Source organism: Promicromonospora sp. NPDC019610, from assembly GCF_044389365.1.
Taxonomy (GTDB): Bacteria; Actinomycetota; Actinomycetes; order Actinomycetales; family Cellulomonadaceae; genus Promicromonospora.
Window position 1 is genome coordinate 1,477,936 of record NZ_JBIRXX010000001.1, and the last position, 107,274, is coordinate 1,585,209.

General features: G+C 71.1%; 95 protein-coding genes, 1 tRNA gene and 1 pseudogene (1 of these 97 only partly in view). 50 read left to right on the plus strand and 47 right to left on the minus strand.

Features of this window, described 5'->3' with window-relative positions:
- Positions 1–514: the 3' portion of a histidinol-phosphatase gene (hisN, locus tag ACH45N_RS06585; RefSeq protein ID WP_397392303.1), read on the plus strand. 287 nt of this gene lie to the left of the window's left edge; 514 of the gene's 801 nt are visible here — the last part of the coding sequence; its start codon lies beyond the left edge, outside the window; it ends in the stop codon at positions 512–514.
- A 58-nt stretch (positions 515–572) separates the two neighbouring features.
- On the opposite strand, the gene ACH45N_RS06590 is transcribed toward hisN, so the two are convergent.
- Positions 573–1,127 carry a DUF6912 family protein gene (locus ACH45N_RS06590; protein ID WP_397392305.1) on the minus strand — a complete coding sequence of 185 codons (555 nt, stop codon included), beginning with the start codon at positions 1,125–1,127 and terminating at the stop codon, positions 573–575.
- 128 nt (positions 1,128–1,255) lie between these two features.
- Between ACH45N_RS06590 and ACH45N_RS06595 the strand changes: the two genes are divergently transcribed.
- Both ACH45N_RS06595 and ACH45N_RS06600 read left to right on the plus strand, forming a co-directional pair.
- Positions 1,256–1,885: a DUF6928 family protein gene (locus ACH45N_RS06595; protein WP_397392307.1), complete on the plus strand. Its 630-nt coding sequence runs from the start codon at positions 1,256–1,258 to the stop codon at positions 1,883–1,885.
- Between the two features lie 65 nt (positions 1,886–1,950).
- Positions 1,951–2,379 carry a VOC family protein gene (locus ACH45N_RS06600; RefSeq protein ID WP_397392309.1) on the plus strand — a complete coding sequence of 143 codons (429 nt, stop codon included), beginning with the start codon at positions 1,951–1,953 and terminating at the stop codon, positions 2,377–2,379.
- A 9-nt stretch (positions 2,380–2,388) separates the two neighbouring features.
- Here the strand turns inward: ACH45N_RS06600 and ACH45N_RS06605 are convergent, their stop codons facing one another.
- The 4 genes from ACH45N_RS06605 to ACH45N_RS06620 all read right to left on the minus strand — a co-directional run bounded on the left by ACH45N_RS06605 (position 2,389) and on the right by ACH45N_RS06620 (position 5,855).
- On the minus strand, positions 2,389–2,910 hold the full coding sequence (locus tag ACH45N_RS06605) for an endonuclease V (protein WP_397392311.1): 522 nt from the start codon (positions 2,908–2,910) through the stop codon (positions 2,389–2,391).
- Positions 2,911–2,912: 2 nt separating this feature from the next.
- Positions 2,913–3,986 (minus strand): ribosome small subunit-dependent GTPase A, encoded by a 1,074-nt coding sequence (rsgA, locus tag ACH45N_RS06610; RefSeq protein ID WP_397392313.1) that lies wholly within the window; start codon positions 3,984–3,986, stop codon positions 2,913–2,915.
- A complete protein-coding gene (gene aroA / locus ACH45N_RS06615; protein ID WP_397392315.1) occupies positions 3,986–5,293 on the minus strand; it encodes a 3-phosphoshikimate 1-carboxyvinyltransferase in 1,308 nt (435 codons plus the stop codon). The genes rsgA and aroA overlap by 1 nt, the downstream gene beginning before the upstream one ends.
- Positions 5,294–5,381: 88 nt before the next feature.
- On the minus strand, positions 5,382–5,855 hold the full coding sequence (locus ACH45N_RS06620) for a DoxX family membrane protein (protein WP_397392317.1): 474 nt from the start codon (positions 5,853–5,855) through the stop codon (positions 5,382–5,384).
- Positions 5,856–6,232: 377 nt separating this feature from the next.
- Here ACH45N_RS06620 and ACH45N_RS06625 point away from each other — a divergent pair, with 377 nt between their 5' ends.
- Both ACH45N_RS06625 and rsrA read left to right on the plus strand, forming a co-directional pair.
- On the plus strand, positions 6,233–6,979 hold the full coding sequence (locus ACH45N_RS06625; protein ID WP_397392319.1) for a sigma-70 family RNA polymerase sigma factor: 747 nt from the start codon (positions 6,233–6,235) through the stop codon (positions 6,977–6,979).
- Positions 6,976–7,257, plus strand: coding sequence for a mycothiol system anti-sigma-R factor (rsrA, locus tag ACH45N_RS06630; protein ID WP_377230388.1), 282 nt, complete (start codon positions 6,976–6,978; stop codon positions 7,255–7,257). The genes ACH45N_RS06625 and rsrA overlap by 4 nt, the downstream gene beginning before the upstream one ends.
- A gap of 69 nt (positions 7,258–7,326) precedes the next feature.
- On the opposite strand, the gene ACH45N_RS06635 is transcribed toward rsrA, so the two are convergent.
- Positions 7,327–7,401, minus strand: a complete 75-nt coding sequence (locus ACH45N_RS06635) for a 50S ribosomal protein bL37 (protein ID WP_156968370.1) — start codon at positions 7,399–7,401, stop codon at positions 7,327–7,329.
- 157 nt (positions 7,402–7,558) lie between these two features.
- Between ACH45N_RS06635 and ACH45N_RS06640 the strand changes: the two genes are divergently transcribed.
- Genes ACH45N_RS06640 through ACH45N_RS06650 form a run of 3 tightly spaced genes read left to right on the plus strand, consistent with a single transcriptional unit; the run spans position 7,559 to position 9,953 of the window.
- Positions 7,559–8,425: a DUF4097 family beta strand repeat-containing protein gene (locus ACH45N_RS06640; RefSeq protein ID WP_397392321.1), complete on the plus strand. Its 867-nt coding sequence runs from the start codon at positions 7,559–7,561 to the stop codon at positions 8,423–8,425.
- Entirely contained in the window at positions 8,425–9,114 is a 690-nt protein-coding gene (locus tag ACH45N_RS06645; RefSeq protein ID WP_397392323.1) for a PadR family transcriptional regulator, read from the plus strand. The genes ACH45N_RS06640 and ACH45N_RS06645 overlap by 1 nt, the downstream gene beginning before the upstream one ends.
- Positions 9,115–9,155: 41 nt before the next feature.
- Positions 9,156–9,953 (plus strand): hypothetical protein, encoded by a 798-nt coding sequence (locus tag ACH45N_RS06650; RefSeq protein WP_397392325.1) that lies wholly within the window; start codon positions 9,156–9,158, stop codon positions 9,951–9,953.
- 65 nt (positions 9,954–10,018) lie between these two features.
- Here ACH45N_RS06650 and ACH45N_RS06655 read toward each other — a convergent pair whose 3' ends face one another.
- Both ACH45N_RS06655 and ACH45N_RS06660 read right to left on the minus strand, forming a co-directional pair.
- Positions 10,019–10,612, minus strand: coding sequence for a GDSL-type esterase/lipase family protein (locus ACH45N_RS06655; protein ID WP_084800748.1), 594 nt, complete (start codon positions 10,610–10,612; stop codon positions 10,019–10,021).
- 142 nt (positions 10,613–10,754) lie between these two features.
- Positions 10,755–11,699 carry an aldose 1-epimerase family protein gene (locus tag ACH45N_RS06660; RefSeq protein WP_397392327.1) on the minus strand — a complete coding sequence of 315 codons (945 nt, stop codon included), beginning with the start codon at positions 11,697–11,699 and terminating at the stop codon, positions 10,755–10,757.
- A gap of 165 nt (positions 11,700–11,864) precedes the next feature.
- Here ACH45N_RS06660 and ACH45N_RS06665 point away from each other — a divergent pair, with 165 nt between their 5' ends.
- Positions 11,865–12,860, plus strand: a complete 996-nt coding sequence (locus tag ACH45N_RS06665; protein ID WP_397392329.1) for an aldo/keto reductase — start codon at positions 11,865–11,867, stop codon at positions 12,858–12,860.
- A 19-nt stretch (positions 12,861–12,879) separates the two neighbouring features.
- Here ACH45N_RS06665 and ACH45N_RS06670 read toward each other — a convergent pair whose 3' ends face one another.
- The 4 genes from ACH45N_RS06670 to ACH45N_RS06685 all read right to left on the minus strand — a co-directional run bounded on the left by ACH45N_RS06670 (position 12,880) and on the right by ACH45N_RS06685 (position 19,925).
- The gene (locus ACH45N_RS06670) at positions 12,880–13,593 is read right to left on the minus strand and encodes a VOC family protein (protein ID WP_397392331.1); all 714 of its coding nucleotides are present in this window, start codon (positions 13,591–13,593) and stop codon (positions 12,880–12,882) included.
- A gap of 103 nt (positions 13,594–13,696) precedes the next feature.
- Entirely contained in the window at positions 13,697–17,521 is a 3,825-nt protein-coding gene (locus ACH45N_RS06675; RefSeq protein WP_397392333.1) for a multifunctional oxoglutarate decarboxylase/oxoglutarate dehydrogenase thiamine pyrophosphate-binding subunit/dihydrolipoyllysine-residue succinyltransferase subunit, read from the minus strand.
- Positions 17,522–17,899: 378 nt separating this feature from the next.
- Complete coding sequence (locus ACH45N_RS06680) at positions 17,900–19,135, minus strand: sensor histidine kinase (protein WP_397392335.1); 1,236 nt, start codon at positions 19,133–19,135, stop codon at positions 17,900–17,902.
- 16 nt (positions 19,136–19,151) lie between these two features.
- Positions 19,152–19,925: a response regulator transcription factor gene (locus ACH45N_RS06685; protein WP_397392337.1), complete on the minus strand. Its 774-nt coding sequence runs from the start codon at positions 19,923–19,925 to the stop codon at positions 19,152–19,154.
- Between the two features lie 173 nt (positions 19,926–20,098).
- Between ACH45N_RS06685 and ACH45N_RS06690 the strand changes: the two genes are divergently transcribed.
- The 3 genes from ACH45N_RS06690 to ACH45N_RS06700 all read left to right on the plus strand — a co-directional run bounded on the left by ACH45N_RS06690 (position 20,099) and on the right by ACH45N_RS06700 (position 23,615).
- A complete protein-coding gene (locus ACH45N_RS06690) occupies positions 20,099–21,580 on the plus strand; it encodes a hemolysin family protein (RefSeq protein WP_397392339.1) in 1,482 nt (493 codons plus the stop codon).
- Positions 21,577–22,623, plus strand: a complete 1,047-nt coding sequence (locus tag ACH45N_RS06695; RefSeq protein WP_397392341.1) for a hemolysin family protein — start codon at positions 21,577–21,579, stop codon at positions 22,621–22,623. Before ACH45N_RS06690 ends, ACH45N_RS06695 begins: the two co-directional genes overlap by 4 nt.
- A gap of 128 nt (positions 22,624–22,751) precedes the next feature.
- Entirely contained in the window at positions 22,752–23,615 is an 864-nt protein-coding gene (locus ACH45N_RS06700) for a M15 family metallopeptidase (protein ID WP_397392343.1), read from the plus strand.
- Between the two features lie 22 nt (positions 23,616–23,637).
- Here ACH45N_RS06700 and ACH45N_RS06705 read toward each other — a convergent pair whose 3' ends face one another.
- The 4 genes from ACH45N_RS06705 to ACH45N_RS06720 all read right to left on the minus strand — a co-directional run bounded on the left by ACH45N_RS06705 (position 23,638) and on the right by ACH45N_RS06720 (position 26,945).
- The gene (locus ACH45N_RS06705) at positions 23,638–24,303 is read right to left on the minus strand and encodes a CYTH domain-containing protein (RefSeq protein ID WP_397392345.1); all 666 of its coding nucleotides are present in this window, start codon (positions 24,301–24,303) and stop codon (positions 23,638–23,640) included.
- A gap of 54 nt (positions 24,304–24,357) precedes the next feature.
- Positions 24,358–24,918, minus strand: a complete 561-nt coding sequence (locus ACH45N_RS06710) for an STM3941 family protein (protein ID WP_397392347.1) — start codon at positions 24,916–24,918, stop codon at positions 24,358–24,360.
- A gap of 41 nt (positions 24,919–24,959) precedes the next feature.
- On the minus strand, positions 24,960–25,811 hold the full coding sequence (locus tag ACH45N_RS06715) for a TSUP family transporter (RefSeq protein WP_397392349.1): 852 nt from the start codon (positions 25,809–25,811) through the stop codon (positions 24,960–24,962).
- A 129-nt stretch (positions 25,812–25,940) separates the two neighbouring features.
- On the minus strand, positions 25,941–26,945 hold the full coding sequence (locus tag ACH45N_RS06720) for a TerC/Alx family metal homeostasis membrane protein (protein ID WP_397393807.1): 1,005 nt from the start codon (positions 26,943–26,945) through the stop codon (positions 25,941–25,943).
- A 497-nt stretch (positions 26,946–27,442) separates the two neighbouring features.
- On the opposite strand from ACH45N_RS06720, the gene ACH45N_RS06725 reads away from it, so the two are divergent.
- A complete protein-coding gene (locus ACH45N_RS06725; protein WP_397392351.1) occupies positions 27,443–29,167 on the plus strand; it encodes an ABC-F family ATP-binding cassette domain-containing protein in 1,725 nt (574 codons plus the stop codon).
- Positions 29,168–29,230: 63 nt separating this feature from the next.
- On the opposite strand, the gene ACH45N_RS06730 is transcribed toward ACH45N_RS06725, so the two are convergent.
- Positions 29,231–29,303: transfer RNA gene (locus tag ACH45N_RS06730), tRNA-Arg, on the minus strand.
- A 264-nt stretch (positions 29,304–29,567) separates the two neighbouring features.
- Here ACH45N_RS06730 and argS point away from each other — a divergent pair.
- Both argS and lysA read left to right on the plus strand, forming a co-directional pair.
- A complete protein-coding gene (argS, locus tag ACH45N_RS06735; RefSeq protein WP_397392353.1) occupies positions 29,568–31,229 on the plus strand; it encodes an arginine--tRNA ligase in 1,662 nt (553 codons plus the stop codon).
- Positions 31,226–32,587: a diaminopimelate decarboxylase gene (gene lysA, locus ACH45N_RS06740; protein ID WP_397392355.1), complete on the plus strand. Its 1,362-nt coding sequence runs from the start codon at positions 31,226–31,228 to the stop codon at positions 32,585–32,587. The genes argS and lysA overlap by 4 nt, the downstream gene beginning before the upstream one ends.
- A gap of 39 nt (positions 32,588–32,626) precedes the next feature.
- Here lysA and ACH45N_RS06745 read toward each other — a convergent pair whose 3' ends face one another.
- The 4 genes from ACH45N_RS06745 to aceA all read right to left on the minus strand — a co-directional run bounded on the left by ACH45N_RS06745 (position 32,627) and on the right by aceA (position 38,655).
- Positions 32,627–33,292, minus strand: a complete 666-nt coding sequence (locus ACH45N_RS06745) for a hypothetical protein (RefSeq protein ID WP_397392357.1) — start codon at positions 33,290–33,292, stop codon at positions 32,627–32,629.
- Between the two features lie 61 nt (positions 33,293–33,353).
- Positions 33,354–35,105 (minus strand): D-alanyl-D-alanine carboxypeptidase family protein, encoded by a 1,752-nt coding sequence (locus tag ACH45N_RS06750; RefSeq protein ID WP_397392359.1) that lies wholly within the window; start codon positions 35,103–35,105, stop codon positions 33,354–33,356.
- Positions 35,106–35,410: 305 nt separating this feature from the next.
- The gene (aceB, locus tag ACH45N_RS06755; protein ID WP_397392361.1) at positions 35,411–37,297 is read right to left on the minus strand and encodes a malate synthase A; all 1,887 of its coding nucleotides are present in this window, start codon (positions 37,295–37,297) and stop codon (positions 35,411–35,413) included.
- Positions 37,297–38,655 (minus strand): isocitrate lyase, encoded by a 1,359-nt coding sequence (aceA, locus tag ACH45N_RS06760; RefSeq protein ID WP_397392363.1) that lies wholly within the window; start codon positions 38,653–38,655, stop codon positions 37,297–37,299. The genes aceB and aceA overlap by 1 nt, the downstream gene beginning before the upstream one ends.
- Before the next feature lie 273 nt (positions 38,656–38,928).
- On the opposite strand from aceA, the gene ACH45N_RS06765 reads away from it, so the two are divergent.
- Entirely contained in the window at positions 38,929–40,434 is a 1,506-nt protein-coding gene (locus ACH45N_RS06765; RefSeq protein ID WP_397392365.1) for a helix-turn-helix domain-containing protein, read from the plus strand.
- Between the two features lie 24 nt (positions 40,435–40,458).
- Here ACH45N_RS06765 and ACH45N_RS06770 read toward each other — a convergent pair whose 3' ends face one another.
- Together ACH45N_RS06770 and ACH45N_RS06775 are read right to left on the minus strand one after the other, a co-directional pair.
- A complete protein-coding gene (locus tag ACH45N_RS06770; RefSeq protein WP_397392367.1) occupies positions 40,459–41,742 on the minus strand; it encodes a hypothetical protein in 1,284 nt (427 codons plus the stop codon).
- A 174-nt stretch (positions 41,743–41,916) separates the two neighbouring features.
- Complete coding sequence (locus ACH45N_RS06775) at positions 41,917–43,179, minus strand: PHB depolymerase family esterase (RefSeq protein WP_397392369.1); 1,263 nt, start codon at positions 43,177–43,179, stop codon at positions 41,917–41,919.
- 245 nt (positions 43,180–43,424) lie between these two features.
- Here ACH45N_RS06775 and ACH45N_RS06780 point away from each other — a divergent pair, with 245 nt between their 5' ends.
- From ACH45N_RS06780 to ACH45N_RS06815, 8 genes are read left to right on the plus strand one after another with little or no spacing between them, the layout of a single operon-like run.
- The gene (locus ACH45N_RS06780; protein ID WP_397392371.1) at positions 43,425–44,627 is read left to right on the plus strand and encodes a substrate-binding domain-containing protein; all 1,203 of its coding nucleotides are present in this window, start codon (positions 43,425–43,427) and stop codon (positions 44,625–44,627) included.
- Positions 44,627–45,400, plus strand: a complete 774-nt coding sequence (locus tag ACH45N_RS06785) for an ABC transporter ATP-binding protein (RefSeq protein ID WP_397392373.1) — start codon at positions 44,627–44,629, stop codon at positions 45,398–45,400. Before ACH45N_RS06780 ends, ACH45N_RS06785 begins: the two co-directional genes overlap by 1 nt.
- Entirely contained in the window at positions 45,397–46,170 is a 774-nt protein-coding gene (locus tag ACH45N_RS06790) for an ABC transporter ATP-binding protein (protein WP_397392375.1), read from the plus strand. Before ACH45N_RS06785 ends, ACH45N_RS06790 begins: the two co-directional genes overlap by 4 nt.
- Complete coding sequence (locus tag ACH45N_RS06795; RefSeq protein WP_397392377.1) at positions 46,167–47,042, plus strand: branched-chain amino acid ABC transporter permease; 876 nt, start codon at positions 46,167–46,169, stop codon at positions 47,040–47,042. The genes ACH45N_RS06790 and ACH45N_RS06795 overlap by 4 nt, the downstream gene beginning before the upstream one ends.
- Positions 47,039–48,148 carry a branched-chain amino acid ABC transporter permease gene (locus ACH45N_RS06800; RefSeq protein WP_397392379.1) on the plus strand — a complete coding sequence of 370 codons (1,110 nt, stop codon included), beginning with the start codon at positions 47,039–47,041 and terminating at the stop codon, positions 48,146–48,148. Before ACH45N_RS06795 ends, ACH45N_RS06800 begins: the two co-directional genes overlap by 4 nt.
- A complete protein-coding gene (locus tag ACH45N_RS06805; protein ID WP_397392381.1) occupies positions 48,145–49,722 on the plus strand; it encodes a class I adenylate-forming enzyme family protein in 1,578 nt (525 codons plus the stop codon). The genes ACH45N_RS06800 and ACH45N_RS06805 overlap by 4 nt, the downstream gene beginning before the upstream one ends.
- Before the next feature lie 17 nt (positions 49,723–49,739).
- Positions 49,740–50,369 (plus strand): TetR/AcrR family transcriptional regulator, encoded by a 630-nt coding sequence (locus tag ACH45N_RS06810; protein ID WP_397393809.1) that lies wholly within the window; start codon positions 49,740–49,742, stop codon positions 50,367–50,369.
- Positions 50,366–51,343, plus strand: a complete 978-nt coding sequence (locus ACH45N_RS06815) for an alpha/beta fold hydrolase (protein ID WP_397392383.1) — start codon at positions 50,366–50,368, stop codon at positions 51,341–51,343. The genes ACH45N_RS06810 and ACH45N_RS06815 overlap by 4 nt, the downstream gene beginning before the upstream one ends.
- Before the next feature lie 279 nt (positions 51,344–51,622).
- Here the strand turns inward: ACH45N_RS06815 and ACH45N_RS06820 are convergent, their stop codons facing one another.
- Complete coding sequence (locus tag ACH45N_RS06820) at positions 51,623–52,552, minus strand: LysR family transcriptional regulator (RefSeq protein ID WP_397392385.1); 930 nt, start codon at positions 52,550–52,552, stop codon at positions 51,623–51,625.
- Between the two features lie 167 nt (positions 52,553–52,719).
- On the opposite strand from ACH45N_RS06820, the gene ACH45N_RS06825 reads away from it, so the two are divergent.
- The 5 genes from ACH45N_RS06825 to ACH45N_RS06845 all read left to right on the plus strand — a co-directional run bounded on the left by ACH45N_RS06825 (position 52,720) and on the right by ACH45N_RS06845 (position 57,833).
- Positions 52,720–54,084 (plus strand): MFS transporter, encoded by a 1,365-nt coding sequence (locus tag ACH45N_RS06825; protein WP_397392387.1) that lies wholly within the window; start codon positions 52,720–52,722, stop codon positions 54,082–54,084.
- Between the two features lie 64 nt (positions 54,085–54,148).
- Positions 54,149–54,943 carry a 3-hydroxybutyrate dehydrogenase gene (locus ACH45N_RS06830; RefSeq protein ID WP_397392389.1) on the plus strand — a complete coding sequence of 265 codons (795 nt, stop codon included), beginning with the start codon at positions 54,149–54,151 and terminating at the stop codon, positions 54,941–54,943.
- 82 nt (positions 54,944–55,025) lie between these two features.
- Positions 55,026–55,832: a CoA transferase subunit A gene (locus ACH45N_RS06835; RefSeq protein WP_397392391.1), complete on the plus strand. Its 807-nt coding sequence runs from the start codon at positions 55,026–55,028 to the stop codon at positions 55,830–55,832.
- A gap of 3 nt (positions 55,833–55,835) precedes the next feature.
- Entirely contained in the window at positions 55,836–56,486 is a 651-nt protein-coding gene (locus ACH45N_RS06840) for a CoA transferase subunit B (protein ID WP_397392393.1), read from the plus strand.
- Between the two features lie 87 nt (positions 56,487–56,573).
- Positions 56,574–57,833: an acetyl-CoA C-acyltransferase gene (locus tag ACH45N_RS06845; protein ID WP_397392395.1), complete on the plus strand. Its 1,260-nt coding sequence runs from the start codon at positions 56,574–56,576 to the stop codon at positions 57,831–57,833.
- A 119-nt stretch (positions 57,834–57,952) separates the two neighbouring features.
- On the opposite strand, the gene nhaA is transcribed toward ACH45N_RS06845, so the two are convergent.
- Entirely contained in the window at positions 57,953–59,245 is a 1,293-nt protein-coding gene (nhaA, locus tag ACH45N_RS06850) for a Na+/H+ antiporter NhaA (protein WP_397392397.1), read from the minus strand.
- Positions 59,246–59,358: 113 nt separating this feature from the next.
- A complete protein-coding gene (locus ACH45N_RS06855; protein WP_397392399.1) occupies positions 59,359–59,922 on the minus strand; it encodes a DUF1697 domain-containing protein in 564 nt (187 codons plus the stop codon).
- 504 nt (positions 59,923–60,426) lie between these two features.
- On the opposite strand from ACH45N_RS06855, the gene ACH45N_RS06860 reads away from it, so the two are divergent.
- Together ACH45N_RS06860 and ACH45N_RS06865 are read left to right on the plus strand one after the other, a co-directional pair.
- Positions 60,427–61,686 (plus strand): PhoH family protein, encoded by a 1,260-nt coding sequence (locus tag ACH45N_RS06860; RefSeq protein ID WP_397393811.1) that lies wholly within the window; start codon positions 60,427–60,429, stop codon positions 61,684–61,686.
- 257 nt (positions 61,687–61,943) lie between these two features.
- Positions 61,944–62,711, plus strand: a complete 768-nt coding sequence (locus ACH45N_RS06865) for a GPP34 family phosphoprotein (RefSeq protein ID WP_397392401.1) — start codon at positions 61,944–61,946, stop codon at positions 62,709–62,711.
- 75 nt (positions 62,712–62,786) lie between these two features.
- Here ACH45N_RS06865 and ACH45N_RS06870 read toward each other — a convergent pair whose 3' ends face one another.
- From ACH45N_RS06870 to ACH45N_RS06885, 4 genes are all read right to left on the minus strand, one after another.
- Positions 62,787–64,232 (minus strand): class II fumarate hydratase, encoded by a 1,446-nt coding sequence (locus ACH45N_RS06870; RefSeq protein ID WP_397392403.1) that lies wholly within the window; start codon positions 64,230–64,232, stop codon positions 62,787–62,789.
- 94 nt (positions 64,233–64,326) lie between these two features.
- A complete protein-coding gene (locus ACH45N_RS06875) occupies positions 64,327–64,989 on the minus strand; it encodes a carbonic anhydrase (protein WP_397392405.1) in 663 nt (220 codons plus the stop codon).
- On the minus strand, positions 64,986–65,912 hold the full coding sequence (locus ACH45N_RS06880) for a carbohydrate kinase (RefSeq protein ID WP_397392407.1): 927 nt from the start codon (positions 65,910–65,912) through the stop codon (positions 64,986–64,988). The genes ACH45N_RS06875 and ACH45N_RS06880 overlap by 4 nt, the downstream gene beginning before the upstream one ends.
- Positions 65,909–66,166, minus strand: coding sequence for an exodeoxyribonuclease VII small subunit (locus ACH45N_RS06885; RefSeq protein WP_397393813.1), 258 nt, complete (start codon positions 66,164–66,166; stop codon positions 65,909–65,911). Before ACH45N_RS06885 ends, ACH45N_RS06880 begins: the two co-directional genes overlap by 4 nt.
- Positions 66,167–66,307: 141 nt before the next feature.
- Here ACH45N_RS06885 and ACH45N_RS06890 point away from each other — a divergent pair, with 141 nt between their 5' ends.
- Together ACH45N_RS06890 and ACH45N_RS06895 are read left to right on the plus strand one after the other, a co-directional pair.
- Complete coding sequence (locus ACH45N_RS06890) at positions 66,308–67,927, plus strand: ABC-F family ATP-binding cassette domain-containing protein (RefSeq protein WP_397392409.1); 1,620 nt, start codon at positions 66,308–66,310, stop codon at positions 67,925–67,927.
- A gap of 93 nt (positions 67,928–68,020) precedes the next feature.
- On the plus strand, positions 68,021–68,764 hold the full coding sequence (locus ACH45N_RS06895) for an SDR family oxidoreductase (protein ID WP_397392411.1): 744 nt from the start codon (positions 68,021–68,023) through the stop codon (positions 68,762–68,764).
- Here the strand turns inward: ACH45N_RS06895 and sigJ are convergent.
- Positions 68,730–69,686: an RNA polymerase sigma factor SigJ gene (gene sigJ / locus ACH45N_RS06900; protein WP_397392413.1), complete on the minus strand. Its 957-nt coding sequence runs from the start codon at positions 69,684–69,686 to the stop codon at positions 68,730–68,732. The two genes, ACH45N_RS06895 and sigJ, sit on opposite strands and share 35 nt — an antisense overlap.
- A 94-nt stretch (positions 69,687–69,780) precedes the next feature.
- Here sigJ and ACH45N_RS06905 point away from each other — a divergent pair, with 94 nt between their 5' ends.
- Together ACH45N_RS06905 and ACH45N_RS06910 are read left to right on the plus strand one after the other, a co-directional pair.
- Positions 69,781–70,530, plus strand: coding sequence for a class I SAM-dependent methyltransferase (locus ACH45N_RS06905; RefSeq protein WP_397392415.1), 750 nt, complete (start codon positions 69,781–69,783; stop codon positions 70,528–70,530).
- A gap of 49 nt (positions 70,531–70,579) precedes the next feature.
- Positions 70,580–71,233, plus strand: a complete 654-nt coding sequence (locus ACH45N_RS06910) for a TetR/AcrR family transcriptional regulator (RefSeq protein WP_397392417.1) — start codon at positions 70,580–70,582, stop codon at positions 71,231–71,233.
- On the opposite strand, the gene ACH45N_RS06915 is transcribed toward ACH45N_RS06910, so the two are convergent.
- The 3 genes from ACH45N_RS06915 to xseA all read right to left on the minus strand — a co-directional run bounded on the left by ACH45N_RS06915 (position 71,194) and on the right by xseA (position 74,490).
- On the minus strand, positions 71,194–71,601 hold the full coding sequence (locus tag ACH45N_RS06915) for a RidA family protein (RefSeq protein ID WP_397392419.1): 408 nt from the start codon (positions 71,599–71,601) through the stop codon (positions 71,194–71,196). The genes ACH45N_RS06910 and ACH45N_RS06915 overlap by 40 nt on opposite strands.
- Before the next feature lie 145 nt (positions 71,602–71,746).
- Complete coding sequence (locus ACH45N_RS06920) at positions 71,747–73,195, minus strand: epoxide hydrolase family protein (RefSeq protein WP_397392421.1); 1,449 nt, start codon at positions 73,193–73,195, stop codon at positions 71,747–71,749.
- 32 nt (positions 73,196–73,227) lie between these two features.
- Entirely contained in the window at positions 73,228–74,490 is a 1,263-nt protein-coding gene (gene xseA / locus ACH45N_RS06925; protein WP_397392423.1) for an exodeoxyribonuclease VII large subunit, read from the minus strand.
- A gap of 63 nt (positions 74,491–74,553) precedes the next feature.
- Here xseA and ACH45N_RS06930 point away from each other — a divergent pair, with 63 nt between their 5' ends.
- Positions 74,554–75,591 carry a 4-hydroxy-3-methylbut-2-enyl diphosphate reductase gene (locus ACH45N_RS06930; protein WP_397392425.1) on the plus strand — a complete coding sequence of 346 codons (1,038 nt, stop codon included), beginning with the start codon at positions 74,554–74,556 and terminating at the stop codon, positions 75,589–75,591.
- 236 nt (positions 75,592–75,827) lie between these two features.
- Here ACH45N_RS06930 and rmuC read toward each other — a convergent pair whose 3' ends face one another.
- Positions 75,828–77,330 carry a DNA recombination protein RmuC gene (gene rmuC / locus ACH45N_RS06935; protein WP_397392427.1) on the minus strand — a complete coding sequence of 501 codons (1,503 nt, stop codon included), beginning with the start codon at positions 77,328–77,330 and terminating at the stop codon, positions 75,828–75,830.
- A 196-nt stretch (positions 77,331–77,526) separates the two neighbouring features.
- On the opposite strand from rmuC, the gene ACH45N_RS06940 reads away from it, so the two are divergent.
- The 6 genes from ACH45N_RS06940 to ACH45N_RS06965 all read left to right on the plus strand — a co-directional run bounded on the left by ACH45N_RS06940 (position 77,527) and on the right by ACH45N_RS06965 (position 83,766).
- Positions 77,527–78,357 carry an ABC transporter ATP-binding protein gene (locus tag ACH45N_RS06940; protein ID WP_397392429.1) on the plus strand — a complete coding sequence of 277 codons (831 nt, stop codon included), beginning with the start codon at positions 77,527–77,529 and terminating at the stop codon, positions 78,355–78,357.
- Entirely contained in the window at positions 78,339–79,952 is a 1,614-nt protein-coding gene (locus ACH45N_RS06945) for a hypothetical protein (protein WP_397392431.1), read from the plus strand. Before ACH45N_RS06940 ends, ACH45N_RS06945 begins: the two co-directional genes overlap by 19 nt.
- A 73-nt stretch (positions 79,953–80,025) precedes the next feature.
- Positions 80,026–80,802: a DinB family protein gene (locus tag ACH45N_RS06950; protein ID WP_397392433.1), complete on the plus strand. Its 777-nt coding sequence runs from the start codon at positions 80,026–80,028 to the stop codon at positions 80,800–80,802.
- Between the two features lie 11 nt (positions 80,803–80,813).
- The gene (gene ychF, locus ACH45N_RS06955) at positions 80,814–81,899 is read left to right on the plus strand and encodes a redox-regulated ATPase YchF (protein ID WP_397392435.1); all 1,086 of its coding nucleotides are present in this window, start codon (positions 80,814–80,816) and stop codon (positions 81,897–81,899) included.
- A 161-nt stretch (positions 81,900–82,060) separates the two neighbouring features.
- A complete protein-coding gene (locus tag ACH45N_RS06960) occupies positions 82,061–82,645 on the plus strand; it encodes an HAD domain-containing protein (protein ID WP_397392437.1) in 585 nt (194 codons plus the stop codon).
- Complete coding sequence (locus tag ACH45N_RS06965; protein ID WP_397392439.1) at positions 82,642–83,766, plus strand: hypothetical protein; 1,125 nt, start codon at positions 82,642–82,644, stop codon at positions 83,764–83,766. The genes ACH45N_RS06960 and ACH45N_RS06965 overlap by 4 nt, the downstream gene beginning before the upstream one ends.
- Position 83,767: 1 nt before the next feature.
- On the opposite strand, the gene ACH45N_RS06970 is transcribed toward ACH45N_RS06965, so the two are convergent.
- The 7 genes from ACH45N_RS06970 to ACH45N_RS07000 all read right to left on the minus strand — a co-directional run bounded on the left by ACH45N_RS06970 (position 83,768) and on the right by ACH45N_RS07000 (position 90,145).
- Positions 83,768–84,070 (minus strand): hypothetical protein, encoded by a 303-nt coding sequence (locus tag ACH45N_RS06970; protein WP_397392441.1) that lies wholly within the window; start codon positions 84,068–84,070, stop codon positions 83,768–83,770.
- Positions 84,071–84,156: 86 nt separating this feature from the next.
- On the minus strand, positions 84,157–85,407 hold the full coding sequence (gene fxlM, locus ACH45N_RS06975; protein WP_397392443.1) for a methyltransferase, FxLD system: 1,251 nt from the start codon (positions 85,405–85,407) through the stop codon (positions 84,157–84,159).
- Positions 85,408–85,559: 152 nt separating this feature from the next.
- Complete coding sequence (locus tag ACH45N_RS06980; RefSeq protein WP_397392445.1) at positions 85,560–86,177, minus strand: GNAT family N-acetyltransferase; 618 nt, start codon at positions 86,175–86,177, stop codon at positions 85,560–85,562.
- Positions 86,178–86,182: 5 nt separating this feature from the next.
- On the minus strand, positions 86,183–86,785 hold the full coding sequence (locus ACH45N_RS06985; protein WP_397392447.1) for a lasso peptide biosynthesis B2 protein: 603 nt from the start codon (positions 86,783–86,785) through the stop codon (positions 86,183–86,185).
- The gene (locus ACH45N_RS06990) at positions 86,782–88,605 is read right to left on the minus strand and encodes an albusnodin/ikarugamycin family macrolactam cyclase (protein WP_397392449.1); all 1,824 of its coding nucleotides are present in this window, start codon (positions 88,603–88,605) and stop codon (positions 86,782–86,784) included. The genes ACH45N_RS06985 and ACH45N_RS06990 overlap by 4 nt, the downstream gene beginning before the upstream one ends.
- A 102-nt stretch (positions 88,606–88,707) precedes the next feature.
- The gene (locus tag ACH45N_RS06995) at positions 88,708–88,851 is read right to left on the minus strand and encodes an albusnodin family lasso peptide (protein ID WP_397392451.1); all 144 of its coding nucleotides are present in this window, start codon (positions 88,849–88,851) and stop codon (positions 88,708–88,710) included.
- A 106-nt stretch (positions 88,852–88,957) separates the two neighbouring features.
- A complete protein-coding gene (locus ACH45N_RS07000; RefSeq protein ID WP_397392453.1) occupies positions 88,958–90,145 on the minus strand; it encodes an HAD family hydrolase in 1,188 nt (395 codons plus the stop codon).
- A gap of 208 nt (positions 90,146–90,353) precedes the next feature.
- On the opposite strand from ACH45N_RS07000, the gene ACH45N_RS07005 reads away from it, so the two are divergent.
- Positions 90,354–90,977, plus strand: a complete 624-nt coding sequence (locus tag ACH45N_RS07005; protein ID WP_397392455.1) for an NUDIX hydrolase — start codon at positions 90,354–90,356, stop codon at positions 90,975–90,977.
- On the opposite strand, the gene ACH45N_RS07010 is transcribed toward ACH45N_RS07005, so the two are convergent.
- The 3 genes and pseudogenes from ACH45N_RS07010 to ACH45N_RS07020 form a co-directional block, all read right to left on the minus strand.
- Positions 90,937–91,326 (minus strand): hypothetical protein, encoded by a 390-nt coding sequence (locus ACH45N_RS07010; RefSeq protein WP_397392457.1) that lies wholly within the window; start codon positions 91,324–91,326, stop codon positions 90,937–90,939. The two genes, ACH45N_RS07005 and ACH45N_RS07010, sit on opposite strands and share 41 nt — an antisense overlap.
- A 133-nt stretch (positions 91,327–91,459) precedes the next feature.
- Entirely contained in the window at positions 91,460–92,797 is a 1,338-nt protein-coding gene (locus ACH45N_RS07015; protein WP_397392459.1) for a helix-turn-helix domain-containing protein, read from the minus strand.
- A gap of 492 nt (positions 92,798–93,289) precedes the next feature.
- A pseudogene (locus tag ACH45N_RS07020) lies at positions 93,290–94,526 on the minus strand (IS110 family transposase).
- Between the two features lie 329 nt (positions 94,527–94,855).
- Here ACH45N_RS07020 and mobF point away from each other — a divergent pair.
- On the plus strand, positions 94,856–98,329 hold the full coding sequence (gene mobF, locus ACH45N_RS07025) for a MobF family relaxase (RefSeq protein WP_397392461.1): 3,474 nt from the start codon (positions 94,856–94,858) through the stop codon (positions 98,327–98,329).
- A 26-nt stretch (positions 98,330–98,355) separates the two neighbouring features.
- Here mobF and ACH45N_RS07030 read toward each other — a convergent pair whose 3' ends face one another.
- Complete coding sequence (locus ACH45N_RS07030; protein WP_397392463.1) at positions 98,356–98,970, minus strand: hypothetical protein; 615 nt, start codon at positions 98,968–98,970, stop codon at positions 98,356–98,358.
- Between the two features lie 338 nt (positions 98,971–99,308).
- Between ACH45N_RS07030 and ACH45N_RS07035 the strand changes: the two genes are divergently transcribed.
- The 6 genes from ACH45N_RS07035 to ACH45N_RS07060 all read left to right on the plus strand — a co-directional run bounded on the left by ACH45N_RS07035 (position 99,309) and on the right by ACH45N_RS07060 (position 105,866).
- On the plus strand, positions 99,309–99,977 hold the full coding sequence (locus ACH45N_RS07035; RefSeq protein ID WP_397392465.1) for a hypothetical protein: 669 nt from the start codon (positions 99,309–99,311) through the stop codon (positions 99,975–99,977).
- Positions 99,974–101,962, plus strand: a complete 1,989-nt coding sequence (locus tag ACH45N_RS07040; protein ID WP_397392467.1) for an ATP-binding protein — start codon at positions 99,974–99,976, stop codon at positions 101,960–101,962. The genes ACH45N_RS07035 and ACH45N_RS07040 overlap by 4 nt, the downstream gene beginning before the upstream one ends.
- Before the next feature lie 115 nt (positions 101,963–102,077).
- Entirely contained in the window at positions 102,078–104,111 is a 2,034-nt protein-coding gene (locus ACH45N_RS07045) for a hypothetical protein (RefSeq protein ID WP_397392469.1), read from the plus strand.
- 453 nt (positions 104,112–104,564) lie between these two features.
- Entirely contained in the window at positions 104,565–104,819 is a 255-nt protein-coding gene (locus tag ACH45N_RS07050) for a hypothetical protein (protein WP_397392471.1), read from the plus strand.
- A 394-nt stretch (positions 104,820–105,213) separates the two neighbouring features.
- Complete coding sequence (locus ACH45N_RS07055; protein ID WP_397392473.1) at positions 105,214–105,609, plus strand: hypothetical protein; 396 nt, start codon at positions 105,214–105,216, stop codon at positions 105,607–105,609.
- Positions 105,606–105,866 (plus strand): hypothetical protein, encoded by a 261-nt coding sequence (locus ACH45N_RS07060; RefSeq protein ID WP_397392475.1) that lies wholly within the window; start codon positions 105,606–105,608, stop codon positions 105,864–105,866. The genes ACH45N_RS07055 and ACH45N_RS07060 overlap by 4 nt, the downstream gene beginning before the upstream one ends.
- 244 nt (positions 105,867–106,110) lie before the next feature.
- Here the strand turns inward: ACH45N_RS07060 and ACH45N_RS07065 are convergent, their stop codons facing one another.
- Positions 106,111–106,377 (minus strand): hypothetical protein, encoded by a 267-nt coding sequence (locus tag ACH45N_RS07065; protein ID WP_397392477.1) that lies wholly within the window; start codon positions 106,375–106,377, stop codon positions 106,111–106,113.
- Positions 106,378–107,274 lie beyond the last annotated feature (897 nt).

Here is a 107,274-nt window from a genome sequence, read left to right on the forward strand (position 1 = left end):
CAAGAACTTCGTGCGCGGCGTCCCCGTGTGGGCCACGCTCATCGCGCTCGCCGACGGCGACGAGGTCGTCGTGGGCCTGGTCAGCGCACCCGCCCTCGGCCGCCGCTGGTGGGCGGCCAAGGGCTCGGGCGCGTGGACCGGCAAGTCGCTGGCGTCCGCGTCGCGGATGTCGGTCTCGGGCATCTCCCGCGTCGCCGACGCGTCGTTCAGCTACGCGTCCCTCGGCGGCTGGGAGGAGCGCGGCAAGCTGGACGGGTTCCTCGACCTCACCCGGGCGTGCGCGCGCACCCGCGGGTACGGCGACTTCTGGTCGTACATGCTGGTGGCGGACGGCGCCGTCGACATCGCGGCGGAGCCCGAGCTCGAGGTGTACGACATGGCCGCGCTCGTGCCGATCGTCACCGAGGCCGGCGGCACCTTCACCTCGCTCGACGGCAAGCCCGGCCCGTGGGGCGGGAACGCGGTGGCGACGAACGGCAAGCTGCACAAGGAAGCGCTCGACTTCCTGGGCTGACGGCGGCGTGAGCCGCGCGGGATGACTGCGGCGTCAGCCGCGCGGGATGACTGCGGCGTCAGCCGCGCGGGACGTCCTTGATCTCGCTCCAGTCGTACCAGAGCAGGTCGCGGTCCGTGACGCGCTGCAACGCCTCGTCCAGCGCGGAGTCGGACTCCTCGCCCACCTCGGCCGTCGTCTCGGCGTCGCTCTCCTCGTCGGCGGCGGCGAGCACGTCCGCGATGTCGGCGCCGGCCTCGGGCTCGTCGACGTGCACGCAGACGATCGCCACCTGCTCGACCGTGCTGGTCACCTGGACCTCGGAGGCGACGGGCTCGTCGTCGTCCGCGCCGCCGGCCACGACGGGGCCGACGGCGGCGTCCGGGACCTCGACCGTGATGATCACGCGCTGGTGCGGGGCGTCGGTGCGGCCGGCAATCAGCGCCAGCGAGTCGTCGGCCGCGTTGAGCGCGGCGACGTACTCCAGGCCCTCGGCGTCCTCGTCCGGCAGGGCGGCCTCGAGCTCCTTGGTCACGGCGTGGGCCCGGCGGGGCGCGACGGTCCAGCGGGCGGCGGTGGTGGAGTGGGAGACGGCGTCGAGCTCGTCGAGCGTGGCGGGCACGTAGATGCGCATGTGCTCAGTCTGCCGTGTGTCGAGCCCACGCGAGTGGAGTGGCGGTGTCACCCAGTCCCCGTACTCTCGTGTCCGGCGTCGGGGCGGGACGCCGTGGGTAGTGGTAGCAGCCGAGGGCGGGAGACGAGATGGGTGCCAAGACCGCGATGCTGGTGTACGCGGACGGAGACGTGGCGACGGGTCTGACGGGCGCGGCGGAGTTCGCCGACGAGGCGAGCGCGGCCGAGCTGCTCGGCCTGCTGTGGCCGCCGGCCCGGATCCGGCCGGACGGCGAGGAGCCCTGGGACCTCGGGGACGCGGTGTTCCCGCCGGAGGGGCGCGCGTGCGCCCTGTCGACGCCCGAGGTGGACGTCCTGTGCGACCAGGCCCTCATGCTCGACCGGCCCTCGCAGCTGCCCGCCCACCTGGTCGACGCCAGCATGGGCCGCACCCTGTACCTGCACGCGATGCACAGCGTCGTGGACTGGTTCGCGTTCGCGGTGTGGCGGGACGGCGCGCTCGTGCGCTCGCTCAGCCTCTCGCCGGACGACGGCGTGCTGGAGGACACGGGTGAGCGCCTCGCCTTCGAGCAGCCGTTCTGGGCGGGCGAGCACCCGGCCGGGAGCGACTACGCGCTGCCGTTCCACCCGCTGGAGCTGGGGGAGCACGCCCTGCGCGAGTTCTTCGGCTTCAACATCGAGGGGGCCGGCGACGGCGGCCCGTCCGCCGGCCGTCTGGACCCGTGGGCCGTGGAGCTGTTCGGCTTCCAGGTGGTGTAACCGGGCCCGGCGCTCGACAGATCTCCAAATCACTCGTACATTTGTTCGAGAACGAGGAGGTCGTCATGCCCGAACCCACCACTGCCCGTCCCACCGGGGTGGTCCCCATGCTGTCCTACCAGGACGGCGTGTCCGCCATGGACTGGCTCATCGAGGCCTTCGGCTTCACCGAGGCGGAACGCTGGCTGGACGACGACGGACATCTCTCCCACGGCGAGCTCGACGCCGGGGGCGGTCGCGTGATGCTCTCGGAGCTCGCGTCCTACGAGGGCCCGGCCGAGCACCGCAGGCACTGCCGAGCCGCGGACGCCTGGCTGTCGACCCCCTGGGTGATCGACGGCGTGCTGGTCCACGTGGACGACGTCGAGGCGCACCTCGCCCACGCCCAGGCGGCCGGCGCGGGCGTGCTCTCGAAGATCGAGGAGGCGCCGTACGGCCGGTCGTACCGGGCGGAGGACCTGGAGGGGCACCGCTGGATGTTCCTCCAGGCCTGAGCGGGTGCGCTAGCCCTGGTCCCCGCCCCGGGCCAGCCGGTCCACCCGGCGCAGCGCGGCGGGGAACCGCGCGTCGCCGGCCATCTGGCGAACCAGGGCGGCCGCGGCGTCGAGCGGCATCCCCGACGCCGTGACGTACAGGGGCTTGGCGGACCGCCCGCGCAGCACCTCGGCGGCGTGCGACGCGGCGTGGAACCGGGTCTTGGCGACGCCGAGCACCACGGGGGCCAGCCCGGCGTCGGCCACGTGGGCGCCCAGCCCCGGGCTGCCCGCCGGGTCGAGGTCCACGTAGCCGTCCACGATCAGCAGGTCCAGGGGTGCCACGCCGGCCAGCACCTGGCGGAGCGGCGGCAGCTCGCGCTCGAAGAACCGCCCCGGCCGGTACTCCGCGACCTGGTCGACGAGCACGGTGCGCTCCTCGACCAGCGTCGCGAACGCCGGGTCCTCGGCGACGACCAGCGCCGCGCGCGCCCCGCCGTCGTCCAGGTACTGCACGTCCACCGCGCCGAAGCGCGGGGTGGCTTCGGTCATGGTCAGGCGTCCGAGCCCGTCCGCGAGGAGAGCAGGCGGCGGAACGAGGCGAGCCGGGCCTCGCGCGCCGGGCGCTCGGCCTCGGGGGAGGCCTCGATCCAGTCGTCGAGGGCGCAGTCGGGGGCGTCCGCGAGGTGCGTGCAGCCGCGGGGGCACTCCTGCGCCACCTCGTCGAGGTCCTCGAAGGCGTGCAGCAGGTGCGCCACCTCGACGTGCGCCAGGCCGAACGAGCGCACACCCGGGGTGTCGATCACCCAGCCGTCGAAGTCGTCGCCGGGCTCGGCGTCCGCGCCCCCGACCGGCAGCCGCAGCGCGACCGCCGACGTCGAGGTGTGCCGGCCCCGCCCCGTCACGTCGTTGACCACGCCGGTGGCCCGCCGCGCCGCGGGCACGAGCGCGTTGATCAGCGTGGACTTGCCGACGCCCGAGTGCCCCACCAGCACCGATGCCAGGCCGCGCAGCCGGTCCCGCACCTCCTCGACGGACTCGGGCGTGAGCACCACGGTGCCGTCGTCCGACGGTGCCCGCCGCGTCACCACGACCTCGACGCCGAGCGGCTCGTACAGCTCGCGGAGGTGGTCGGGGGAGGCGAGGTCGGCCTTCGTCAGGCACAGGAGCACCGACATCCCGGCGTCGTACGCGGCGACGACGCAGCGGTCGATCATGCCGGTGCGGGGCTCCGGCTGAGCCAGCGCCGTGACGATGACGAGCTGGTCCGCGTTGGCCACGACGATCCGCTCGTAGGGGTCGGTGTCGTCCGCGGTGCGGCGCAGCGTGGAGGTGCGCTCCTGGATCCGCACGATCCGGGCGAGCGACCCCTCCCCGCCGGTGGTGTCGCCCACGACGTCGACCCGGTCGCCGACGACGACGCGCGTGCGGGTGAGCTCGCGGGCCTTCATCGCGGTGACCGTCACCTCGTCGTCGACCAGCAGCGTGTACCGCCCGCGGTCCACGCCGGTGACCAGCCCGGTCACGGCGTCCGAGTGCTCGGGGCGCTGCTTGGTCCGGGGTCGGGACCCGCGCTTGGACGGGCGGGACCTGAAGTCCGACTCGTCGCGGATGTCGCGGCGGCCCATCAGCCCAGCATGCCCAGCCACATGCCCGTGAAGTCGGGCAGGGTCTTGGCCGTGGTGCCGATGTTCTCGACCAGCACCCCGGGTACGCGCAGGCCGAGCAGCGCGGCCGAGGTGGCCATGCGGTGGTCGGCGTACGTGCGCACGACGTCGCCGCGCAGCGGCCGGGGCGTGATGACCAGGCCGTCGCGGGTCTCCTCCGCCTGCCCGCCGAGTCGCGTGATCTCGCGGGCCAGCGCGGCCAGGCGGTCGGTCTCGTGGCCCCGCAGGTGCGCGATGCCGCGCAGCCGGGAGGGGGAGTCGGCGAGCGCCGCCAGTGCGGCGAACGTCGGCGCGAGCTCGCCGCCGGCGTGCAGGTCGACGTCGATCCCGTGGATCTCGCCCGTGCCGGTGACGGACAGGACGCCGTCGGCCAGGGTGAAGGTGCCGCCCATGCGCTCCAGCAGCTCGGGCACCATGGCGCCCGGCTGGGTGGTGAGCGTGGGCCAGCCGGGGACGCGCACCGTGCCGCCCGCCACGAGGGCGGACGCGAGGAACGGTGCCGCGTTGGACAGGTCGGGCTCGACGCGCACGTCACGGCCGGCGATGGGGCCGGGCCGCACGCTCCAGATGCCGTCCCGCGAGTCGTCGACCTCGACGCCGACGTCGCGCAGCGTCGCGACCGTCATCTCGATGTGGGGCAGGCTCGGCAGCGTGGCGCCGATGTGTCGCAGCGTCAGGCCCCGCTCGAACCGCGCGGCGGCGAGCAGCAGGCCGGACACGAACTGTGAGGACCCCGAGGCGTCGACGTCGACGGAGCCGCCCGGCACGCTGCCGCGGCCCTCGACGGTGAAGGGGAGGAAGCTCGGCAGCTCGCCGGGGTGCTCCGGGTCGTGCACCGTGACGCCGAGCGCACGCAGCGCGGCGAGCACCGGCAGCATCGGCCGCACGCGGGCCTCGGGGTCGCCGTCGAACCGGACCGGGCCGTCGGCGAGGGCCGCGAACGGCGGCAGGAACCGCATCACCGTGCCGGCGAGCCCGGTGTCGACCGCCGTGCCGCCGGTGACCGGCCCCGGCGTGACGTGCAGGGTGCTCGGCTGGTCGCCCTCCTCGATCCCCGCGCCGAGGGCGCGCAGGGCGCCGATCATCAGGTCCGCGTCCCGGCTGCGCAGGGCGCCGCGCAGGGTGCCGGGGGAGTCCGCGAGGGCGGCGAGCACCAGGAGCCGGTTGGTGAGCGACTTGCTGCCGGGTACCTCGACCGTCGCGTCCAGCGGTGCGCCGGCGAGCGGCGCCTCCCATGTCGGTGCGGGCGCGGTGGTCGAAGAAGTCATGTGCCGAGATTATCGCGGAGCGGAGCCGCGCGGCGGCTCGTTCCAGACCCGCGGGTCACCGGGGTGACCTGCGGGTCCGGAACGGCGGTCACGCCTCGGCGGCAGCGGCCTTCGCGTCCGCCCGCGCGGCCCGTGCCTGCTGGACGCGCCACGACAGGCCGGGCCGGCCCTCGAGGTCTGCGCCGGCGATGAGGGCCGCGCCGACCGAGGCGAGGTTGTGCAGGAACCGGTCGGTGCGCGCGGGCCGCTCCGCCTTGGGCGCGGTGAAGGGCTGGTTCACGAGGGCGAGCGGCAGCGTCAGCAGCGCGAGGGCGAGGGCGGAGGCGCGCGGCGCCTTGCCCAGCGCGAGCAGCGTGCCCGCCGTGGCGGTCGCGATCCCGTGCGCGCGCACGAGGGTCGCGACCTGCTTCTCGCTGAGCGGCTCGGCACCGAGTGCCTTGGTCGCCAGGGCCGATCCCGTACGGGCGGCGGCCACGTGCTCGCTCGGCTTCCGGGCAGCCTGCACGCCGTCGTAGATGAACGAGGAGGCCAGCAGCGGTCGCGCGATGTGTCGAAGCAGCATGGTTCCACCTTGGCAGATGCGGGCGGCAGACGCAGCAGGATGGCCCGCGAGCCGCCGGGAATTCGCGGCCGCGGACGACGGTTGAAGCGGACGTGGAGCAATGCCTCGAGAAGGATGCGGTGAACGACACGGTGATCGGCACGGTGACCAACGCAACAACCAGCCCGGAGACCAGCGGCCTGCCCGGTGCGACGGCAGGTTCGTCGGCGGTCGCGCCGAGTGCTCCCCTGATGTTCGGAGCAGTCCCGACGCACCTTCTGGACGCGGGCACGGACTCGGCGAAGGCCACGGCGGACGTCCTGTCCGGCAGCGCGGCGAGCGCTTTCGGCGCTCTTCCGGCCAACACCGGCTGGCCGACGCGGCTAGGCTCAAGGGCGATGACTGACACTTCCCGTGAGCAGAACCAGGGCACAGGCGCCGATGCCGGCAGCGCCGACGTCGAGGCGCGCCCCGGCGAGACCGCGAGCGAGGCGGTCGTCGGGACCACGGATGTCGACACCGACACCGACGCCGAGGGCACCGAGCGGTCCCCTCAGGAGGAGGACGCGACGGCCCGCGCCGCGCGGTTCGAGCGGGACGCCCTGCAGTACCTCGACCAGCTCTACTCCGCGGCGCTGCGCATGACGCGCAACCCCGCGGACGCGGAGGACCTGGTGCAGGAGACGTTCGCGAAGGCGTTCGCGGCGTTCCACCAGTACCGGCCGGGCACCAACCTGAAGGCCTGGCTGTACCGGATCCTCACGAACACGTTCATCAACAGCTACCGCAAGAAGCAGCGCGAGCCGCAGCAGTCCCAGGCGGAGGACGTCGAGGACTGGCAGATCGCGCGCGCGGCGTCGCACACGTCGCGCGGCCTGCGCTCGGCCGAGGCCGAGGCGCTGGACCGGCTGCCGGACAGTGATGTGAAGCGGGCGCTCGCCGAGCTCCCGGAGGACCGTCGGATGGTCGTGTACTACGCCGACGTCGAGGGCTTCCCCTACAAGGAGATCGCGGAGATCATGGGGACGCCGATCGGGACCGTCATGTCCCGTCTGCACCGCGGACGCCGGCAGCTGCGTGAGCTCCTCGCCGACTACGCCGCTCAGCGAGGACTCGTCAGCCAGGCGCCCGGAGGTGCGCAGTGAACAACATCGAACCCGTCCCGCACGACACGGCGGGGGAGTCCGAGTGCGAGCACGCACTGACGCACCTGTACGAGTATCTGGACTCCGAGATGACGCCGGACGATGAGCAGCGCATGCGCGCCCACGTCGCCCACTGCTCGCCGTGCCTGGCGGAGCTGAGCGTCGAGGACCTGGTGAAGCAGCTGGTGAAGCGGTCGTGCAGCGAGCGCGCGCCGGACACGCTGCGCATCAGGATCCATGAGCAGCTGACGGTGATGACGGTCGTCGAGACCGCCTAGCGCCGGGCATGACGAAGGGCCGGACCCCCGCGGGGGTGCCGGCCCTTTCGTTTGCTCAGGCTGTTCGCCTCAGGCGTTGGGACGCTTGCCGTGGTTGGCGGCCGAGCCCTTGCGGCTACGGCGCTTGCGACCGCGCTTGCTCATGGGTGTCTCCTGACAGGTGACGGACTGAATGGCTCAATGGTCCCACAGATCCGGGGGTTGTCAGGCCGCAGGGGGTTGTCAGGTCGAGTAACGCGATATATCGTGTCTCGCATCAACGCGATATATCGCGTTCCGGACCTGACCATCGGAGGCACTCATGAGCACGGACAGCTGGACCGTCACCGGCCCGCAGACCATCGAGCTGCGCGACGTGACCACCGTGGACGCCCACGTCGTCGACGGCCGCCTGGACGTCGTCGCCCACGACGAGCCCGTCGTCCGCGTCGAGGTGCACTCCGTCGAGGGCCGGTCCCTGGAGGTCCGCCTCGAGGACGGCCGCCTGGTCATCGAGCACGAGAGCGGCCTGGGCGGCTGGGGCTCCTTCATGAAGCGGTTCGCCGACTTCGGCGGCAAGGCGCGCGCCGACATCCACGTCGCGGTGCCCGCCGACACCGCGGTGCGCCTGGGCACTATCCGCGGCGAGTGCCTTCTGGCGGGCACGACGGCGGGGGCGTCCGCGTCCACCGTCTCGGGCTCCCTGCTGGTCTCGCGCACGGCGGGCGACCTCAAGCTCAACACCGTCTCCGGCGAGGTGACGGTCCGCGACCACGTGGGCGACATCACGAGCAATACCGTGTCCGCCGACGTCGTGGTGAGCGGGTCCGCCGAGAACGTCGTGTCGTCGTCGGTCTCCGGGGACGTGACGATCGACCTGGCGACGCAGCCGCGGTCGGTCAAGGTCAACTCGGTCTCCGGGAACCTGCTGCTGCGCGTGCCGGACGAGGGCGCGGTGGCCGTCTCGGCGCAGAGCGTCAGCGGCCGCGTGACGGTGGGCGGCGCCCAGTTCTCTGGCGGCGGCGGTGCCACGTTCTCCGGCGTCGGCCGCACCGAGGCCGGGCCGGCCGGCCCGGGGACCACCCGCCTGCGGGCGACCAGCGTCTCCGGCGAGGTCACCGTCGTCGGTGGTCCGCAGGACGCCCCCGTCGACGCCACCCCCGCGGACCACTCGCCCGTGGAGCTGTGATGCCACCGGTCTTCGCCCACGGCGAGCTGCGCCTCTATCTCCTGGTGCTGCTCATGGACGGGCCCCGGCACGGGTACGAGCTCATCACCGAGCTCACCCGGCGCTTCGGGGGCACGTACCGCCCCAGCGCGGGGACCATCTACCCGCGGCTGGCCCGGCTCGAGGAGGAAGGGCTGGTGCGCCGTTCCGCGCCCGGGCCCTCCGGCACCCCAGGGCTCTCCGGCGCCGGACGCAAGGGCACGTACGAGCTCACGCCCGCCGGCCAGGCCGAGCTCGACGCCCGCCTCGACGACGTCAGGCGCCTGGAGCGCAGCGTCGCCGAGACGGTACGCAGCCTCGCGGACGACGTGCGGGCCGACATCCGCGACACGATGCGCGGCCTGCGGGCCGAGCTCGCCGCCGCGGCACAGGAGGTACGCACCCGCCCGCGACCGGGCCCGGGCAGCACGCCGGACCCCCGCCGCACGCAGTCCAACTCGCTGCGGCACGACGCCGAGGCGGTGCTCCAGCGATTCCGCAACGACGTGCTGGCCGACCTGCGGGAGGCCGACGTCACCGGTACGGTGTCGGCGCTGACCGTGGAGACGCTGCGCACCGTCCTCGACTCGGCGCGGTCCGCGATCCGTGGGACCCTGCCGAACAGTGCGAGCGGCTCACCACCCGGCGCACACCGCACGAGCCCGCAGTGACCAGATCAGTGACCCCCCATCCCCATGAACGGAGCACAGCGATGACCACCGAGTCCTGGAGCGTGGCCGCACCGCAGACCATCGAGGTCGGCGGCGCCACGACCCTGACCGTCCGACTGACGAACGGCCGCGCTGAGATCGTGGCCGACCCGAACCGCACGTCCGGTGCCGTCGTGGAGGTCCTCGAGGTCTCGACGCGGCCGCTGCAGGTCCTCGCCGAGCACGGCAACCTTCGGGTCGCGTACGACTTCCCGGGTCTTGAGGGCTTCGTGGACCGGTTCCGCGGCCTCAAGGACCAGGACAGCGCCGTCGTGCGGATCACCGTGCCGGCCACGTCCGTGGTCGACGTCGCGACCGTGGGCGCCGAGGTGGTGGTGACCGGCGCGCAGGCCGGTGTGAACGTCAAGACCGCGGGCGGCGCCATCACGGTCACCGGGACCACCGGTTCCGTGACCACCAAGTCGGGCACCGGAGCCGTCAGCATCGCCGAGCACTCGGGTGACGCGTCGGCCACGACCGTGTCCGGCGCCGTGTCGCTCGCGGGCGCCCTGGGCCGGGTCTCCGTGCAGACCGTGTCCGGTGCGGTCGACGTCACCGCCGTCGGCACGACGCCGCTGGTCAACGCCAAGACGGTTTCCGGTGCGGCGGCCGTCCAGCTCGACGCCGGCGCACCGGTCAACCTCCGCGCGCGCAGCGTCACGGGCAAGGTCGTGATCGACGGGGCGCAGGCGACGTCGAGCGCGCAGCGCACCGTCGTCGTCGATCACGCGGAGCCGGGTGCCGCGGCCTACATCTCGACCAACACGGTCTCGGGAACGGCCACGATCACCCGCGGCTGAACACCCCCGAACGTGTCAGACGCTCAGGTCGCCATGGTGACCTGAGCGTCTGACACGTTTACTCGCTACGCGACCTCGTCCTGGGGCAGACCCAGCCAGCTGTGCCAGCCCGTGTGCAGCACCAGCCACGCCATGAGGCCGTACCCGGCCTGGCCGGGGTAGGTGCCGCCGCCCTGCGCGAGGTCGGCCAGCCACTGCTCGTGCTGCGCCAGCGGCGTGTACGTGTCGACGTACGGGACCCGGCGCCGGCTGGCGACGTCGGCGAACGCGTCGGAGAGCTCCGCGATCCGGTCGCCCTCTGCGGGCGCGCCGGGCGGCGGCCCGACGACGAACGCCGCCGTGCGGTTCGCGTCCGCGACGTCGAGGATGTTCGCCAGGTTCAGGCGCGAGCGCGCGACCGTGAGCCCCGCGGCGACGTCATGCCGCCCCAGGGCCACGACCAGGCGGTTCTCGACCTCGGAGTCCGGGCCGAACCGCGCGGCGGTCTCGGCCTCCCAGCGGGCGCCGAGCTGCGTGCTGTTCTCGCCGGGGACGGCGAGCGTGAAGAGCATGGCGGGCCGGGCGAAGTGGGTACGCGCGACGACACGGCCGGTCCAGCCGAGCGCACGGGCGTCTCCGACACCCGTGGCCAGCTCGTCACCGACGACGCAGATGCGCACCTCGCGATCCTGCAACGGACTCTCCTTGCCTGTTCCCGGCAGCCTGGCGGACGGCCGGTTCCCCATTGTGGTGCACGGAGCGCGGCCGATCGGTGACAACGCGCCGACGGCCGCGCGCCGCGTCGCGACAACGCGGAGATCGTCAGAGCAGGGTCATCCCCCAGCGGACGCCGTGGTGCGCGCCCGGGGCGAGGTGCACGAGCCGCTCGCCGGTGCGGAAGGCGTCCGCGACGCAGCTCATCGGCTCGGCGGCGAGGCCCATCCGCCGGCGGTCCGGCTCGATGTGGTCGCCCGTGCAGACCTGCCAGACGTCCTGCGACTCGTCCATCCAGACCGCCGCGGTCTTCCCGTCGGGACCGGTCAGGTGGGCCCAGGACAGGCCGGCCTCGTCCCGGATGACGTCGACGTAGGCGTCGTCCAGGTCGACGCCGGCGGCGCTGCGCGCCTCCCGCAGGTCGAACATGCCCGACGCCGGCTCGGTGCCGGTCGGCAACAGGCGCTCGTCGGTCGTCACGCGGGTCGCGGCGTCGAGCCGCAGCGTGCACTCGTCCAGGTCGGCGCCACCCGTGGACAGCCACGGGTGGAACCCGCAGCCGTACGGCGCGGTGTCGGCGCCCACGTTGGTGACGTCGAGGGTGATCTCGAGGCCGGCGTCGGACAGGGAGTAGCGCATCTGCGCCACGAGCTGGAACGGGTAGCCCGGTCGTGCCACGAGCTCGAGCTCGAGCGTGACGGCGGAGCCGGTGTGCTCCACCACGGACCAGCGGTCGAACGCCGCCAGCCCGTGCAGCGCGGTGTTGCGCGCCGGCTCGGTCACCGGGAGCTGGTGGCGCACGCCGCCGTACTCGTAGGCGCCGTCCCGCAGGCGGTTGGGCCACGGGATGAGGACCGCGCAGTTGAACACGGGGTTGATCTCGTCGGCGCCGAACGGCACCACGACATCACGGCCGTCCACCGAGTACTCTCGCAGCGCCGCACCCACCTGGGTGACGGTGGCGCGATGGCCCGCGTGGCTGATGCGGAACTGGTCCCCGGAAGGATGGGGCCTTGCGGCAGCAACCGGAGGAATTTCTGTCGTCACACTCACACCGTAACCGTAGGGCAATTTTCGCCTGCGCCACGTAGCGTGAGACAGCAGACTAGAGAGCAGGCTAGACGGTCGGGTCCCACACAGCACGCGGGGCCCCTGACGAACTGGGCCCGACGACGGGCCCGCGCGGGCAGCTCTGCCCGCCCAGCAGTAGGAGGAACCATGGAACAGCAGGTACTCGGACGGACTGGTCGGCTCGTATCGGCCGTGGGCCTGGGCACCTGGCAGCTCGGCGCTGACTGGGGAGAGGTCAGCGAGAGCGACGCCCACGCCGTTCTCGAGGCCTCGCTCGAGGCCGGGGTGACCTTCTTCGACACGGCGGACACCTACGGCGACGGCCGCAGCGAGCAGGTGATCGGCGCGTTCCTCAAGGAGCACCCCGAGGCCGGGATCACCGTGGCCACGAAGATGGGCCGGCGCATGGACCAGGTGCCGGAGAACTACGTGCTGGAGCACTTCCGCGAGTGGACCGACCGCTCCCGGCAGAACCTCGGTGTCGACCGCCTGGACCTGGTGCAGCTGCACTGCCCGCCCACGGCCGTCTACTCGACGGATGCCGTGTACGACGCGCTCGACGAGCTCGTGTCCGACGGCGTGATCGCGGCGTACGGCGTGAGCGTCGAGAAGACCACGGAGGCCCTGGAGGCCATCGCGCGGCCGAACGTCGCCACCGTACAGATCATCCTCAACGCGTTCCGGCTCAAGCCGCTCGACGAGGTGCTGCCCGCCGCGTCCGCCGCGGGCGTCGGCATCGTCGCGCGCGTGCCGCTCGCCTCCGGGCTGCTCTCCGGCAAGTACACCAAGGACACGGTGTTCGCGGAGAACGACCACCGCAGCTTCAACCGGGACGGCGCCGCCTTCGACGTCGGCGAGACGTTCTCGGGCGTGCCCTACGAGGTGGGCCTGGAGGCGGCGGCCCGGTTCACCGAGCTGTCCCGGGAGATCCTGGGCGACAGCCTCACGCCGGCCCAGGCCGCCATCGCCTGGGTGTGGCAGCAGCCGGGCGTCTCGTCCGTCATCCCGGGCGCGCGCAACGTGGAGCAGGCCCGGGCCAACGCGGCCGCGGGCGACGCCGCGACGCTGGGCCCGCTGTTCATGTCGGGCGTGCGGGAGATCTACGACGAGCTGATCAAGGAGCACGTCCACGACCGGTGGTGACGCTCTCGCCCGGGCCGGGTCAGTCCTGGTCCGGGCGGAACACGCAGAACTCGTTGCCCTCCGGGTCGGCCAGCACGTCCCAGAAGACGTGCGGGTCAGGTGAGTCGTCGCGGCCGGTGAGCAGAGTCGCCCCGGCCGCGAGGAAGCGCTCCGTCTCGCCCCAGACGTCCCAGTGGATCCGGTTCTTGACCGTCTTGGGCTCGGGCACCGGGATGAAGAGCATGAGCCAGGGCAGTCCGGCAGCCGGTTCCAGCCGGTACCACGACGGCCGGTCGGCGTACCGCTGCGGCTCCAGCCCGAGCCGCTCGCCCCACCAGGCGCTCGCCGCCGCGGCGTCCGCGCAGTCCACGACCAGCGCGTAGAGACGGTAGGGGCCGACGTCCGAGGCCCGGTCCGGGAACGCGCAGAGCTCCCCGCCTTCGGGATCGCGCAGCACGGTCCAGCCGTCCCCCTCGGCGTCCGCGTACTCCTCCGCCGGCGTGGCGCCCAGCCGCGCCAGCTCCTCGACCGTGGCGTGCAGGTCCAGGTGCACCCGCTGCTTCACGGTGCGGGGCTCGGGCACCTGGTTGATCCAGACCCGGTGCTCCGGCACGTCGCCGGTCAGCACGAAGTCCGCCGCCGAGGAGTCACCGGCCGGGGCGGACCGTAGGCCGAGCGCGGCCGACCAGAAGGCGGCGAGCACGGGCCCGTCGGTGGCGTCGATCACCAGGTCCTTGAAGGCTGCGTCCGGCATCACGCCAGCGTACGGGCCGTGGGCGGCGTCGGCCCGGGAAATACGGGAGCGGCGGGCGCCCCCGGTGGGGACGCCCGCCTCTCCCGCTGCGGTCAGCCGCGCGTCAGCCGCGGGCGAAGGCCTGCTCCAGCAGGGTCTTCTGCTGGGCCTGGTGCAGCTTCGCCGTACCGGCGGCCGTCGAGGCCGACGCCGGGCGCGAGACCACCTTGACGTACGGCACGTCCAGCGGGAGCGCCAGGTGGATGAAGCCCCACGCGCCCTGGTTCTGCGGCTCGTCCTGGACCCAGACCACCTCGGCGTCGCCGTACTTGGCGAGCTCCGCGCGGATCTGCGCCTCCGGGAACGGGTAGAGCTGCTCCAGGCGGACGATGGCCACGCCCTCGTCGCCGCGCTTGGTGCGCTCGGCGAGCAGGTCGTAGTACACGCGGCCGGTGCACAGGAGCACGCGGTCGACCTTGGCGGTGTCCGCCGTCGCGTCCGGGATGACCTCCCGGAACGTGCCCGAGGTGAAGTCCTCCACCGCGGACGCCGCCGCCTTGAGGCGCAGCAGCTGCTTGGGCGTGAACACCACCAGCGGACGGCGCGGGCGGGCGTAGGCCTGGCGGCGCAGCAGGTGGAAGTACGACGCCGGCGTGGACGGCTGCGCGATGGTGATGTTGTCCTCGGCGCCGAGCTGCAGGAACCGCTCGATGCGGGCCGACGAGTGGTCGGGCCCCTGGCCCTCGTACCCGTGCGGCAGCAGCATGACCACCGACGACGACTGGCCCCACTTCTGCTCGGCGGACGAGATGAACTCGTCGATCACCGTCTGGGCGCCGTTGACGAAGTCGCCGAACTGCGCCTCCCAGAGCACCAGGGCGTCCGGGCGCTCGACCGAATAGCCGTACTCGAAACCGAGAGCCGCGTACTCCGACAGCGAGGAGTCGTAGACCCAGAACTTGGCCTGGTCGCCCGACAGGTACAGCAGCGGGGTCCACTCGGCACCGGTCTCGCGGTCGTGGAGCACCGCGTGCCGCTGCACGAACGTGCCGCGCCGCGAGTCCTGGCCGGCGAGGCGCACCGGGGTGCCCTCCGCGAGCAGCGTGCCGAAGGCCGCGAGCTCGCCGAAGCCCCAGTCGATGCCGCCTTCCTTCGCCATGAGCTGGCGCTTCTCCAGCAGCTGGGCCAGCTTCGGGTGGACCGTGAAGCCCTCCGGCGGCGTGGTGTGCACGTCGCCGACCCGCTGCAGCGCGTCGTGCGAGACCGCCGTCTGCCAGCCGACCATCGTGCCGGCGTCCTCGCGCTGCGACTCCGGGCGCTCCAGGCCCGCGAGGTGCTCCGTCTCCGGGGCGGGCGTGAAGCCGGACTTGGTCTCGGTGAAGACCCGCTCGAGCTGCGACTGGTAGTCCTGCAGCGCGTGCTCGGCCTCCTCGACGGTGATGTCACCGCGCGCGACCAGGTTCTCGGTGTACAGCTTGCGCACCGAGCGCTTGGTCTCGATGAGGTTGTACATGAGCGGCTGCGTCATCGACGGGTCGTCGCCCTCGTTGTGCCCGCGGCGGCGGTAGCAGATGAGGTCGATGATGACGTCCTGGCCGAACTGCTCGCGGAAGGCGAAGGCGAGCTCCGCCGTGCGGACGACGGCCTCGGGGTCGTCACCGTTCACGTGCATGACGGGGACCTGGTAGCCCTTGGCGACGTCGGTCGCGTAGGTGGTCGACCGCGACGCCGTCGGGCCGGTGGTGAAGCCCACCTGGTTGTTCACGACCACGTGGATGGTGCCGCCGGTGCGGTACCCGCGCAGCTGCGACAGGTTCAGCACCTCGGGGACCACGCCCTGACCGGCGAAGGCCGCGTCGCCGTGCACGAGGATCGGCAGGACGGAGAAGCCGTCGCCGCCGAGGTCGATGCGGTCCTGCTTGGCGCGGACGATGCCCTCGAGCACCGGGTCCACGGCCTCCAGGTGCGACGGGTTGGCCGCGAGGTAGACGCGCGTGGTGGCGCCCGACTCGGAGGTGAACGTGCCCTCGGTGCCGAGGTGGTACTTCACGTCACCGGAGCCCTGGACGCTCTTGGGGTCGAGCTGGCCCTCGAACTCCTTGAAGATCTGGCCGTAGCTCTTGCCCGCGATGTTCGCCAGCACGTTGAGGCGGCCACGGTGAGCCATGCCGATGCCGACCTCGTCGAGGCCGCCCTCGGCGGCGCGCGAGAGGATCGCGTCGAGCAGCGGGATCAGGGACTCGCCGCCCTCCAGCGAGAAGCGCTTCTGCCCCACGAACTTGGTCTGCAGGAACGTTTCGAAGGCCTCGGCGGAGTTCAGGCGGCGCAGGATGCGCAGCTGGTCCTCGCGCGGCGTCTTGGCGTAGCCGGCCTCCAGGCGCTCCTGGAGCCACTTGCGCTGCACCGGGTCGGCGATGTGCATGTACTCGATGCCGATGGTGCGGCAGTACGAGTCGCGCAGCAGGCCGAGGATGTCGCGCAGGGTCGCCTTCGGCTTGGGGCCGAAGCCCGCCGTCGGGAACGTGCGGTCCAGGTCCCACAGCGTCAGGCCGTGGGTCTGGATGTCCAGGTCCGGGTGCTTGCGCTGGCGGTAGGCCAGCGGGTCGGTGTCGGCCATGAGGTGGCCGCGCGAGCGGTACGCCTGCACGACCTCGGCGATCTTGGCCGGCTTGGCGGCCTCGACGTCGGCGTCGACCGTGTTGTCGCGCACCCAGCGGACGGGCTCGTACGGGACGCGCAGCGCCGCGAACACGCGGTCGTAGAAGCCGTCCAGGCCGAGCAGCTTGTTCGAGATGATCTTCAGGAACTCGCCGGACTGGGCGCCCTGGATGATGCGGTGGTCGTAGGTCGACGTGACCGTCATGACCTTCGAGATGCCCATCCGGGCGAGCTGCTCCTCGGACGCGCCGGCGAACTCCGCCGGGTAGTCCATGGCGCCGACGCCGATGATGGTGCCCTGACCCTGCATGAGCCGCGGCACCGAGTGCACGGTGCCGATGCCGCCCGGGTTGGTCAGCGAGATCGTGGTGCCCTGGAAGTCGGGCACACCGAGCTTGTTGTTGCGGGCCTTGCGGACCAGCTCCTCGTAGGCCGCCCAGAACTCGGCGAAGTCGAGCTCCTCGGCCTTCTTGATGCTGGGCACCAGGAGCTGGCGCGAGCCGTCCGGCTTGGCCAGGTCGATCGCGAGGCCGAAGCCCACGTGCGCCGGCTGGTTCACGCCCGGCTTGCCGTCGACCTGCTCGTAGTGCGCGTTCATGACGGGCATGTCGGCCAGCGCCTCGACCAGCGCGAAGCCGATGAGGTGCGTGAACGAGATCTTGCCGCCGCGTCCGCGCTTGAGGTGGTTGTTGATGACGATGCGGTTGTCGACCATCAGCTTGGCGGGCACGGCGCGCACCGAGGTGGCGGTGGGGACCTCCAGCGAGGCCTCCATGTTCGTGACCACGCGCGCGGCGGGGCCGCGCAGCTTCTGGATGTCGTCGACGGCGTCCGGGTGCGCCACGGGGCGCTCGAACGTGTCCGCGTAGTGCGTGGTGGGCGGCGTGGCGATCGGGCTGGCCGGATTGACCTTCGGGTCGGCCGGCAGGGCCTTCTCACGCACCGGCTGCTCGGCCTCGGCGGCGGCGGTTCCGCCGGTCACCGGTCCGGCGTTCTGCGCGGGCGCCTCGGGCGCGGGCGTCGCGGCGGGAGCCGCAGCCGGGGCGGACGCCGCGGGGGCGGCCGTAGGCGCCGCGGTCGGTGCCGGCGAGGCCGGGGCGGGCGCCGTGGCGCCGTCCTTGGTGGAGCCGTTCTCGCCCGGCGTGTAGTCGGCGAAGAAGTCCCACCACGCGGGGTCCACCGCGTTCTTGTCCTTCAGGTACTGCTGGTAGAGCTCGTCCACAAGCCATTCGTTGGCTCCGAATGACGAGCTCGCCACGCTGATCGACTCTGAACCAGCCTTAGGGGACACGCGCGGATCGCCCACCTTCACCACAGTTGCGTTCGTCGCGCGCCGCACAGGGGTCACAGCGCGCACAGCCCGAATGGTTTTCGGACCCTCCAAGGGTAGGCCCTTCGCGCTCCGCGGGGGGCGTGATCCCGCGGGTGTTGCGGGCGGGTCCGGTGCCAAAGAAGTAGGTTCGTCATGTTTCTCGCACCCAGAGCAAAACCAGGGCAACATTCGGCCTCGAAGTCGCCAACGTGGTGTTACGGGGTTTCGCCCGGCACGGACAATCTTTGGCGTCTGTGACAGAAATCACGGGACTCCGTCTCACGTTCCGGCCCCGCGCAGCCCTAGGCTGCTGGGTTTCTCACCGGACGCCGGACACCGGACGCCGCCCCCCGGCCCTCAGACCGTGTGGGTCGTCGTGACGCCCGGTGCCGGGTGAGCCCGCGCGGGGAGGGTGACGCGCATCGTGGCGCCCCGGTCGGAGTCCACCACCTCGACGTGCCCGCCGTGCAGCTCGACCGCCCAGCGGACGATCGCGAGGCCGATCCCGGTGCCGCCGCTCGACCCGACGGTGCCCGACGCGACCGTGCCGCCGACGCCGGTCATCGTGTCGACCATGGACTCGTCGACGGTGCCGGCCCGGTTCTTGTCGCCCCGGTTCCGGCCGCCGCGCCGGCTGACGCTCCGGCCGCCGTCGCCGCGCCCCGCGTCCCCGCGCTGCGCGCCGGTCGACCCGGTGCCGCGGACGAACCGCTGGAAGATCCGCTCGCGGTCGGCGGCGGCGATGCCGGGCCCCTCGTCGCTCACCTCCAGCACGATGTCCGACCCCTCCGTGCCGTCGACCGGGTACGCGTCCAGGCGGACGACGCCGCCCTGCGGCGAGTGCCGGATGGCGTTCTGCAGCAGGTTGATGACCACCTGGTGCAGCCGCTCCGCGTCGCCCTCGATGGTCAGGTCCTCCGGGGTGACGTCCACGACGTAGTGCAGGTCCTTGGCGGCGTCGACCATCTGGAGGTCCTCGGCGCAGTGCTCCAGGAAGTCGCCCACGGCGATCTCGCCGACGTTCAGGGCCGAGGCCCCCGCCTCGATCCGGGAGAGGTCCAGCAGGTAGGTGACGAGCCGCGTCAGCCGCTCGGTCTGGGCGTGGGCCTGCTCCAGCGCGGCCGGGGTGGGCTGCACCACGCCGTCGACCATGTTCTCGAGCTGCGCCTGGAGCGCGGCGACGGGCGTGCGCAGCTCGTGCGACACGTTCGCGATGAGGTCGCGGCGGGTCTGCTCCACCGAGGCGAGGTCCTCCGCCATCCGGTTGAAGGCGTGCGCGAGCTGACCCACCTCGTCGCTGCTCGTCGCGCGCACCCGGCGGGTGTAGTCGCCGTCGGCCATGGCCTGGACCGCCTCGGTGATCTCCCGCAGCGGCGACGTCATGCCGCGGGCCAGGATCTGGGTGACCAGCAGCGACAGGATGATCGCGAGGGGGAAGGTGCGGCTCGGCCCCAGGGACGCCTGGAGGCCGAGCCAGGTGATGAGCACCGCGGCCGTCACGGTGGCCGCGACGAGCACGCCGAGCTTGATCTTGAGCGAGCGCAGGGGGTCGAGCGGACGCACGTCGGGGACGCGGGGCACGTGCGGTCTCATCGGAACGACACCTGCGTCACTGGTTGGCGGGCGGCTCGAACGCGTACCCGACGCCGTGGACGGTCCGGATCAGGTCCGGGCCGAGCTTGCGCCGCAGCGCCTTGATGTGGGAGTCGACGGTGCGGGTGCCGCTGGCGTCGGCCCAGTCCCAGACCTCGGCGAGCAGCCGTTCGCGCGTGAGCACGGTCTTCGGGGAGCCGGCGAGCATGACGAGGAGCTCGAACTCCGTGGGGGTCAGGTGCACTTCCTCGCCACCGCGGTAGACGCGGCGCTGGGCGCGGTCCACCGTCACGTCGCCCATCGTCATGGGCGGGTCCGCGGGCGTGGTCGCGGCGGCCTGCGCCGCGCGGTCGACCCGCCGCAGCAGCGCCTTGATCCGGGCGACCAGCTCGCGCATGGAGAACGGCTTGGTCATGTAGTCGTCGGCGCCCACACCCAGGCCGACCAGCATGTCGGTCTCGTCGTCGCGCGCGGTGAGCATGAGGATCGGGGTGGGGTGCTCCGCCTGGATACGGCGTGTGACCTCGAGCCCGTCGATGCCCGGGAGCATCACGTCGAGCACCACGAGGTCGGGGCGCAGCCGGGAGGCGGCGTCGACGCCGGACAGGCCGTCGCGCGCGACCTCGACGCGCCAGCCCTCGGCGGACAACCGCTGGGCGATCGCGGTGGCGATCGTGGGCTCGTCCTCCACCACGAGAACGGTCGCGCTCTGCTGACCGGTCGAGGTGGCGGCCGACGCCGCGCCGGGCTGCTGCGGGGCCCCAGACGGCTGGGGAGTACCAGATGACATAGGTCAATCATGCCCGTACCTGCCTGATAAGACACTGAAGCCAGCCTGAGAGTCGGACCCCGAGGCGCTCCGCGCCCTGTTCCCGCTACGATCTATCGCACGATGATCGAGCGATATCCAGACCGAGAACCCTGGACGAATCAGGCCCCCCGCAGTGCCCTCCGGAGGGCGAGATGACCGGCGACTGGATCATGGTCGCCGTCGGCGTCCTCCTCACGGCCGGTACTGCCGTCTTCGTGGCCGGGGAGTTCTCCCTCGTCACCATCGACCCCGCCGTGATCGGCGACTCCGACGACTCGGAGGGAGACAGACCCGGCGGGTCCCGGTCTGCCTCCTCGTCCGATCCGGGCCACGGCGCCCGGGGCGGTTCCGGCGCCCAGCCCGCCTTCGGGCACGGCATGCGGGACCGCAGCGTGCGTACCGCGCTGCGCCACCTCTCGACCGAGCTGAGCTCGGCCCAGGTCGGCATCACGCTGACCACCATCCTGCTCGGCTACACGGCCCAGCCGGCGCTGAACTCCCTGATCTCCGCCGCGTTCGGCGGCACGTCCGTGCCGACCGCGGTCTCCGCCGGCCTCTCCGGCGTGCTGGCCCTCATCCTGGTGAACGCGTTCTCCATGGTCTGCGGCGAGCTGATCCCCAAGAACTTCGCGCTGTCGGCGCCGCTGGCCACCGCGCGGCTCGTGGTGCCGATCCAGCGGGTGTTCACCATCACGTTCAAGCCGCTGATCGCGGTGCTGAACGGTTCCGCCAACGCGCTGCTGCGCCGCCTCGGCGTCGAGCCCCGCGAGGAGCTGTCCGGGGCCCGTTCGGCGTCCGAGCTCGCCTCGCTGGTGCGGCGTTCCGCCGAGGAGGGCACGCTCCAGGAGTCGGTGGCGACCCTGCTGACCAACTCGATCGAGCTGGACACCCTGAGCGCGCGCGACGTCATGACCGACCGCTTGCGCATGTCGGTCGTGGAGCGGGACGCGACGGCGGAGGACGTCGTCGCGCTCGCCCGGCGCACCGGGCACTCGCGGTTCCCCGTGATCGGGGAGGACCGCGACGACATCGTCGGTCTGGTGCACCTGCGCCGCGCCGTCGGCGTGCCGCACGACCGGCGGGCCGAGGTGCCCGCGGCCGCCCTCATGGTGGACGCGCCCCGCGTCCCCGAGACGGTGCGCCTGGGACCCCTGCTCGTGGAGCTGCGCGGCTTCGGGCTGCAGATGGCCGTGGTCGTGGACGAGTACGGCGGCACGTCCGGCGTCGTGACGCTGGAGGACGTCGTCGAGGAGCTGGTGGGCGACGTCGCCGACGAGCACGACCCCCGGCGCGCCGGCGCCTCGCGCGCCGCCGACGGGTCGTGGATCGTGCCGGGCGTGCTCCGGCCGGACGAGCTCGACGAGTACACCGGCATCGAGGTCCCGGAGGGCGCCGCGTACGAGACGCTCGGCGGCCTCGTCATGGCCGAGCTGGGCCGCGTCCCCGTGGTGGGCGACGAGGTCGTGGTGGGACAGCCCGGCCCGCAGGGCCTGCACGCCCGGGTCGCCCTGCGTGTCGAGGCCATGGACGGCCGGCGCGTCGAGCGCCTGCGGGTCCGCCCGCTGCCCGACGACGCCGCGCCCGACGGCGCCGGCCTCGACCGCACCGGCTCCGGGAAGGGGGCGAACCGATGAGCACCACCACCGCACTCGTCGTCGGCCTCGTGCTGCTCGCGGGGAACGCGTTCTTCGTGGGCGCCGAGTTCGCCGTCATCTCCGCGCGCCGCAGCGCCATCGAGCCGCTCGCCGCGGCCGGCGACCGGCGCGCCGTCACCGTCCTGTGGGCCATGGAGCACGTGTCGCTCATGCTGGCCTGCGCGCAGCTCGGCGTGACCGTCTGCTCCACGGGGCTGGGCATCGTGGCGGAGCCCGCCATCGCGCACCTCCTGGAGGGGCCGCTGCACGCCGTGGGCGTGAGCGAGGACCTCACGCACCCGATCGCGCTGGTCATCGCCTTGTCGCTCGTCGTCTACCTGCACGTCGTGCTCGGCGAGATGGTGCCCAAGAACCTGGCGGTCGCCGGGCCGGACCGGGCCGTGATGTGGTTCGGTCCGCCGCTGGTGCTCCTGGGCCGGGCGCTCCGCCCCGTCATCGTCGGCCTGAACTGGATCGCGAACCACGCGGTGCGGCTCGCCGGCGTGGAGCCCAAGGACGAGGTCGCCTCGGCGTTCACCGCCGAGGAGGTGCAGTCCATCGTGGAGCACTCCCAGGCGGAGGGTGTGCTGCGCGACGAGCAGGGCCTGCTGACGGGCGCCATCGAGTTCTCCAACCGCACCGCGCGCGACGTCATGGTGCCGGTCGACGGCCTGGTGGCCGTGGACGAGACCAGCACGCCGGACGACGTCGAGCGGCTCGTCTCGAAGCACGGCTTCAGCCGGTTCCCCGTCGTGACGCGGCGGGAGGACGGCGACGAGCTCGTCGGCTACCTGCACCTCAAGGACGTCCTGTACGCCACCGGGCCGGCCCGGTTCGAGCCGGTCGCCGTCTGGCGCGTGCGCGCCCTGGCCGCCGTCGCGCCCGACGACGAGGTCGAGGACGCGCTGCGCGTGATGCAGCGCTCGGGCTCGCACCTGGCGCGGGTCGAGGGTCCGGACGGCGAGGTGCTCGGCGTGGTGTTCCTCGAGGACATCCTCGAGGAGCTGGTGGGCGAGGTGCGCGACGCGATGCAACGTCGCTGACGGCGGCGCGGCGCGGCCGTCCACAGGCCGTCCACAGGTCGGGCTTGGCAGCCGGGCCGACCCAGGTTAATGTCACGTGCACATCACGGAACGCGAGGGGGCCGCGGACCCATGACGACGGAGGACGAGTGGAGTCCACGGCTGTGACGAGTGCGCCCGTGCTCATGACGCGCCGCGAGCGGCGCGAGGCGGAGCTGCACACGCAGGCGATGCGCAAGGTGACGTCGTTCGACCGGCTGGTCACCGGAGCGGTCCCCAGGGCGACCCGGCCCACGTCCTCGGTCCCCGCCGGGCAGCGGCTCATCTCCCGGGCCGCCGTGGTCGGCACCCTCGCGGCCGCGACCATCGCGGCGCCGTTCGCGCAGGCGGCCGACACGCCGGGCGAGTCCCCGTTCGACGTCGAGGCGCCACCCACCGGCCCGTCGGTGCTCGACCTGGTGACGCAGCCCGTGGAGCGGCCGGAGACCTCGGGTTCCGTCGTCCGGGCCGAGGCACTCACGCGCCCCGAGTCGGCCGCCAGCCGCTCGCTGGACCGCAGCCCCCTGCCGAACTGCGACGTCAACGCCCCCGTGGACGGGACGAACGGCGCGCTCGCCGACCACTCGCTGTGCGAGCTGTGGCAGCCGGGGGAGTACCTCCGGCCCGACGCCGCGATGTCGCTCAGTGCGCTCAACGAGGCGTTCCGCGCGTCGTTCGGCCGCGAGCTGTGCCTCGTGGCGAGCTACCGCGACCTGAGCACGCAGTACGAGCTCAAGGCGTCGCGCGGTTACTACGCCGCCTCCCCTGGTACCTCCATGCACGGCTGGGGCCTGGCGATCGACCTGTGCTCCAAGGAGACCGGCGACAGCGACGTCTTCTCGTGGCTGTGGGCCAACGCGCCGGCGTACGGCTGGCAGAACCCGTCGTGGGCGCAGCTCGGGGGCAGCAAGTACGAGCCGTGGCACTGGGAGTTCGTCACCGGCGTCGTCGAGAAGGGCGAGTGGCGGGGCTGACGGTGCCCTGGAGGCGTCTCGCTCAGAGGCGCAGGTGCGTGTTGGGCCCGAAGTCCTGCCGGAACGTCGGCCCCTGGTCCGCGAGCTCCGCGGCGAACGACGGCGCCCACGCGCTGTAGGGCTCCATGGCCAGCGACTCGTTGGAGAACCGCCGGTCGTCGGTGATCTCCGTGACGCAGAAGTCCGGGATCTGCAGGCCGGTGACGGGTCCGGAGCGCTCGCACTCGGCCACCACCAGCGGGTGGTTGGCCCCGCCGAAGACGTCGATCGACCAGCCGTCCGCGCCGAGCCACGCCGCGTAGCGGACCTTGACGATCGGTGCGCCGCCGCGGCGGACCAGCTCCACGCCGACGCGCGGGTCCAGCTCTCGCTCCGCCTCGTAGCGGGTGCCCCCGACCGCGGGTCCCTTGACGGTGACCGCGGCGAAGTCGATGTCCGCGACGTGCGCGCGGAGCAGCTCGGCCGGATCGGTGTCGGCGGTCATGCCGGCGTCGACGTCGCCCGCCTGGACCCGGACGCGCAGGGCGTAGCCGTCGTCGGCCAGGAAGTAGGACTGGACGATGAGGGCCGGCGCGTCCTTGAGCTCGGCCGGCAGGTCGCGCACGAAGAACCGCCGCTCGAACTCGAAGTCCGCGTACCCCTGGTCGGGGTCGTCGGCGGCCGGCTCGTCGAAGAGGTCGTCGCTCATGAGAGGTCCTTCGCCATGCTCGGCAGATGATTCTCGGCGGATGATCCCAGAAGTCTACGCAACCGGCTTCGCGTGCGGCGCCCGGCCGGCGACGAACTCGGTCAGCGCCGCGGTGAGCTCCTCCGGGCGGGTCGCGATGCTCCCGGGCTTGAGGACCACGGGGGTGCCGACCAGGAGGGAGTTCACCGAGGCGGCGATGCGCCGGACGAACGTCCGCTGGCGGACGACGACGGCGCGCGGGTCGGCGACGTCCACGGCGAGCACCCGCCGGAAGGCCAGCCGGGTCTCGCGGACGCCGGTCACCTCGGACCAGAGCACCTGCTCGACGCCGAGGTTGGGCAGCCAGTCGGTGAGGCCGTCGTCGTCGAGGGTGAGCACGGGCCACGCGGGCAGCAGCAGGCGGCGCACCACGATGAGGCCCAGGCCGGTGAAGACCAGCACGCCGATCGCGCTCACGGACACCACGGTCAGCGCGGCCGGCGAGCCGCTGGTCTGCGCGGCGTCGAAGCCGAGGCGGGTCGCGATCGCGCAGAGCACCACCAGCGCGAGGGTGGAGAGCGCGAGCGTGACGACGTGCGCTCGGGACGGGTAGAAGTCGACGGATTCGTCGGGCATATCCGGACACTAGCGGCAGGCGGGGGCGGATCGGTAGCCCGTCAGGTGAGCAGCAGCCGCGCGCCGGCCGCCGCGGTCGCCACCAGCACGAAGGTGCTGAACACGGGGCCCGAGATGCGGTGGGCCACGAGCTTGCCGAGCAGGAGTCCCGCGACCATCCCCGGGAGCAGCACCAGCGAGACGTGCAGCGACGCGGGGGAGACCAGCCCCAGCCCCGCGCTGAACGGCAGCTTGGCCACGTTCACCGTGAGGAAGAACAGCGCGACCGTGCCGAGCAGGCCGGCGCGCGAGATCCCGGCCCGCAGCAGATAGAGGCTCATGGGCGGGCCGCCGGCGTTCGCGATCATGGTCGAGACCCCGGCCGTGGCGCCGAGCGCGGCGCGGGCGACCCGGTCGCGGAGGCGGGTGCCGCCAGGGGCGGCGTCGCCGTCCGGCACCGAACCGTCCGGCACCGAACCGGGCGGGGGAGTGCCGGGCGGGGGAGTGCCGGGACGGGGCGGACGACGGCGCGCGCGGCGCGCGGCGAGCTGCCGCACCAGGTCGCCGAGCCCGGCGAGGAGCAGCAGCGCTCCGACGATCCGGGCGCTGGCGTCGGGCGGGGCCCAGCGCAGGGCGGCGAAGCCGACGATCAGCCCGAGCGTGACGCTGGGGAGCAGGGCCCGCAGGACGGGCCAGCGGACGTTCCGCCCGTAGGTGCCGACGGCGACCAGGTCGCCCACGATGAGCAGGGGCAGCGCGACCCCGGCGGCCTGCACCGGCGGGAGCACCGAGGCGATGAGCGCCGCCCCGAGCGCGCCCAGCGGCGGCAGCCCGGTCTTGGACAGGCCCATGAGGAGCGCGGCGATCGTGCCGCCGACGACGACGGGGATCGTGAGGTCCAGTGCGGTGTCCATGACGGGCTGGACTCTACGGCGGAACGGCGCCGGCCTGCCGTGGCGGCCCAGCCCGCGGGACCCACCCTGACGTGTCAGACGTACAGGTCACCCGAGGGACCTGTACGTCTGACACGGGGGGTGATCGGGTCAGTGCGCTCCGGGCTCGGCCTTCTCGGCGTCCGACTTCTCGGCCTCGTCGGCCTTGTCGACGTCGGCCGCCTCTGCGTCGTCGTTGCGGGTCGCGTGGAGGCTCGTGAAGGTGACGACGACGAGCACGCCGATGATCACGCCGAGCGAGGCGAGGGTCGGGATCTCCGGCACCCCGGCCCAGATGCCGTGGGCCCAGTGCAGCACCAGCTTGACGCCGATGAAGGCGAGGATCGTCGCGAGGCCGTAGCCGAGGTGCACCAGCTTGCTCAGGGCGCCCTGGAGCACGAAGTACAGGGCGCGCAGGCCGAGCAGGGCGAAGGCGTTCGTCGCGAACACGAGGTACGGGTCGCTGGTGATGCCGTACACGGCGGGCACCGAGTCGACGGCGAAGACCACGTCGGCGGCGAAGATCGCGACGACCACGACCGCCAGGGGCGTGAGCATCCGCTTGCCGCCCTCGCGCACGGAGAGCGCGGGGCCGCGGTACTCGTCCGTGACGGGCATGAAGCGGCGGATCACCTTGACCGACCGCAGCTCGGAGACGTCGATCGCGTGGTCGTCGCCCTTGACCTGGTCACGGAGGATCTTGACCGCCGTGGCCAGCAGGATCGCGCCGAAGAGCAGGAAGGCCCAGCTCAGGTTGGCCAGGACGGCCGCGCCGAGCGCGATGAAGACGCCGCGGAGCACCAGCGCCCCGACGATGCCGAGCAGGAGCACGCGCTGCTGCAGGGCCTTGGGCACCGCGAACGCGCTGAGCAGCAGCATGAACACGAAGAGGTTGTCCACGGACAGCGACTTCTCGACGAGATACCCGGTCAGGTACTGCACGCCGGTCGACGATCCGAAGGTGGCCCAGATCCAGCCGCCGAACGCGAGCGGGAGGGCGATGTAGAACGCGCTCCAGCCCAGGGCCTCGCGCATCGAGACCTCGTGCGGGCGCCGGGTGATGAGGAAGTCGACGACCACGAGGGCGAGGACGGCGACGATGGTGACGGCCCACATCGTGGGGGTGGCCACCGTGGTCAGGCCGGAGGCAGGGGCAGCAGAACTCGTCAGCGAGGCGAGCAAGGAGTCTCCAAAGATAGGTCGGCTCCGAGGTCTCCTTCGCCTTGCTGAGCAAGGCCGCCGCCCGAGGCGCTGGTAGCAACGCCGTAATGACCGGGACGGTGTTGGGAAGTACTCCCCCCGCGGCAGGGAGTCTACGGCATTGCTCCGGGATTGCACCCCCCGAGATCGTCGAGGTGCGCCGCGTCGTCGTGGTCCCGGCACGAAAAAGACTGGGGCGGCCGGGGTCGCCCTTGTTAGGGTCCCCGGTATGGGCACTCTGATTCGCTAGTACGGGACGCCGCGTCGAGCTTCTCCGCGGTGGGTCCTTCGCGCGCCCGACGACGTCGTCGTCCCCGGCGCGAGGTCCCCGTACATCTGCGTTCCCCCTGTGGAACGCGTGTGCCGTGATCCGCGGGCCTGAGCGCTCGCGGGTCGCGGAGAGGAGTCCACCCATGACCCGATCACTACCGACCCGAACCGGTGCGCCTGCTTCCGGCGGCACGTCGCACCGCGTCTGCGCACTCCGTGGCGCCGCCGTCCGCTTCGCCGACCGCACGGTGCTCGACGGCGTCGACCTCACCGTGGGCCCCGCCGACCGCATCGCGGTGATCGGCGACAACGGGTCCGGCAAGTCGACCCTCCTGCGCGCCCTCGCGGGGACCGTCCCGCTCTCCACGGGCGAGCGGTTCGTCGAGCTGCCGGGCGGGCTGGCGCTGGCCGAGCAGCGGCCCGAGTTTCCTGCGGGCTCGACCGTCACCCAGGCGCTCGACCACCTGCTCGCCGACGCGCGTGGGATCGAGGCCGAGGTGCAGGACGCCGCCGACCGCCTCGCCCGCGCACAGGTCGAGACGGAGCCGCTGCTCCTGGAGCGGCTGTCGTCGGCGATGGAGCGCTTCGAGGCACGCGACGGCTACCACCTGGACCAGCGGCTGGACGCCGCCCTCGACCAGCTCTCGCTCGGCGGGCTCGACCGCGGGCGGGCCGTCGCCTCGCTCTCGGGCGGCGAGCGGGCCAGGCTGGCGCTCGCGGCGGCGCTGTCCGCGGAGGCGGAGCTCCTGCTGCTCGACGAGCCGACCAACGACCTCGACGACGCCGGGATCGCCTGGCTGGAGGAGCAGCTCGCGCGGCATCGTGGAGCCCTGGTGGTCGTGACGCACGACCGGGCCTTCCTCGACCGCTTCGCGACGGACATCGTGCACGTGGAGGACGGCGTCCTGCGCCGCTACGGCAACGGTTATGCCGGCTACCTCGCGGCGCGCGAGGCCGAGCGGCGCCGGCTGCTCGACGAGCACGAGGCCTGGCGCCGGGACCTCGCCCGGAACGAGGCACTCGTGACAGCCAACTCGTTCCGCCTCGACGCGATCCCGCGCAAGCAGGAACTGTCCTCGTTCGGTCATGGTGCCTTCCGCGCGCGGAGCAGGGGCCACGGGGCGACGAGCCGGATCCGGCAGGCCAAGGAGCGGGTCGCGCGCCTGCACGACCGCCCCGCTCCGCGTCCGGCGGAGCCGCTGCGCTTCGCGCCGTCCTTCACCGACGCTCCTGTCGTCGAGGACGACGGTCCGGCGACGGATCCGCTGCTGATCGTGGCCGACTCCGTGAGGCTGGGCGCCGACGGGCCCGGCCCGCGGCTCCTGCTCGACGCGCTCGAACTGCACGCGGGCGACCGCTGGCTCGTCTCGGGGCCGAACGGTGCGGGCAAGACGACGCTGCTCCGGGTGCTCGCGGGCGAGCTCGTGCCGCAGGCAGGCGCGGTCTGGCGCCGGCCGGATCTTCGGGTGTCGTGGCTGCGTCAGGACCTCGCGGCGGGGTCACGGAGCACCCTGCTGGACGCCTTCGCGGCGGCGACGGATGCGTTCCGCGAGGACGCCGCCGAGACCCTGCTGGCGCTCGGGCTCTTCTCGCCCGGTGACCTCAGCATGCTGGTCCCCGACCTCTCGGTCGGGCAGCGCCGGCGCTTCGAGGTCGCGCTCGCGGTGTCGGTCCCCAGCGACGTCCTGCTGCTGGACGAACCCACCAACCACCTGGCCCCGGAGCTCGTCGAGCAGCTGGAGGACGCCCTGCACGACTATCCCGGAGCGGTGGTCACCGTCACGCACGACCGGCGCTGGCGGGAACGGGCGTCGGCGGAGGGCCAGACGAAGAGCCTCCGGGTGTTTCCTGGGGGACGGGTGTCGTAGGGCGCCGGGGAACGAGACAGGCCGCCACCGGCATGTGCGCTGGTGGCGGCCTGTTTCTGTCGGTGCGCCTGAAGGGATTCGAACCCCCGACCTTCTGCTCCGGAGGCAGACGCTCTATCCACTGAGCTACAGGCGCGTGACCGATGTTCGGGGAGGCGATGCTCTCCTCACGGCCGATGTGAGACTACCAGGTGAGCGGCCCGGAGTGTGCATCGATACCTGTGACGAGATTCGCGCCCGGCGGTCCGTCGTCGTGCACGACGCTCGCGCGGGTCGCCGTCGTCATGGCTGCCCTCCGTGCGGGCGAGCAATCCGACCGTGGAAGGAGCGCCCCGCTGGAAGGTCGCCTGCCTGTGGACAACCGGGGCGGGGGACGCGGCCCGGCCGATAGAATCGATCCGTGACCCCCACCGAGCTCTCCGAAGCGCTGAGCGCTGCCCTTGCCGCGGCCGTCGCCGACGGCACACTCGCCCTGCCCGCCGACGCCGTCCCGGCCTCGGTCCACGTGGAGCGACCCAGGCAGCGAGAGCACGGGGACTGGGCCACGAACGTGGCCCTCCAGCTCGCGAAGAAGGCGGGCACGACGCCGCGGGCGCTCGCGGAGGACCTGGCGGCACGCCTGGGCGCGACCCCGGGCATCAAGTCCGTCGGCGTCGCCGGCCCGGGCTTCCTCAACATCACGCTCGACGCCGCCGTGGCGGGCGAGCTCGCCCGCACCATCGTCGAGGCCGGCGCGGCGTACGGCCGGGGCGAGGCCCTGACCGGCCAGGTGATCAACCTGGAGTTCATCAGCGCCAACCCGACCGGCCCCCTGCACATCGGGCACACCCGCTGGGCCGCGCTGGGCGACTCGCTGGGACGCATCCTGCGCGCCGCCGGCGCCGACGTGACCGCCGAGTACTACATCAACGACGCGGGCGCCCAGATGGACCGCTTCGGGGAGTCCGTGCTGGCGCGTGCCACGGACGGCGAGGTGCCCGAGGGCGGCTACCGCGGCGAGTACGTCAAGGAGCTCGCGGCCAAGGTGCTCGCGGACCGCCCGGACCTGCCGGAGCTGCCGCACGACGAGGCCGTCGCGGTGGCCCGCGAGGCCGGCTACGCGCACCAGCTCGCCGAGATCCGCGAGGTGCTGGAGAGCTTCGGCGTGCACTTCGACGTCTGGTTCTCGGAGCGCGACCTGCACAGCTCGGGCGCCGTCGAGAAGGCCGTGGCGCGCCTGCGCGAGCAGGGCCACGTCTTCGACCAGGAGGGCGCGGTCTGGCTGCGCACCACCGACTTCACCGACGACAAGGACCGCGTGATGGTCCGGGCGAACGGTGAGCCCACCTACTTCGCGTCGGACGCCGCGTACTACCTGTCCAAGAAGGACCGCGGGTTCCCGGGCAAGATCTACCTGCTCGGCGCCGACCACCACGGCTACGTCAACCGGCTCAAGGCGATCGCGGCGTGCGCCGGGGACGACCCGGAGACGAACATCGAGGTGCTGATCGGCCAGCTCGTCAACGTCGGCGGCGCCAAGCTGTCCAAGCGCGCCGGCAACATCATCGAGCTGCGCGACCTCGTCGACTGGATCGGCAAGGACGCCGTGCGCTACTCGCTCGCGCGCTACCCCGCGGACACGCCGCTGGAGCTGCAGGGCGAGGACATGCTCAAGCAGACCAACGACAACCCGGTCTTCTACGTCCAGTACGCGCACAGCCGCACGGTGCAGATCGGCGCGAAGGCCGTGGACCGCGGCGTGCGCCGCGCGGACGGGTTCGACCCGGCGCAGCTCTCGCACGCCTCGGAGGCGGCGCTGATCGGCCGCCTCACCGAGTTCCCGCGGATCGTGGCGCAGGCCGCCGAGCTGCGCGAGCCGCACCGCGTGGCCCGCTACCTGGAGGCCCTCGCCGGCGACTTCCACTCCTGGTACAACGACGACGAGAAGCTGCGCGTCACGCCGTACCCGGACGAGGAGGTCACTGACGCGCACCGCGCCCGCCTGTGGCTGAACGACGCCGTCCGCACGGTCCTGGCCAACGGGCTCGACCTGCTGGGCGTGAGCGCCCCGGAGCGGATGTGACCGGCGCGCCCTGGTCCACCGGCGTCGGCCGGCTGCCGGACGGCGCGCTGGCCGTCGCCGGCGTGGACGTCCGCGACCTCGCCGCCGAGCACGGCACGCCCGCCTACGTGCTGGACGAGGCCGACTTCCGCATGCGCGCCCGCGCCTACCGCACGGCGTTCGAGGCCGCGTTCGGTGCCGTCGGCGCGGGCGTGGACGTGTACTACGCCGGCAAGGCGCTGCTCACCGTGGCCGTCGCGCGCTGGGCGCGCGAGGAGGGGCTGCGGGTTGACACCGCGTCGAGCGGCGAGCTCGCCGTCGCGCTGCGGGCCGAGGTACCCGGGGCCGAGATCGGCCTGCACGGCAACAACAAGTCCGACGCCGAGATCCTGCGCGCGCTGGACGCCGGGATCGGCCGCATCATCGTGGACTCGCTGGTCGAGATCGAGCGGGTCGCGCGCCTCGCGGGTGAGCGCGGGGTGGTGGCGCCGGTGATGGTCCGCGTGACCACGGGCGTGCACGCCGGCGGTCACGAGTACATCGCGACGGCCCACGAGGACCAGAAGTTCGGGCTGTCGGTCAACGCCGCAGACGGGGCGGAGAGCCCCGCGATGGCCGCCCTGCTGCAGGTGCTCAAGCACCCCGAGCTCAAGCTGCTCGGCATCCACTCCCACATCGGCTCGCAGATCCTGGACCCGGACGGGTTCGAGGCCGCCGCCCGCGTGGTGCTGCGCCTGCGCGCCGACCTGGCCGAGCGGTCGGGTGTGCTCGTGGACGAGGTCGACCTCGGCGGCGGGTACGGCATCGCCTACCTGCCCGGCGACGTCGCGCTCGACCCCGAGCGCGTGGCCAAGGACATCGCGCAGTCGGTGGCCGGGGTCTGCCAGGAGCTCGGCACGGGCCTGCCGCGGTTCTCGATCGAACCCGGCCGAGCGATCGTAGGGCCCGCGGGCCTCACGCTCTATACGGTGGGCACGGTCAAGCCCGTCACGGTCTCGGCAGACGACGGCGCGGACTTCACGCGCACCTACGTGTCCGTCGACGGCGGCATGAGCGACAACATCCGCCCCGCCCTGTACGGCGCGGCGTACCACGCCGAGATCGTGGGGCGCTCGTCCGCGGCCGAGACGGTGCTGGCGCGGGTGGTGGGCAAGCACTGCGAGTCCGGCGACATCGTGGTGCACGAGGTGCGCCTCCCGGCCGACGTGCGTGCGGGGGACCTGCTCGCCGTCGCCGCCACGGGTGCCTACGGGCGCTCGATGGCGTCGAACTACAACATGCTGCCCCGCCCGCCCGTGGTCGCGGTGGCCGGGGGAGCCTCGCGGGTGCTGGTCCGCCGCGAGACCGAGGACGACCTGCTGGGTCTCGACCAGGGCTGACGCTTCCGGGTTCCGGCCGCCGCGCGGCCGGAACCCAGGTCAGACGCCCTGGGCGTCGTCCACGTGGCACCCCTCGGCGGTGTCCTCGTAGTCGTCGATGTGGCCGTCGATCTGCTCGTTCAGCTCCTCGAGCTGCACGGTCAGCGCGTCGATCTCGGCGGCGATGGTCTCTGCCGCGGCGATGTTGCCCGCGTTGACCGCGGCCATGAAGTCGTTCAGACCTGCCAGGTAGACCACCGTCTTGTCGTCGATCTTGGCCGAGACCTCGAGCATCGCGTCCGCGTCGTCGATGGCGCCGATGCAGGCGGTCGCCGTGGTCTCGGCCCGCTCCTTGGCGATCTCCAGGTCGTCGATCGTCGCGCGGGCCTCGGCGAGGGTCTGTTCCGCGCTCGCCAGGTCCGACGAGAGCGCCGACGCACGCGACTGCCAGTCGTTCGTCGAGACCACGCCGAGCGCACCCCACACCACGGCAGCGATCAGCAGCACCACCAGGACGAGGGTGACGGCGTGGTCCTTGACGAACGCCATGACGCCTTCGAGCGCCTGTCGTGGTGCGGGAGCGTGCGCGGCGGCCGCCATCGTGCTGCCGTTCGTGGCGTCGGAGGTGGCGTCGGAGACAGAGCCGTTCGATGCGTCCGGAGCCGGAACGGGCTCGGCGGACGGGTTCAGTTCTGGAGCGCGGGTCGCGCTCTCGTCGTCGGACATGGGCGCACCGTATCCGGCAAAACGGGCGAAAGGCCGACGTATATGAGCCAGAGGTGAAAGTTCACCCGGCCTGGTTCGTGGCCCCGCTCGCGCCGCCGTCCCCGAGCAGGCCGCCGACGACGCCGCCGACCACACCCTCGACCGTGTCGCCGACCAGGCCGACCGTGCCGCCGACCACGTCCTCGACGAGGCCTGTGCCGGTGGGGGAGTCCGGGTCCTCCTGCGCGGGTGGTTCGGTCGGCGTGGGCTCGGCCGGGGCCGGCGGCTCGGGGGTTGTCGGCGTGCTGCCGCCCGGCTCCGTCGACGAGCCGCCGCCGGAGCCCCCGGTCCCACCGGATCCGCCGTCCTGTCCGCCGCCCGAGTCGGCGCCGGAACCGTCCCCGCCGGACGCCGGACGCTTCGTCGCCGCGGCCTCCTCCGCGGGCCGGGAGCCCGGGTCCGCCGGCTCGGTCCGGGACGCGGCAGGCGACCGCCATGTGCCGACGTCGGCCGGGTCGATGGCGCGGTTCGGGACGGAGCCCGCCGCGAAGAACTCGAAGTGCCACGGCTCGGGCTTGGCGCCGTCGAGCCGGGCCCAGGACGGGTTGTCCCAGCCGTAGCCGGGCGCGTGCAGGCGCAGCCACACGTACTCGGGGGAGCTGCCGCCGGCGACGGGGTCGCCCAGGTCGATCGCGAGACCCCAGCCGTGGTTCGACGTGCCGGGGATGGCCGCGTGGTGCGGCTTGGTGCCCTTGACCGCCACCTGCAGGTCGTACGAGCGGTACGAGTCGGTCAGCGGGATCGGGTAGCCGAACTCGTCCTCGAAGCGGGCGCTGAGCGCGGTCAGCCGCTCGGCGGCGTCGCAACGCAGCAGGTGGCCGGGCGCGAAGGGCAGTGCGCAGAGGACGTCCGCGGGGATGCGTCCGTTGGCGTACCCCGCGGTGGACTCGCCGTAGGCCGCCACGGTCTCCAGCAGGTTGCGGCGCAGCGACGTGCCGGCATCCGGCAGCGTGTCCAGCAGCGCGGTGGGCGACGACGGGTCGAGCATGTTCGCGAGCCGCATCGCGGCCACGGCCACCTCGTCGAACGTCACGTAGCCCGGCCCCTCCGCGGGGACGACGCGCCGGGGCGGGAAGACCTCTGACGGGCCCCACTCCGGGGCCCGGGTCTGCCGGAGCGCGCCGGTGACGGTGTGCGACACCTGCTCCGCCCGCACGACCTCGGCCGCGGGGGCCGCCGTGCGCGCCTCGCCCGCCGTCGGGGCCGACTCGACCCGGAGCGGCCTGCCGGCCTCGGCCAGGGCGAGCTGCTGCGCCTGATAGGTCGTGTAGAGCATGCCGAGCTCCGCGGCGGCCTGGGCGACGCCGGGGCTGGGTGCCGAGCTCTGCCGCAGGGTCAGCTCGGCGCGGTCGAGCACGGCGAGGACCTGGCTCACGGTGACGCCGTCCGCCACGGCGGACGGCGCGGGCGGGGCGTGCCGGACGGCGCCGAGCCGTGCCGCCGTCTGGCCCGGGCCCGACGCGGCGGGCACCGTCGCCACGCCCGCGGTCGGCGTGCCGAGCAGCCCGGCACCCGCCGGCGGAACGCTCGCGGACGCGCTGACCAGGACGCTTCCGGTCACCGCCAGGGCGACGACGCCGGTCCAGGCGCTGCGCCCGGGGCGGCCCAGGGTCCCGCGGCGCCGGACGTCCGGTCGGCGGAAGGCCGCTCCCGGCAGGTGCGACCGGGGCGTGGGCGCTCCCGGCCCGGACATCCCGGGCCCGGCAGCACCAGCAGGCCCGCTCTCGCCCGATGTCCGGTCCGCCGGCTGTGCACCGCTCGGCTGTTCGCTCACTGGTCAACGCCCCCTTGCGCATGACATCGGCGTCGGCGAACCGTGGTCCGCCCGCCGACCGGTCGGGGCAGCGGTGTCGTCGAGCGTCCCGCTGCCGTCCGTCGAAGAAGGCCCAGGGTAGCGCTACTGACGGGGCATGCAACAAACGGAATGTCGTGCTTGTCGGCCCCCGGCGGCAGAGCCCGACGCCGCGCCGGTCTCACCCCAGGGGTGGTGGGGCGCCGAGAGAGCGGCGACCGGGCACGGCGTCGGGCGGATGGAAGGGACGCCCCGACAGCGGGGCGTCCCAGCCTGAGGTCGACCGGCTACGGCCGGTCGACGGGCGAGCCCACCAGGTGCCCCTGGTAGGCCGGGCTCGTGAGGAACGCCGGGAAGTCGTCCTCCAGGGCGACGGCGCGGAAGATCTCGGCCGCGTCGTCGATCCGGTTGCCCTGGCCGTGCGGCAGCGAGGCCACGACGTCGAGCAGGATCGCCTCGACGCGCTCCCGGGTCACGGGCTGCTGGTCGTCGTCGGTCACGGTGCCCGACGCGATCCACTGCCACACCTGGGACCGGGAGATCTCCGCGGTCGCGGCGTCCTCCATGAGGCTGTCCAGCGCGGCGGCACCGGTACCGCGGAGCCACGCGTCGAGGTAGCGCACGGCCACCGAGACGTTCGACCGCAGCCCGGCGGACGTCACGGTCGCCCCGGCTCGCCGCGCCGACGCGACGTCGAGCAGCTCGTGCTGCCCCACGGCGACGTCGGGCCGCAGGCGGGTGACCTGGTTCGGCGCGTCGCCCAGCACGGCGTCGAACTCGGCCTCGGCCACCGGGATGAGGTCGGGGTGGGCCACCCAGGTGCCGTCGAAGCCGTCGCCGGCCTCGCGCTTCTTGTCGGCGGCGACCTGCTGGAACGCCTGTCGCGTGACCTCCGGGTTGCGGCGGTCGGGGATGAACGCGCTCATGCCGCCGATGGCGTGCGCGCCGCGCTTGTGGCAGGTCGCCACGAGCAGCTCGGTGTACGCGCGCATGAACGGCGCCGTCATGGTGACCTGGGCGCGGTCCGGCAGCACGTACGAGTCGCCGCGCGTGCGGAAGCACTTGATCACCGAGAACAGGTAGTCCCAGCGGCCGGCGTTCAGGCCGGCGCAGTGGTCACGCAGCTCGTAGAGGATCTCCTCCATCTCGAACGCCGCGGGCAGCGTCTCGATGAGCACCGTGGCGCACACGGTGCCGCGCGGGATGCCGAGCGCGTCCTGCGCCACCTCGAAGACCTCGTTCCACAGCCGCGCCTCCCGGTAGCCCTCCAGCTTGGGCAGGTAGAAGTACGGGCCACGGCCGCGGGCGATGAGCTCGGCGGCGTTGTGGAAGAAGTAGAGACCGAAGTCCACGAGGCTGCCGAGCGTGCTGCTCGTGATGCCGTTCGCGTCCGTGTACCGCAGGTGCGCCTCGTCGAGGTGCCAGCCGCGGGGGCGGAACACGATGGTCGGGAGGTCCACGAGGTCGGCCGACCGGAGCGTGTACTCCTTCCCGCCCTCGTTCGTGAAGCTGAGCGTGCCGCGGATCGCGTCGTGCAGCGCGAGCTGCCCCTCGATCACGTTGGGCCACGTGGGGCTGGACGCGTCCTCGGCGTCGGCCAGCCAGCAGCGTGCCCCCGAGTTGAGCGCGTTGATGGTCATCTTCGGGTCGGTCGGACCCGTGATCTCGACGCGCCGGTCCTCCAGGCCGGGCGCGTTGCGCGATCCGGCCACCCGCCAGTCCGGGTCGTCCCGGACCGGCCGGGTCGAGGCGCGGAAGTCGGGGTCGGCGCCGTCGGCGATGTCCTGCCGGCGGAGCTGACGCTGCGCGATCAGCTCGTCGCGGCGGGCATCGAACCGGTCGTGGAGCAGGGCCAGGAACGCCAGGGCCTCCGGCGTCAGGATCTCGCCGTACCGCGGCCCGACGGCCGCGGTCACGGTGATCACGCCTCGCCGGGCGCCGGTCCCCGAGGCGCCCACCCCGCCGTTCGGCAGCGTGCTGGGGGCCGAGCTCCGGGGCGCGGACGCCGGGGCGGGCGCCTGCGCGGGAGCGGGGGTCGACGGCGGGGCGGACGCGGTGCGGGACGCCGGGGCGGACCCGGTGCGGGCCGCCGGCGGGGTGCCGATGCCGGCCAGGCCGGCGTCGGCGTCGTAGGGGCTCGTGCCCTGGGCGCGGGTGTCGATGGTCGCGGTCATCAGAACTGCGCCGCCTCGGTCGAGCCGGCCAGGGCGGTGGTCGCCGAGTCCGGGTTGAGCGCGGTGGCGACCCGGTCGAAGTAGCCCGTGCCGACCTCGCGCTGGTGCTTCGTGGCGGTGTAGCCGCGCTCCTCGGCGGCGAACTCCAGCTCCTGCAGCTTCACGTACGCCGACATCTGCTCGCGGGCGTAGCCGTGGGCGAGGTCGAACATCGAGTAGTTCAGCGCGTGGAAGCCGGCCAGGGTGATGAACTGGAACGTGAAGCCCATCGCGCCCAGCTCGCGCTGGAACTTGGCGATCGTGTCGTCGTCGAGGTGCTTCTTCCAGTTGAACGACGGCGAGCAGTTGTAGCTCAGCATCTGGTCGGGGAAGTCCGCCTTGACGGCCTCGGCGAACGTGCGTGCCAGCTCCAGGTCCGGCGTGCCGGTCTCCATCCAGATCAGGTCGGAGTAGGGCGCGTAGGCCTTGGCGCGGGCGATGCACGGCTCGATGCCGTTGGTCACCTTGTAGAAGCCCTCGTTGGTGCGCTCGCCGGTGATGAACGGGCGGTCGCGCTCGTCGACGTCCGAGGTGATCAGGGTCGCGGCCTCGGCGTCGGTGCGGGCGATCACGATGGACGGCACGTCGGCGACGTCGGCCGCGAGCCGGGCCGCGTTGAGCGTGCGCACGTGCTGCTGGGTGGGGATGAGCACCTTGCCGCCCAGGTGGCCGCACTTCTTCTCCGAGGCGAGCTGGTCCTCCCAGTGCACACCCGCGGCGCCGGACTGGATCATCGACTTCATCAGCTCGTACGCGTTCAGCGGGCCGCCGAAGCCGGCCTCGGCGTCGGCCACGATCGGCGCGAGCCAGTCGCGGCTGGGGGTGCCGTTCTCGGAGACGTCGATCTGGTCGGCGCGCAGCAGGGCGTTGTTGATGCGGCGGACCACGGCCGGCACGGAGTTGGCCGGGTAGAGCGACTGGTCAGGGTAGGTCTGCCCCGAGAGGTTCGCGTCGCCGGCCACCTGCCAGCCGGAGAGGTAGATGGCCTGGAGGCCCGCCTTGACCTGCTGCACGGCTTGGTTGCCGGTCAGCGCGCCGAGGGCGTTGATGTAGTCCTCCTCGTGGAGCTGGCGCCACAGGCGCTCGGCGCCGCGGCGGGCGAGGGTGTTCTCCTCGCCGACCGAGCCGCGCAGGGCGACGACGTCCTCGGCGGTGAAGCTGCGCTCGATGCCGGCCCAGCGCGGGTCGGACGCCCAGGACCGGCGCAGCTCCTCGGCGGTCTGGACCTGGTCCCCGGCGCGGACGGAGGCCTGCGCCGGCACCGCGGTCGTCGCGGACGTGGTCGCCTCGGACGTGTGGTCGATCGTGGGTGCGCTCATGGCGGGTCTCCTTCTCGGGACGGAACGTTGTCACCGCGTCTGCCGGTGACGTGTTACGACCATCTGCCCTCCGCAACCCCCTTCTCAAGCAGATCCGCGCAGAAGTTTTCGTGTTCTTCTGTTGATCGGAAGCCTTTGCCTATGTCACCCTCGGGCATGGCAGGAAGCACCGAAAATCGCGGAACCGCCCGAAACGCGACATCCTCGCGTTCCCCGCAGGGCGGGCAGAGCGCCCAGCCACGCCGGCAGGCGGCGGGCGCCACGCGCCGTCCGGTGGCGCGTCCCGCGCGCGGCGCGGCGGTCGGTGTCGCGGGCGGCGTCTCCGGCGGCCCGACGGCGGACGGCGAGCCCGACGCCCTCACGATCGGCCGGCGCATCCGCTACCTGCGGACCAGCAAGGGCATGACGCTCGAAGACCTCGCGGCGGCGATCGACCGCGCCCCGTCGCAGGTCAGCACGCTGGAGAACGGGAAGCGGGAGCCCAAGTTCTCCCAGCTCCAGGCGATCGCACGGGCGCTCGGCGCCGGGGTGGACGACCTGCTGTCGGCCGAGCCGCCGTCGGAGCGGGACGCGCTGGAGATCGAGCTGGAGCGCGTGCAGCGCGGCCCCCTGTTCGCGTCCCTCGGGATCGACGGCGTGCGCATCGGCAAGTCGCTGCCCACCGACGCGCTCGGGACCATCCTGGCGCTGCACCGGGAGCTGGAGCGCCTGCACACCGAGCGCGCCGCGACCCCGGAGGAGGCGCGCCGGGCCAACGGCGAGCTCCGCGACGACATGCGCGCCAAGGACAACTACCTGCCCGAGCTGGAGCAGGTCGCCAAGGAGCTGCTCGCCGACGTGGGGCACACCTCCGGGCCGCTGCCGCAGCGGATGGCCGCGGAGATCGCCGCGCACCTCGGTTTCACGCTGCACTACGTGAGCGACCTGCCGCACTCGACGCGGTCGGTGATCGACACCCGGAACCGGCGCGTCTACCTGCCGTCCAAGGGGTTCCGCGGCCGCTCGAACACGCGCTCGGCGCTGCTCCAGGCGCTGGCCTCGCACGTGCTGGATCACACGGAGCCGGGCGACTACGGCGAGTTCCTGCGCCAGCGGGTCGAGGCCAACTACCTCGCAGCGGCCCTGATGGTGCCGGAGAAGCCGGGCGTGAAGTTCCTGCGCGACGCCAAGGACGAGCGCGCCATCGCGATCGAGGACCTGCGCGACGCGTTCGGGGTGTCCTTCGAGACCGCCGCGCACCGGTTCACCAACCTCGCCACGCGCCACCTCGGCATCCCGGTGCACTTCATGAAGGTCCACGAGTCCGGGATCCTGCACAAGGCGTACGAGAACGACGGCGTGCGGTTCCCCTCGGACGCCCTGGGCGCCGTCGAGGGCCAGCACGTCTGCAAGCAGTGGACGGCGCGCCAGGTGTTCGACGTCGAGGACCGGTTCAACCCGTACGCGCAGTACACGGACACGCCGTCGGGCACCTACTGGTGCACGTCGCGCGTGGAGAACACGTCGGACGGCGCCTTCTCGGTCTCCGTCGGTGTGCCGTTCGCGCACGTCAAGTGGTTCTCCGGGCGCGAGACGACGGTCCGGTCGGCGTCGCGGTGCCCCGACGAGTCGTGCTGCAGGCGTCCGCCCGCGGACCTGACCGAGAAGTGGGGCGACTTCGCCTGGCCCTCCGCCCGGCCGCACGCGTCGATGCTCGCCGCGATGCCCTCGGGCGCGTACCCGGGCGTGGAGACCACGGAGGTCTACAGGTTCCTGGAGCGGCACGCTCCCGAGGGCTGAGCGCAGCTCAGAACCCGGGGGACGTCAGCGCTGGAAGAACCGCAGCGAGTACAGGCCGTCCGGCTGGTCCTCGCCGACCGGGTCGGCGCCGTCGTCCCAGTTCTTGAACTCGACGGCGACCGGGCCGGCCGCGCCGGCGTCCACCTGGAACTCCTCGCCGTTGGCGAAGTAGCCGAGGGGCTCCTCGCCCAGCACCTGGTCCTGGCGGTCGACCACGAGCAGCGAGGCGATGTCGGGGCAGGTGTCGTCGGTCCCGATGTCACGCCGGAGGCCGACGGCGAGGTACGACCGTCCGCCGGGGACCATCCCGACGCCGAGGGCGACGTTGGCGAGCCCGCTGGTGGCGCGGCAGCCCGACGGCGGCTGCGTGTGCGACCAGAGCGTGGTCTGCGGGCGCTGGGTCTCGTCGTCGAAGAGCACCGAGCGGACCGCGTAGCCGGTCTCGGTGGTGGTGGGCCAGACCACACGTGTTGCCGAGTCGCCGGTGACGAGCTGCGCGTGGACGCTCGTGCGGAGCCGGTACACGGGAAGCTGGCTGGTGCTCGCCTGCCGCCACAGCAGGTTGCCGCCGATGATCGTCTCGCGGCCTTCGCCGTCCGTGTCGATCGCGAGGTTCGGTGCGGGGTCGTTCACCGTGCCGACGGTCGTGGGCGGGATCAGCGTGGTCGAGCCCGCCCGGGCGACGGTCCGGCGGACGTCCGACGTCTCGCCGGCGGGGGCCGCCCAGACCACGGTGGTCTTGCCCACGTCGTTGAGCGCGACGTCGGCCGGGACGTCCGCCGGGACGCCGGGGACCTCCTGCACCACCCACTGCCCGCCGTGGACCAGACGGGCCAGCACCGTCCCGCCGCCGGCATTGAGTCGGAGGAGCACCGCCACGTCGCCCGCGGAGTTCGCGGCGAACTGCGTCGCGTGCACGTCGTCGTCGTAGAAGGTCGCGGCGTCGCTCCAGGCGCTGCCGTCGTAGGTGCGGTAGCGGGCGGCCCCGTCCGCGCTGAACCGGAGGTCCACGGCGTACCCGTTGTCGCCGGTCGCGATCTCGGCCCTCGTGCCGGGGTCGATGTCCGTGCGGACCCAGTCGTTCCCGGAGCCGTTCTCCAGGTAGGAGACCACCTTGTACCCGCCCTCGGAGCTCGCGTCGACGAACACGCGGCCCGATCCGGCGACGGCGACCTCGCGGTGCGCCTCCTCCGGTCGCGGGTCCCAGCCCGGCATCGGGTCGCCCGGGGCGGCCAGGGCAGGGGCCGCGACCAGGCTGGTCAGGAGGACGGAGGCCGCGGTTGTCGCGGTCAGGGTTGCTCGGCGCACGATGACTCCTGGGGGTGTCAGGCGATGCGCGCTGCCGCGGCGGTGCGGCGGCGCCCTGGTCCCCGGCCGGCGGCCGAGGCCGTCTCGATCGTGGCACGCGGAGGTTGTCCGGGGCACGCGAATAAAGCCGCGCCCCGGGTCGGGAGGCCCCCGGCCCGGGGCGGGTCTGGCCGGTCAGCAGCCCGTGACCAGGTCGTACACCCCCTCCGACGTCTCCCGCAGGGTCGTCACGGTCGCGTTGCCCTGGCCGAGGTAGTCCAGGGAGCCGACGGCGTAGAACGGGTTGTATGGGTCGATGCCGTACGACGTCGCCCGGCCCGCGGCCTGGTGCTGCGCGTTCGTGGCCGCGCCGCAGAACAGGCCCGGCGGGTCCGTGGGCGGGTCGGTGGGCGGGTCCGTGGGCGGGTCGGTGGGCTCGGCCGACCGGTCGACGCGCCGGTTGGTGTCGAAGAAGAAGTCCGTCACGTACGCCGGGTAGTTCACCGAGCTCGTCGAGATGTACGAGCCGCCCGGCCCGCCGCCGGCCGGCCAGGCGTGACCCACGTTCGTGTTCGCGATGAGGGAGACGCGCGGCCCCGCGGCGTCGGACCACAGCGTTCCGCTGCCGGCGGTGTTGGTGCCGGGCAGCCCCGCCAGGGAGAACGACGACTGGGTCGACGCCCCGTAGATCCCGGCCATGACCTGCGCGTTCAACGTGTTGTACCCGGTCGCGACCGTCGTGTCGGACGACCCGTACACCACCGACGTCACCTGTGTGCCGAAGCCCGGCGAGCCGGTCGAGGCGAAGTTGCGGCACACGGTCGTGGCCTGCGCCTTCGTGGTCGCCACCGACCCGATCTGGCCCGACGTCGTGCCGACCGTCGGGCCGGCGTCGATGCCGATCCCCGCGAAGACGTCGGGCGCGAGGCAGCCCATCACCATGGTCTCGCCGCCGCCGGACGAGAGCCCGGAGAGGTAGACCTGGTTGGGGTCGATGCCGAGCGAGGCGTCCCCGAGCAGGTCGTCGACGAGCTGCAGCAGGTTGTCGTCGTGCCGCGCCGGGTTGGCCCGCGAGTGCGAGGTGTCGTAGTAGTCCCAGCAGCCGAGCAGCACGCCGCCGTTCGGCGCCGCGGGGACGGCCACGACCATGCCGTACTGGTCGGCCGTCGTGGTCCAGTTGCCGCCGTTCTTCAGGTTGGCCGACGTCTGCACGCAGCCGTGCAGGTTGATCATCAGCGCCCGGCCGGCCGCCAGCGCGGGCTCCGAGGTCGGCACGTAGAGCTGCGTCGTCATGCCGCCCGCCGTGCGGGACGACCAGGCACCCGCCTCGACGGACTGCGCCGCCGGCTGGGGCACGGCGGCCACGGCCGCGACCGCGGGCGGGGTGAGGGCCACGGCGGCGACGGCCGCGATCCAGACGGCCAGGCGCCGAGGGCGCCGGGGGGATGGGTGTGTCATGCGAACCTCCACGTTGAGGTCGTGCTGCCCGAGGCGCTCCGATGCGCGGGGTCAGCCGGACATCTGCGGACATTAGGTGCGACCTGAATCACCTGTCAATAGTTCATCCGGCACCTTCTCCCGGCGGGTGGGTTGACACGAGATGCCCGTCTCGTCCACTATCTCCGCAACCTGAATCGCCTCTCAGGTTTGGGCGACGTAGCCCGCACCCCACGAGCGGCGACCACCCGAAGAAGGGCAGAGTCATGCGGACGAGGAAGTCCCTCATGGCCGTCGCCGCCGCGGCGGTGACGGGCCTGGCGCTCGCAGCGTGCGCGCCGACCGGCGCGACCACCGGCGGCAGCGGCGACGACGGCGCCGACGCGGCGCCGATCGACGTCGGCATCGTCTATTCGGAGTCCGGGCCGCTCGCCGCCTACGGCGCGGCCTACAAGCAGGGGTTCGAGGCGGGCATCGAGTACGCCACGGACGGCACCGGCACGGTGGCCGGCCACGAGCTGAACGTGACCTACCACGACGACGCCGGCGACCCCGAGAAGGCGGTCTCGCAGGCCAAGGACCTGATCGGCAAGGGCTACCAGATCCTGGGCGGCACGGTCGTCTCGGGCGTGGCGCTGCCGCTGGCCGAGCAGGCCGAGCAGAACAAGGTCCTGTACGTGTCCGGCCCCGCGGCCGTGGACACGCTCACCGGCATCAACCGGTACACGTTCCGCAGCGGCCGGCAGTCGCTGCAGGACGTCGCCGCGGCGGGCACCTTCGTGCACCCGAAGGGCTCGAAGGTCGTCGTCTTCGCCCAGGACAACGCCTTCGGGCAGGGCAACCTCGCGGCCGTCGAGGGCGTGCTGGGCGGCCAGGGCGCGGAGGTCACCTCGGTGCTGGTGCCCGAGGACGCCACCGAGTTCACGCCCTTCGCCAAGAAGGTGCTCGACGCGGGAGCCGACATGGTCTTCGTGGCCTGGGCCGGCGCCACCACGGGCGCGATGTGGCAGGGCCTGGACCAGCAGGGTGTGCTCGACGAGACCACCGTCGTGACCGGCCTCGGCGACGTGGCCACCTACGGCGCCTACGGCGACGCGGCCGAGAAGGTCAGCTTCCTCAACCACTACTTCCCGGGCGCGGCCGGCACCGAGACGGAGACCGCGATGCTGGACACCGTCGAGGCGGCCGGCGGCACCCCCGACCTGTTCACTCCCGACGGTTTCGTGGCGGCACAGCTGATCGTGCACGCGATCGAGGAGGGCGCCGGCGACGTCGAGGCCATGGTCGACGCGCTGGAGGGCTACACCTTCGAGGGCCCCAAGGGCGAGACCACGGTCCGCGCCTCCGACCACGCCCTGATCCAGCCGATGTACCAGGCCAAGCTGGTCAAGGACGGCGACACCTGGACGCCGGAGCTGGTCGAGGTCATCGACGGCGCGTCCGTCGCGCCCGCCGAGGCGAGCGAGTAATGACGACGGGTGGCGAGCCGGTCCTCGAGACGGCCGGGCTCGGGCTGACGATCGGCGGCGCACGCATCCTCGACGGGGTGGACCTCCGGGTGGGGCGCGGCGAGCTGCTGGGCGTGATCGGTCCGAACGGCGCGGGCAAGACCACGCTGTTCAACCTGATCAGCGGGATCTACCGGGCCACGAGCGGCCGCGTGCTGCTCGGGGGCCGGGACGTGACGGCGGCCTCCGTCGCGGTCCGGGCCCGCGCCGGCCTGGGCCGGACCTTCCAGACGTCGAGCCTGTTCCCGAGGCTGTCCGTCGTCGAGAACGTCCGGCTCGCCACCCAGCGCCGCCTCGGCGGCAGCCTCTCGGTGCTGCGCTTTCCGCGGCGCGGCGACGCCGCGTCGGGAGAGGCCGCCGAGCACCTCGCGACCGTGGGCCTGACCCACCGGGCCGACGCCGCGGCCGGCGACCTGTCCCACGGCGACAAGCGGAAGCTGGAGATCGCCGTGCTGCTGGCGATGGACTCGTCGGTGGTGCTGCTGGACGAGCCGATGGCGGGAGTCGCCACGGGCGACGTCGCCGGGCTGGTCGAGGTGATCCGGTCCATCAACGACTCCGGCCGCACCGTGCTCATGGTGGAGCACCACATGGACGTGGTGCTGGGCCTGGCCGACCGCGTCGCCGTCATGCACCACGGCGAGCTCCTGACCTGCGACGTCCCGGAGAAGGTCATGGCGGACGAGACGGTTCAGTCCGCGTACCTGGGCACGACGGCGGGGAGCGCGGCATGAGCGGGGCGAACGTGCTGGAGGTGCGCGGGCTGTCCGCGCGCATCGCCGGCCAGGAGGTGGTGCACGACGTGTCGTTCGAGGTGCCGGCGTCCGGCGTCACCGCGGTGCTCGGCCGCAACGGAGTCGGCAAGACGTCCACGCTGCGGGCGGTCCTCGGCCTGATCGAGCGGACGGGCGAGGTGCTGCTCGACGGCGTCCGGGTGGACGCCGAGCGCACGGACCGCATCGTCCGGCGCGGCGTGGGGTACGTGCCGGAGGACCGCGAGGTGTTCGCGGGCCTGACGGTGGCGGAGAACCTGCGGCTCGCGGAACGCCGCGCGGGAAGCGGCGGCACGACGGCGGAGCACCGCGAGCTCGTCGACGCCCTCTTCCCGGACCTGGTCGAGCGGGCCGGGCAGCGTGCGGGCACACTCTCGGGCGGGCAGCAGCAGATGGTCTCGCTGGCGCGGGCGCTGCTCAACGAGAACCGGATCCTCCTGGTGGACGAGCCCACCAAGGGGCTCGCCCCGCGGATCGTGACCGAGGTGACCGACACCCTGGCCGCGGCCGCCCGGACCGTGCCCGTGCTGCTCGTGGAGCAGAACCTCCAGGTGGTCGAGCGGCTCGCCGAGCGGGTCGTGGTGATCGACGCCGGACGCGTGGTGCACACCGGCCCGGCGCGGGCGCTGCTGGACGATCCCGACCTGGTCCAGCGGCTGCTGGGGGTCTCGGCCGGCGAACCCGACCCGGCCGGCGAGGAAGCAACCACCACCGCGGAGGCCGGCCGATGAGCACCCTGATCCTTCTGCTGGCCACGGGCCTCGGCCTGGGCGGGCTGTACTTCCTCGTCGCCTCGGGCCTGTCCCTGATCTACGGCCTGATGGGCGTGCTGAACTTCGCGCACGGCTCGTTCCTCACGCTCGGTGCGTTCGTCGGGCTCGCGGCCGGCAACCTCGTCGGCGCGGGCACCTGGGGCGGGCTCCTGCTGGGTCTCGTGGTGGGCGCGCTGACCGGCGCGGCCGCGGCGACCGCCACGGAGCTGGGCCTCATCCGGCCCCTGTACAACCGGCACATCGAGCAGGTGCTCGTCACCGTCGGCCTCTCGCTCGCCACCGTCGCCCTGTTCGAGGGGATCTGGGGGCCGAACCCGCGCAACGTCACGCGCACCGAGTGGCTGTCCTCGACCACCGACGTCCTGGGCGCGCACGTGCCGAACACCGCGTTCCTCAACGTGCTCGCGGCGGCAGCGGTGCTCGGCGGCATCGTCGCGTTCCTGCGGTACACGAGATACGGCCTGATCATCCGCGCGGGCGTGGAGAACCGGGCCATGGTCACGGCGCTCGGCATCGACGTGCGCCAGGCGTTCACGCTGGTGTTCGCCGTCGGCGGGGCCGCGGCCGGACTGGGCGGCGTGCTCGCCACGCAGTCGCTGAACTACGTCTCGCCGCACCTGGGCGCGAGCCTGCTGATCTTCGCGTTCATCGTCACGGTGATCGGCGGCATGGGCTCGCTGACCGGGGCGGCGGTGGCGTCCGTCGTCGTCGCCGTGCTGCAGCAGCTCGCGAACTTCTACCTGAACAACACCGGCGACCTGATCGTCGTCCTGCTCCTGGCGCTCGTGCTGCTCGTGCGCCCGTCCGGACTGATGGGGAGGCCCGCATGACCAGCATCCGCACCCGCCTCGGCGGCCTCGCGCTCCTGGTGCTCCTGGGGTGCCTGCCGCTGCTGGCGGTCCCGGTCCCGGGCGTGCTGCCGGGGTACACGTACGAGCCGGGCACGCTCCAGCTCCTGGCCCTGTGCTGGCTGACGGCGGCGCTCGCGCTGTCCTACCAGCTGCTGTTCGGGGTCGCGGGGCTGATGAGCTTCGGGCACGCGCTCTACTTCGCGGCCGGCATCTACGGCCTCGCCATCGTGCTGGACCGCACCGACGTGCCGCTCCTGCCCGCCGCCGCGCTCGTGCTCGTGGGCGGTGTGGCCCTCGCGTTCGTCGTGGGCGCCATCTCGCTGCGGGTCACCGGCATCTCGTTCGCCATGGTCACGCTCGCGTTCGCGCAGGCCGGGAACGTGCTCGTGCGCCGTGACCAGGGCGACGTGACCGGCGGCGAGGAGGGGCTCGCGCTCGCGACCGACGGCGTGCCGGCCGCCCTCGTCGGCGTGGTGAACACCCGCAACCTGTACTGGCTGGCGCTCGCGGTGCTGCTGCTGGTCTACCTGGTGGTGCTGTGGATCGAGCGCAGCCGGGCCGGGCACATGGCCGCGGCCGTGCGTGAGAACGAGGTGCGCGTGCGGATCATCGGCGGCCGCCCCTACCTGACCAAGCTCGTGGTGTTCGTCCTGGCGGCGTCGCTCGCGACCGTGGTCGGGATGACGTACCTGCTGCTGCAGTCCGGCGCCTCGCCGGCGGCGTCGACCGCGGACTTCACGCTCACGCTCCTGGTCATGGTGGTGCTGGGCGGCGTCGGCTCGCGGTGGGGCGCGGTCGTGGGGGCGGTGCTCTACACGCTGCTCGACCAGCGCCTCGCGGAGCTCGCGCACTCCGAGGCCGTGGCCGGGCTGCCCGCCGTGCTCCGCATCCCGCTGTCGGAGCCGATGTTCCTGCTCGGCACCTGCTTCGTGCTGGTCGTGATCTTCCTGCCCGGCGGGCTGGCGGGCGCGGCCGAACGGCTGGCCGCCCGACGTCGGACCACGCCGGGCGGGCCGCCCGGGAGCGACCCGGACGGAAGCGGCCCCGCGCCCGGCGTGCCCGCCCCCGAGGGGGCGGCGGCATGAGCGACCTGCACACGCTGGGCCGCTGGCCACGCGACCGCGCGCTGGCCACGCCCGACCGGGTGGCCGTCGACGACCGCGGTGTCACCCTGACGTACCGCGCCCTCGACGCCCGGGCGACGGCGCTCGCGGCGCGGCTGCTCGACGCCGGCTACGGGGTGGGCGACCGGATCGCCACCGTGACCGGCAACAGCTCCGACCAGGTGGTGCTGTTCTTCGCCTGCGCCAAGGCCGGGCTCGTGCTCGCGCCGCTGTCGTGGCGGCTGTCGCCGCACGAGCTCGCGGCGCAGCTCGACCAGGCCGACCCCGCGCTCGTGCTCGTCGAGGAGGAGTGCGGCACCCTGGCGGACGCCGCGCTCGAACGGCTGCCGCTGCCGCCGTCGCGCACCGCGCTGGGGCCGCACGGCGTGGAGGCGCGCGTGCCGCCGCCCACGCGCCGCATGTCCCTCGCCGAGCCGCCGCCCGCCGGCCCGCCGCACCGCGCGGTGCGCGACGACGACCCGCTGCTCCTGGTGTTCACCTCCGGCACGGGCGGCACCTCGCGGGGCGCGCTGCTCACCCACGCAAACTGCTTCTGGAACAACCTGTCGCTGTCCCGGACGGTGGAGCTGACCAGCACAGACGTGGTGCTCTCCGTGCTGCCGCAGTTCCACGTGGGCGGCTGGAACATCCAGCCGCTGCTGGCCTGGTGGACGGGCGCGACCGTGGTGCTGGAGCGCACCTTCGAGCCCGAGCGCGTGCTGCGCCTGGTCGCCGACCGGCGGGTCACGACCATGATGGGTGTGCCCACCAACTACCTGCTGCTCGCCGAGCACCCCGGCTTCGCGGCGGCCGACCTCAGCTCGCTGCGGCACGCCGTCGTGGGCGGCGCGCCCATGCCGGAGCCGCTGCTGCGCGCCTGGCACCGGCGCGGCGTCGCGCTCACCCAGGGCTACGGCCTCACCGAGGCGGGGCCCAACGTGCTCTGCCTGCCCGACGACGTGGCGCGCGACCGCGTCGGCTCCGCCGGCGTGCCGTATCCGCACGTCGAGGTGGCGGTGGCCGACCCGGTCACCGGCGAGCACCTCGCCGGCACCGCGACCGGCGAGCTGCTGGTGCGTGGCCCGAGCGTGTTCGCGGGCTACTTCCGGGAGCCGGAAGCGACCGCGGCGTCGTTCGCGGGCGGCTGGCTGCGCACCGGTGACCTGGTGGAACGCGATGCCGACGGGTACTACCGCGTGGTGGACCGGCTCAAGGACGTGTTCATCACGGGCGGCGAGAACGTCACGCCGGCCGAGGTGGAGGCGGCGCTGCGGCGGCACCCGGCCGTGGCGGACGCCGCCGTCGTCGGTGTGCCCGACGAGCGCTGGGGCGAGGTGGGCCACGCGTTCGTGGTGCCGCGCGCCGGCCGGTTCACCGACGCCGAGGACCTGGAGGCGTTCTGCCGCCGCGAGCTCGCGGGGTTCAAGGTGCCGCGACACTTCGACCTCGTCCCCGACCTGCCACGCTCGTCCCTGAACAAGGTGGTGCGCTCGGCGCTCGCCGCGCCGCCAGCAAGCCCAGCCAGCCACGTACGCCCAGCCGAGGAGGCCCGGTGAGCACCATCTCCCAGCCCATGACCAAGGGGGAGCGCACCCGCGCGCGCATCCTCGTCGCCGCCGAGCAGGTGTTCGCCGAGCTCGGCTTCCACGACGCCTCGATCGTCAAGATCACGGAGGCGGCCGGGGTGGGTCAGGGCACGTTCTACCTGTATTTCACCTCCAAGATCGAGATCTTCGACGAGGTGGTCGAGGACCTGAACCGGCGCGTACGGCACGCGATGATCGCGGCGTCCTCGCAGGCGACCGGCCGGATCGAGGCCGAGCGGGCGGGGTTCCGCGCCTTCTTCGAGTTCACGGCCGAGCACCCCGCGCTGTACCGGATCGTGCGGCAGGCCGAGTTCGTCTCGCCGGGCGCGCTGCGCCTGCACTACACGCGGATCGTCGAGGGCTACCGCGACGGCCTCGCCAAGGCGCAGGCGGCGGGGGAGGTCGGTGACATCGACCCCGAGGTGGCCGCGTGGGCGCTCATGGGCATCGGCGAGATCGTCGGGATGCGGTGGGTCCTGTGGGGCCCGGACGTCGAGCCCGGCGGCCCGACGTCGGCCGTCCCGCCCGAGGTGTTCGACCAGGCCATGCGGTTCATCGAGCGGGCGCTGGCGCCCGGCACCGGTGCCGGCGGCAGCGAGGGGGAGGAGCGTCCATGAGTGTCGTCGACCAGGTGGAGGCCACGGGCTCGCACACCTACACCACCCACGACGTGGCGGTGGCGGGCGGCACGCTGCGGGTGGGCGTCTGGGAGCCGACGACGCCCGGAGCGACCGGTCCCGGCGGCGCGCCCCTGCCCGCCGTCGTGCTGGTGCACGGCATCACCGCCTCGCACCGGGCCTGGCCCGCGGTCGTCTCCGCGCTGCCCGGCCGCCGCGTCGTCGCGCCCGACCTGCGCGGCCGCGGCCGCAGCAACACCCTGCCCGGCCCGTACGGCATGGCCGCGCACGCCGACGACGTCGCGGCCGTGATCGGGGCGCTCGCCGACGGACCCGCCGTCGTCGTCGGGCACTCCATGGGCGGTTTCGTGTCGCTCGTGCTGACGCACCGCCACCCGGACCTGGTGGCCCGGCTCGTGCTTGTCGACGGCGGCCTGCCCATCCCGCTGCCGCCGGGCGTGCCGGACGGCGCCACGCCGGAGGAGCTGGTGCGCGCCCTGCTCGGACCCGCGATCGAGCGGCTGACACAGACTTTCCCCAGCGCCGAGGCGTACCGCGAGTTCTGGCGGGCGCACCCCGCGTTCGCGGAGTGGAACCCCGTGGTGGAGCAGTACGTGGACTACGACCTGGCGGAGTTTCCCGCGGCGGGCGGGGACACCGGCCCGGTGCTCCGGCCCGCGACGTCGTCCGACGCCGTCGCCGCGGACTCGGCGGACTCCGCCCGGGGCGACGCCCTGCCCGCCGCGCTCGCGTGGGCCGCGGAGACGAGCCTCCCGGTCGCGTTCCTGCGCGCGCCGCGCGGCCTGCTCGACCAGCCGGGCGGCATGTACCCGGCGGACACGGTCGCGGACTGGGAGCGTCGGCTGCCGCGCCTGACGGCGAGCGAGGTGGTGGGCGTGAACCACTACACGATCATCATGGCGGAGCCGGGGGTCTCGGCGGTGGCGGCGGCGGTGACCGCCGTCGAGGACTGACCGACGCCCCGACGAGCTGCCGCGGATCGAGATGCCGCGGGGGGAGCGCCGCGGGGTGAACACCGCTCTTGCGGAGGTGGCCGGACGGGCTGAATTCCGTTCGTCCCGGGCACGGGCTTTCTGGCTCTGCAGGACTGTCCGGCAGGGCCCATATTCGGCGGGTCCGGGGTGAACGAAATTTTGCCCACCCGACCACCTCTCCCGGTGTGTGACTCACCCCGTCGAGCTCCGCGCCGACCGCCTCCGGCCCGGTGACGGCCCGGCGACGGCCCGGCGTCGTCAGGCCTCCGGGCGCAGGCCCAGCATGCGGTCGCGCTGGCGGGACATCTCGTCGGCCAGCACCTGCACCACGGCCGCCACGGCCGGCCGGCGCCACGACTCGCTGCGGATCACGGCCCAGTAGGGGAGGCGCTCCGTGACCTCGTCGGGCAGGAGCCGCACCAGGTCGTCGTGCCGGTCGGCCATGAAGCAGGGCAGGAACCCGAGCCCGGCGCCCGCGCGCGTGGCCTCGACGTGCACGAACACGTTGGTCGAGGCCAGCGCGTCCGGCATGCCGGGCACCAGGCGGCGCGGCGCGTCGAGGTCGTTCACCTGCAGCATGGAGTCCACGAAGTAGACCAGGCCGTGCCGGGACATCTCCTCGACCGTCGTCGGCGTGCCGTGCCGGGCCAGGTAGTCCCGCGAGCCGTACATGCCGAGCACGTACTCGCCCAGGCGCACGGCCTTGGCCCGCTGCACCTTCGGGTCCCCGACCACGACGTCGACGTCGACCCCCGAGCGGTGGTGCGTCGCCACCCGCGTGACCGTGACGAGCTCGACCGACAGCTCGGGGTGCGCGCCCCGCAGCCGTGCGATGGCGGGGGAGGCGACGTACGCGCTGAACCCGTCGGTCGCGGTCATCCGGACGACGCCGGTGACGGGATCGGCCTCGGTGTCGCCCCCGACGAGCCGGTCGACGGCGTCGGAGACGGCCTCGCCCGCCCGGGCCGCGCGCCGGCCGAGCGTCGTGAGCTCCCAGCCGTCGGCCCCGCGCACCAGGAGGCGCCCGCCGAGGGCGCGCTCCAGCGCCGTGATGTTGCGGGCCACCGTGGTGTGGTTGACGCCGAGCGCGCGGGCCGCCGTCGTGTACCGGCCGGTGCGCGCCACGGCGAGCAGCACCAGGAGCTGGTCGGCGACCTGGCCGGCCGGCGGGTCGTTGCGGGCTGACATGCCGTGACGTTACCAAGTGTGCATCCGTGCACATGCCGTCTGCCGACTTCGTCATTGCTGTGCACAGCGCTTCCCCGGAACACTCTGGCGAGTCACAGGTGGCGGGCCGCGCGGATCGCGCGGGCCGGCCGCACCCCGTGTCAGAGTCGACACCTAGGAGCAGCAGCATGTCCGCACAGCAGGGCACCCACGCACCGGACGACCGGTCGCTGATCAGGCGCATCGTCGCCGCCTCGATGGCCGGCACTGTCGTCGAGTGGTACGACTTCTTCCTCTACGCGACCGCCGCGGCGCTCGTGTTCAACAAGGTGCTCATGCCCGAGACGGGCAACGCCTACGACGCGATCATCGCCGCCTTCGTCACCTACGCCGTCGGCTTCCTCGCCCGCCCGCTGGGCGGCATCATCTTCGGCCACCTGGGTGACAAGCTCGGCCGCAAGTACACGCTGCAGTTCACGATCGTGCTGATCGGCGTGGCGACCGTGCTCATGGGCTGCCTGCCCACGTTCCAGCAGGTCGGCTTCCTCGCCCCGGCGCTCCTGGTGGTCCTGCGCTTCGTCCAGGGCGTGGCGCTCGGCGGCGAGTGGGGCGGCGCCGTGCTGCTCGTGGCCGAGCACAGCAAGGACGCCGAGCGGGCCCGCTGGACGGCGTGGCCGCAGGCCGGCGTCCCCGCGGGCAACCTGCTCGCGACCGTCGTGCTCTACACGATGTCGGCCACCCTGACCGACGAGGCGTTCCTCGCCTGGGGCTGGCGCGTCGCGTTCTGGCTGTCGGCCGTGGTCATCGTCGTGGGCTACTACGTGCGCACCCGCGTCTCCGACGCCCCCATCTACGAGGAGGCGAAGGCCGAGATCGAGGAGGGCGACAAGGGCTACGGCGTGCTGGAGGTGATCAGGCGCTACCCGCGTGGCGTGCTCACCGGCATGGGCCTGCGGTTCGCGGAGAACATCCTCTACTACCTCGTGGTGAGCTTCTCGATCGTCTACCTGGGCACCGCGCTCGGCATGGACACCACGCGCATCCTCGGGGTGGTCGCGGCCGCGCACGCCTTCCACTTCGTGGTGATCCTCGCCGTGGGGCGGCTCGCCGACAGCATCGGCCGCAAGCCGCTGTACATCGCGGGCGCCGTGCTCGGCGCCACCTGGTGCTGGTTCGCCTTCCCGGCGATGGACACCAAGAACGTCTGGGTCATCCTCGCGGTGCTCATGGCCGGGCTGCTGTTCCACGCCCTGATGTACGCGGTGCAGCCGGCGATCATGGCGGAGATGTTCCCGACCCGGATGCGCTACTCCGGCGTCTCGATCAGCTACCAGGTCACCTCGATCGTGGCCGGCTCGCTCGCCCCGATCCTCGCCACGACCTGGCTCAAGAACACCGGCTCCTGGTGGCCCACCGCCGTCTACATGGCGATCGCCGCCCTGATCACGCTCGTCGCGGCGCTCGCGCTGCGCGAGACCAAGGGTGCGTCCCTGCACGCGCTGGACGCCGAGGACCAGGCCCGCGAGCGCGAGCTCGCGGCGCGCAACGACTGAGCGGACGCACGAGCGGGTACGGGGGAACGACCGGGTGCAGGACGACGGAGGGGCAGGATCCACGATGAACGCGAGGCATGAGGAGCACCGGGCCGAGGAGCACCGGGCCGAGGGGCACCGGCTCGACGGGCGCACGGCGCTGGTGACGGGCGGCGCGAGCGGTATCGGCGCCGCGTGCGTGCGGGAGCTCGCCGCCCGCGGCGCGCACGTCACGGTGGCCGACCTCGACGGTGACGGCGCCAAGGCCGTCGCCGAGGAGGTGGGCGGCGAGGCCTGGGTGGTCGACCTGTCCGACACCCGGGCGCTCGACGACCTGCGGCTGGACACCGACGTGCTGGTGAACAACGCCGGCATCCAGCGCGTCAGCCCGATCCAGGACTTCGTGCCGGACGACTTCCGGCTGGTCCAGCGGATCATGCTGGAGGCGCCGTTCCTCCTGGTCCGCGCGGTGCTGCCCGGCATGTACGCGCGGGGCTGGGGGCGGGTGGTCAACATCTCGTCGGTCCACGGGCTGGTGGCCTCGCCGTTCAAGGCGGCGTACGTGGCGGCCAAGCACGGGCTGGAGGGCCTGTCCAAGGTGACGGCCCTGGAGGGCGGCGAGCACGGCGTGACCAGCGTGTGCGTCAACCCCGGCTACGTGCGCACCCCGCTGGTGGAGAAGCAGATCGCCGAGCAGGCGCGGGTGCACGGGATCGCGGAGTCCGAGGTGATGGCGCGGGTGATGCTCGCGGAGTCCGCGGTGAAGCGGCTGGTGGAACCGCACGAGGTCGCCGCCCTGGTGGGCTGGCTCACGGGGCCGGAGGCCGCGATGGTCTCCGGTGCCTCGTGGACCATCGACGGCGGCTGGAGCGCGCGGTGACGTGCTGCCCGGCGGCGCGCCGGGAGTGTGACACTGGCACATGGCATGACCTGCCGGTACTGACCTGATGAAGGAGTCAACGATGACTGTGGCACGCACCGGGTTCGACAAGGTGGTCGCGAGCGCGGCCGAGGCGGTGGCCGACATCCCCGACGGCGCCTCGCTCGCCGTGGGCGGGTTCGGGCTGTGCGGCAACCCGATCGCCCTGATCGAGGCGCTGCTGGCGCAGGGCACCAGCGGCCTGTCCGTGGTGAGCAACAACTGCGGCGTCGACGACTGGGGCCTGGGCGTGCTGCTGAACGCCCAGCGGATCGCGAAGATGACCAGCTCGTACGTGGGGGAGAACAAGGAGTTCGAGCGGCAGTTCCTCTCGGGCGAGCTCGAGCTGGAGCTCACCCCGCAGGGCACGCTCGCCGAGAAGCTCCGCGCCGGCGGCGCGGGCATCGCCGCCTTCTTCACGCGCACGGGCGTGGGCACCCAGGTGGCCGACGGCGGCCTGCCGCGCAAGTACGACGGCGCGGGCGGCGTCGCGATCGCGTCCCCGCCCAAGGAGGTGCGCACGTTCGGTGCGGACGACGCCGAGTACGTGCTGGAGGAGTCGATCAGCACCGACTTCGCCCTCGTGCACGCCCTGCGCGGCGACCGGCACGGCAACCTCGTGTTCAACAAGTCGGCGCGCAACTTCTCGCCGCTCGCCGCGATGGCGGGACGGATCTGCATCGCCCAGGTCGAGGAGCTCGTCGAGCCGGGGGAGATCGACCCGGACACCGTGCACCTGCCGGGCGTCTACGTGCACCGGGTGGTGCACGTCGGCACCGACATCGAGAAGCGCATCGAGCGCCGGACCGTGACGGAGCCCGCCGCGGCGTCGTCGGGCAAGGAGGGCTGAACCATGGCACTGACCCGACAGGAGATGGCCGCGCGCGCGGCGCGCGAGCTGCAGGACGGCATGTACGTGAACCTGGGCATCGGGCTGCCGACGCTCGTGCCCAACTACGTGCCGGACGACCGGCACCTGGTGCTGCAGTCCGAGAACGGCATCCTCGGCGTGGGGCCGTACCCCACGGAGGACGCCGTGGACCCGGACCTCATCAACGCGGGCAAGGAGACGGTGACGCTGCTGCCCGGCTCGTCGATCTTCGACTCCGCCATGTCGTTCGGCATGATCCGCGGCGGCAAGATCGACGCCGCGATTCTGGGCGGCATGCAGGTCTCGGCCACGGGAGACCTGGCCAACTGGATGATCCCCGGCAAGATGGTCAAGGGCATGGGCGGCGCCATGGACCTGGTGCACGGCGCGGGCCGCGTCATCGTGCTCATGGAGCACGTGGCGCGCGACGGGTCGCCGAAGATCCTGCGCGAGTGCTCGCTGCCGCTGACCGGCAAGGGCGTGGTGAACCGGATCATCACCGACCTGGCGGTGCTCGACGTGACGCCGTCCGGGCTGGTGCTGCGCGAGCTCGCGCCGGGGGTCACGGCCGAGGAGGTCGTCGCGAAGACCGAGCCGGAGCTCACCGTCGAGCTGGTCGGTTCCGCGGGCTGAGCCTGCGCGACCGCCGAGCCCGCGCGACCGCCGGGCTCGCCGGCGAATCCGGGGGATACGCTGGGAAGAACGGCCAAAGGAGGTCTCATGAGTGACGCATTTGCTGCCCCGACGGGTGCCACGAGCACCGGTCCGGGCGCCACGGGTCAGGGCGCGACACACAGCGCGGACGACGTGGTGATCGTCTCGGCGGCGCGGACGCCGCAGGGGCGGCTGAAGGGTTCGCTGTCGGCGCTGAGCGCCGTCGAGCTGGGCGCCGTCGCGGCGCGCAGGGCGCTGGAGGTCGCGGGCCCGCTCGCGGCCGACGTCGACAAGGTGGTCTTCGGCCAGGTGATCCAGGCGGGCGCGGGCCAGAACCCGGCCCGGCAGACGGCGGTCGCCGCCGGCGTGCCCTGGGGCGTGCAGGCCGTGACGGTGAACAAGGTGTGCCTGTCGGGTCTGACGTCGATCATCGACGGGGCCCGGCTGCTCCGCACCGGCGAGGCGGCCGTGGTGCTGGTGGGCGGGCAGGAGTCGATGACCAACGCCCCGCACCTGCTGGCCGGCGCGCGGTCCGGGTTCGGCTACGGCTCGGCCGAGCTGACCGACTCCGTGGCGCACGACGCCCTCACGGACGCGTTCGACGACGTCTCGATGGGTATCTCGACCGAGGAGCACAACGCGGGCTCCGTGTTCGTCTCGCGCGAGGAGCAGGACGCGATCGCGGCCGCCTCGCACCAGCGGGCCGCCGCTGCGACCAAGGACGGCGTGTTCGAGGCCGAGCTGGCGCCGGTCTCGGTGCCGCAGCGCCGCGGCGACCCCGTCGAGGTCCGCACCGACGAGGGCGTCCGGCCCGACACGACGCCCGAGTCGCTCGCCCGGCTGCGCCCCGCGTTCAAGCCCGACGGGACGCTGACGGCGGGCAACTCGTCGCAGATCTCCGACGGCGCCGCCGCGCTCGTGCTCACCACGCGCGGCCGGGCCGAGGCGGCCGGCGTGCCCGTGCTGGCGACGGTCCGCTCGCACGGTCAGGTGGCCGGGCCGGACAACTCGCTGCACTCGCAGCCGGCCCGGGCGATCGGCCAGGCCCTGGAGCGCGAGGGCTGGACGGCGGCCGACCTCGACCTCGTGGAGATCAACGAGGCGTTCGCCGTGGTGGTCGGGGTCTCCGCGAAGGAGCTCGGCGTGCCGCTCGACATCGTCAACGTGCACGGCGGCGGCATCGCGCTGGGGCACCCCGTGGGGGCGTCCGGCGCGCGCATCGCCGTGCACGCGGCGCACGAGCTGGCCCGCCGCGGCGGAGGCCGCGCCGCCGTCGGCCTGTGCGGTGGCGGAGGCCAGGGCGAGGCGCTCCTCCTGGAGGTGTGACCGCCGGATCAGCTGGCTGACTCGGCGATCGTTCCCTGCCGAGTCAGCCAGCTGGTCGGACCACCTCGCTGACTCGGCGTTCGTGCGTTGGCGAGTCAGTGGGGTGGTCGGACGGCGGGTCAGTGGGTCTCGCGGTCCTTCGCGTCGCCGATGTAGTCGTGGACGTCGTCCGGGAGGCCGTCGAGGTTCATGTCCGTGGTCCTGGCCTGCCGCGCGTCCCGGCGCAGCGCGATGCCGCCCAGGATCGCTGCGAGCACCGACGAGCCGAGGATCGCGATCTTGGCCCCGTCGGTGTGCTCGGAGTCGCCGAAGGACAGCTCGCTGATCAGCAGGGACACGGTGAACCCGATGCCGGCCAGCAGACCGACGGGTAGCAGGTCGCGCACGCCGATCCCGTCGGGCAGCCGTAGCGGTGTGATGCGAGTGACCAGCGCGGTGGTGCCGAGCACGCCGATCAGCTTGCCGAGGATCAGGCCCGCGGCGATGGCGGCGACGACGGGCTGGCCGAGCACGGCGCCCGGCCCGTCGCCGTCGACCAGGGAGACGCCCGCGGCGAAGAAGGCGAAGACGGGCAGTGCGAAGCCCGACGAGAACGGCCTGATGCCGTGCTCGTAGCGGGTGGTGCGCGACGTCGGCTCGCCGTGCAGCGTGACCGCGGGCACGGTGAAGCCCAGCAGCACGCCGGCGATCGTCGCATGCACACCCGAGGCGTGCATGAGGGCCCACGCCACCACGGCGAGCGGCAGCAGCACGAACCACCGGGGCGTGCGGGACCGCACGTGCCAGCCGAACAGTCCGACGCAGACGAGCGTGCCGAGCAGCGGCAGCCAGTGGATCTCGTCGGTGTAGAAGACGGCGATGACGACGATCGCCAGGAGGTCGTCCACGACGGCCAGCGTGAGCAGGAACGTGCGGATGGCCGCCGGCAGGCCGCGGCCGAAGATCGCCAGGACGCCCACGGCGAACGCGATGTCGGTGGCGCTGGGGATGGCCCAGCCCCGCAGCGCCCCGGGCTCGTCGAGCAGCAGCACGGTGCCGACGTAGATCAGCGCGGGCACGGCCATGCCGCCCACGGCGGCGATCATCGGGACGCCGGCCTCCCGGGGGTTGCGCAGGCTCCCGGCGACGAACTCCTGCTTGAGCTCCACGCCCACCACGAAGAAGAAGATCGCGAGCAGCCCGTCGGCGGCCCAGGTCGCGAGGGAGAGGTCGAGGTGCACCGGGAACGGCCCGATCGCGGCCGGTCCCACCACGGCGTCGGACAGCGCCTGGTACGAGGCGCGCCAGGGGGAGTTGGCCCAGAGCAGGGCGAGGAACGCGGCGCCGATCAGCAGCGCCCCGCCGGTCGTCTCGCGGGACAGCCAGGTGCGCAGGCGCTGGGCTCGGGTGGGTGCGGGGGCGGTACCGGTCAACGGTCGTCCTCTCGGGTGCGGGGTCGGCTGACACGGACCGGTCGACCCGGTCCACGCCGACCAGACTTCCCGGCACTCCCTGGGTCTCACCCTACCCGGGCTCGCACCCGGGACTACCGGGACGCCAGCCCGGCACAGGCGGCGCGCAGCTTGGTGATCGTGTTCCAGTTGCGGGCCGTGGTCGGCGCGCCGACGGCCCGGTCGATGACCTTCGGCGTGAGCCTGGACCGGCCGATCCCGTCCACGTAGTGCACGTACAGCACGCCCGCGGCCGTCGCGAGCATCTCCCGGCCGGGGCTGGCCAGGTCGAGCCTGGCGATGCCCGCCTCGTCGAGCTCGCCGAACGGGACGTGCACCTGCAGGTGGGACGGGTCGTCCCGGGCGGCGGCCGGGAACGGGTTGGCCGAGGCGATGGCTTCCAGCCGCTCCGCGCTCAGCCCGACGGCGGCCACGTCCTGCCCCACGCGGTCGGTCAGTCGCTCCTCGACGAGCCGGGCGACGTCGGCGGCGCTGCCGGCCCCGGAGGTCCCGGCCGTGACCACGAGATTGCCGCTGTTCAGGAGGGTGCGGACGTCGGCGAGACCGGCGTCCTCGGCGGCTCCGCGGAGGTCCGCTGACGACACGCGCAGGCCGGGGCCGATGTTCACGGCCCGGAGCAGGACGGCGAAGGAAGCCATGTGCCCATCCTGCCGCCTGGGCGCGCCTCCCTGCGAGTTTTGCTCTTTCTTGGAGTAAAAATCAAGCTATTGCCACCATGTGAACAGTTCGTGACAACTTGCGACCCGCCGGGGCGTGGGTCTGGTCACGGGATGGCAGGGCGCGTAGTTTCCACCTCAGGGACGGCACCCAGTCGCCCCTTCGGGAGGCCAACCTATGGAGTGCTCGCTCCGTGGAGAAGGGCCGGCCCCGGCTCTGCGCCACGACGCGGCGCACCGAGTCGGTCGCTCGGCCCATCCACCAGCCCCGGTTCGACCGGGTCGGTTCCGCCGGCAGGCGGTACCCGCCAGGTAGCGACGAGGCTGTCACGGCGTTTCGGCGCCGGAGGGAGAACCGCAGTGAGCCATTCCGCACACACCACCCGTCCGTCCGACCAGAGTGCCGACGCCGCTGCCGGCGCGGCAGGTGACGAACGCAGGACCTTCGTCATCGACACGTCAGTGCTGTTGAGTGACCCGAAGGCGATGATGCGGTTCGCGGAGCACGACGTCGTACTGCCGATCGTCGTGGTCACGGAGCTGGAGGCCAAGCGCCACCACGCCGAGCTCGGGTACTTCGCCCGGAGCGCCCTGCGGATGCTGGACGAGCTGCGGGTGCAGCACGGCCGGCTCGACTCACCGGTCCCCGTGGGGGACACGGGCGGCACGCTCCGGGTGGAGCTCAACCACATCGACCCCTCCGTCCTGCCGGCCGGCTTCCGCCTGGGCGACAACGACACGCGCATCCTGGCCGTGGCCGCCAACCTGGCGGCCGAGGGCAGCAGCGTCACCGTCGTCTCCAAGGACCTGCCGATGCGGGTCAAGGCGTCCGCCGTCGGCCTGCAGGCCGAGGAGTACCGGGCCGAGCTCGCGGTGGACTCCGGCTGGACCGGGATGCGCGAGATCGACCTCTCGGACGAGCAGATGGGCTCCCTCTGGGAGAACGAGTCCGTCGAGATCGCGACCCTGGACCCCGCGACGGTCGAGGCGGCCGCGCCGCTCCTGGTGCACACGGGCATGGTGGTGCACTCACCGGGCGGCTCCGCGCTCGGCCGGGTGACGCCGGACAAGAAGGTGCGGCTGGTCCGCGGCGACCAGGAGGTGTTCGGCGTGCACGGTCGCTCGGCCGAGCAGCGCGTCGCCATCGACCTGCTGCTCGACGAGGAGATCGGGATCGTCTCCCTCGGCGGCCGGGCCGGCACGGGCAAGTCGGCGCTCGCCCTGTGCGCCGGCCTGGAGTCCGTGCTGGAGCGGCAGCAGCACCGCAAGGTGCTCGTCTTCCGGCCGCTGTACGCGGTGGGCGGGCAGGAGCTGGGCTACCTGCCCGGTTCCGAGTCCGAGAAGATGAACCCGTGGTCGCAGGCCGTCTACGACACGCTCGGGGCACTGGTCTCGCCCGACGTCGTCGAGGAGGTCATCGCCCGCGACATGCTCGAGGTGCTGCCGCTCACGCACATCCGCGGGCGCTCGCTGCACGACTCGTTCGTGATCGTGGACGAGGCGCAGTCCCTGGAGCGGAACGTGCTGCTCACGGTGCTGTCGCGCATCGGCCAGAGCTCGCGCGTGGTGCTCACCCACGACGTCGCGCAGCGCGACAACCTGCGGGTCGGGCGGCACGACGGCGTCGCGGCCGTGATCGAGGCGCTCAAGGGGCACCCGCTGTTCGCGCACGTGACCCTGACCCGGTCGGAGCGCTCGCCGGTGGCGGCGCTGGTGACCGACATGCTGGAGCGGCTGGAGGTCTGACCGGCCCCGAGCGTGTCAGACGCCCAGGTCACTCCCGTGACCTGGGCGTCTGACATGTACCTGAACTTCTGGCACTGGAGAGGCGGGCCGGCCGGACGGAACCCCCCAGCCCCGCATGTCCGGCGGACCGCCTCCCCTGCGTGCGGTGCGACCATAGCACCTTAGGTAAGCCTAACCATAGTCATGGCCGCGGGTGAGCTTCTCGGCCACTGGTTCAATCGGGGCGTGTCTCGCTTGTCGGATATAGCATCTGCCCCATGCTGATTGCCGAAGACTTCCTGCTGCTCGCCGTCGACGACGAGACGGGCAAGACCGCCAACGTCGACAACCTGGGTGTTCGCCTCGCCGGTGCGCTCCTCGCCGACCTCTCCGACGCGCGCAAGACCCTGCTGCGGGGTGCGCCCGAGGCCGGCGCCACCAAGGAGGAGCGCGAGAAGGCCGGTGACGCCACGATCATCGTCACCGACAACAGCCCCGTGGGCCACATCGCCCTGGACGCTGCGCTGCAGTCCGTGCTGGCCACGCCCGACGCCCCGGCCCGCAAGGTCGTCGAGGCGATCTCGAAGGACGCCGAGGAGAACCTCCTGGCCGCGCTCGTCGAGCGGGGCATCCTGGAGAAGGAGGAGACCAAGCTCTTCCGCATGCTCCCCGTCACCCGCTGGCCGGCCCCTGACTCGAGCCACGAGACCGCGCTACGCGCCAACCTCACCAAGGTCCTCGTCGAGGGCGCGGAGCCCGACGAGCGCACCGCCACCCTCATCTCCCTGCTGCACGGCTCCGGCCTGATCTCCGGCCTGGTCGGCAAGGAGCAGCGCAAGGCAGCCCAGGACCGCGCCGAGGAGATCGCCGGCAGCGAGTGGGGCGTCGCCACGGTCGCCACCCAGGTCGCCGTCGCGGCCTCGGTCGCGGCCGTCGCCACCGTCGGTGCCGCGGTCGCCGCCGCCGTCATCATCGCGAACACCAAGGAGAACGCGGAGGCCGCCGCGGCCGCGCTCCCGGCCGCCGAGGGCACGCCGGTCGCCTGAACGACCCCCCCCGCCTGCACGCACGAGGGCCGCTTCCGTCCTGGAAGCGGCCCTCGTGCGTGCGTGCCGGGCGGCTCAGGCCTGCGGCGGGCGCGTCATCGACAGCACGTCGAGGGCCGTGTCGAGCTGCTCCTCGGTGACCTCGCCACGCTCGACGAAGCCGAGGTCGACCACGGCCTGGCGCACCGTGATGCCCTCCTTGACCGCGTGCTTGGCCACCTTGGCGGCGGCCTCGTAGCCGATCGCGCGGTTCAGCGGCGTGACGATCGACGGCGACGACTCGGCCAGCGCGCGGGCGCGCTCGACGTTGGCGGTGATGCCCACGATCGTCTTGTCCGCCAGCACGCGCGACGCGTTCGACAGCAGGCGGATGGACTCCAGCACGCCCTGCGCGATCACCGGGATCTGCACGTTGAGCTCGAAGGAGCCGCTCGCGCCGGCCCACGTCACGGTGGCGTCGTTGCCGATGACGCGCGCGCACACCATGAGCACGGCCTCGGGGATGACCGGGTTGACCTTGCCCGGCATGATCGAGGAGCCCGGCTGCAGGTCGGGCAGCGCGATCTCGCCCAGGCCCGTGTTGGGGCCGGAGCCCATCCAGCGCAGGTCGTTGCAGATCTTGGTCACCGAGACCGCGATGGTGCGCAGCGCGCCGGAGAGCTCGACCAGGCCGTCCCGCGCGGACTGCGCCTCGAAGTGGTCACGGGCCTCGGTCAGCGGCAGGCCCGTGTCCTGCGCCAGCAGCGCGATGACCCGCTGCGGGAACCCGGCGGGGGTGTTGATGCCGGTGCCCACGGCGGTGCCGCCCAGCGGGACCTCCGCGGCGCGCGGCAGCGCGGACTGCAGGCGCTCGACGCCGTAGCGGATCGCGGCGGCGTACCCGCCGAACTCCTGGCCGAGGGTGACCGGGGTGGCGTCCATCAGGTGCGTGCGGCCCGACTTCACGACCGTGGCGTACTCGTCGGACTTGGCCTGCAGCGCGTCCGCCAGGTGCGTCAGCGCGGGGATCAGGTCGTTGACCACGCCCGACGTCGCCGCGACGTGCACCGAGGTGGGGAACACGTCGTTCGAGGACTGCGACGCGTTGACGTGGTCGTTCGGGTGCACGTCCTTGCCGAGGCTCGCGGTAGCGAGCGTGGCCAGCACCTCGTTGGTGTTCATGTTCGACGACGTGCCCGAGCCGGTCTGGTAGACGTCGACCGGGAAGTGGCCGTCGTGCTTGCCGGAGGCGACCTCGTCGGCCGCGGCGACGATGGCGTCGGCGATGTCCTGGTCGAGCACCCCGAGCTCCGCGTTGGCGGTGGCGGCGGCCTTCTTCACCCGGGCGAGCGCCTCGATGTGGGCGCGCTCCAGCGGGGTGCCGGAGATCGGGAAGTTCTCGACGGCACGCTGCGTCTGCGCTCGGTACAGGGCGTTCGCGGGGACGCGGACCTCGCCCATGGTGTCGTGCTCGATGCGGTATGCGGCGTTGGTGTCGCCGGGCTCGGTCGAGCCCGACGAGACGACGGTGTCAGCAGTCATGGGTCTATCGTGCCGCAGGCTCGGGCGGGTGACGCATCCCAGCGCGTGACTCGTGTCACCCCGGCCCGCCCGAGCCCTTCCGGTCGTCCGGCGGTCAGGGCCGCTCGCCCACCTCGCCGATCACGTCGACCAGGCGCGCGCTGCCCTCGGCCAGGTCGTACTCCAGCCCGACCACGGCGCACCGGCCCTCCTTGACCGCGCTCGCCAGCGCCGCCGAGTAGCCGTGCAGCATGCCGACCGTGTGCTTCACGTGCTCGCGGCGCAGCACGTTCTGGTCGGACAGCGCGGTCATCGCCTGGGCCGGGTCGCCCGACGTGATGCTCGCGATCGACGGGATCACCCGGTCCACGACGGCGCGGACGAACCCGGGCGGCTGCTCGCCCGTGGCGAGCGTGTGCGCGGCGGCGGCGACCGCGCCGCACGAGTCGTGCCCCAGCACCACCACGAGCGACGCGCCGAGCACCTCCACCCCGTACTCGATCGAGCCGACCACGGTGGTGTCCACGACGTGCCCCGCGGTACGCACCACGAACACGTCGCCCAGGCCCTGGTCGAAGATGATCTCCGCGGCCACACGCGAGTCCGAGCAGCCGAAGATCACGGTGTGCGGGTGCTGCGCGGCCTGCAGCTCACGCCGCCGGTCCGCGTTCTGCGACGGGTGCGCGGGGGTGTCCGCGACGAACCGCTCGTTCCCCTCCCGCAGCCGGCGCCAGGCCTCGCCCGGGCTGAGCTGATCCGGGTTCTGGGTGGTGCTCACGGTCCGACCTCCTCGCGACGCGGCGGGTTGGCACCCGCCCGGGAAACGGTGATCGCGGCGACGGCGACGCAGCGGTCCAGCAGCCGCCGCACCGTCGCCACGTCGACGGCGTGCAGCGCGTCCCGCCGGGCGGCGCCCAGCAGGTCGTGCTCCCACAGGCCGTCGATCAGGGCGCCCATGAACGAGTCGCCGGCGCCCACGGTGTCGACCACCTCGACGCTCGGCGCCACGACCTCGACCTCCCCGGCGTCGGACACGGCCACCGCGCCCTTGCCGCCGAGGGTGACGACGACCAGCGCGGGCGTGCCGCGCTGCCAGTCGCGGGCCACGGCCACCGGGTCGGTGTCCGGGTAGAGCCAGGCCAGGTCCTCGTCGCTCACCTTGACCACGTCCGAGAGCTCCACGAGCGCCTCGACGCGCGGGCGCACCTCGTCGGCCGGGCCCATGATCGCGGGCCGGGCGTTCGGGTCGTAGGTCGTGGTCGACGTGGCCCGCGCGGCCTCCAGCACCTGCCGCACCTGCGCGGCGCCCGGTTCGAGCATCGCCGCGATCGAGCCGGTGTGGACGGCGAGCGCGTCACCGGCCCCGGCGTCCCGCAGCGCCTCCGCGGGGACCCGCCAGGTGAGGTCGAAGTCGTAGCTGGCCGAACCGCCGTCGTCCAGCGTGGCCACGGCGACGCTCGTGCGTTCCGCGCCGTCGCTGCCCTCGACCAGGCCGACCGCGGACTCGGCGAGCCAGCCGCGCACGAGGTCGCCCCGCGCGTCGGCCCCGAGCCACGTCGCGAGCCGGACGTCCCGGCCCAGGCGACCCAGCGTGAGCGCCACGTTGGCGATGCTGCCGCCGGGGTGCTCGGCCGAGGAGCCGTCGGGCCGGCGCACCTCGTCCACCAGGGCCTCGCCCACGGCGAGGACGTGCGCGCTCACTCGGCGTCCTCCGGCGAGCCGGCGGCCGCCGTCGACGCGTTCTGCGCGGCGGCGAGGCGCTCGCGGGCGCCGTCGAGCCACTCCTGGCAGCGGGCGGCCAGGGCCTCACCGCGCTCCCAGAGCGCGAGGGACGCCTCCAGCGGCTCGCCACCGGCCTCCAGCCGGCCGACGACCTGCACGAGCTCGTCGCGCGCCTGCTCGTAGCTGAGGGAGGCGACGTCGGGAGACGTCACCGGTTCGCCTGCATCGGTCACAGCATCTGTACTCACGGGGAACAGTCAACAGCACACCGCCGACATCCGGGGTCCGCCGTCCACAGGTTCGACAGGTGGCTCCGGCAGCCGGCCCGGAATCAGTTTGGTCCTGGCCGCTCCGGCATCGGACCATGGTGACCCATGGGCCACCTAGAAGTCGCGCACGCCGAGTACCACCTGCCGGACGGCCGGACCCTTCTGGGGGACGTCTCGTTCCGCGTGGGCGAGGGCAGTGCGACGGCGATCGTCGGCCCCAACGGCGCGGGCAAGACGACGCTCCTGCGCCTCATCACCGGCGAGCTGGAGCCGCACGGCGGCTCCGTGGTGGTCAGCGGCGGGCTCGGCGTGATGCGCCAGTTCGTGGGCTCGGTGCGCGACGAGACCACGGTGCGCGACCTGCTGGTCTCCGTGTCCGACACCCGCCTGCAGCAGGCGGCGCGCGCGGTCGACGAGGCCGAGCACGCGATGCTCACCGTCGACGACGAGGACGCCCAGATGGCGTACGCGCAGGCCCTGTCGGACTGGGCCGAGGTGCGCGGGTACGAGGCCGAGACACTCTGGGACGTGTGCACCATGGCCGCGCTCGGCGTGCCCTACGACCGGGCGCAGTTCCGCGAGGTGCGGACCATGTCGGGCGGCGAGCAGAAGCGGCTCGTGCTGGAGGCGCTGCTGCGCGGCACCGACGAGGTGCTGCTGCTCGACGAGCCGGACAACTACCTGGACGTGCCGGGCAAGCGGTGGCTGGAGGAACAGCTCAAGGCCACCCGCAAGACCGTCCTGTTCGTGTCGCACGACCGGGAGCTGCTCTCGACGGTGGCCGACCGCATCGTGTCGCTGGAGCCCGGTCCGGCCGGGGCCGACGCCTGGGTGCACGGCGGCGGCTTCGCGACCTTCCACGAGGCGCGGCGCGAGCGGTTCGCGCGGTTCGAGGAGCTGCGCCGGCGCTGGGACGAGAAGCACGCCCAGCTCAAGAAGCTCGTGCTGACCCTGCGCAACCAGGCGGCGAGCAGCCCTGACATGGCGTCGCGCTACCGGGCGGCGCAGACCCGCCTGCGCAAGTTCGAGGAGGTCGGCCCGCCGCCCGAGCCGCCGCGCGAGCAGGACATCACGATGCACCTGCGAGGCGGGCGCACGGGCCTGCGGGCCGTGACCTGCGAGGGGCTGGAGCTCACCGGGCTCATGAAGCCGTTCGACCTGGAGATCTTCTACGGCGAGCGGGTCGCGGTGCTGGGCTCCAACGGGTCGGGCAAGTCCCACTTCCTGCGGCTGCTCGCGGGTGGCGACGTGGCGCACACGGGCTCGTGGAAGCTCGGGGCGCGCGTGGTCGCCGGCCACTTCGCGCAGACGCACGCCCATCCCGAGCTGTTCGGGCGCGTGCTGCTCGACATCCTGTGGGAGGACCACGCGCAGGACAAGGGCAAGGCCATGGCGCGGTTGCGGCGCTACGAGCTCACCGTCGCGGCCGAGCGGCCGTTCGACCGGCTGTCGGGCGGTCAGCAGGCCCGGTTCCAGATCCTCCTGCTCGAGCTCGCGGGCTCGACGGCGCTGCTGCTCGACGAGCCCACCGACAACCTCGACCTGGAGTCGGCGGAGGCGCTGCAGGAGGGCCTGGAGTCCTTCGACGGCACGGTGCTGGCCGTGACCCACGACCGCTGGTTCGCGCGGTCGTTCGACCGGTACCTGGTCTTCGGCTCCGACGGCATCGTGCGCGAGACGCCGGAGCCCGTGTGGGACGAGCGGCGGGTCGAGCGGGAGCGCTGAGCGGGGACTGTCACAGATCCGGGGTGCTCCCGGTCGAACACGTGACGGGCCGTCCTGGCCCGTCCGCGAACATCGCCAACCAAGGAGCACCCCATGAAGATCGTGGTCATCGGCGGCACGGGCCTCGTCGGCAGCCAGGTCGTGAAGAATCTGGAGGCGCACGGACACGAGGCCGTCCCCGCCTCGCCGCAGAGCGGTGTGAACACCCTGACCGGTGAGGGGCTGGACGAGGTGCTGGAGGGCGCGCAGGTGGTGATCGACCTCAGCAACTCGCCGTCGTTCGCCGAGGAGGACGTCACGGCCTTCTTCCGCACCTCGACGACCAACCTGCTGGAGGCGGAGAAGAAGGCCGGAGTGCAGCACCACGTGATCCTCTCGATCGTGGGCGCCGACGGTATCGACGCGGGCTACATGCGCGCCAAGATCGTGCAGGAGGACCTGGTCAAGGCCTCCGGGTCGGGCTGGTCGATCGTCCGGTCCACGCAGTTCTTCGAGTTCCTCGCCTCGATCGCCGACGCGGCGACCGTCGACGGCGTCGTCCACGTCGCGCCCGTCCGCTTCCAGCCGATCGCCTCGGCGGACGTCGCACGGTTCGTCGGCCGGACCGCCGCGGGCACGCCGCTCGGCGCGACCATCGAGATCGCCGGCCCGGAGACCTTCGGGTTCGACGAGATCGTGCGCAAGCACCTCGCCTCGACGGACGACCCCCGCGAGGTGGTCGCCGACCCGAGCGCGACCTACTTCGGGGCGGAGCTCAAGGACGCCGAGCTCGTCCCCGCGGGCCAGGCCCAGCTCGGCGAGGTCAGCTACGAGCAGTGGCGGGCGGCTCAGGCGTAGCGTCCCCGGTGCCCGCCTCCGGCGCGGCCTGGTCCGCCCAGGCCCGCCGGAGCGGCGCCATCTTGTCGGGATTCATCTGCCACATCAGCTCCTGCACGCCCTCGTCGGACACCACCACGGACAGGACGCCGACCAGCGCGCCGTCCCGCTCCATCGCGAAGCCCTCGGCGCCGTTGACCGCGATAGGACGCGTGGTGATGCCCGTCCAGAAGACCTCCGCGAACGACGACAGGACGCGGGCCACCTTGGCCCGGCCCCGGACCGCGACCCGGGCGACGTTCTTGGCCCGGCCGTTGCTGTCGGCACGCGTCACCACGTCCTCGGCGAACAGCTGCTCCAGCCGGGCGACGTCGCCCACACGCGCCGCGGCGAGGAACGCGGCGAGCAGGTCACGCCGGGCCGTGTCGCTCACCGTGTTCTTGCGCTCCGACGCCAGGTGCTTGCGCGCCCGGCTCACGAGCTGGCGGGTGGCGGTGGGGGAGACACCCACGATCTGTGCGATCTCCGGGTACCCGTAGTCGAACGCCTCGCGCAGCACGTACGCGGCACGCTCCGTGGGGGAGAGCTTCTCGAGCAGCACCAGCACCGCGACGTCCAGGGCCTCGGCGCGCTCCGCGCCCAGCGTCGGGTCCGCGCTCGTGTCCACCGGCTCCGGCAGCCACGGACCGACATACGTCTCGCGGCGCGACCGCGCGCTCTGCAGCACGTTGATCGCCAGCCGGGTCGCCGCCGTCGTCAGGAACGCCTGCGGGTTGACGACGACCGACCGGTCCGTCGTCTGCCACCGCACCCAGGTCTCCTGCACCACGTCCTCGGCCTCCGCGGCCGAGCCGAGCATGCGGTAGGCGATGCCGAACAGCCGGCGGCGGGCCGACGCGAAGACCTTCGCGGCGTCATCGAGCGTGTCCACATCGCCTGTCATCGTGCTCTCCCGGGTAGCGCAGATCTCATACTTTCCCGACCGTAACCGACGAAATGTTCTTGGGACGGGTTCGACGGCGGGCGAACATGTTGCCATGACCACACCCGACCCGATCTTCGTGGACCCCCGCCTCGCGCGCCTCTACGACGCCTTCGACGACGACCGCGGCGACCTCGACCTGTACGTCGGCCTCGCCGGTCGGCTGGGCGCCCGCAGCGTGCTCGACGTCGGCTGCGGCACGGGCGTGCTCGCCCTGCTGCTGGCCGCGCGCGGCCTGGACGTGACCGGCGTCGACCCCGCCGCCGCGTCCCTGGAGGTGGCGCGTCGCAAGCCGGGCGCCGAGGACGTCACCTGGGTCGAGGGCGGGGCCGACGCCGTCGCCGGGCTGGGCCTCGCGGCCGACCTGGCGACGATGACCGGCAACGTGGCGCAGGTCTTCACCGGCGACGACGACTGGGCGCGGGCGCTCGCGGCGGTCCACGACGCGCTCCGGCCCGGCGGGGTCCTCGTCTTCGAGACCCGGGTCCCCGCGCGCCAGGCCTGGCTCCGCTGGACGCGCGAGCACTGGTCGGCCCGCCGCACGATCCCCGGCGTCGGGGAGGTCGAGACCTGGACGGAGCTGCTGGAGGTCGCGCTCCCGCTGGTCACGTTCCAGCACAGCTACCTCTTCCCGCCCGGCCTGCTGCCCGACGGCGACGTTGTCACCTCGGTCTCGACCCTGCGGTTCCGGGAGCGCGACGAGGTCGAGGCGTCGCTGGCTGCCGCCGGGTTCACCGTCGAGGAGGTGCTGGACGCGCCCGACCGGCCGGGGCTGGAGTGGGTGTTCGTCGCCCGCCGGGGCTAGGGGTGCGGCGCGCCCTTTTCATGGCAGTGCCATGTCATAGGATTCCCACATGGCGAGGCAGAAGGATCCGGCAGTGCGCACGCAGCTCCTGGAGCGTGCGGCGCGGATGCTGCGCGAGCGCGAACCCATCACGCTGCGGTCGCTCGTCGACGGGACCGGGGTCTCGACGATGGCGGTCTACACCTACTTCGGCGGGATGGACGGGGTGTGGCGCGCGCTGCGCCAGGAGGGCTTCACGCGGCTGGCAGCGCGGTTCGAGACCCTCGTCGTGCCGGAGGACCCCGTCGAGGACCTTGTGGCGGGGGTCGCAGCCTACGTCGTCAACGCGCTCGAGTTCCCCGACCTCTACCGGGTCATGTTCGACGCGACCGTCGAGCTCGAGGACGTCGGGGCAGCCGAGGCGACCCTCGGCTACCTCGTGCGCGCCGCGGCGCGCTGTCGGGACGCCGGCCGCATCGCCGAGGACGCCGACCCCGAGCGGCTCGCCACCGAGGTCTGGACCGTGAGCCACGGGATCGTGTCGCTGGTCGTGAGCCGGGTCGCCTCCCGGCGCACCCTCGCCTCGGGCGTTCCCCTGCTCACCGCGGTGATCGTCGCGGCCGGCGACGATCCCGCGGTGTGCCGACGCTCGGTCGAGGCCGGCTGGGCCGCGCTGCGCCCGCCTCAGGGCAGGACGGCGATGGCGTCGACCTCGACCACGTAGCCCGGCGCGGCCAGTGCGGTGACGCCGATCCAGGTGCTCGGCTGCTGGAACTCGACCCCCAGCGTGGCGGCCGCCCGCTCGCGCCCGATGACGAACTGCTCCGCCTTGGCCGCGTCGAGGTCGACGATGTAGACGGTGACCTTGGCCAGGTCGGCCACCGTGGCCCCGACCGCGTCGAGCGCGGCGGCGATGTTGAGGTAGGCCTTCTCGGCCTGGGCGGCCACGTCGTCCTTGCCCACGAGGTTGCCCTCGGTGTCCCACGACACCTGGCCGGCGAGGTAGATGGTGCGCGAACCCTGCGTGTCGGCCACCTGGTGGTGGACGTCGACGCGGTGGACGCCTTCGGGGTGCACCAGCTTGACGGTCATCGTCCTGCTCCTTCTTCTCCACGGTCTGCTCGAACCCCTAAAACATAACACTGCGATGCTATGTTATCGAGCGGGTGTGGCCAGGGTCACGCCGACCGGGCGGGCGGCGTGACCGGCCAGACGGGCGACGGAGGTGGGGCCCGGCTCAGCCGAGGCTGTGGAAGAAGTCGCGGATGTCGGCCGCGAGCAGCTCGGGCTCCTCCATCGCGGGGAAGTGGCCGCCCTCGGCGTGCTCGCTCCAGTGGCTGACGGCGTTCCACGGGTCCAGCGCGCGGCGCATGAGCGGGTGCGTGTCGAACACGACCCAGGCGGCCGGCACGCCCGAGGGGGCGAGCCAGTCGAGGCCGGAGTGCTCCGACTCCCAGTAGAACTGGGCGCTGGAGGCGCCGCTGCGGGTGAACCAGTACAGGCTGACGTTCGTCAGGAGCTGGTCGCGGTCGACCGACTCGTCCGGCGTCGGGCGGGCGGGGTTGGTCCAGGTCTGGAACTTCTCGGCGATCCACGCGAGCTGGCCCACGGGGGAGTCGACCAGCGCCGCGCCGATGGTGTCGGGGCGGTGGTTCTGCATCTCGAAGTAGCCGCGTTCGGCCACGTCCTTGGCCCGGACGGCCTCGATCTGCGCGATCTCGTCGTCGGACAGGCCCTCGGGGTACGGGAACTTGTCGCCGACCATCCCGAGCGACCGGCCGTCGCTGCCGACGTGGGTGCCGATGACGCGCTCCGGGTAGAGCGCCGCGAGGCGGCCCGTGGTGCCGGCGCCGATGTCCGTGCCGTGCGCGGCGAACCGCTCGTAGCCGAGCCGCGTCATGATCTCGGCGTACGCCTCCGTGGTCCGGGCCAGCTCCCAGCCCGTGCCGGACAGCGGCGTCGAGAACCCGAAGCCCGGCAGAGACGGGATCACCAGGTGGAACTCGTCGGTGAGCAGCGGGATCAGGCGCTGGTACTCGACGAACGAGCCCGGCCAGCCGTGGTTCAGGATGAGCGGGGTGGCGTCCGGGTTGGCCGAACGGACGTGCACGACGTGGAACGTCTGGCCGTCGACGACGGTCGTGAACTGCTCGTAGGCGTTGAGTGCCGCCTCCTGCGCGCGCCAGTCGAACCCGTCGCGCCAGTACTCGGCGAGCTCCGTGAGGTAGGCCTGCGGGATGCCGCGGCTGAAGTCCGTGCGGTCGTCGCGGCCGGGGACGGGGACGGGCCGCCGTGTGCGCGCGAGCCGGTCGTGCAGGTCGTCGAGATCGGCCTGGGGGATGTCGATGCGGAACGGGATGAGTGCGGTGTTCTCGGTCATGACAGCTACCTTTCCAGGAGAGGCGGACAGGTTCTGTCCGCTACTTGGATTCGCCTGGGGCGAGCGGTTCCAGGCCGCGCCGGGCGTCCTCGAGGTCAGGCCCGCGTCGCCGAGCAGCTCGGCGACGGAGCAGCCTGCCGCGAGCAGCTCGACGTCCGCGGCGGAGACCCGTTTGGCGACGTAGGCGGTGTCACCCGCACGAACCAGCCACGTCCTGGAGTTCATGCCTCCGTGGAGGGTGGTGACCGTGGCCGCGTCCAGGCCCCAGTGGTCCCGCAGGGCCTCGTCGAGCGCGTGGGCGTCCATCTCGCCACCTTCACACCGGCTGGCGCGCCGGCCTAGGGAATAGTCGCGGTGACCTCCGCGTCGAGCGCGCCCTCGGCCAGGCGCACGTGCACACCGGCCCCGACCGTCACGTCGTCGGGATGCCGCACCACGTGGCCGTCCGCGCGCTGCACGACGGCGTAGCCGCGCTCCAGGGTCGACGCCGGAGACAGCGCCCTGACCTGGGCGCCGAGCCGGCCGATCTCGCCGCTCGCCCGCAGGAGCAGCGCGTCGAGGGCGTGCCGCCCGTGCCGGATCGCCTGGAGGACGTCGCGTTCGCGCGACTCCAGCATGGTCTGCGGCGTCGCGAGGACGGGGCGCGAGCGGACGCCGTCGAGCCCGCGCTGCTCGCGGTCCAGCATGGCCGCGACGGCGCCGCGCATGCGGGAGCGGGCCTGGGCCAGGCGGAGCCGCTCCTCGGAGACGTCGGGCACGATGCGCTTGGCGGCGTCGGTGGGCGTGGAGGCGCGGTAGTCGGCGACCAGGTCGAGCAGCGGTGCGTCGGTCTCGTGCCCGATCGCGCTGACCAGTGGCGTACGGACCTGCGACACCGTGCGCACCAGCGACTCGTTGCTGAACGGCAGGAGATCCTCGACCGAGCCGCCGCCGCGAGCCACGACGATGACGTCGACCCGCGGGTCCTGGTCGAGCTCCGTGATGGCGTTCGACACCTCGCGGACGGCGTTGACGCCCTGCACCGCGACCTCGCGGATCTCGAACCGCACCTGGGGCCAGCGGGCGCGGGCGTTGACCACGACGTCGTGCTCCGCCTTGGACTCGCGCCCGCACACCAGCCCGACGACGGCGGGCAGGAACGGGAGGCCGCGCTTGCGGGAGGCGTCGAACAGGCCCTCCGCGGCGAGCACCCTCTTCAGGGCGTCGATCCGGGCCAGCAGCTCGCCCACCCCGACGGCCTTGATCTCGTTCGCCTGCATCTGCAGGGTGCCGCGCTTGGTCCAGAAGACGGGCTTGGCGTGCACCACCACGTGGTCGCCCTCGGCCGGCGGCTGCGGCAGGGTGCTCAGCACGCGCGAGAAGATCGTCACGGGCAGGGACGCGTCGGCGTCCGTGTCGCGGAGCGTGAGCCACTGCATGCCGGAGCCGGGCCGCAGGTTGAACTGCACCACCTGACCCTCGACCCAGACGGGCGGCATCTTGTCGATGTAGCCCTTGATCTTCTCCGAGAGCACGCGCACCGGCCAGGGACTGGTGGGCGTGGTGTCGAGCGCCTTGCGGGGCAGCTCGGTCGGGAGGGTCTGCTGGGTCGGTTCCGTCACGTGTCCAACCCTGCCACCCACCACCGACACAAGCCCTCCGCACACCGCCCCTAGACTGCACCTGTGAGTGTCACGAGCCCTGAGCGCCCTGCCCGGACCAAGACGAAGCGCGTCCTGCTGGCTGCACCCCGTGGTTATTGCGCCGGCGTGGACCGCGCGGTGGTCGCCGTCGAGAAGGCCCTGGAGACCTACGGCGCGCCCGTGTACGTGCGCAAGGAGATCGTGCACAACAAGCACGTGGTCGAGACGCTGCGCGAGCGCGGCGCCATCTTCGTCAACGAGACCGACGAGGTGCCCGAGGGCAGCCGGCTCGTGTTCTCCGCGCACGGGGTGTCGCCCGCCGTGCGCGCCTCGGCCGTGGCGCGGAGCCTCGACACGATCGACGCGACCTGCCCCCTGGTCACCAAGGTGCACAAGGAGGCCGTGCGGTTCGCCAAGGACGACTACGACATCCTGCTGATCGGGCACACCGGTCACGAGGAGGTCGAGGGCACCGCCGGCGAGGCGCCCGAGCACGTGCAGATCGTCAACTCGCCCGACGAGGTGGACCAGGTCGTGGTGCGCGACCCCGACAAGGTCGTGTGGATCTCGCAGACCACGCTCTCCGTGGACGAGACCATGGAGACGGTCCGCCGGCTGCGCGAGAAGTTCCCGTCGCTGCAGGACCCGCCCAGCGACGACATCTGCTACGCCACGCAGAACCGCCAGGTCGCGGTGAAGAAGCTGGCGCCCGAGTGCGACCTGGTCATCGTGGTCGGCTCGGCGAACTCGTCCAACTCGGTGCGGCTCGTCGAGGTCGCGCTCCAGGCGGGCGCCACCGCCTCGTATCGCGTGGACCGCAAGACCGAGATCAAGGACGAGTGGCTGGAGGGCGTCACCACGGTCGGCGTGACCTCGGGCGCGTCGGTGCCGGAGATCCTGGTGCAGGACGTCATCACGCACCTCGCGGAGCACGGCTTCGGCACCGTCGACGAGGTGCGGACCGCCACCGAGGACCTGATGTTCTCGCTGCCGCGTGAGCTGCGCGCCGGCCTCAAGGCCGCGGGCGAGGAGACCAAGCGTCCCCGTCGCGAGTCCCGCACGGAGCTCCCGCAGGCCTGAGTGCTGCCGGGCTGAGCTTGCTGCGGGCGGCGTATCGCGGGCGGCGGGTTGCGCGCGGCGCACCGCGCGCGGCGCACCGCGGGCGGCGGGTTGCGCACCGCGGACAGTGTGGTCGGCAAAACGTCAGGTGGTCGGCAACCCGGGTTGCCGACCACCTGACGTTCTACCGACCACGTGACGAGCTGCCGACCATCGCGACCCAGGTACTCCCGGGAGCGGGCGAGCCCGGTGCCGGGTCAGCCCGCCGCGCTGTCCTTCTGGGCGCTCTTCGTGCCCGCCGCGTCCTCGATCGCCTCCAGCGCGCGCTTGTCGGACGCCGCGAGCTCGGTGACCTCCAGAGCCTGCACCAGGATCCCGTCGGCCTCCTGGTCCTGCGCCCGGTCGATCGCGACGACGCCGCCCTCCTCGGCGGCGAGCAGCTCGGGCTTGGTGATCGGCCGCGGCACCTCCTCGATGCCCCGGATCTCCTCGATGGCGTCCTTCTCGTCGACCACGTCGAGCTCGACCATCCGGCGGGCCGACGTGAGCACGTTGCGTTCCAGCGACCCGATCATCTGGTTGTAGCTCTTGGTCGCCGACTCCAGCGCGCGTCCCGTCCGGGTGACGTGGCCGGTCATCGTGACCAGGCGCGCGTACAGCTCCTTGCCGACGCTGAGCACCCGCTGCGCGTTCTCCGCGAGGGCCTCCTGCCGCCAGGCGTAGGCGACGGTGCGCAGCAGCGCGAGCATCGTAGTGGGCGTGGCGATGATGACGTTCTTCTGCGCCGCGTACTCCAGCAGCTCGGGGGCGCGCTCCAGCGACGCCGACAGGAACGCCTCGGCGGGCACGAACATGACGACGAACTCCGGCGCGGGCTCGAACTGGTTCCAGTACTTCTTGCCGGCGAGGTCGTCCACGTGCTTGCGCATGTGCCGCACGTGCGCGTCGAGGCGCTGCTCGCGGTACGCGGCGTCGTCGGACTGCTGGGCCTCCAGGAAGCCCAGGAACGCGACCTTGGAGTCGACGACGACCCGCTTGCCGCCGGCGAGGTTGATGACCATGTCCGGGCGGAGGACGCCGTCCTCCGTGGTGACCTGCGCCTGCTCGGTGAAGTCGACGCGGTTGATCATGCCCGCCGACTCCACGACCTTGCGGAGCTGCAGCTCACCCCACGCGCCGCGGGTCTGCGACGAGCGCAGTGCCGTGACCAGGTCCGCCGTGCCGTTGCGCAGGTCGGCCGACACCTCGGCGACGTTGCGCATCTGCTCGACCAGGGCGCCCTGCCCCTCGATGCGGGCCTTCTCCGCCTGGAGCACCTCGCTGCGCACCAGCTCGACGGCCTTGGTCAGCGGGTCCACCAGCGACTTCACGGCCTGCTCGCGCTGGGCGAGGGCCTGCTCACCGGCCGACGCCGACCGCTTGAGCCGCTCCTCCGCGAGCTCCAGGAACCGCTTGCTGTTGGCGTCCAGCGCGTCTCCGGCCAGAGCCTGGAACTGGCGCCGCGCGTGCTCCTGCTCGCTGCGGGCGGCCGCGATCTGCTCCGCGGCGCGCTCCCGCGCGTCGGCGATCTGCTCCTCCGCCCGGTCCCGCGCAGCCTCCACCTGGCGTTCGGCCGCCTCGACCTGGGCGCGCAGCCGCACGGCCTCCAGGTCCGACTCGCGCACGGCCGAGGTGCTGCGCTGCGCGTGCCCGAGCCACCCCAGCAGCGCACCGACGACGAGGGCGCCGAGGGCCAGCAGAATCGTTGCGGCGATGTCCATGGGCGACAGGCTGCCACGAGCCACCGACAGTCCCGTGCGCCGACACCCCGAGCTGCCCCGATCGTCCGGTATGCGCGGGACATCGGTCCGGTAACGCCGCAGGTGACGTTGTCCGACCGGAGACGGACGGTCTATCACCCGCACTCATCCTCGCGTCGGATCCGGTGCGTCGGAGGTCCCGGCTAGGTTGGGTGCCATGACGACCCCAGTCGACCCCGGCTCGCCGGGCAGCGCCGGCCCGCAGGGCGCCCCGGAGCCGCCCCCGTACGACCCGTCGGCAGCGCTCAGCGTCCGCGGCCTCTGGAAGCGGTTCGGGCAGAAGATCGCCGTGTCCGGCGTCAGCCTGGACGTGCCGCGCGGCTCGTTCTACGGCCTGGTCGGCCCCAACGGTGCGGGCAAGACCACCATGCTCTCGATGGCCACCGGCCTGCTGCGCCCGGACTTCGGCACGGCCTGGGTGCAGGGCGTGGACCTCTGGGCCCGCCCTGACGAGGCCAAGGCCACCCTCGGCGTCCTGCCCGACGGCGTCCGCCTGTTCGACCGTCTGACCGGCCGCCAGCTCCTCACGTACGCCGGCATGCTGCGCGGCATGGACAAGGCTACCGTCGTCGAACGCACGAACGACCTGCTCCAGGCGTTCGACCTCGGCGCCGACGCCGACACGTTCGTCGTCGACTACTCCGCGGGCATGACCAAGAAGATCGCACTGGGCAGCGCCATGATCCACGCCCCGCGCACCCTCGTCCTGGACGAGCCGTTCGAGGCCGTGGACCCCGTGAGCGCGGCCAACATCCGCGACATCCTCAAGGACTACGTGTCGGCCGGCGGCACCGTGATCGTCTCCAGCCACGTGATGGACCTGGTGCAGCGCATGTGCGACCACGTCGCTGTCATGGCCGCGGGGCAGGTCCTCGCCGCGGGCACCGTCGACGAGGTGCGCGGGGAGCAGAGCCTGGAGGACCGGTTCGTCGACCTCGTCGGCGGTCGCCAGCACTCGGAGGGGCTCTCATGGTTGCGCGGTTCCTGACCCTCAAGCTGACGTTGATGGGCAACACGTTCCGCAAGAGCGTGTGGCAGACGATCGGCCTGGTCGTCGCCTCGCTGTACGCCCTCAGCATCGTCGGCCTGGTCGTCGTCGCCGTCGTCGGCCTCGGCGTACTGCAGGACCCGGCGTGGGCCGGGCTGGCCATCACGCTCGGCGGGGCCCTGACCGTCCTCGGCTGGTGGATCATCCCGATCTTCGCGTTCGGCGTCGACGCCACCCTGGACCCGCACCGGTTCGCCACCTTCGCGATCCCCCGGCGCACCCTCGTGGCCGGGCTGGCCGTCGCGGGCCTGGTCTCCGTGCCCGGCATCGCGACCGTCCTGGTCGTCCTCGGCACCTCGTTCGCCTGGGTGCTGGAGCCGGGCACGCTGCTGGTGGCGCTCGCCGGCGGCACGCTCGGCGTCGCGACCTGCGTCATCGGCTCCCGTGCCATCACCACGCTGCTGGCGCCCGTGCTCGAGTCCCGGCGCTACCGCGAGGTCGTCACGCTCGTGGCGCTCGTGCTGGTGGTGTCGATCGGCCCGCTGATCGGCTGGCTCGCCAACGGCGTCGAGGTCTCCATGGACGCCGACCCCGAGGGCAGCACGGGCATGCGGCTCCTGCCCGTCTTCGAGCAAGCGGCCGGCTTCGTCGGGTGGACGCCGTTCGGCGCCGCCTGGGCGCTCGCGGGCAGCGCGCACGAGGGCGACTGGGCAGGTCTTGCGGGGCGGCTCGCCGTCGCGCTCGGCACGATCGCGCTGGGCTGGCTGGTCTGGGACCGCGCGCTGGGCCGCGCGCTGGAGCGCCCGCCCGTGGGCGACGGCGGCGGTGGCCGGGCGAAGGGTCTCGGCGCGTTCGGCCGGGTCCCGTTCTCGCCGACCTGGGCCGTGGCCGCCAGGACCGCCACGTACTGGCTGCGCGACCCGCGCTACTCGGGGTCCCTGGCGATCGTCCCGCTGCTGCCCGTGATCATGTACTTCTCCGGCCAGAGCACGGGCAACTACTTCCTGCTGCTCGCGACGGGGCCGTTCGTGGCCTGGATCCTCGGCTTCAGCATCTCCAACGACATCGCCTACGACAACACGGCGTTCGCGCTGCACGTCGCCTCCGGTGTCGACGGCCGGGCGGACCGGTGGGGCCGGGCCATCCCGATGCTCACGGTGGGCCCCCTGGTCAGCGTGGCCACCGTGATCGTGTCGGTCTGGGTGGCCGACGCCTGGCACCTCACGCTGCCGCTGCTCGGGCTGGCCCTCGGCTCCCTGCTGGTCAGCACCGCCGTGGCGTGCGCGGTCTCCGCGCGGCTCGTCTACCCGGTGGCCAAGCCGGGGGAGAGCCCGCTGAAGTCCCCGCAGGGTGCCGCCGTGGCCACCATGGTGTCGCAGGGCATCGGTTTCGTGATCACTCTCGGGCTGTCGGTCCCGGTGTTCGCGGTGGGGATCGCGGCCCTGGTGCTGGGCGGGGTGCTGTGGGGCGTCGCCACCCTGGTGGTCGGCGTCGTGTACGGCGTGCTCGCCCTGGTGCTGGCGGTGCGGTTCGGTGCCCGCGTGTACGACCGGCGGCTGCCGGAGCTGCTGCAGCAGGTGCAGTCGTTCCCGTGACCGCACGGAGCGCGGCTCGCGTGGGTCGCGCTCCGGCGGCTGGATGTCAGTGGTGCGGCGTAGCGTCGCCCGCATGAATCAGATCACAGGACGAGTCGACGGCATCGAGGGCGCCGACCTCCGCGGGGCCGTCGTGCGCGATGCCGACATGAGCGGCGCCTCGTTCCGCGAGGTCGCCCTGAACGGCGTACGGATGCGCGGCGTCGAGCTGGCCGGTGCCGACATCGACGGCGATATCTACGACCTGCGCATCAACGGCGTCGAGGTCGAGCCCCTGGTCGAGGCGGAGCTGAACAAGCGGTACCCGGAGCGCGCGCTGCTCCAGGACCGCACGATCGCGGGTCTCCGCGCGGCCCTGGACGCCTACGAGCTCATGTGGGATGCCACAGTCGAGCGTGTGGCGTCGATGCCGCCGGGCACGGTGGACGTGTCGGTCGACGACGAGTGGTCGTTCGCCCAGACCCTGCGGCACCTGGTGTTCTGCACCGACGGCTGGCTGCGCTGGGGCGCGCAGGGGCGGCGGGACGACGTGTTCTGGCCGGCCGGCATGCCGCACTCCGGGTTCGCCGCCGGAGCGCCGGGCCTCGGGATCGACCCCGCCGCGGCGCCGTCCTACGAGGAGGTGCTGGAGGTGCGTCGGGACCGGCTGCGCGAGGTGCGGGAGTATCTGGCCGCCGTCTCGCCGGAGCAGGCGGGCAGCCCGGCCGAGCCGCCGCCCTGGATGGACCAGTCCGAGGCCTTCGTCGCGGCCCAGTGCGTGTGGGTGATCCTCACGGAGGAGTGGCACCACCACCGGTACGCGACCCGCGACCTGGACCTGATCGACGCGGGCGCCGCTCCGTCCACGTAAACTTGCGCGACGTGGCTCTCACTATCGGCATCGTCGGCCTGCCCAACGTCGGCAAGTCCACCCTCTTCAACGCTCTGACCCGCAACCAGGTGCTCGCGGCGAACTACCCGTTCGCCACGATCGAGCCCAACGTCGGCGTGGTCTCGCTGCCCGACGAGCGGCTGACCAAGCTGGCCGAGATCTTCGAGAGCCAGCGGATCCTGCCTGCCACGGTGTCGTTCGTCGACATCGCGGGCATCGTAAAGGGCGCCTCCGAGGGTGAGGGCCTGGGTAACAAGTTCCTCGCGAACATCCGCGAGGCCGACGCGATCTGCCAGGTCACGCGTGCCTTCGACGACCCGGACGTGGTGCGGGTCGACGGCTCGCTCGACGCCCCCGGCGACATCGAGACGATCTCCACCGAGCTCATCCTGGCCGACCTCCAGACCCTCGAGAAGGCCCTGCCGAGGATGGAGAAGGAGGTCAAGATCAAGCGCGGCGACCCCGTTCTGTATGCGGCCGCGAAGAAGGCGCAGGAGATCCTCGACAGCGGCGTGACGCTCTACCAGGGCGCCGCCGACGCCGGCCTGGACCTCGCCGAGATCGCCAGCCTCCAGCTCATGACGGCCAAGCCGTTCATCTACGTCTTCAACACCGACGACGCCGGCCTGGCCGACACCGCCTCCCAGGAGGCGCTGCGCAAGGTCGTCGCGCCGGCGCAGGCGATCTTCCTGGACGCGAAGTTTGAGTCCGAGCTCGTCGAGCTCGAACCCGACGAGGCCGCTGAGATGCTCGCGGAGACCGGCCAGGAGGAGTCCGGCCTGGACCAGCTCGCCAAGGTCGGCTTCGAGACGCTCGGCCTGCAGACGTACCTCACCGCCGGCCCCAAGGAAGCGCGTGCTTGGACCATCCACAAGGGCTGGACTGCCCCCCAGGCCGCCGGCGTGATCCACACCGACTTCGAGCGCGGGTTCATCAAGGCCGAGGTCATCTCGTTCGAGGACCTCGTCGAGACCGGCTCCGTGAACGCGGCGAAGGCGGCGGGCAAGGCCCGCATCGAGGGCAAGGACTACGTCATGCAGGACGGCGACGTGGTGGAGTTCCGGTTCAACGTCTGAGCATCACCCCGGTTTCGGCTTGGTCCTCTGACCAGGCCAAATGCTGGTTGACCTGCGGTAACGCCTCTGAGCCCTCGGGACAGGGGTGGACAGGAATGGCCTCCAGGTGCCGCCCATTCCCCCATGGTTCCCCCACAGGGAGCGGGTGGGACACCTGACGGGTGGAGTGGACCGTGCAGGCGGTTTGGAAGGCAGACGGGTGCCGGCTGCCGACCGCGTGCGCAGGCCGCTATCGTGCGGGCGTGACTGTTGCCCGCCCGCTGTTGTTCCTCGACGTCGACGGGACTCTGTTGCCGTTCGGCGGGCCCGGGATGCTCCCACAGCCTCGCGACGGTAAGCCAGACGACCCCGACACGCCGCGCCCGGAGCTCGACTTCATCGACCCGGCGCTCGGTCCGCTCCTGCTGGGTCTGGGCTGCGACCTGGTGTGGGCGACGGCCTGGATGGGGGACGCGAACGACGTGATCGCGCCACGGGTCGGGCTACCAGAGCTGTCGGTCGCGGATCTGCCGCCTTATGGCGAGAGCGACCTGAACGGCCTGGGGTGGAAGACGCGTGCCCTGGTCCGGGTTGCGGCGGGCCGACCGTTCGTGTGGGTCGACGACGTCATCACGGAGACGGACCGCCGGTTCGTCGAGCTAGAGCATCCTGGGCCCGTGCTGCTGTTCCAGGTCGAGTCGTCGGTCGGGCTGACGGTCGACGGCGTCGCCGAGATCGCGACATGGTTGCGAGGGCAGGAGCCGTGACGGGTCGCGCTGCGCCGCCGACCGGATCCGTTGGTCCGACGGCTTCGCGGAGCTCACTGTTCGAGCACGCGGTCCGACTGCGCGACGATAACCCGGACGTCCCGTTGCCGAGAGACGGTTACCCCTTTCCCGACGACGAGGCACACCATACGCGCAAGGTCGACCGTCCAAAGGATCCGCTACTCAGGGGAGCCGCGGCCGCAGACATCCTCAGTGAGTTTCTCAGCGACCCGCACGACGATCTCGACCTGGTCGAGAGCGTCTTCCACGGTGTCGACGTTCCAATCCACCAGGACGACCACCTCCGATCGGTTGCCTTGCGTGCGGATCCGGAGCTCGTGCGACGCATCGGGCGGTGGTTGGTCGAACACGCGCGTGATCGGTGCGCCGTAACGATCGGAATGTTCCTCCTCGCCGCCCGGCCATCGGCCAACGACATCGAGATCGTCAGGACGATCGGACTGCTCTCCGACCGTTTCGCGCCGCTCGCAGTATGGTTCCTGCGCCGGGTCCGAGACGGTGGCGAAAGCCTGCTCTGGCTCGCGGAGCGCTCGTCCGGGTGGGGCCGGGTGTACTACGTCGAGGCGCTGTGCGAGTATTCCGGAGGGTATAGGGACTGGTTGCTGCGCCACGCCTGCGATGGCGAGTTCCTCAACGCGTACTTCGCAGGCAAGGTCGCGCTCGCGGCAAGCCTCCACGAAGCCATCATCCGACCCGTGGTAGACGACGAGCTTATTGACCACACTGGCCGCCTGCTCAGCGCGATGGCTGAGGCCAGCGGCATGGGTCTGGATCTTTCGCGATACCCACCGGCGCTGATCGTGCTCGCCGAGTACGCGCGTCACCTTGCCTTTCAGGAGCCTGTGGGCGACCGGGTTCGTGTAGCGATAACGCTCGCCCATGATGTCCGGTCGCGCGAGCCAGCAGAGCTCGGATGCTCATCGAAGGAGAAGGCCGCGATCCTGAGTTCCTTGGACGAGACCCTCGCAGGATCCGCCTGGCTCGAGGCCGCTTCCGAAGAACTGGTCCGGTCGACGTCGTGGGCGACGTGGGCTCAGGCGAACGACGTGCTTCCACCGGCGTTGAGGACGGACAACAAGGTGCGCTGGTCGGACAGGTAGCTCACCGACGTGGGTATCGGATGATGGGCCAGTCATCTCCAGCCGGGTATTGGATGCTGTCTCGGCGGATGTACGCCGTGCGGACTCGCGGACGTCCCACCGCGACGTAGCCCTTGTACGGGGGGATCCAGAACACAGAGCTTTCCCAGCTGGCACGGTCGTACAGCGAATCGAGAGTTCCGACGATCCAGCCGCGCAACCATGCGTCGTCCAGTCCGAACAACTTCAGTGCGTCGTCGAAGCTGTCTGGTCCGTCTACGTCGCGCGGCGTGGCGCTGGCAACCGAGGCTGCGGTGGAATCCATCGCAGCATCGTCGCGACTTGCGCGTGGCCCGTCACGGAATCAGTAGGGCGAAGTCGCGCTGATAGCCCCGTCTCACGGAACCTGCATCATCCGAGTCCCGCCACAGGCCAGCTGATGGTGAGGATGCCGTGCGCGCGTGGCAGGACCGTTACGGACGGCGGGACCTCGCCGAGCTCGGTGCCGGTGGGCCACCACTGGAACAGCGGTTCGGTGCCGCGGTGATGAGCGCCAAAACGGGCGACCAGGTCCGCGAGCCGCCTGGTCAGGCGGGCTGAGTCAGGGCCCTTGCCGATGGCGCCGACCTCGACCGAGGTTTCCGAGGCCGGACGGCGATGCAGGGCTGCGAACGATGCGCCATCGACCAGGGCCGGGTAGAACGACATGTCGGAGCCGCGGTCGGCCGGCTCCTCCGCCTCCATCGCGCACGCACCCGGCTGAACCAGGAGGTAGGTGAGCACGTCGAGCCAGATCGTGCGGTTCTTGTAGATCACCCCGGACCACGCCTCGACCGGGTCGGACGCCAGCACGTCGTCCGACACCCCAAACTGCTCAGGGATCTCGTTGCCGGGGAACCTGAACGTGACCGGCTTGCCTGACGGTCCTGTCAGCTCGGCAGCGGCGGGGTTGAACAGCCCCGCGCCCTGCAGCGGCACGAACCCGCCCGGCACGGTCGACTCCGAGACGAGCCGCCCGTCTTTCTTACGGAAGCCGATGATGCGCTGGAGCCCCGGGGCGACCTGGAGGGGGACGACCAGGATCCCGTCGGGAGCGAGCTGTTCGACCCACGTCTCGGGCAGAGACCAGGGCGAGACGGTGACCATGATCCGGTCGAACACACCACGGTCGAGCGGTTCGGCCGCGTCGGCGGTGACGACCTCGACCCGGTCGGTGAGGCCGAGCTGTGCGAGCCCGGTGCGTGTGCGGGCAGTGACTCCTTCGTCGATGTCGACGCTCACTACCTGGCCGGTGGGTCCGACGAGGTGGGCGAGCATTGCCGCGTTCGGGCCGCCGGACCCGATCTCCAGCACGCGCTGGCCGTCCTCGATCTGGGCCTGTGCCAGGTTGCCCGCGTGCATCGTTGGTGCGGACAGCGAGGACAGAGCCTTGCCGTCGTCGGCGAACCGCGTCCGCAGTGCGTCGTCGGTCGCGTACGACATCTCGGCCGGAGTGCCGGCGGGAGCGAACACCTCGCGCGGTACTGCACGGAACGCTGCCTCGATCCTCGGGCCCGAGAGCACACCCGAGTCTATGAGTTCAGCGATCATCCGCTCACGCAGGTCCTCGGGACTCGACGTCGGGTCGGCCTCAATGTCGGTCTGCGCATCGGTCTGTGTCATGTGTTCCCCCTGCAAGGTGACTGCTTCGGTTGATCGATCCGGAACAGCTGGCGGACGGACGAGGCTCAGTCGAGTGCGATCTCGGCACGCAGGTCGTCCGGGCGTCCCACGGCTTTCGGTTCAAGCGCTCAGAGCGGCCCGAGAATGGCCCGTCATAGGTGGGGTCGCTGGGTACCAAGGACGGCGGCTTCGACGAGTCGTGGTCCGCTGTACTCCTCAGGGATGGCGTCCATGATGACCTCGTCGGCGGGCTGCCCGAGCCAGGAGCCGGTGCGGCGTCGGGTACCGACGGTGCGGAAACCGGCCTTCTCGTAGGCGCGGATGGCGGCGGTGTTGTTCGCCAGGACCTCAAGGTAGACGCAGCGCAGCGCGGTGACGTGGAAGGCCCAGTCCAGGGCCATCGTGGTGGCGATGGTGCCGGTGCCGTGCCCGCGGTGGTCGGGTTCGCCGATGTAGATGAAGAACTCGGCGGTGCGGTAGCGGTCGTCGATGAGCAGGGACGTCATCCCGACGGGCGTCCAGGCGCCGTCGTAGTGGCGGTAGACGGTGAACCGGGTCTGGTCGGCGCTGCCTTCGAGCTGGGCTTCAAGCCCGGCGGTGCGTTCAGTGAGGGACTCGGGGGTCTGGCGGGCGTAGCCGGCCATGACCGGTAGCGAGTTCTCCCAGCGCCAGTAGGTCTCGGCCAGGTCGGCGCGGAGTGGTCCGAGGCCGGCGCCGTCGTGGGTCAGCCACAGGTCGGGGTTGGCAGTGTTGTTGATGACGAGCTCCAAGAGGGTCAGGGGATGGCGCGTAGGACGGTGTAGCGGCTTGTTGTCGGCGGCTCCGCGACGGGGGAGCCGTGAGTCTGGATCCAAGCGTGGAACTGCACCGGATCCGGCGCAACGCCATGACACCAGGTCACGCTGCGTCGATGTGCTGCGAGAACTAGGACAGCAGCGACGGACTCCTCAAGGCACGCGACTCGGAACGGTGCCCATTGCGACGCCCAGCGAACGGCGCACACGGCCTGTTCCGCCTCGTCTGATGTCGGCGGTGTGGTGGTGAGGCCGGACGCCGTCGCCACAAGGTTCGTCAGTCGTGACATCGCTCGCTCGGACGGACCGAGTGAGCGAACTGCTAGCGTCACGATCAGTGCCGCTACGGCAGCGACACCGTGGCGGACGCTGGGCCGCGGTGTAGAGCGGAGTTCGACGTCGGCTTCCTCGGTGCCGAACGACAGCCCCCAGCGGGCTCCATGGATGACCCCTGGTGCCTCTGCCCATGCTTCTGCTGTGGTGCCGGTAGCGGCGGTGATGCGACCGGTCGCGTAGTCGATCCGGATGGTCACGCTGTCGAATGCGCAGACTCGTACGTCAGAGGGCGTGGGTGCGGGCATCATGGCGTGAGTGCCTCCGAGCCAACGTTGTCGGTGGTGCTCTCCCAGACGGGAAGCGCGGTGGAGTGGTGAGCCCGTAGCCAGGTCTCGCAAACGATCGCGGCGTCCATGAGCCAGAGGCCGCCGGTGAGTCCGGCCGCGGCACGACGCAAGATCTTGACCAAGCTCGCGGGGTCGATCAGTCCGAGTGCGGCGAGGTGGCCGTCGACGATGCTGCTGACATCGCTCAGGTGGGCGCGCAGCCCGAGGTGGTAGTCGGGGGTGTAGACGCCCTTCGTAGTTCGTGTCAGCAGGGAACTCGGCAGGATGCCACCCATCTCTGCTCGAAGCACTGGCTTGTACGCGGCCGGGCTCGGCATCCTTCTAAAGACACCGGACAGATAGGAGTCAATGACACGGGAGTCCGCGAACGGGTTGTGCAGGTGGACGCCGGACTCGGCTGCTAGCTGAGCGTCGGCGTAAGCCGTGCGTCCGACCTCGGCCATCTGCTCGACGACGTCCCAGACTGCGCGCTGTCCCGTCGGTACACGCAGGGCCGACTCGGCTGCCCGTTCCGCGCGTACTGCGGCGTGGTGCCGAGCCACCGGGGTAACCCAGGTTTGCTGGTCGACCAGCGGCAGCAACTGGTCCAGACGCCGGAACGCTCCAGAGGCTGGAACCTGCCCGCGTGCCTGCCGTGCCCACGCCACGAGCGCGCTGGCGGGGTCGCTGCGTAAGTCCAGAACATCGCGCAGGACTCGACCCGGTGAGCGGCGTCGGATACGGGCCAGACGAACCGCCTCGTCCACAGCCTCGCGGTACCGCCTGGTCGCGAACAGGTCCGCGATCCACACATCCGGCGTGCTCAGCAACGAGTCTCCGCCATCACCCGTCAGATGTGCGTCTGTGCCTACCCGGTTCACCATCGCGGTCATCTGATGGGCGAAGCGGGCGTAGGCGCGTGTCGATGGCGCCGGTTCGTCGGTAGCCGGGATGGTGTCCAAGCCGCCGTAGGGGAGATGCCCTGCCTCCAGAGGGAGGAGGCGGTGTGCGACACCGGGGCGCTCGGCCGCATCGAAGGCGTAGCGCAGGTCGCCCGCTGGGCGGTCGAACGGCGCATGGACGGTGAAGGCAGCCACGGACCGGTCGGGACCGAGTCGGTGTGCAGCCAGCAGTGTGAGAGAGCTGGAGTCGAGGCCGCCGGACAGGTCTGACGACGGCGACACGGCGTCGTCCACCCGGACTCCGACAGCAGCGTCGAGCTCCGCACGGAGAGAAAGCCCGAGACTCGGTGTCGTACCCGGCCACCACACGCGGGCCACGGTCGTCCCGCTGCCGGTGACCTTCATCCGGTGACCGGCAGGCACCAGCTCAACCCCTTCGAAGTAGGTGGTCGTGCCCGCAAGGAGGGGGCTACTTGGTGCGAGCAGTTCCGCCGCGAGGCGCTCGCTGTTCACAGCAGCACCAGTCAGCCCGGCCAGACCGCGCGCCGTCGTCGCCCAGTACGCGGTTGAGTCGAACACCGTGGTGTAGACCGGGACGGAGGATGCCAGGTCCGTCCAGACGGTGGTGGCCGTCTCTGTCTGCTCGACGACGGCGTATGCGCCCGGCCACTGTAGGGCGACGTCGTCCGGAACACCGGATGAAGCAAGTCGGTTCAGTTCGCCATCGCTGGCGCCGCACGTCCCGACGACAATGACACGCCGGATCGGTGTGTCTGCGGTACGGACCCAAGCTTGTGGCGGATCGCCGACCACCCAGAGGTCCGAGGCGCCGTCGACGGGCACACTGCCAGCCGGACGCCGAGCGCTACCTGCACCACAAGCTCCTGCGAGCCAATGCATCTGTATCCCTTCAGCGGTCGTCGTGCTAGATCTGTCCGGCGCCGGGCGCCGGGCGCCGGGCGGCGGTGGCCCGACGGAAGCGTCGGGCCACCGCCGTTCAGATCAGCGGTAGGCGTACCGCTTGTCCTCCGTACCGGCCTTCTTCTTGCTGCCCTCCGTGAGCGTGACGATGTTGCCGAGGTCGATCACTTCCGGCTCCGTCGGGTCGGCAGCCATGACCGCCGTTGTGATTGCGTTGCTTTCCATCGCTATCTCTCCTTCCATCGGGTCCAGGAAGTTCCCGGACGGCTGTGGGGTCGCGATCGAACGCCGCAGGTGGGCTTGCTCGACGTGTCGACCGGTATCGGTCAGGTCAATGCAGGACGCCGTCTGCGGCTTCGGACGTCGGCACATCGAGCCGCATGTGCAGGGGGAGCTCAAACCCGGCCCGGCCTCGGCCGTCGTGCACGCTGCGCCAGTGCGCGCGACGTCGGCCGATGTCACCTCGTGGATATTCGAGACCGGCTTCACGAGCTGCGAGTTCGAGCGCGCGCATCGTTGCGCCCGAGCCGGAGGGGATCGGACCATGCCGCTCCCGTACGCCGTCGCGAAGAGTCCAGGTGTCGCAACGCGCAATCTCTGAGTGGTGCTCATGCCAGACGCGCAATGTCGTCGGGCCCGACGCAGTGTGTACCGCCATGGCGAGCTGGCCCGCGAGCCGCGACAGCGTGGCCGTCTCGACATTGAGCGGTAGTAATGAGCGCAGAACAGCCACTGCTCCGCGCTGACCGATCGTGCCGGTGATCTCGCGTGCCGCGGCACGGACAACCTCTGGTGCGTGCCCCATCGCGACACCTCGATCGGCCCAGGCGAGCATGTCGATGTCGTTGACACCGTCCCCCACGGCCACCGTGGCGTCAGGGCGGATATTCCTGTGCACTCGCAGTCGCTCGAGCGCTGAGGCTTTGTTGGTTTCCGGCGCGGTGACATCCAGCCAGTCGGCGCCCGCCGGCGTCACCGTCACACCGGACTCGGCCAAGGCCTTGGCATGCTGTGCGATACCAGGACCATGTAGAGCGACGCGGGTTGCCGGCACCGCGCACAAGTCAGCGACAGGTACCTGCTTCTGTTCCCCGTTGAGCAGTCCTCGCCCGAACAGCGCGTTCACTCGCCAGCCCCAGCCGATCTCTTCGACCCCGACGTGCGCACCGGGCACTAAACCAAGGACCCGGCTGATAAGTGCGCTCGGATCGAAGTGTCGGGCATCGTGAACTGCATAGCCCGAGGCCGCACCGCGCTCCAGTCGAACGGTCATGGCCCCGTTGGAGCAGACAGCGAATCCCTCGGTCAGGCCGAGCCTTGTCGCAACGGGGAGCAATCCGACCAACGACCGACCAGTCGCCAGCACCACCTCGTGTCCGGCCGCACGCACCAGATCCAGAGCCGTCACGGTCTCCGCCGGGATCTTCCCGCCTCGTTCCAAGAGCGTTCCGTCGATATCGCATGCGACGAGCATCGAAGAGCGAGCAAACGTCTGGGGCTTGAGGGGTGTAGTACTCACGGTGCGTCCTCGGCAGGTGTCGGGGTGTCGTGCTCTCTGCCGAAACTCTGACCGGTGCGGGGTGTTCGCTGGTAGGAGCGGCGCGTCAGCCGTTGTCAGCAGACAACTGCCTGCTTCGGAGTACACCGCTGAGTACACGGCCGCCGTACGTCGATGAGGGGTTCCCGTCCGTGGCGGTTCCGTACGACCAGGCCGTACGCTGCCGAGCGTGAGCACTCAGCCGAGCAACTCGACGCCCAGCACGCCGACATCAGCGGCTTCCGCACAGGCCGCTGTGACGCCGAACAGGCCGACGCAATGGGAGATCCTGGGCGAGCGACTGGTGGACGACACCCGCCGCGCGAACGTGAGCATCGCCAGCGTGCGTCTGCCCGACGGCGTGGAGTTCGAGCAGTGGGTGCTCCGGGTCCCGGCCGCGATCATGGTCTTGATGCTGGACGACCAGGACCGGGTCCTGATGATGTGGCGGCACCGGTTCATCATCGACTCCTGGGTCTGGGAACTGCCTGGTGGCTACCTCGACCCGAACGAGGGACCCCAGGCCGCTGCTTTCCGCGAGGCCGAGGAAGAGACCGGGTGGCGACCTCGCGAGGTCCGCGAGTACCTGCGCTTCCAGCCGATGGTCGGCACCGTGGACCAGCCCAACATCATCTACCTCGCCCGCGGCGGGCATGACACAGGTGCTGCCCCCGATATCAACGAGGCGGAGGAGATCCGGTGGATCCCGCTCGCCGAGGTCCCGGGACTGATCGAGTCCGGGCAGATCGTCGGCGCGGCATCGGTAGCAGGGCTTATGAAGGTCCTTCTGGACCGTGCCGAAGGCCGGCTCTAGCGGCCCTCGCCTCAGCGCGTACGAGGCGGATCCGATCTTGGATCTGTGCCTGCTTGTCGACGAGGTATTTGCTCTCCACCAACGGCTCGTGCGCCATGCGGATCACTCGTCCGGTCCGCCAGTCGACCACGTCCACCGCAATGTCGTCCTCGTACGCAGCGTTGAGCCTGGTGGTGTAGCCCTCGGCGTGTTCCTGCTTCTGGCGGCGTTCCACGGCCCACAACATCGGACTGAAGCTGCCCCGCCCGATCAGGAGCACGGACATCAGGAACACGACGAGCGCCACGTACAAATAGGGCAAGTCATTCGGCGTGATCCCGACTGTCGATAGCCCGACGCCGACGATCAAGATGCCGAATGATGCAAAGCACACGGCTATGAGGACCGCACCCACAAGCCCCCACGCATGTGCAGTGGGTCCAGGCAGAATTCGTCGTTGAATGTCCGGATGCCACTGCTGTGCCATAGGGATGAGTCGTCGCCTAACGTGCGATGAGATCGTGGGCGCGGGTCTGGTAGGTGTCCACGGCGTCGATCCCGGCGTGTGGTGCCAGGCGCTGGGCGATCTCGGCGAGGTAGTCACGCGACCGCGCAGAGTTGATCCCTTCAGCGGCCTCAAGAGCCTTGTGCCCGGCTGCGGCCGCCTCTTCGACGTTGCCGTCTTGAGCATGCGCGCGGGCCACCAGCGCGAGGTTGAACATCCGACCTCGGGCGTACCGCGCGTCCATGTCCAGGGAACGCTCCGCAAAACGCAAGGCAAGGTCGCCACGGCCCAGAGCGGTGAACGTCTGCCCGAATTTCGCCGCGAGATACGCCTCGTCGAAATAACCCAGCCACTGCGGGTCGGTGGCACGCTCAGCCTGGTCGAACAAACGCTCAGCACGGTCCAACGACGACGCTGTCGCAGAGGCTGAACCGTTTACGGCGTGGCCCTGAGCTTCCAGCACCGCTGCCTCGGCCGCGATCGCCCCGACGCCCGCCTCGGTTGCCGCACGCCCTGCCGCCCGAGCCAGATCGATCGCCTCGTCACCCGAGCGGAGGTACGCGGCCTGATGGCTCATCGCAGCCAAGATCTCCGCACCAAGCGGGCGGTCCTCGGCAGCGCCGGCAAGATGAAGTGCCTGGACCATGTACCGCTGCGCCAGGGCATGTCGCCCGACGTCATAGGTTGCCCACCCGGCCAACTGAGTTGCTTCGGCCGCTGCAGAGAGCAGAGCAGCTCCCGTGCGGGTGTCGTACTGGCCTTGGAGGAGCTCAGCCACGTCGTGGTGCAGGAACCTGACGACTCTTTCGCGGACGTACCCACCGCCGTACTGGTTGTCGACCGTGCGGAACGCGCCCAGCATCTGCCGGATCATCTCGACATCCGGCATGCCCACAACGCGCACCCCAGCGCTGCCAGGACCGGGCGTAGAGGGGGCGGTGAGCCACCGGAGCGCGGGAGCGAGGAAGGTCGCGGGGTCGAACGTGACAGCGGTCAGGAAGTCCTGGCGCTCAAGATCGGACCGCCACAGCTGAAGCGCGCCGCCGAATCCCTCCTCGACCGGCGCAGTTGAGCCGGGTGCATTGTCGTGCGGTGACATGGACGCTTGACCCGCTGTTCGGACCATCGCGCTGAGGCGGCCACCAGCGTCAAGCGCTTCATCCAAGAGCGCCGCCACCGCGGGGCTCGGGCGCTTCTGTCCGTGCTCAAGGTCCCAGATGTGCCCGTGTGAGCAGTGCACGCGCTCGCCCAGGCCACGCAGTGACCAGTTGCGCTGCGTGCGCAATTCATTCAGGAGGGCCCCGAACCCGGGATCGACAACGACGTGCTGACCCATGGGAGTCCCCCTGCTCGACGTGGTGCAACGAGGCTACCGGCCGGATGCGCGATACGTCAGCAGAGAGGACGTGTCTCAGAAACACGGAGAAGGGCGGGGGATGGTCACTTCGACGTGCACCGGAAGGGACGAACGGCCACGGATCTCGCAAGTTTCCAGAGTCCATGACCGTTCGCCGCCTGAGCCCGCCTGTCTCCTCGGGGATTGGCGGGCTCTTGGCATGCCCTGGGCCCGGGGAACCAATCCGCTTCTCCGCGCACCAGCTAGCACGTACTCACGAGCACACGCCCGATGACGGGCACACGCCCGACGACGGGCACACGTGATGGACGCGCGGTCACGCGGCTGCGTGACGACGGCTTGTGTGCAGCAGGACGGCGGGTTCCGCGGACCGCACCGACGACGGCATCACAGACCCGTGAATCACCTGGCCGTGGGCGTGCGCGTGAGCGCATCGGGCGGAGCCCGATCCGTTGTTGTTGTGGGTGAGGTTCAGGCGGCGGTGTCGAGGTGGACGGTGTGGCCGAGGTTCTCGAGCTGGCGCACCAGCCGGCGGGTGTGGGCTTCGGTGTCGCGGCGGGTGAGCCAGTCGGCGCCGAGGTCCTGGTAGGGCTCGTCACGGTCGAGCATGTGGAAGGTGGCGACGAGGATGGAGTGCGCGACGGCGATCTGCGCGCGGCCGGGTCCGCGGCGGCGCGAGAGGCGGTCGTAGCGCGCGGCGAGGAAGTTCTTGCCGCGCATGCGGGAGACGGATCCGGCAGCTTCGACCAGGGCTGAGGTGAGCCACTTGTTCCCGTGTCGTTTCCCGGCCGGGGAGCGTTTGCCCGCGGACTCGTAGATCGCCGGTGCGAGGCCGGCCCAGGCGCACAGGTGGGCGGCGGAGGGGAAGCGGGACATGTCGGCGCCGGTCTCGGCGATGATGACCTGCGCGGTCTTGATGCCCACTCCCGGGATGGTCTGCAGCTGTTGAATCTGGTGCGCCCAGGGCTGGCAGGCCGCGACGATGGTGGTGTCCAGGTCGCGTAGCGCTGTCTCGACGAGGTCGAGGCGGTCCAGGATCGCCGCGGCCAGGGTCGCGTGATGGACGTCGAAGTGGCCTTCCAGGGCCATGGCCAGGTCCGGGATCTTGGCCCGCATCTTTCCGTGGGCGAGGTCGGCCAGCAGGGCGGGGTCGCGTTCGCCGTCGATCATCGCGCGCAGCATGGCCCGCGCGGAGACGGTGGTGACCGAGGACGCGACCGCGGAGAGCTTGATCGAGGCGTCCTCGAGCATCGTCTCCAACCGGATGGCTTCGCGGGTGCGGTCGCCCATGAGCTGGATGCGGTACCGGGTCAGCATCCGTAACTGCCGGATCGGCTCGGGCGGCACGAACGATGGCGCCAGCAGCCCGTGTTCGAGCAGTTGTGCGATCCATTCGGCGTCGCGGACGTCGGTCTTGCGGCCCGGGCACGGCTTTCATGTGGGCGGCGTTGAGCAGCCAGACTTCCATGACGTCTTCGAGGCAGTAGAACGGTGGTTTCCAGTAGGTCGAGGTCGACTCGATCGCCGCGATCGTCACGCCCTGCTCGACGAGCCAGTCCCGCATGATCCGCAACGATCCTGTCGTGGTGCGGAAGGTGCGTGTCTCGGAGTGCCGCTGGCCGCGTTTGCTGCTGGGGGTGCGGACGCAGACGGTGACTGATGCCTTGCCGACGTCGAGGCCGGCGACCTTGTCGTAGAGGACTTCCATGTCCGGCTCCTTCCGCTGCCGGGGCCGCGACCGTCGCGGCCGAGGGGCGGCCCGGAAGGTCCTCTGCCAGGACACAGACCCGCGTGCTCATGGCAACAATCCACCGGCTCCCGAGAACCTCGCGCCATACACCTCTACGGGCTGACCCGCACCAGTGTGTGTCGACGTCGCCGAGCCGCACCACGATTCTCAGCACCCACCGCGGCGGCCGCCAGGCCGCAACCGATTACACCTCTGGCACCAATGGCAGATCGAGTCGCTTCATAGCGAATGCCGAATGCGTGAGGCGGCGCGTCCGGGGTGTGGTGTGCGCTGCACACCTGTCGAGCGTGACGGTCTCGATCAGCGCAGTCGCGGCAGGGGACGGAGTCGGCTACCTGCTGGGTTCGGTCGTGCGCGGGGACTGCGAGCTGGCCGACCCGGGCGCGGCGCTGCGCTATTACACCGAGGCCGGCACTCCACCGGGTCGGTGGGTCGGCAAGGGGGTCGCAGAGTTCGGTACCGGTGGACTGGAGCCTGGCGCCACGGTGACCGAGCAGCAGCTCGAACGGCTCCTGGGCGAAGGCCTGGACCCGGTGACGGGAGAGCCGCTCGGGTTGACGTTCGCCGAAGCGGCCGGGACCAGCGACCGCAAGGTGGTCGCGGGGTTCGATCTGACGTTCTCGGCGCCGAAGTCGGTCTCGGTGTTGTGGGGCCTGGCCGACCGGCAGAACCAGGAACTCATCGCCGCTGCGCACCACGCGGCGATGGCGGAGGTGATCGAGTTCTTCGAGCGTGAGATTGCCGCCACCCGGATCGGCCACGGCGGCACCGCGCAGGTCGACGTCGCCGGGGTCGCGGCCGCCGCGTACGACCATTGGGACTCACGGGCGCACGACCCACAGCTGCACACCCACCTCGTTATCTCGAACAAGGTCCGCACACTGATCGACGGACAGTGGCGGGCCCTGGACTCCCGGGCGATCTACAAAGCCCAGGTCGCCCTGTCGGAGCACTACAACGCCGTCCTGATGGACCGCCTGACCGGCACGTTCGGGATCGGGTGGGACCAGCGCGACCGAGGGCCACGACGCACCAAGGCCTGGGAGATCACCGGTGTCCCCGAAGAGCTGATCGCGGAGTTCTCTTCCCGGTCCCGCGACGTCGACGTCCGCACCGATCAGCTCATCGCCCGATACGAGGCGCGGCACGGGCGCAGCCCGTCGAGAGACACGATCAACGAGCTGCGTGCGCAGGCGACGTTGGAGACCCGGCCGGAGAAGCAGATCCGATCCCTGGCCGACCTCACAGCCGAGTGGCACCAGCGCGCGACATCCCACCTGGGGGACACCGCCGAGTGGGCGCACGGCGTCCTCACCTCTGGGCTCGGGCAGGTGTTCCGGGCCGACGACGTGCCGGCGAACGTCGTCGACAAGCTTGGGGAGCGGGTGGTGGACGTCGTGTCGCAGAAGCGGGCGACGTGGACGTACTGGAACCTGTGGGCCGAGGCCTCCCGCCAGACCATGGGCGCCCGCTTCGGTACTCACGAGGAACGCGAGCAGTTTGTGTCCCGGGTGGTCGTCGCGGCTCAGGCGCGGTCGCTGCCGCTGACACCACCGGAGGTTGCACCTACTCCGGAGATGCTGCTGCGAGCGGACGGGTCGAGCGCGCTGCGGCCAAGGCATCACGTCGTGTACTCCAACACCCGGATCATGGCCGCAGAAACCCGCCTCATGACCCGCAGCCAGAACACCACTGGTCCTGTGTCGGGTCGGGGCGGGCTGCTGGTGGCTCTCCAGGCGCGGTATCGCGGCCACCGCCTGACCGCAGAACAGGTCACGGCCTTGGCCTCGATCGCCATGTCCGGCCGGGCGGTGGACGTGCTGGTCGGTCCGGCCGGGACCGGGAAGACCACCGCGATGTCAGCTCTCCTCACCGCCTGGCACTACGACCACGGGCCGGGGTCGGTGATCGGGCTGGCGCCTTCGGCTGCCGCCGCCAAGGTTCTGGCGGACGACCTCGGCGTCCCGTGCGAAACCGCCGCGAGGTGGCTGACCTCCCACCAGCACGGGTACGCGGAGTTCGACCGTGGGCAGCTGGTGGTCGTCGACGAGGCTTCCCTGGCCAGCACGATGGACCTGGACCGCATCACTACCGCGGCGGAACAAGTCGGCGCGAAGGTGCTGCTGGTCGGGGACCCGGCCCAGCTGCAGTCCGTCGATGCCGGCGGCGCATTTGGCATGCTCGTCGAGGCTCGCAACACCGCAGCCGATGTAGCGAAGCGCGTAAGCGAAGGCGCGCCCACGCTGACTGGCGTGCACCGATTCCGCCACGACTGGGAGAAGACCGCCTCGCTCGCGTTGCGCGATGGCAAGACTGCCGTGATCGATACCTACGCCGGACACGACCGCATCAGCGAGGGCACCACCGCGGAAATGACCGACGCTGCCTACGCCGCCTGGCAAGGCGCCCTGGCCTCGGGAGAGTCGAGCGTGCTGGTTGCCGAGGCCACCACAGCCGTGCACGAACTGAACGACCGTGCCCGTGCAGACCGCATCCTGACCGGTCTCACCAGCCCTGGACACTATGTCCCCCTCGCGGACGGAACCCGTGCCTCGACGGGTGACCTGGTCATCACCCGACGCAACGACCGAACCCTGACCACCTGGAGCGATGCCCTCGCCGGTGGGTTCGTCCGCAATGGTGACCGGTGGCAGATCACAGCAGTCCACCACGACGGATCAGTGGATGTTCGCCGCGAAGGCCACGATGCCGATGCGAATCTGACCCTGCCGGCCGACTACGTCGCCGAGCACCTGGATCTGGGGTACGCGGTCACAGCCCACCGCGCCCAAGGCCTGACCGTGGACTCCGCACACGTCCTGGTCACCCGCACCACCACACGCGAGAACCTCTACGTCGCCATGACCCGAGGCCGAGACACCAACCGGGCCTACGTCGGGCTGGACGAACCGAGCACCGACCACAACTCTCGCCCCGACGAGCAGACCACCGCCCGCACCGTCCTGTTCGGGGTGCTCCAGCACTCCGGCGCGGAACTGTCCGCCCACCAGACGCGTGCCGCCGAGCGCGAGAAGTGGACCGGGATCGCGCAAATGACCGCCGAGTATGACGTGATCGCCGGCCTCGCCCAGCGCGAACGATGGACCACTCTCGCTGTCCGTGCCTTCGTCACCGACGGCAAGCTCACGTCTGCCGAAGCACACGCAGCGATCGACAACGCCTCGTTCTGGTCCCTGTGCACCGAGCTTCGCCGCATCGAAGCCATCGGCCACGACGTAGGCGCCGTGATGCGGCAGGTGGTCAGGCAGCGCAACCTCCTCGACGCCAACGACCCCTGCGCTGTCGTCCACACCCGGCTCACCCGCGACGACGGCCGCACCACAAGCCCGGTCCGGCGCTCAGCCCCGCTGATCACCGGCCTCCTCCCGCCCGCCCTCGGGCCCATGCCCGACAACGTGCGCGAAGCACTGGCCGAACGCGCTCGTGTGATCGAGGAGCGTGCCTCGGCCCTGGCCAGCGCTGCGATCCGGAACCAGGCCGGGTGGGTGCAACGTCTGGGATACGGCCCCGCGCTGCCCGAACACGGACCTGTGCCACGCGGACTCGTCGCCGTGGCCGCCTACCGCGACAAGTACGGCATCACGGGCCAAGAACCTTTCGGGCCTAGACCCAGCGATCCTCGCCAGGCGCGAGAACGGGATGCCATCCACGCCACCCTGCGGGGTGCCCTCCACCGAACGCCTCACGCGCAGACCTGGTGCGTGTCACCGTTGCGTCCTGAGGATGTTGTTGGTCTGTGACCTCACTTGGCGCCACAAGTTACGTGTCACACGTCCGAGCGGGAGTCCCGTGCGTTGGCTGGCACGTCCCGGGCGTGCAGCGCCATCGCCCGCTCCTGATCAAGGTCTCCGTCGTCCGCGAGTGGCTCAGGTTGGAACGGCAGGGCCCCAGCGAGCTGGTACCAAGACCGCCACTGCTCGTGGAGCGCAATGAGCTCAGACACGCCATCTTCTACATTCGTGAGCGGTATTGTGACGCTCTCGAGTTTGCCCGATCCCTGGACGACGCGATATCCGAAGAATCGGCCTTCCGGCCTTGGCTGCCAGATGTTGTGCACGAGGCCGTTGCGATGGTCCAGGGCAATCCGGACGCGAATTGCAAACTGGTTGAACGTCACCCAGTCGTCACCGAGGTCCTGAGCACGTGCCTCCACCAAGCTAATCAGGGCTCCGGCCGACCTCTTGGAGTACTCGGTCTGCGACGCATGCTCCATCGCTTGGAGCAGCGCGCGGAGCCGGTCCTCGAGCAGGGCACACAGGTTAGTCGTGCGGCCGATGGCAGCGTAGAACTCGTCCGTCAGGTCTCCGAAGAAATGCGCGGGTATCTCCGCAGACGTTCGGTCGTCAGGTCGCGTCTTCGGATCGGTCTGCTCGTCTGCCATCCCGAGATCCTAACTAGGACCCACCCGACCTGGGATTCATCAACGCATTGACTGAGCGATTGCTCACGCTGTAAGCGCCATAAGCGGCCGCGCGTACTCTGATCGTCGAGGTACGTCAGCGCCTCCTCACGGTAAGGATCTCAACGGACTCAGCGACCGGCCGCGATCGGTCCTCGCACAGGAATTCGGCACATTCACCCCATGCTTGTGCACCATGAGGACGTGCTGGACGCTACGCTCAAACTCGCGACGCGAACGGCCGCCTTCGCGCGTTGTCGCTGGTTGGCATGCCGCCGACTGCTGGCGGGCAGGGGATTCAGTGTGCTGGGAGGATGCGAATGGGCAGACCCACGACACGCATGCAGGATGCTGTGCGCCTCTTGGCACTCATTGACCAGGCATCGGAGCCGGTGACGCCAGCGGAAGTTGCGAGCGACGATGCCCTGCAGACCGCGATCGGTGTCGTCCGGTCCCAGGTGAGGCTACAGAAATTGGACTTCTGGGTCCGGAACCCGGACTACTTGGCGAATGAACTGCTTAACGACTATGAGAGTGGAGACCGGGACCCTTCGCTTCTGGGGATTGCGAGCGACATCCTAGATAGTGAGGAACCCGAGCTTCGGCGCTATCCGATGCTTCGCTACATGTTTGGAGCCTACGAAGACCTAGAGGATGCGCTCGCGGTGCTTCGGCAGGCTGACTTGGTCGTACGACGACGGAAAGGTCGCCCCGAACGTGTGGTTAGGACGGACTACTTCCTGCTGCAGGAAGGTCGGGACACGATGTCGCGCATCCAACGGGACTTCCCAGACCTCAGTTGGTACTCGGCTAGGTCGGCATTGGTTGTGAAGCTTGCGGAAGGTCACGGGGCAACCGAGCTGAAGGACCGGCAGTACATTGTCGACGAGTACTTGAACACACCGCAGGGTGCGCGTATCCCGAGCATCGCCGAGCGGGCTCGGAAGCGCCTGGCCGATATCCGAGCGAACCTGGAGGCGGATGCATGACCGTTCCGAGTCCTGACGAGATCACAGCGAAGATTGCTGAACTGGCTGATATCGACGCCGGAACTGTGGCAGACGTTCTTTCGGGTCACGGTGTGTCGCTGATCCCGGTGCCACCGGCAAGGCGACAGCTGGATATTCGGCGCCTCTCGTTCTCAGGGCAGAAGGTGCACACGCAGTGGGACGGCCCATTCGAGAAGATTTTTGAGTTCGGCGATGGAGTCACCGCGCTCATTACGGACCAGAACTTGCGTGGGAAATCGACGGTTCTGGAACTCATTGCTTGGGCCTTGCGTGGGACCCCGCGAGACGAACTGCGTGCAGACGTGCGGCCCTGGTTCGATCGCATCGTATTGGAATATGCGGTGAACGGGACTGCGATGGCCGTGGTGTTGGTGAAGGAGGAGTCGGGTTTTCTCGCAGATATATTGCGCGCGGACTCTCCTGAACTTCTGCGCCGCTTCGTGGACGGCCTCGGTGATATCGAGGACGTGCACGTTGTTGCCTCAAAATTGTCGGCACCGGAGTTCGGCCAACAGCAAGTTCAGCACATGATGTCCTTGCTGGGCCTAGAGCCCATGTCAAACTTCCAAAAATATCAAGGTAGCGACCAAGGGCGCCCTGTTTCTCAGACATGGCCAGCGTACTTTGGCGGTTTGTATCTGCCTAAGGCGGAATCTGAACTTCTGTTCGGTGATACGGCCTTTGCTGCACTGCCAGCCCGTATCCTGCAGATGTACTGCAACGTGCCCTTGATGGGTGCGCACATCCGCTTGACGACGTTGTCGCGGCAGGTGAGCCAGGATGAGGCGAACAGGGGTCGCAGGGTCGCTGAGGATGCCGCCGCGCGTGCCGGGCGGAGAGCCGCGCTTGTTGCGCAGCTCGAGGCGGTTGAGCAGAAGCTGGCGACGCTGCCGACGGCGAGGGGCCGGTCGTTCGATGTGATCGCAGCCGAGCTGCGGGCTGCCGAGGAAGAGCTGGATACCGCGTCGGCGTCGGCCCGTCTCGCGTCGCGGACGCTCGATGACGCGAAGGCTGCTCGTCAGGCCGAGGAACTGCTGGTTAACAACGCGCGAGAGGACGAACTGGCTCTCGCGCTTTTCCAGGGTATTCAGCCAAAGCGGTGTCCGCGGTGTGAGCAGCGCATCGAGGACGATCGCGCGGCCTTGGAGCTTAGCGACCATCATTGCGCGGTGTGCACGAGGGAGATCCCGGTTCATTCGAACGACACCGGTGACCAAGGGGAGCCGGAGGTGTCGGGTGACGGTTTAGTCGCTTTGACGGCGGCCGAGGCTGCGGCAAGTGAGACTGCGAAGGCTGCGGCCGATGAAACGGTTGCCGCCCGCCAAACGGTGGATTTGCTAGCCGCCGAGCTGTCGGCGGCGTCGCAAGCAAAGGAGTACTCCGACCGCGTAGACCTGCAGATAGAGCGTGCCCGGTTGCAGGGTAGTGTTGATTCACTCCCCGAAGTCGGCATCGAGGTGGAGCCAACGGAGTCACTGCGAGTGATACAGGCGGCAACCAAGGTGCTGAAGACTGTTACCGGTGAAGCCGCGGCGGCGTTGTTCGAAGAATTGAATGCTGAAGTCGTCGTTTTGGGCCAGAAGTTCGGCATTGACAACCTTGAGGCTGTCAAACTCGATCGCTCAGGGAAGATGCTGGTGACGACTGCTGGCGAAGAAACGCCGTTCAAACGTTTATCAGGTGGTGAGCGCCTGCGGCTGCGGATCGCAGTTGTCGTCGCGCTCCTCCGGGTCGGACATCGCGCCGGGGTTGGTAGCCACCCAGGTCTGATACTGCTCGACTCGCCAGGCTCGGACGAGTTGACGGTGGATGACGAGGCGATGCTGCTGCGGGAGCTGGACTCACTGAAGACGGAGCTACCAGGTTTGCAGGTCGTTATAGCTTCAGCAGAGCCGAGTGCGGTTCTTAACCACTTGTCCGATGACAGCATCTATGCGTCCTTGGACGGAAGCCCTTTGTGGTGACAGTATTCGTCGACGACGCCGTGCATCACTCGTCTGATGGTTTCGGGAGGCACATGGTCGACGCGTGAGTGCGGAGACGATTCACGTTCTGGGCAGCCATTGAGGAGGTTTCGAATTGGTTCGTCTGACGGATGCATTGGCCGAGTTAGCTGTTCCTGAGCCGTCGGACCTGGACGAGTTAACTGCGTTCGGCGACGACTTGTATAGCCGCGTCGATCGCAATGACCTAGCAAACGCCGCTGCTGTGGAGACAGCGGCGAAAGACCGGGCACCTGAGTTCGTAGCGTTGGCGGAGGCAGCAGCTCGGGCGGGCGACGAGCATGCTGGTGCGTTGTTGCAAGCTGTGGCCGACGCGCTGCCGCAGCTTGAGCGGTTGGCGTTCATGGATGCTGCTGACATCGCTCTGAACTCGCCGGAGCTCATCGCTGCGTGCGCCCGCCAGCTGGCGAACGCCCTTGCCGACCGCGTTGACGCGGTTCGCTCGGAGAGTCCGCTGCAGGCGTACGCCTACCTTGAGGTCCTCACCCGCTTAGGTCTGGCAGCACCAGCTGGCAAGTTTCGAGCGTTGGAGGTGCTTTCGTCCGTCACACTGGACGACTCTGTCGATTTCCTCGAACGGCTCCCGCTTCTAGTTGGACTCGCGTTCGACCAGTGGCGCGAAGATGCGCTCGCGACGGTCCTTGGCCTGTTACTGGAGAATGAGTCGTCACGCGTGGATGCGCAGTTCGAGGTTGCTTTGACAGCCCTTCGTTCTGCGCTCGAGGGCCGGTCGATAGACGTGGTAATGGCCGGGCTCGCCGAGGCGCGAGACCAGTTCCTGACCGTGGAGTCGATGGAGGAGGGTCGCGATGACGCGACGGTGTACCGAAGCGCCTTGGACGTGATTATTGCTTTCGTTGGTGCTCCGGCCGGGACTGGTGGAGCTGCATTGACATCAATTGAGGCTCTCGTTCATGCGCTTGCCCACCGTAAGGCCTTCTCAACACGCTCGGCGCTGGGCGGCTGGGCGACCCCACGTCGTCAAGCAGAAGCGGAGTGGTCCTCGCTTGCACGGATACTGAGGGAAGCTACAGGGCCTCTTGGAGCATCATCGTGGCTGACACCAGTCGAGACGCTCTCGCGAGTCCTGGAGGCGTATCGAGCGTCGAGGTCTGTGACGGTTGTCTCGGCGGATGGCTTACAGGTGGTGTTGGAACCGACGGTCGAGGCGGCGTTCATCAGCCGAGATGGACTTCTTGCACACCTAAGGGACGCGCTTGATGGTGGTCTCGTTCCCGAGGGCGACGTTGACTCAGCGCATCGGTTGCTTGACGCCGTGTCCAGCGCAGCGGTCGACACACGCGGTGGTGATGCCATGGGAAAAGTCTGGGCCTCGGCGCCCGCGTTGGCCGCCGAGCTTGGCATAGAAGCTGATCCTGAAATTGCTGTGCAACTTGCACAAGCTATTGGTGACAAGCCTGAACTTGTCGAAAGGCTCAACGAGGAAGCTGCACGGCGTGAACGCGCCAGGAACCGCCGCCGAGACCCAGTGGTTGATGGCCTCCTGGCGGCAGTGCTGGAGCAACTTGCCGGCTGCGAGGATTTGGTTGACACAGTACGTGAGGAGTTTGTCGAGCTCTTGACGGAGGTGCTCCGGTTCGCAGCCGACCGCGCCGATGCGAGCCGCGAGAACTGGGGCTCGGACATCGCCTATCTGTTTCCGCCGGCAACGGGGAAGCCAGCGTTCACGGAGGACTACCTTCAACGAGATGTCTTCTCATGGCTAGCAAGCTCCGGTATGCGGCACCACGTGCGCATGGAGGAGCGAGATATCGCCTCAGGCCGAGCGGACATAACGGTGACGCGCGATCATCGTTTCGTCATAGAGGTGAAGCGCGAGCGGTCTGACGCCTCCCGCCAGTCGTTGCTAGTGGCGTACGGCGGACAAGCTGCGGCGTACTCGACTGTCGGTCCCCGAGTGTCGGTCGAGATGGTGTTGGATCTGACCGATCACAGCGCGGGAGTGCCGTCGTTGAAAGAGTCTGTGTGGGTTGAGAAGGTGTCCATCCCTGGTGCAGACCCGAGGCACGTCGTAACGGTTGTGATCCGCGGAAACAGGCCAACTCCAAGACAAACGCGGCTCGATCCCGCCGAGCCTGATGAACGTTGAGTGAGCCGACGCACTACCCCGTTCCACCGTCTCGCCGTAGCAGTGCGCCCTGTCGGGCTCCCGGGGCCCACTGAGTTCGGGTCGATCACGAGCTTCCGTCGGGGGCGGGCCCTGCGCCGAGTGCGGACCACCATTCACCCAATCTCTGGTTCGCACGGGCGCACTTGGTATTCGATACCTGCCTTTCCCCAGAAGCTGGAACGAGCCCGAACGAAATGCGATGCGGGCTGGTTGACTCGTCAAGCCCGCTGGCCAACTTCCAGGCGCTCCCGCTTTGCCCAATGTCACGCTCGATTTCTCGAGACAGGTAGCTCGGTTCGCGGGCAGGATTGCGTGATGGCTGAGGGGTCTTGGGAAGAACGCGCGGGGTCGGGTGAGGTGCTAGCTCAGAACGCTGGCTCCGATGCTGGCGCTCGCCTGCTTGAGCTCTTGCTCGATCCTGAGGACACTGCGGTGACCTTCCGAACGGCTGCCGCCTTGCTCGGGCAGTGGACGGTGGAGGCGTTCCGGCTGCTCGTCATAGCCAGTGCTAAGACCGACGACAGCCACAGGGACTGGATCGGCGACGCGGTTGATGATTTCATCGATCGAGCGCACGGGGAGGCTGAACCGTTTCTGCGCCAAGCCCTGGTGACGATTCGAGATGGCGACGATCCGGCGTGCTCGCAGGCCGCGCGCGAATGGGAAGCCTGGTATCGCTGGTCCTGACGGTTCTTGCCGGGGAGTTCGGGCGCACTTTCGCTTCGACGTCCGATCAGAATTGCGAACGAGTTCGTGCCACGGATGTGCCACGCATCAAGCCCGTGCCACGCTCGTGCCACGCACCGAACGAGCATGAGCGCGCCCGGTTGCGTGTCTACGGGCACCGATGCCAGACTCGTCGACGAGCCCGTTGAACCGCTAGATTCCAACGATTCTGCAGGTGGCGGGCTCGCCAAGAGAACTCTTACCAGCCGGTCCGGATGTGGCGCGAGGACTCGGAGTTCCCAGAGAAGGCGAGGGGTTCGAGTCTCTCAGCGTGGTGAGCGGGTCGTTTGGCTCGGTCACCTGCTCGGATCTTCATCCTGTCCGGTGAGTTGTCGCTGGTCTTCTGTCGGTGGTCGTGATCGCCGACGCCATCGATTCCCGCCTCGCCAACGCTCTCTTCAATGTTCGCGCGGCCGGAGTGGGCAAGCTTGTGGAGCCCGCGGTGGCGTTGACACGCGCCATGTACAAAGGGCTGTGGGTCGGAGGGCGGGCAACGCTGACCCCGACCGAGTACCACTTCCATCCGAACGACATGAACCGTTCGATGCACGATGGCCCGATTGACTTCGTCATCCCGTTGGTCGACATCACTGAGGTCACCACCAAGCGGGGGCTCGTGACGAGCCTTGTCGTCGTGCGTGCCGGCGGGTACGAGTTCACGATCCGGTGCTATGGCGCCCGAACGTTCGCTGACCGCATCCGTGCTGCTGTTGTTGCTGCGCGAGGGGAGTCGTCCGATTCGCGGTCATGACTGGTGGCTGGCGGCTCACGTTCATGGGATCTGATTTCCCGACGGTTCGTCTCAACCTCTGGCGGGCTGATGCCGTCGTGCTTTTTGACTGGCTCATGTCGGTCGATCTCGATGCCGTGCCGATCTCGCATCCGGCGGAGAAACAGGCGCTGGTTGACCTGTTGTCGCGGTTTGAGCAGGACACTGACGTCTCCGGTACGACGCAGGACGAGATCGACACCGCGCGCGAGGAGGTTGCGCGCGATATGGGTTGGTGAGGGGGCGTTGCCGTTGAGTTCTTCGAGAAGTGGACGCCTGCATGATCGAGGCGAACGGGTAGCCTCAACGTGGAGCAGACACGAGTCCTGCTCGTCGAGAATCACGACAGCCCGTCGCAGTTTCCAACTACTGCCCACGTGGTAGCGACACGCCGGCCCGATTCCCCCACAGTTCCCCCTAGGCACCCAGCCAACCGGCGAACCACAAGGTCAGGGCCACATGACACGCTTCAACGTCTGATTGTCAGGTCGGTGTCGGGCTGGGGTTCAACGTAGCGGCCTCGCCTTGTAGAGCGACACTAGGGGCTGGCCCGGCGAGATTCTGGTGAATCACGAGCGTCGCCTGCGCCGCCGTGTCGCCCGGAGCAAACGCGATCCGGAGGACGCACTCCTCGCCCCTAGTGAGCTCTGTGCCGTCGTCGCAGCGCTCTTCGAGGCTGAATCGCCCCGCATCTGCTCCTTCGATCTCGACGGACGTGATAATCAGAGGCTCCTTCTCAGAACTGCTCACGACGACTTCCGGTCCGCACTCAGTGATCGAGCAGGTGACCAAATTAGTGGACACGGTGATGCACAGTCCGTCCTCGCAAGCCTGCGGTCCGATCCATCGTTGCCGCTGTCCTGGGTCTGGCTGAGGGCCTCCTCCACCCGGGCGGGAACAGGGAACGTGCTGGTTTCACGGTCGCGGTTCGCATCAGACAGCGTAAAACCGGTGTGGGTCAAAAAGAGCGCGAGTGCCGCGATGGCAATGCCCGTGACGGCTCGCAGCCAGCTGTACGGTCCGACGACGGACACGAGCGGCGGATGGCGGCGCCGACGGCAGCAGCTACGAGGCGCATGGAGGGACTCGCCGCGAGAGCCATGCTGGCCAGGGTGCCCGAGACCGACCCGAGCACCGATAGCCGCATTGGAACCAGCGTCGTCGGCGGCGGCCGTTGGCCACCTTGCGGCGACGATGCGTTCCGGGTGGGTGTAGGAACAGGTTCGGCGCTCATGGAAACTCCGCCCCTACGTGTGCCGGAATCCGATCGTGCCGACCTGTCCCAAAGATGCTCACGGCGGTCGAGCGTGCGTGCCATGCCGCAAGGCTGTTGAGCGAGCGGGCCGGCTGGTACAACCAACGGTGCTCCTAAGTTCCGCCCGGAGCCGGGACCTTCACCCTGTGGAACTCGCGAGGTCGCGGTGCTGGCACCAGGGCGGCGTGGGCGCCCACAGGGTCGGAGCCCTCGCAGGCAAGCCGTACCCATTCCGCTCCGAGGTTTAGTACCTGGTGCCGCTGTCGCGCGAATTGGCTGGCGAGGAACCCCGGTGCAGAGGCAAGATCTGCAAGTGCCTGACCTGCGGTGGGTCGAAGTCAAAGAGTTCTTCGACCCCGATCTGATGGGTGCGTTGCCGGACTTGCTCGTAC

Coding starts and splice junctions, on each gene's coding strand:
- ACH45N_RS06590 (WP_397392305.1), bottom strand. CDS start 1,127: ATGCGCATCTACGTGCCCGCCACGCTCGACGAGCTCGACGCCGTCTCC.
- ACH45N_RS06595 (WP_397392307.1), top strand. CDS start 1,256: ATGGGTGCCAAGACCGCGATGCTGGTGTACGCGGACGGAGACGTGGCG.
- ACH45N_RS06600 (WP_397392309.1), top strand. CDS start 1,951: ATGCCCGAACCCACCACTGCCCGTCCCACCGGGGTGGTCCCCATGCTG.
- ACH45N_RS06605 (WP_397392311.1), bottom strand. CDS start 2,910: ATGACCGAAGCCACCCCGCGCTTCGGCGCGGTGGACGTGCAGTACCTG.
- rsgA (WP_397392313.1), bottom strand. CDS start 3,986: ATGGGCCGCCGCGACATCCGCGACGAGTCGGACTTCAGGTCCCGCCCG.
- aroA (WP_397392315.1), bottom strand. CDS start 5,293: ATGACTTCTTCGACCACCGCGCCCGCACCGACATGGGAGGCGCCGCTC.
- ACH45N_RS06620 (WP_397392317.1), bottom strand. CDS start 5,855: ATGCTGCTTCGACACATCGCGCGACCGCTGCTGGCCTCCTCGTTCATC.
- ACH45N_RS06625 (WP_397392319.1), top strand. CDS start 6,233: ATGACTGACACTTCCCGTGAGCAGAACCAGGGCACAGGCGCCGATGCC.
- ACH45N_RS06640 (WP_397392321.1), top strand. CDS start 7,559: ATGAGCACGGACAGCTGGACCGTCACCGGCCCGCAGACCATCGAGCTG.
- ACH45N_RS06645 (WP_397392323.1), top strand. CDS start 8,425: ATGCCACCGGTCTTCGCCCACGGCGAGCTGCGCCTCTATCTCCTGGTG.
- ACH45N_RS06650 (WP_397392325.1), top strand. CDS start 9,156: ATGACCACCGAGTCCTGGAGCGTGGCCGCACCGCAGACCATCGAGGTC.
- ACH45N_RS06665 (WP_397392329.1), top strand. CDS start 11,865: ATGGAACAGCAGGTACTCGGACGGACTGGTCGGCTCGTATCGGCCGTG.
- ACH45N_RS06670 (WP_397392331.1), bottom strand. CDS start 13,593: ATGCCGGACGCAGCCTTCAAGGACCTGGTGATCGACGCCACCGACGGG.
- ACH45N_RS06680 (WP_397392335.1), bottom strand. CDS start 19,135: ATGAGACCGCACGTGCCCCGCGTCCCCGACGTGCGTCCGCTCGACCCC.
- ACH45N_RS06685 (WP_397392337.1), bottom strand. CDS start 19,925: ATGTCATCTGGTACTCCCCAGCCGTCTGGGGCCCCGCAGCAGCCCGGC.
- ACH45N_RS06690 (WP_397392339.1), top strand. CDS start 20,099: ATGACCGGCGACTGGATCATGGTCGCCGTCGGCGTCCTCCTCACGGCC.
- ACH45N_RS06695 (WP_397392341.1), top strand. CDS start 21,577: ATGAGCACCACCACCGCACTCGTCGTCGGCCTCGTGCTGCTCGCGGGG.
- ACH45N_RS06705 (WP_397392345.1), bottom strand. CDS start 24,303: ATGAGCGACGACCTCTTCGACGAGCCGGCCGCCGACGACCCCGACCAG.
- ACH45N_RS06710 (WP_397392347.1), bottom strand. CDS start 24,918: ATGCCCGACGAATCCGTCGACTTCTACCCGTCCCGAGCGCACGTCGTC.
- ACH45N_RS06715 (WP_397392349.1), bottom strand. CDS start 25,811: ATGGACACCGCACTGGACCTCACGATCCCCGTCGTCGTCGGCGGCACG.
- ACH45N_RS06720 (WP_397393807.1), bottom strand. CDS start 26,945: ATGTGGGCCGTCACCATCGTCGCCGTCCTCGCCCTCGTGGTCGTCGAC.
- ACH45N_RS06725 (WP_397392351.1), top strand. CDS start 27,443: ATGACCCGATCACTACCGACCCGAACCGGTGCGCCTGCTTCCGGCGGC.
- ACH45N_RS06745 (WP_397392357.1), bottom strand. CDS start 33,292: ATGTCCGACGACGAGAGCGCGACCCGCGCTCCAGAACTGAACCCGTCC.
- aceB (WP_397392361.1), bottom strand. CDS start 37,297: ATGACCGCGACCATCGACACCCGCGCCCAGGGCACGAGCCCCTACGAC.
- aceA (WP_397392363.1), bottom strand. CDS start 38,655: ATGAGCGCACCCACGATCGACCACACGTCCGAGGCGACCACGTCCGCG.
- ACH45N_RS06775 (WP_397392369.1), bottom strand. CDS start 43,179: ATGACACACCCATCCCCCCGGCGCCCTCGGCGCCTGGCCGTCTGGATC.
- ACH45N_RS06780 (WP_397392371.1), top strand. CDS start 43,425: ATGCGGACGAGGAAGTCCCTCATGGCCGTCGCCGCCGCGGCGGTGACG.
- ACH45N_RS06785 (WP_397392373.1), top strand. CDS start 44,627: ATGACGACGGGTGGCGAGCCGGTCCTCGAGACGGCCGGGCTCGGGCTG.
- ACH45N_RS06790 (WP_397392375.1), top strand. CDS start 45,397: ATGAGCGGGGCGAACGTGCTGGAGGTGCGCGGGCTGTCCGCGCGCATC.
- ACH45N_RS06795 (WP_397392377.1), top strand. CDS start 46,167: ATGAGCACCCTGATCCTTCTGCTGGCCACGGGCCTCGGCCTGGGCGGG.
- ACH45N_RS06800 (WP_397392379.1), top strand. CDS start 47,039: ATGACCAGCATCCGCACCCGCCTCGGCGGCCTCGCGCTCCTGGTGCTC.
- ACH45N_RS06805 (WP_397392381.1), top strand. CDS start 48,145: ATGAGCGACCTGCACACGCTGGGCCGCTGGCCACGCGACCGCGCGCTG.
- ACH45N_RS06810 (WP_397393809.1), top strand. CDS start 49,740: ATGACCAAGGGGGAGCGCACCCGCGCGCGCATCCTCGTCGCCGCCGAG.
- ACH45N_RS06815 (WP_397392383.1), top strand. CDS start 50,366: ATGAGTGTCGTCGACCAGGTGGAGGCCACGGGCTCGCACACCTACACC.
- ACH45N_RS06820 (WP_397392385.1), bottom strand. CDS start 52,552: ATGTCAGCCCGCAACGACCCGCCGGCCGGCCAGGTCGCCGACCAGCTC.
- ACH45N_RS06825 (WP_397392387.1), top strand. CDS start 52,720: ATGTCCGCACAGCAGGGCACCCACGCACCGGACGACCGGTCGCTGATC.
- ACH45N_RS06830 (WP_397392389.1), top strand. CDS start 54,149: ATGAACGCGAGGCATGAGGAGCACCGGGCCGAGGAGCACCGGGCCGAG.
- ACH45N_RS06835 (WP_397392391.1), top strand. CDS start 55,026: ATGACTGTGGCACGCACCGGGTTCGACAAGGTGGTCGCGAGCGCGGCC.
- ACH45N_RS06840 (WP_397392393.1), top strand. CDS start 55,836: ATGGCACTGACCCGACAGGAGATGGCCGCGCGCGCGGCGCGCGAGCTG.
- ACH45N_RS06845 (WP_397392395.1), top strand. CDS start 56,574: ATGAGTGACGCATTTGCTGCCCCGACGGGTGCCACGAGCACCGGTCCG.
- ACH45N_RS06855 (WP_397392399.1), bottom strand. CDS start 59,922: ATGGCTTCCTTCGCCGTCCTGCTCCGGGCCGTGAACATCGGCCCCGGC.
- ACH45N_RS06860 (WP_397393811.1), top strand. CDS start 60,427: ATGATGCGGTTCGCGGAGCACGACGTCGTACTGCCGATCGTCGTGGTC.
- ACH45N_RS06865 (WP_397392401.1), top strand. CDS start 61,944: ATGCTGATTGCCGAAGACTTCCTGCTGCTCGCCGTCGACGACGAGACG.
- ACH45N_RS06870 (WP_397392403.1), bottom strand. CDS start 64,232: ATGACTGCTGACACCGTCGTCTCGTCGGGCTCGACCGAGCCCGGCGAC.
- ACH45N_RS06890 (WP_397392409.1), top strand. CDS start 66,308: ATGGGCCACCTAGAAGTCGCGCACGCCGAGTACCACCTGCCGGACGGC.
- ACH45N_RS06895 (WP_397392411.1), top strand. CDS start 68,021: ATGAAGATCGTGGTCATCGGCGGCACGGGCCTCGTCGGCAGCCAGGTC.
- sigJ (WP_397392413.1), bottom strand. CDS start 69,686: ATGACAGGCGATGTGGACACGCTCGATGACGCCGCGAAGGTCTTCGCG.
- ACH45N_RS06905 (WP_397392415.1), top strand. CDS start 69,781: ATGACCACACCCGACCCGATCTTCGTGGACCCCCGCCTCGCGCGCCTC.
- ACH45N_RS06910 (WP_397392417.1), top strand. CDS start 70,580: ATGGCGAGGCAGAAGGATCCGGCAGTGCGCACGCAGCTCCTGGAGCGT.
- ACH45N_RS06915 (WP_397392419.1), bottom strand. CDS start 71,601: ATGACCGTCAAGCTGGTGCACCCCGAAGGCGTCCACCGCGTCGACGTC.
- ACH45N_RS06920 (WP_397392421.1), bottom strand. CDS start 73,195: ATGGACGCCCACGCGCTCGACGAGGCCCTGCGGGACCACTGGGGCCTG.
- rmuC (WP_397392427.1), bottom strand. CDS start 77,330: ATGGACATCGCCGCAACGATTCTGCTGGCCCTCGGCGCCCTCGTCGTC.
- ACH45N_RS06940 (WP_397392429.1), top strand. CDS start 77,527: ATGACGACCCCAGTCGACCCCGGCTCGCCGGGCAGCGCCGGCCCGCAG.
- ACH45N_RS06945 (WP_397392431.1), top strand. CDS start 78,339: ATGGTTGCGCGGTTCCTGACCCTCAAGCTGACGTTGATGGGCAACACG.
- ACH45N_RS06950 (WP_397392433.1), top strand. CDS start 80,026: ATGAATCAGATCACAGGACGAGTCGACGGCATCGAGGGCGCCGACCTC.
- ACH45N_RS06970 (WP_397392441.1), bottom strand. CDS start 84,070: ATGGATTCCACCGCAGCCTCGGTTGCCAGCGCCACGCCGCGCGACGTA.
- fxlM (WP_397392443.1), bottom strand. CDS start 85,407: ATGACACAGACCGATGCGCAGACCGACATTGAGGCCGACCCGACGTCG.
- ACH45N_RS06985 (WP_397392447.1), bottom strand. CDS start 86,785: ATGATGCCCGCACCCACGCCCTCTGACGTACGAGTCTGCGCATTCGAC.
- ACH45N_RS06990 (WP_397392449.1), bottom strand. CDS start 88,605: ATGCATTGGCTCGCAGGAGCTTGTGGTGCAGGTAGCGCTCGGCGTCCG.
- ACH45N_RS06995 (WP_397392451.1), bottom strand. CDS start 88,851: ATGGAAAGCAACGCAATCACAACGGCGGTCATGGCTGCCGACCCGACG.
- ACH45N_RS07015 (WP_397392459.1), bottom strand. CDS start 92,797: ATGGGTCAGCACGTCGTTGTCGATCCCGGGTTCGGGGCCCTCCTGAAT.
- ACH45N_RS07030 (WP_397392463.1), bottom strand. CDS start 98,970: ATGGCAGACGAGCAGACCGATCCGAAGACGCGACCTGACGACCGAACG.
- ACH45N_RS07035 (WP_397392465.1), top strand. CDS start 99,309: ATGGGCAGACCCACGACACGCATGCAGGATGCTGTGCGCCTCTTGGCA.
- ACH45N_RS07040 (WP_397392467.1), top strand. CDS start 99,974: ATGACCGTTCCGAGTCCTGACGAGATCACAGCGAAGATTGCTGAACTG.
- ACH45N_RS07060 (WP_397392475.1), top strand. CDS start 105,606: ATGACTGGTGGCTGGCGGCTCACGTTCATGGGATCTGATTTCCCGACG.